The 92,248-nt window shown below is 69.0% G+C and carries 91 protein-coding genes, 1 tRNA gene and 1 pseudogene; 43 read left to right on the top strand and 50 right to left on the bottom strand.

Going from position 1 to position 92,248, the window contains the following annotated elements; translation table 11 throughout:
• The 14 genes from AC3WTD_RS09450 to deoD form a co-directional block, all read left to right on the top strand.
• On the top strand, positions 1-678 hold a 678-nt coding region (locus AC3WTD_RS09450), incomplete at its 5' end, for a c-type cytochrome (RefSeq protein WP_492613630.1).
• Between the two features lie 220 nt (positions 679-898).
• Complete coding sequence (locus tag AC3WTD_RS09445) at positions 899-2,158, top strand: alginate export family protein (RefSeq protein ID WP_492613629.1); 1,260 nt, start codon at positions 899-901, stop codon at positions 2,156-2,158.
• A 74-nt stretch (positions 2,159-2,232) separates the two neighbouring features.
• Positions 2,233-2,514: a DUF2249 domain-containing protein gene (locus AC3WTD_RS09440; RefSeq protein WP_492613628.1), complete on the top strand. Its 282-nt coding sequence runs from the start codon at positions 2,233-2,235 to the stop codon at positions 2,512-2,514.
• Positions 2,495-3,748, top strand: a complete 1,254-nt coding sequence (locus tag AC3WTD_RS09435) for a hypothetical protein (protein WP_492613627.1) — start codon at positions 2,495-2,497, stop codon at positions 3,746-3,748. Before AC3WTD_RS09440 ends, AC3WTD_RS09435 begins: the two co-directional genes overlap by 20 nt.
• Entirely contained in the window at positions 3,745-4,128 is a 384-nt protein-coding gene (locus AC3WTD_RS09430) for a putative zinc-binding protein (protein WP_027491894.1), read from the top strand. Before AC3WTD_RS09435 ends, AC3WTD_RS09430 begins: the two co-directional genes overlap by 4 nt.
• Before the next feature lie 191 nt (positions 4,129-4,319).
• On the top strand, positions 4,320-5,345 hold the full coding sequence (gene nadA / locus AC3WTD_RS09425; RefSeq protein ID WP_492613626.1) for a quinolinate synthase NadA: 1,026 nt from the start codon (positions 4,320-4,322) through the stop codon (positions 5,343-5,345).
• Positions 5,342-6,790 (top strand): L-aspartate oxidase, encoded by a 1,449-nt coding sequence (locus AC3WTD_RS09420; protein ID WP_235642354.1) that lies wholly within the window; start codon positions 5,342-5,344, stop codon positions 6,788-6,790. The genes nadA and AC3WTD_RS09420 overlap by 4 nt, the downstream gene beginning before the upstream one ends.
• 105 nt (positions 6,791-6,895) lie before the next feature.
• Positions 6,896-7,411 carry a 3-hydroxyacyl-[acyl-carrier-protein] dehydratase FabA gene (gene fabA, locus AC3WTD_RS09415; RefSeq protein WP_008439404.1) on the top strand — a complete coding sequence of 172 codons (516 nt, stop codon included), beginning with the start codon at positions 6,896-6,898 and terminating at the stop codon, positions 7,409-7,411.
• Between the two features lies 1 nt (position 7,412).
• Positions 7,413-8,621 (top strand): beta-ketoacyl-ACP synthase I, encoded by a 1,209-nt coding sequence (fabB, locus tag AC3WTD_RS09410; protein ID WP_027491896.1) that lies wholly within the window; start codon positions 7,413-7,415, stop codon positions 8,619-8,621.
• Between the two features lie 23 nt (positions 8,622-8,644).
• Positions 8,645-9,304 (top strand): PAQR family membrane homeostasis protein TrhA, encoded by a 660-nt coding sequence (trhA, locus tag AC3WTD_RS09405; RefSeq protein WP_492613625.1) that lies wholly within the window; start codon positions 8,645-8,647, stop codon positions 9,302-9,304.
• A 79-nt stretch (positions 9,305-9,383) separates the two neighbouring features.
• Positions 9,384-10,127 carry a deoxyribose-phosphate aldolase gene (deoC, locus tag AC3WTD_RS09400; protein ID WP_027491898.1) on the top strand — a complete coding sequence of 248 codons (744 nt, stop codon included), beginning with the start codon at positions 9,384-9,386 and terminating at the stop codon, positions 10,125-10,127.
• Complete coding sequence (locus AC3WTD_RS09395; protein WP_492613624.1) at positions 10,124-11,458, top strand: thymidine phosphorylase; 1,335 nt, start codon at positions 10,124-10,126, stop codon at positions 11,456-11,458. The genes deoC and AC3WTD_RS09395 overlap by 4 nt, the downstream gene beginning before the upstream one ends.
• Positions 11,455-12,660 carry a phosphopentomutase gene (locus tag AC3WTD_RS09390; protein WP_492613623.1) on the top strand — a complete coding sequence of 402 codons (1,206 nt, stop codon included), beginning with the start codon at positions 11,455-11,457 and terminating at the stop codon, positions 12,658-12,660. The genes AC3WTD_RS09395 and AC3WTD_RS09390 overlap by 4 nt, the downstream gene beginning before the upstream one ends.
• A 10-nt stretch (positions 12,661-12,670) precedes the next feature.
• Positions 12,671-13,384, top strand: a complete 714-nt coding sequence (gene deoD / locus AC3WTD_RS09385; RefSeq protein WP_492613622.1) for a purine-nucleoside phosphorylase — start codon at positions 12,671-12,673, stop codon at positions 13,382-13,384.
• A gap of 24 nt (positions 13,385-13,408) precedes the next feature.
• Here deoD and moeB read toward each other — a convergent pair whose 3' ends face one another.
• Positions 13,409-14,587, bottom strand: coding sequence for a molybdopterin-synthase adenylyltransferase MoeB (gene moeB, locus AC3WTD_RS09380; protein WP_492613621.1), 1,179 nt, complete (start codon positions 14,585-14,587; stop codon positions 13,409-13,411).
• A 71-nt stretch (positions 14,588-14,658) separates the two neighbouring features.
• A complete protein-coding gene (locus AC3WTD_RS09375) occupies positions 14,659-15,063 on the bottom strand; it encodes a YbhB/YbcL family Raf kinase inhibitor-like protein (RefSeq protein WP_027491903.1) in 405 nt (134 codons plus the stop codon).
• Between the two features lie 251 nt (positions 15,064-15,314).
• Here AC3WTD_RS09375 and moaA point away from each other — a divergent pair, with 251 nt between their 5' ends.
• From moaA to AC3WTD_RS09310, 13 genes are all read left to right on the top strand, one after another.
• Positions 15,315-16,295, top strand: coding sequence for a GTP 3',8-cyclase MoaA (moaA, locus tag AC3WTD_RS09370; protein WP_027491904.1), 981 nt, complete (start codon positions 15,315-15,317; stop codon positions 16,293-16,295).
• Entirely contained in the window at positions 16,292-17,299 is a 1,008-nt protein-coding gene (gene moaCB, locus AC3WTD_RS09365) for a bifunctional molybdenum cofactor biosynthesis protein MoaC/MoaB (protein ID WP_027491905.1), read from the top strand. Before moaA ends, moaCB begins: the two co-directional genes overlap by 4 nt.
• Positions 17,296-18,549, top strand: a complete 1,254-nt coding sequence (locus AC3WTD_RS09360) for a molybdopterin molybdotransferase MoeA (protein ID WP_492613620.1) — start codon at positions 17,296-17,298, stop codon at positions 18,547-18,549. Before moaCB ends, AC3WTD_RS09360 begins: the two co-directional genes overlap by 4 nt.
• Complete coding sequence (locus AC3WTD_RS09355; RefSeq protein WP_492613619.1) at positions 18,546-18,806, top strand: MoaD/ThiS family protein; 261 nt, start codon at positions 18,546-18,548, stop codon at positions 18,804-18,806. Before AC3WTD_RS09360 ends, AC3WTD_RS09355 begins: the two co-directional genes overlap by 4 nt.
• A gap of 1 nt (position 18,807) precedes the next feature.
• Positions 18,808-19,308 (top strand): molybdenum cofactor biosynthesis protein MoaE, encoded by a 501-nt coding sequence (locus AC3WTD_RS09350; RefSeq protein WP_027491908.1) that lies wholly within the window; start codon positions 18,808-18,810, stop codon positions 19,306-19,308.
• Positions 19,286-19,870 (top strand): molybdenum cofactor guanylyltransferase, encoded by a 585-nt coding sequence (mobA, locus tag AC3WTD_RS09345; protein ID WP_492613618.1) that lies wholly within the window; start codon positions 19,286-19,288, stop codon positions 19,868-19,870. Before AC3WTD_RS09350 ends, mobA begins: the two co-directional genes overlap by 23 nt.
• Complete coding sequence (locus AC3WTD_RS09340; protein ID WP_492613617.1) at positions 19,867-20,220, top strand: hypothetical protein; 354 nt, start codon at positions 19,867-19,869, stop codon at positions 20,218-20,220. Before mobA ends, AC3WTD_RS09340 begins: the two co-directional genes overlap by 4 nt.
• Positions 20,221-20,510: 290 nt before the next feature.
• Complete coding sequence (locus tag AC3WTD_RS09335) at positions 20,511-24,269, top strand: nitrate reductase subunit alpha (protein ID WP_492613616.1); 3,759 nt, start codon at positions 20,511-20,513, stop codon at positions 24,267-24,269.
• Entirely contained in the window at positions 24,269-25,813 is a 1,545-nt protein-coding gene (narH, locus tag AC3WTD_RS09330) for a nitrate reductase subunit beta (protein WP_492613615.1), read from the top strand. The genes AC3WTD_RS09335 and narH overlap by 1 nt, the downstream gene beginning before the upstream one ends.
• Positions 25,810-26,493 (top strand): nitrate reductase molybdenum cofactor assembly chaperone, encoded by a 684-nt coding sequence (narJ, locus tag AC3WTD_RS09325; RefSeq protein ID WP_027491913.1) that lies wholly within the window; start codon positions 25,810-25,812, stop codon positions 26,491-26,493. Before narH ends, narJ begins: the two co-directional genes overlap by 4 nt.
• Positions 26,490-27,194, top strand: a complete 705-nt coding sequence (gene narI, locus AC3WTD_RS09320) for a respiratory nitrate reductase subunit gamma (protein ID WP_492613614.1) — start codon at positions 26,490-26,492, stop codon at positions 27,192-27,194. Before narJ ends, narI begins: the two co-directional genes overlap by 4 nt.
• Positions 27,195-27,196: 2 nt before the next feature.
• Entirely contained in the window at positions 27,197-28,108 is a 912-nt protein-coding gene (locus AC3WTD_RS09315; protein WP_492613613.1) for a peptidylprolyl isomerase, read from the top strand.
• An 87-nt stretch (positions 28,109-28,195) separates the two neighbouring features.
• The gene (locus tag AC3WTD_RS09310; RefSeq protein WP_027491916.1) at positions 28,196-29,518 is read left to right on the top strand and encodes an MFS transporter; all 1,323 of its coding nucleotides are present in this window, start codon (positions 28,196-28,198) and stop codon (positions 29,516-29,518) included.
• A gap of 94 nt (positions 29,519-29,612) precedes the next feature.
• Here AC3WTD_RS09310 and AC3WTD_RS09305 read toward each other — a convergent pair whose 3' ends face one another.
• From AC3WTD_RS09305 to modA, 5 genes are all read right to left on the bottom strand, one after another.
• Entirely contained in the window at positions 29,613-31,268 is a 1,656-nt protein-coding gene (locus tag AC3WTD_RS09305) for an MFS transporter (RefSeq protein WP_027491917.1), read from the bottom strand.
• A gap of 123 nt (positions 31,269-31,391) precedes the next feature.
• Positions 31,392-32,453: a tellurite resistance/C4-dicarboxylate transporter family protein gene (locus AC3WTD_RS09300; RefSeq protein WP_027491918.1), complete on the bottom strand. Its 1,062-nt coding sequence runs from the start codon at positions 32,451-32,453 to the stop codon at positions 31,392-31,394.
• 250 nt (positions 32,454-32,703) lie between these two features.
• The gene (gene modC / locus AC3WTD_RS09295) at positions 32,704-33,777 is read right to left on the bottom strand and encodes a molybdenum ABC transporter ATP-binding protein (protein WP_492613612.1); all 1,074 of its coding nucleotides are present in this window, start codon (positions 33,775-33,777) and stop codon (positions 32,704-32,706) included.
• Positions 33,774-34,445, bottom strand: a complete 672-nt coding sequence (modB, locus tag AC3WTD_RS09290; protein ID WP_492613611.1) for a molybdate ABC transporter permease subunit — start codon at positions 34,443-34,445, stop codon at positions 33,774-33,776. The genes modC and modB overlap by 4 nt, the downstream gene beginning before the upstream one ends.
• Before the next feature lie 27 nt (positions 34,446-34,472).
• Positions 34,473-35,339 carry a molybdate ABC transporter substrate-binding protein gene (gene modA / locus AC3WTD_RS09285; RefSeq protein WP_492613610.1) on the bottom strand — a complete coding sequence of 289 codons (867 nt, stop codon included), beginning with the start codon at positions 35,337-35,339 and terminating at the stop codon, positions 34,473-34,475.
• 236 nt (positions 35,340-35,575) lie between these two features.
• Here modA and AC3WTD_RS09280 point away from each other — a divergent pair, with 236 nt between their 5' ends.
• Both AC3WTD_RS09280 and AC3WTD_RS09275 read left to right on the top strand, forming a co-directional pair.
• Positions 35,576-36,079, top strand: coding sequence for a hypothetical protein (locus AC3WTD_RS09280; RefSeq protein ID WP_027491921.1), 504 nt, complete (start codon positions 35,576-35,578; stop codon positions 36,077-36,079).
• A 14-nt stretch (positions 36,080-36,093) separates the two neighbouring features.
• Complete coding sequence (locus AC3WTD_RS09275; protein ID WP_037089136.1) at positions 36,094-36,399, top strand: hypothetical protein; 306 nt, start codon at positions 36,094-36,096, stop codon at positions 36,397-36,399.
• A 34-nt stretch (positions 36,400-36,433) separates the two neighbouring features.
• Here the strand turns inward: AC3WTD_RS09275 and AC3WTD_RS09270 are convergent, their stop codons facing one another.
• From AC3WTD_RS09270 to AC3WTD_RS09250, 5 genes are all read right to left on the bottom strand, one after another.
• On the bottom strand, positions 36,434-37,240 hold the full coding sequence (locus tag AC3WTD_RS09270; protein WP_037089164.1) for a prephenate dehydrogenase/arogenate dehydrogenase family protein: 807 nt from the start codon (positions 37,238-37,240) through the stop codon (positions 36,434-36,436).
• Entirely contained in the window at positions 37,237-38,343 is a 1,107-nt protein-coding gene (locus AC3WTD_RS09265; protein WP_235642351.1) for a PLP-dependent cysteine synthase family protein, read from the bottom strand. Before AC3WTD_RS09265 ends, AC3WTD_RS09270 begins: the two co-directional genes overlap by 4 nt.
• Before the next feature lie 14 nt (positions 38,344-38,357).
• Complete coding sequence (locus AC3WTD_RS09260; protein ID WP_492613609.1) at positions 38,358-40,313, bottom strand: pyridoxal phosphate-dependent decarboxylase family protein; 1,956 nt, start codon at positions 40,311-40,313, stop codon at positions 38,358-38,360.
• A complete protein-coding gene (locus AC3WTD_RS09255) occupies positions 40,310-40,714 on the bottom strand; it encodes a SirB2 family protein (RefSeq protein WP_027491924.1) in 405 nt (134 codons plus the stop codon). Before AC3WTD_RS09255 ends, AC3WTD_RS09260 begins: the two co-directional genes overlap by 4 nt.
• 82 nt (positions 40,715-40,796) lie before the next feature.
• Positions 40,797-43,079, bottom strand: coding sequence for a nitric-oxide reductase large subunit (locus AC3WTD_RS09250; RefSeq protein WP_235642350.1), 2,283 nt, complete (start codon positions 43,077-43,079; stop codon positions 40,797-40,799).
• A 57-nt stretch (positions 43,080-43,136) separates the two neighbouring features.
• On the opposite strand from AC3WTD_RS09250, the pseudogene AC3WTD_RS09245 reads away from it, so the two are divergent.
• Positions 43,137-43,808, top strand: a pseudogene (locus AC3WTD_RS09245) (DUF2238 domain-containing protein); the annotation flags it as partial.
• A 282-nt stretch (positions 43,809-44,090) separates the two neighbouring features.
• Here the strand turns inward: AC3WTD_RS09245 and AC3WTD_RS09240 are convergent.
• The 3 genes from AC3WTD_RS09240 to AC3WTD_RS09230 all read right to left on the bottom strand — a co-directional run bounded on the left by AC3WTD_RS09240 (position 44,091) and on the right by AC3WTD_RS09230 (position 46,534).
• Positions 44,091-44,936 (bottom strand): universal stress protein, encoded by an 846-nt coding sequence (locus tag AC3WTD_RS09240; RefSeq protein WP_037089146.1) that lies wholly within the window; start codon positions 44,934-44,936, stop codon positions 44,091-44,093.
• Between the two features lie 26 nt (positions 44,937-44,962).
• The gene (locus AC3WTD_RS09235) at positions 44,963-45,535 is read right to left on the bottom strand and encodes a GNAT family N-acetyltransferase (protein ID WP_027491926.1); all 573 of its coding nucleotides are present in this window, start codon (positions 45,533-45,535) and stop codon (positions 44,963-44,965) included.
• A gap of 237 nt (positions 45,536-45,772) precedes the next feature.
• Positions 45,773-46,534, bottom strand: coding sequence for a cyclic nucleotide-binding domain-containing protein (locus tag AC3WTD_RS09230; protein WP_235642349.1), 762 nt, complete (start codon positions 46,532-46,534; stop codon positions 45,773-45,775).
• 204 nt (positions 46,535-46,738) lie between these two features.
• Here AC3WTD_RS09230 and AC3WTD_RS09225 point away from each other — a divergent pair, with 204 nt between their 5' ends.
• Positions 46,739-47,302: a cytochrome b gene (locus tag AC3WTD_RS09225; protein ID WP_492613608.1), complete on the top strand. Its 564-nt coding sequence runs from the start codon at positions 46,739-46,741 to the stop codon at positions 47,300-47,302.
• A 252-nt stretch (positions 47,303-47,554) separates the two neighbouring features.
• Positions 47,555-48,910, top strand: a complete 1,356-nt coding sequence (locus tag AC3WTD_RS09220; protein WP_492613607.1) for a ferredoxin reductase family protein — start codon at positions 47,555-47,557, stop codon at positions 48,908-48,910.
• A gap of 158 nt (positions 48,911-49,068) precedes the next feature.
• Here AC3WTD_RS09220 and AC3WTD_RS09215 read toward each other — a convergent pair whose 3' ends face one another.
• From AC3WTD_RS09215 to AC3WTD_RS09180, 8 genes are all read right to left on the bottom strand, one after another.
• Positions 49,069-50,766, bottom strand: coding sequence for a cbb3-type cytochrome c oxidase subunit I (locus tag AC3WTD_RS09215; RefSeq protein WP_492613606.1), 1,698 nt, complete (start codon positions 50,764-50,766; stop codon positions 49,069-49,071).
• On the bottom strand, positions 50,766-51,668 hold the full coding sequence (locus AC3WTD_RS09210) for a c-type cytochrome (protein WP_492613605.1): 903 nt from the start codon (positions 51,666-51,668) through the stop codon (positions 50,766-50,768). Before AC3WTD_RS09210 ends, AC3WTD_RS09215 begins: the two co-directional genes overlap by 1 nt.
• Positions 51,669-51,724: 56 nt before the next feature.
• Positions 51,725-51,973 carry a hypothetical protein gene (locus AC3WTD_RS09205; protein ID WP_027491930.1) on the bottom strand — a complete coding sequence of 83 codons (249 nt, stop codon included), beginning with the start codon at positions 51,971-51,973 and terminating at the stop codon, positions 51,725-51,727.
• A gap of 173 nt (positions 51,974-52,146) precedes the next feature.
• Positions 52,147-52,275, bottom strand: a complete 129-nt coding sequence (locus AC3WTD_RS09200) for a hypothetical protein (protein ID WP_492613604.1) — start codon at positions 52,273-52,275, stop codon at positions 52,147-52,149.
• A gap of 104 nt (positions 52,276-52,379) precedes the next feature.
• A complete protein-coding gene (locus AC3WTD_RS09195; RefSeq protein WP_255324831.1) occupies positions 52,380-52,511 on the bottom strand; it encodes a hypothetical protein in 132 nt (43 codons plus the stop codon).
• 23 nt (positions 52,512-52,534) lie between these two features.
• Positions 52,535-53,245, bottom strand: coding sequence for a hypothetical protein (locus AC3WTD_RS09190; protein WP_492613603.1), 711 nt, complete (start codon positions 53,243-53,245; stop codon positions 52,535-52,537).
• Entirely contained in the window at positions 53,158-53,736 is a 579-nt protein-coding gene (locus AC3WTD_RS09185; RefSeq protein WP_492613602.1) for a hypothetical protein, read from the bottom strand. The genes AC3WTD_RS09190 and AC3WTD_RS09185 overlap by 88 nt, the downstream gene beginning before the upstream one ends.
• Positions 53,737-53,983: 247 nt before the next feature.
• Complete coding sequence (locus tag AC3WTD_RS09180; protein WP_492613601.1) at positions 53,984-55,465, bottom strand: MBL fold metallo-hydrolase; 1,482 nt, start codon at positions 55,463-55,465, stop codon at positions 53,984-53,986.
• Between the two features lie 144 nt (positions 55,466-55,609).
• On the opposite strand from AC3WTD_RS09180, the gene AC3WTD_RS09175 reads away from it, so the two are divergent.
• From AC3WTD_RS09175 to AC3WTD_RS09155, 5 genes are all read left to right on the top strand, one after another.
• Positions 55,610-55,822: a hypothetical protein gene (locus AC3WTD_RS09175; RefSeq protein ID WP_027491933.1), complete on the top strand. Its 213-nt coding sequence runs from the start codon at positions 55,610-55,612 to the stop codon at positions 55,820-55,822.
• A 260-nt stretch (positions 55,823-56,082) separates the two neighbouring features.
• Positions 56,083-56,355 (top strand): PepSY domain-containing protein, encoded by a 273-nt coding sequence (locus AC3WTD_RS09170; RefSeq protein WP_027491934.1) that lies wholly within the window; start codon positions 56,083-56,085, stop codon positions 56,353-56,355.
• A gap of 26 nt (positions 56,356-56,381) precedes the next feature.
• Positions 56,382-56,933 carry a cytochrome b/b6 domain-containing protein gene (locus AC3WTD_RS09165; protein ID WP_492613600.1) on the top strand — a complete coding sequence of 184 codons (552 nt, stop codon included), beginning with the start codon at positions 56,382-56,384 and terminating at the stop codon, positions 56,931-56,933.
• A gap of 48 nt (positions 56,934-56,981) precedes the next feature.
• Positions 56,982-57,656: a response regulator transcription factor gene (locus AC3WTD_RS09160; RefSeq protein WP_027491935.1), complete on the top strand. Its 675-nt coding sequence runs from the start codon at positions 56,982-56,984 to the stop codon at positions 57,654-57,656.
• A complete protein-coding gene (locus AC3WTD_RS09155) occupies positions 57,653-59,032 on the top strand; it encodes an ATP-binding protein (protein WP_027491936.1) in 1,380 nt (459 codons plus the stop codon). Before AC3WTD_RS09160 ends, AC3WTD_RS09155 begins: the two co-directional genes overlap by 4 nt.
• A 43-nt stretch (positions 59,033-59,075) precedes the next feature.
• Here the strand turns inward: AC3WTD_RS09155 and AC3WTD_RS09150 are convergent, their stop codons facing one another.
• From AC3WTD_RS09150 to AC3WTD_RS09080, 15 genes are all read right to left on the bottom strand, one after another.
• The gene (locus tag AC3WTD_RS09150) at positions 59,076-59,546 is read right to left on the bottom strand and encodes a cytochrome c (RefSeq protein WP_492613599.1); all 471 of its coding nucleotides are present in this window, start codon (positions 59,544-59,546) and stop codon (positions 59,076-59,078) included.
• A gap of 149 nt (positions 59,547-59,695) precedes the next feature.
• Positions 59,696-60,550, bottom strand: coding sequence for an LOG family protein (locus tag AC3WTD_RS09145; RefSeq protein ID WP_492613598.1), 855 nt, complete (start codon positions 60,548-60,550; stop codon positions 59,696-59,698).
• Positions 60,547-61,968: an MBL fold metallo-hydrolase RNA specificity domain-containing protein gene (locus AC3WTD_RS09140; protein ID WP_492613597.1), complete on the bottom strand. Its 1,422-nt coding sequence runs from the start codon at positions 61,966-61,968 to the stop codon at positions 60,547-60,549. The genes AC3WTD_RS09145 and AC3WTD_RS09140 overlap by 4 nt, the downstream gene beginning before the upstream one ends.
• Before the next feature lie 112 nt (positions 61,969-62,080).
• Positions 62,081-62,689, bottom strand: a complete 609-nt coding sequence (locus AC3WTD_RS09135) for a hypothetical protein (protein WP_492613596.1) — start codon at positions 62,687-62,689, stop codon at positions 62,081-62,083.
• Entirely contained in the window at positions 62,682-64,196 is a 1,515-nt protein-coding gene (locus tag AC3WTD_RS09130) for an efflux transporter outer membrane subunit (protein WP_492613595.1), read from the bottom strand. Before AC3WTD_RS09130 ends, AC3WTD_RS09135 begins: the two co-directional genes overlap by 8 nt.
• Positions 64,197-64,226: 30 nt before the next feature.
• The gene (locus AC3WTD_RS09125; protein WP_027491942.1) at positions 64,227-65,345 is read right to left on the bottom strand and encodes an ABC transporter permease; all 1,119 of its coding nucleotides are present in this window, start codon (positions 65,343-65,345) and stop codon (positions 64,227-64,229) included.
• Between the two features lie 5 nt (positions 65,346-65,350).
• Positions 65,351-66,520 carry an ABC transporter permease gene (locus AC3WTD_RS09120; RefSeq protein WP_235642344.1) on the bottom strand — a complete coding sequence of 390 codons (1,170 nt, stop codon included), beginning with the start codon at positions 66,518-66,520 and terminating at the stop codon, positions 65,351-65,353.
• Positions 66,517-68,286, bottom strand: coding sequence for an ATP-binding cassette domain-containing protein (locus AC3WTD_RS09115; RefSeq protein ID WP_492613594.1), 1,770 nt, complete (start codon positions 68,284-68,286; stop codon positions 66,517-66,519). Before AC3WTD_RS09115 ends, AC3WTD_RS09120 begins: the two co-directional genes overlap by 4 nt.
• A gap of 1 nt (position 68,287) precedes the next feature.
• Entirely contained in the window at positions 68,288-69,316 is a 1,029-nt protein-coding gene (gene hlyD, locus AC3WTD_RS09110) for a secretion protein HlyD (RefSeq protein WP_492613631.1), read from the bottom strand.
• 37 nt (positions 69,317-69,353) lie between these two features.
• Entirely contained in the window at positions 69,354-69,836 is a 483-nt protein-coding gene (locus tag AC3WTD_RS09105; protein ID WP_492613593.1) for a hypothetical protein, read from the bottom strand.
• On the bottom strand, positions 69,826-70,434 hold the full coding sequence (locus tag AC3WTD_RS09100; RefSeq protein ID WP_492613592.1) for a TetR/AcrR family transcriptional regulator: 609 nt from the start codon (positions 70,432-70,434) through the stop codon (positions 69,826-69,828). The genes AC3WTD_RS09105 and AC3WTD_RS09100 overlap by 11 nt, the downstream gene beginning before the upstream one ends.
• 207 nt (positions 70,435-70,641) lie before the next feature.
• Complete coding sequence (locus tag AC3WTD_RS09095) at positions 70,642-73,173, bottom strand: cation-translocating P-type ATPase (RefSeq protein WP_492613591.1); 2,532 nt, start codon at positions 73,171-73,173, stop codon at positions 70,642-70,644.
• A gap of 49 nt (positions 73,174-73,222) precedes the next feature.
• A complete protein-coding gene (locus AC3WTD_RS09090; RefSeq protein ID WP_027491948.1) occupies positions 73,223-73,660 on the bottom strand; it encodes a universal stress protein in 438 nt (145 codons plus the stop codon).
• 25 nt (positions 73,661-73,685) lie between these two features.
• Complete coding sequence (locus AC3WTD_RS09085) at positions 73,686-74,447, bottom strand: glucose 1-dehydrogenase (protein WP_492613590.1); 762 nt, start codon at positions 74,445-74,447, stop codon at positions 73,686-73,688.
• 109 nt (positions 74,448-74,556) lie between these two features.
• Positions 74,557-75,117: a GspH/FimT family pseudopilin gene (locus AC3WTD_RS09080; protein ID WP_492613589.1), complete on the bottom strand. Its 561-nt coding sequence runs from the start codon at positions 75,115-75,117 to the stop codon at positions 74,557-74,559.
• A 153-nt stretch (positions 75,118-75,270) separates the two neighbouring features.
• On the opposite strand from AC3WTD_RS09080, the gene uvrB reads away from it, so the two are divergent.
• Positions 75,271-77,295, top strand: a complete 2,025-nt coding sequence (gene uvrB / locus AC3WTD_RS09075; RefSeq protein WP_492613588.1) for an excinuclease ABC subunit UvrB — start codon at positions 75,271-75,273, stop codon at positions 77,293-77,295.
• A 91-nt stretch (positions 77,296-77,386) separates the two neighbouring features.
• A tRNA-Val gene (locus tag AC3WTD_RS09070) sits at positions 77,387-77,461 on the top strand.
• Positions 77,462-77,572: 111 nt separating this feature from the next.
• Here AC3WTD_RS09070 and AC3WTD_RS09065 read toward each other — a convergent pair.
• Both AC3WTD_RS09065 and AC3WTD_RS09060 read right to left on the bottom strand, forming a co-directional pair.
• Complete coding sequence (locus AC3WTD_RS09065) at positions 77,573-77,890, bottom strand: hypothetical protein (RefSeq protein WP_027491952.1); 318 nt, start codon at positions 77,888-77,890, stop codon at positions 77,573-77,575.
• Between the two features lie 85 nt (positions 77,891-77,975).
• On the bottom strand, positions 77,976-78,254 hold the full coding sequence (locus AC3WTD_RS09060) for a hypothetical protein (RefSeq protein WP_027491953.1): 279 nt from the start codon (positions 78,252-78,254) through the stop codon (positions 77,976-77,978).
• Between the two features lie 156 nt (positions 78,255-78,410).
• Here AC3WTD_RS09060 and dapD point away from each other — a divergent pair, with 156 nt between their 5' ends.
• From dapD to dapE, 4 genes are all read left to right on the top strand, one after another.
• On the top strand, positions 78,411-79,349 hold the full coding sequence (dapD, locus tag AC3WTD_RS09055; protein WP_492613587.1) for a 2,3,4,5-tetrahydropyridine-2,6-dicarboxylate N-succinyltransferase: 939 nt from the start codon (positions 78,411-78,413) through the stop codon (positions 79,347-79,349).
• Between the two features lie 96 nt (positions 79,350-79,445).
• On the top strand, positions 79,446-79,799 hold the full coding sequence (locus AC3WTD_RS09050; protein WP_492613586.1) for a Spx/MgsR family RNA polymerase-binding regulatory protein: 354 nt from the start codon (positions 79,446-79,448) through the stop codon (positions 79,797-79,799).
• Between the two features lies 1 nt (position 79,800).
• Positions 79,801-80,301 (top strand): DUF2165 family protein, encoded by a 501-nt coding sequence (locus AC3WTD_RS09045; protein WP_492613585.1) that lies wholly within the window; start codon positions 79,801-79,803, stop codon positions 80,299-80,301.
• Positions 80,302-80,365: 64 nt separating this feature from the next.
• Complete coding sequence (dapE, locus tag AC3WTD_RS09040; RefSeq protein WP_492613584.1) at positions 80,366-81,505, top strand: succinyl-diaminopimelate desuccinylase; 1,140 nt, start codon at positions 80,366-80,368, stop codon at positions 81,503-81,505.
• Positions 81,506-81,575: 70 nt separating this feature from the next.
• On the opposite strand, the gene tatA is transcribed toward dapE, so the two are convergent.
• The 10 genes from tatA to AC3WTD_RS08990 form a co-directional block, all read right to left on the bottom strand.
• Positions 81,576-81,779 (bottom strand): twin-arginine translocase TatA/TatE family subunit, encoded by a 204-nt coding sequence (gene tatA / locus AC3WTD_RS09035; RefSeq protein ID WP_492613583.1) that lies wholly within the window; start codon positions 81,777-81,779, stop codon positions 81,576-81,578.
• 14 nt (positions 81,780-81,793) lie between these two features.
• Entirely contained in the window at positions 81,794-82,456 is a 663-nt protein-coding gene (locus AC3WTD_RS09030) for a nitrous oxide reductase accessory protein NosL (RefSeq protein ID WP_492613582.1), read from the bottom strand.
• A 10-nt stretch (positions 82,457-82,466) separates the two neighbouring features.
• Positions 82,467-83,300 (bottom strand): ABC transporter permease, encoded by an 834-nt coding sequence (locus tag AC3WTD_RS09025; RefSeq protein ID WP_492613581.1) that lies wholly within the window; start codon positions 83,298-83,300, stop codon positions 82,467-82,469.
• Positions 83,297-84,226, bottom strand: a complete 930-nt coding sequence (locus tag AC3WTD_RS09020) for an ABC transporter ATP-binding protein (RefSeq protein WP_027491960.1) — start codon at positions 84,224-84,226, stop codon at positions 83,297-83,299. Before AC3WTD_RS09020 ends, AC3WTD_RS09025 begins: the two co-directional genes overlap by 4 nt.
• Positions 84,210-85,496, bottom strand: a complete 1,287-nt coding sequence (locus AC3WTD_RS09015) for a nitrous oxide reductase family maturation protein NosD (protein ID WP_492613580.1) — start codon at positions 85,494-85,496, stop codon at positions 84,210-84,212. The genes AC3WTD_RS09020 and AC3WTD_RS09015 overlap by 17 nt, the downstream gene beginning before the upstream one ends.
• Positions 85,497-85,550: 54 nt before the next feature.
• Positions 85,551-87,500, bottom strand: coding sequence for a TAT-dependent nitrous-oxide reductase (gene nosZ, locus AC3WTD_RS09010; RefSeq protein WP_492613579.1), 1,950 nt, complete (start codon positions 87,498-87,500; stop codon positions 85,551-85,553).
• 28 nt (positions 87,501-87,528) lie between these two features.
• On the bottom strand, positions 87,529-89,724 hold the full coding sequence (locus AC3WTD_RS09005) for a 4Fe-4S binding protein (RefSeq protein WP_492613578.1): 2,196 nt from the start codon (positions 89,722-89,724) through the stop codon (positions 87,529-87,531).
• Complete coding sequence (locus tag AC3WTD_RS09000) at positions 89,724-90,791, bottom strand: FAD:protein FMN transferase (RefSeq protein WP_492613577.1); 1,068 nt, start codon at positions 90,789-90,791, stop codon at positions 89,724-89,726. Before AC3WTD_RS09000 ends, AC3WTD_RS09005 begins: the two co-directional genes overlap by 1 nt.
• A gap of 52 nt (positions 90,792-90,843) precedes the next feature.
• Complete coding sequence (locus tag AC3WTD_RS08995) at positions 90,844-91,923, bottom strand: NAD(P)/FAD-dependent oxidoreductase (protein ID WP_492613576.1); 1,080 nt, start codon at positions 91,921-91,923, stop codon at positions 90,844-90,846.
• A 136-nt stretch (positions 91,924-92,059) separates the two neighbouring features.
• Positions 92,060-92,248 (bottom strand): hypothetical protein (locus tag AC3WTD_RS08990; protein WP_492613575.1); only part of this gene is annotated, 189 nt, incomplete at its 5' end.

Below are 92,248 nucleotides of genomic sequence, written 5' to 3'. Positions count from 1 at the left end.
GGCGAGATCTTCGACAAGGTGCAGCCCGAAGGCGGCACGGTGGCGCAGCACAACGTGCAGACCACGCTGATCCCGGCTGGCGGTGCGGCGATGGTGGAGTTCCACACCGATGTGCCGGGCAGCTACGTGCTGGTCGACCACTCGATCTTCCGCGCATTCAACAAGGGCGCGTTGGGCATCCTCAAGGTGGACGGCCCGGAAGACAAGACGATCTACTCGGGCAAGGAAGTCGACTCGGTGTACCTGGGCGACCGTTCGGAGCCGAACCTGAAGGCGGTGACCACCGCGGCGCAGGCGCATGCGGCCGGCACGCTGACCAAGGCGGAGCAGATCGCGGCGGGCAAGCAGCTGTTCACCGGCACCTGCTCGGTATGCCACCAGGCGAACGGCGGAGGCCTGGCGAACGTGTTCCCGCCGCTGGCCAAGTCGGACTACCTGGCGGCCGACCCGAAGCGGGCGATGACCATCGTGACGCACGGCCTGACCGGCAAGGTCACGGTGAACGGTCACGAGTACGACTCGGTGATGCCGCCGATGAGCCAGCTCAATGACGACGAGGTGGCGAACATCCTGACCTACGTGCTGAACAGCTGGGGCAACCCGGGCGGGCAGATCAGCAAGGAAGAAGTCGCCAAGGCACGCGCCGAAGCGCCGGCAGCCGCGGCGCCCGCGCACTGATCGGGCTCGTCGCAATAGGCATCGTATGGAGGTAAAGACGTCCAAACGAGAAACTGCAAGAAGCAACGCCGGTCCTTGTGGCCGGCGTTGTCGTTTGCTTGCGGCGCACAGCCGCGGCGCGTTGTCACAGCGGCAGCCGGCATCGGTGGCGATTGACCGGAGTCAACTTGGGCGCGAGTGCACGCCCCGAGACTGCCGCCGACCACAAGGGAGCGATACCATGCACCATGCACGCAATCATCTTTCGGCCGCCTGCCTGCTCACGATCCTGGCCGCGCCGGCCTGGGCGGCCGGCGGGACCGGCAACGCCAGTGGGCCGGCCGCATCGGCCGAACCATCATGGCAACTGGAGTGGGATGCCCGCCTGCGCCACGAGCAGATCGACGACGACGCGTTCGCGCGCGATGCCCGGGCCGACACCTTGCGCCTGCGCCTCGGCCTGCATGGCGAGTTCGGGCACGGCTGGAGCGGACTGGTCGAGGGCGCCGGTGTGGCCAGTGCCGGCGACCACTACAACAGCGGTGCCAATGGCCGTACTTCGTATCCGGCGGTGACCGATCCGCGCGGCGGCGAGTTCAACCAGTACTGGTTGCGCTGGCAGGGCGACCGGTTCGGTGCCACCGCCGGTCGTCAACGGCTGCTGCTGGACAACGAGCGCTGGGTCGGCAACGTGGGCTGGCGCCAGCACGAACAGACCTTCGATGCGGTCGAGTTGCGCTGGCAGCCGCTGGCGGCGTTGACGGTGCGTTACGACTGGCTTGACCGCGTGCACCGGGTAGCCGGCCGCGATGCGCTGAACCCGCTCGCGCGCGAGCGCAAGTTGAACACCCATCTGCTCAATCTGGCGTGGGCTCGGGACGCACAGCAGTGGACGGGTTATGCCTACCTGCACGAGGACCGCGACGTGGCCAGCGCCTCCAGCGCCACCTACGGCGTCCGCTGGAGAGGCAAGGCGTTGCGCCAAGGCAACGGCCTCGGCTGGACGCTGGAGGGGGCGCGTCAATATGACTACGCCAACAACCCGCAGCGCTTCGCGCACAGCTATTGGCTGCTGGAACCGAGCTGGACCCAGTCCGGGATCACCGCGAAGCTGGGCTGGGAACATCTGGGCGGCAACGGCCGGCATGCGCTGCAGACGCCGCTGGCCACGCTGCACGCGTTCAACGGCTGGGACGACCAGTTCGGCGTGACTCCGGCCGGCGGTCTGGAGGATCGCTACGTCGGCGTCAACGGCAACTTCGGTCGTCATGGCACGGCCAGCAAGCTGGGCTGGGCGGTGGCATACCACGACTACCGCGCCGACCGCGGCGGTCGCTACGGCAGCGAGTGGAATGCCTCGCTGGCGTTTCCGCTGGCGCGGGGCCTCAGCGGCCTGCTGAAGGTAGCGGACTATCGCGCCGACGGGTTCGGCCGCGACAGCGCCAAGCTTTGGCTGCAACTGGAGTGGCGCGGCCAGCAGACACTGGCCGGCGCACGTTGAACGAAGTCGCACTGCGCATGGGCGTGTTGATCCAGGTCAGCGCGCCCGCAACGTCACTGGATTGAGATGATGCCATGCAAGCGAAGCCTTCCCTACCACGCCGCCCCGACGACGCGGTGCTGCCCGAACTCGACCTGCGCTGGCTGCCCTCGCCGGAGCCGATGCTGCGTGCGCTGGCCGCCGCCGATGCCTTGCTGCCGGGCCAGGCAGTGCAGGTGCTTACCCCGCTGCTGCCGACGCCGTTGCTCGACGCACTGGAATCGCGCGGCCTGCGGGCGACGGCGTTTGCCTTGCCGACCGGCGGAGCGCGCGTGCTGATCCGTTGCCCGGACGGTGATGACGCAGCTTCGGCTTGAACAGGCGCCGGCGCCTTCACTGCCGCGGCGCTTCCTGCTCGGCGCGCCATGCTGGGGCATGCTGGCCGGCGTGCTGCTGATCGTCGATGGCGACGCGGCGTTGCGCATGCGCTGGAGTCCGGCCACGCTGGCGCTGGTGCATGTGTTCACGCTCGGCGTGCTCGGCAACGCGATGCTCGGCAGCGTGCTGCAGTTCCTGCCCGCCGCCGCCGGCGTACGGGTGCGCGGCAGCGCGACGCTGGGGCCGTGGCTGCATGGGCTGTTCAATTTCGGTGTGCTGCTGCTGGTGGCGGGCCTGCACCAGGGCTGGCATGTCGCCTTGATCGTCGCGGCGGTGCTGCTGCCGCTGGCCTTCGTGCTGCTGGCGGCGATGACCGTGCCCGGCCTGCTGGCGGCAGCCGGGCAGCGCCTGCTGCGCGCGGGCTTCGGCGTGGCGATCGGTTTTGCCGTGCTCACCGCACTGCTCGGCGGCCTGCTGGCGCTGGGGCTGGCCGGCGACCTGGACTTGCCGCTGGCGGCGCTCGCCGATGTGCATGCGGGCTGGGGCGTGCTGGGCTGGGTGGTCGTGCTGATGGCCACCGTGGCGCGGGTGGTAATGCCGATGTTCCAGGGTACCGGCACGCTGCGCGAACCGGTGCAGGCGGCGTGGCTGGGCAGCGCGGTGCTTGCGCTGTTCGGCGCTGCCGGCTGGCGTCTGGCCGGTGGCGCTGGTGCCTGGCTGCTCGGCACGGTGGTGCTGCTGGGGCTGCTGTTCGCCGTTGCCGGCCTGTGGCTGCAATGGCGGGCGCCGCGGCCGCGCCGCGGGCCGCTGCTGTGGAGCTGGCGCGCGGGACTGGCGATGCTGGCGCTGGCCGCGTTGGCGCTGCCCGCGGACGTGCGCGGTGGTATGCTGGCCGGCGCGCTGGGGCTGGGCGTCGCGCTGCCGCTGCTGGTCAGCGGCATGATGCTGGAGATCGTGCCCTTCATCGGCTGGATCGAGCTGCATCGGCGCATCGGCCGCGGCGTGCAGCTGCCTGGCGTGCAGCGGCTGCTGCCGGTGCACGAGAAGAACCGCGTGCTGCTGGCGCAGCTGCCGCTGCTGTTGTTGCCGATGGCTGCGTGCTGGCCGTCGGCGTGGCTGGCGCGTGTCGCCGGGTTGGCGCTGGTGCTGGCGTGGGGCTGCGCGTGGTGGACGCTGCGTGGCGTGCGCCGGCGCGCGAATCATTTCCTGTCGACCGTGGAGCCTCGCCCATGAGTGCCAAGTTGCCACTCGTCTATTCCTGTTCCGGTTGCTCCAGCGCGGCGCAGATGGCCAATCACCTGGCGCTGCGACTCGATCGCGCCGGCATTGCCGAGATGTCCTGCATCGCTGGCGTCGGCGGCGGCGTCACCGGGCTGGTGCGCACGGCGCGGAGCGGGCGGTGCATCCTGGCGCTGGACGGCTGCGTGCTGAAGTGCGTTTCGGCCTGCCTCGCCAACGCGGGCGTGGTGGCCGACACCCACGTGGTGCTCTCCGAGCATGGCGTGAAGAAACGCCAGCACGCCGATTTCGATCCGCACGAGGCGCAGCGGCTGTACGCCGCCGAGGTGCTGCCGGCGGCGCAGGCGCTCGCCGTCGTCGGGCAGAGTGGTTGACATGGGTCAAGGCGTGCGCCTGCCCACGCCGGCCATGATGCCGCCCAGCATGCGTGGCCCAACTTCCAACATGATGCTTCCGCCGCACCGCATGCGGTCGGCGGTGTAACCTCTGCGGCAGCGCGTCGTACCCGCCTGCCACGTCGCCACCGCCTGAGCCGTTCGTTTTCATCCTTCGAAAAGCAATCAGCATGAGTGCCTCCGCAACCCTGCCCGTGCCAGTCTGGCGCGACGAGCTCGAACACGAATACGCCGCGCTGGCCGAGCGCCTAGAACCGCTGGTGCCGTGCCTGGAGATTCCGCTGCACCTGCCGTGGATCGACGCGATCAACAAGCTGAAGAAGCAACGCGGCGCGGTGATCATGGCGCACAGCTACCAGTCGCCGGAGATCTTCCACGGCGTGGCCGACGTGACCGGCGACTCGCTGGGCCTGGCGCAGGCGGCAGCCGAGTGCGAGGCCGATCTGATCGTGCTGTGCGGCGTGCACTTCATGGCCGAGACGGCGAAGATCCTGGCGCCGCACAAGACCGTGCTGATTCCCGATCTCGAAGCCGGCTGCTCGCTGGCTTCTTCGATCACCGCCGCCGACGTGCGTGCGCTGCGCGCGCAGCACCCCGGCACGCCGGTGGTCAGTTACGCCAACACCTCGGCCGCGGTGAAGGCGGAATCCGATGCGATCTGCACCTCGGCCAACGCGGTGCAGGTGGTGGAGGCGATGGGCACGCCGAAGGTGATCTTTCTGCCCGACGAGTTCCTCGGCAAACACGTGGCGAAACAGACCCAGGTGGAGATCATCCTGTGGCACGGCCGCTGCGAGGTGCACGAGCGCTTCACCGCGCAGGAAGTGCGGCATGTGCGCGAGCAGTTCGGCACCAGGGTGGTGGCGCATCCCGAATGCTCGCCCGAAGTGCTGGCCGAGGCCGATTTCGTCGGCTCCACCACCGCCATGGGCAAGTGGCTGGCGCGCGAGAAGCCGGCCCGGGTGGCGATGATCACCGAGTGCTCGATGGCCGACAACCTCAAGTCGCAGTTCCCGCAGACCGAATTCATCAAGCCGTGCAACCTGTGTCCGCATATGCAGCGGATCACCCTGCAGAACATCTACGCCTGCCTGCGCGACCTGCGGCATGCGATCGAGATCCCCGCCGACGTCAGCGTGCGAGCGCGCGCAGCGCTGGAACGCATGCTGGCGATCGGACGGCGCGAAAGCGTATGAGGCACGCACAGCTGCCGATCGTGGTGGTGGGTGGCGGTGCGGCCGGGTTGGCCACGGCGCTGGCCATGGCGCCGGCGCCGGTGCGGCTGCTGTGCCGCGCCCACGATGGCCGCGGCAGCGCCAGCGCGCTGGCCCAGGGTGGCATCGCTGCGGCGCTCGATCCGCGCGACAGCGCGGCAGCGCATGCCGCCGACACGCTGGTCGCCGGTGCGCAGCACAACGATGTGGCGATGGTGCAGTGGCTGGCGGCCGGGGCGCCGGCGGCGATCGCGTGGCTGCAGGCGCAGGGCGTGGTGTTCGATCGCGATGCACAGGGCTGCCTGCAGTTGGGTCGCGAAGGGGGCCATAGCACGGCGCGCATCGTGCACGCCGGCGGCGATGCCAGCGGCGCCGCGTTGGTCTACGCCTTGCGCGCCAGGGTGCAGGAGGCCGCGCACGTGCAGTGGCGCGGCGGCGTCGATGTCGATGGCCTGCTGCTGCGTGAGGGGCGCGTGGCGGGCGTGCGCACCCGCGACGAGCGCGGTCGCCGTGAGCGGATCGAGGCGTCGGTCGTGGTGCTGGCTACCGGCGGCATCGGCGCCTTGTATGCGCGCACCAGCAATCCACCGGGTGCCGATGGCGCCGGCCTCGCGCTGGGCCTGGCGGCAGGGGCCGCGGCCCGCGACCTGGAGTTCGTGCAATTCCATCCCACCGCGCTCGACGTGCCGGGCCATTGCCTGCCGCTGATCACCGAGGCGCTGCGCGGTGCCGGTGCCCGCCTGCATGATGGCGGCGGTCACGCGCTGATGGCGGGGGTGCATCCGCTCGGCGACCTGGCGCCGCGCGACGTGGTGTCGCGGCGCGTGGCCGCGGAGCAGGCCGCGGGTGGGCGGGTCTGGCTCGACGCCACCGGTGTGGACGGCGACTGGGCGCGGCGTTTTCCCACCGTATTGGCGGCATGCCTTGCGCACGGCTTCGACCCCCGCCGCGATGCGCTGCCGGTGACGCCGGCGGCGCATTTCCACATGGGCGGGCTGGCCACCGATGCGGACGGCCGCACCAGCGTGCCGGGGCTCTACGCGGTGGGCGAGGTGGCCTGCAACGGCGTGCACGGCGCCAACCGCCTGGCCAGCAATTCGCTGCTCGAAGGCGTGCTGGGCGGCCGCCGGCTGGGTGAGCTGCTGGCGAATGCCCCGGTGCCGGAGCCAGGCCGCGGCCGGCTGCGCGTGGTCGAGCGCGGCGAAAGCCTGCCGCCCGCCCAGCTCACGGCGTTGCACGCGCTGCTGTGGCAGGCGGCCGGTCCGGTGCGCGAGGCCCGCGCCCTGCGCGATGCATGGCGGGCCTGCGCGGCGCTGGCCGAGGCCGGCTGGCAGGCCCGGCTGGCCAAGGCGCTGCTGCGTGCGATGCGCCTGCGTCGGCATTCGCTGGGCGCGCATTGGCGGGAGGATCGCGGCTGTCCGCGCTGAGCTCGTTTCAATGCGTGCGCGTACGGCACAGGCAGGGTTGACCCGCGTCAAGACAGGAGCGCGCCCAGCTGTCACACTGGGCGTTCCTCACCCCGCGAGTTATTCATGACACGTCCTTCCTCCTTCGACTACGAACAGCTGCGTGCCTGTGGTCGCGGCGAGCTGTTCGGCGACGACAATGCCCGTCTGCCTTCGCCGCCGATGCTGATGTTCGATCGCATCACGCAGATTTCCGAGGAAGGTGGTGCCTACGGCAAGGGTTTGATCCATGCCGAGATGGACATCCATCCGAAGCTATGGTTTTTCGACTGCCACTTCATCGGCGATCCGGTGATGCCCGGTTGCCTGGGCCTGGATGCGATGTGGCAGCTCAGCGGTTTCTTCCTGCCGTGGCTGGGCGAACCCGGTCGCGGCCGCGCGCTCGGCGTGGGCAACGTGAAGTTCTCCGGCCAGGTGATGCCGACGGCGAAGCTGGTGCGCTACGAGATCGATATTCGCCGCGTGATGCGCGGCAAGCTGCGGCTGGTGATTGCCGACGGCAAGACCTTCGTCGACGATCGCCTGATCTATGAAGCCAGCGACATGCGCGTCGGCCTGTTCCAGACCACCGAGGGTTTTTGAGATGCGTCGTGTCGTAGTGACGGGCATGGGCATCGTGTCGTGCCTGGGCAATCTTCCGGCCACCGTGGTGCGCGCGCTGCGCGACGGCCGCAGCGGCATCCAGGCGATTCCGGAGTACATCGAGCGCGGCCTGCGCAGCCATGTGGCCGGTGTGCCGCAGATCGACCTGGACGCCGCGATCGATCGCAAGCTGAAGCGTTTCATGGGTGATGCCGCCGCCTACGCCTACGTGGCGATGCGTTCGGCGATCGCCGATGCGGGACTGGCTATCGAGCACATCCGCCATCCGCGCAGCGGCGTGATCGCCGGCTCCGGCGGTGGTTCGGCGCGGTGGCAGATCGAGACCGGCGACATCCTGCGCGAGAAGGGCGTGCGCAAGATCGGCCCGTACATGGTGCCGCGCACGATGTGCTCCACCGTGTCCGCTACGCTGGCCACCGCGTTCGGCATCCTCGGCCTGAGCTATTCGATCTCCGCCGCCTGCGCCACCTCGGCGCACTGCATTGGTGCGGCCGCGGACCTGATCCGCCACGGCGCGCAGGACGTGATGTTCGCCGGCGGCGGCGAGGAAGTGCATTGGGGCATGACCGCGCAGTTCGACGCCATGGGCGCGCTGTCCAGCCACTACAACGCCGCCCCGGCGACCGCGTCGCGCCCGTACGACACCGGCCGCGACGGCTTCGTCATCGCCGGTGGCGGCGGCATGCTGGTGCTGGAGGAATACGAGCACGCGAAGGCGCGCGGCGCGCACATCCATGCCGAGCTGGTCGGCTACGGCGTCACCTCCGACGGCGCCGACATGGTGGCGCCCTCGGGCGAAGGCGCGGTGCGCTGCATGCGCATGGCGATGGCCAGCGTCAACGCCCCGGTCGACTATCTCAACACCCACGGTACCTCCACGCCGCTGGGCGACATCGTCGAACTGCAGGCGTTGCGCGAGACGTTCGGCGAGGCGGTGCCGCCGCTGTCGTCGACCAAGGCGCTGACTGGCCATTCGCTCGGCGCGGCCAGCGTGCACGAGGCGATCTACAGCCTGCTGATGCTCAACGAGGGCTTCATGGCTGGCTCGGCCAACATCGACGAACTCGACCCGCGCGCCGAAGGCTTCCCGATCCTGCGTGAAAGCCGCCCGGCGCAACTGACCACGGTGATGTCCAACAGCTTCGGCTTCGGCGGCACCAACGCCAGCCTAGTGTTCGCCAAGGTGTGACGGCACGCATCCCGGCCATCCGCATGTCACCGGCCCGCAGTGGTGCCATCGCCCGGACGCAGAGCTGGCGCGAGGAACTGGCCAACAGCCTCAGCCACGGGCTGGGCCTGCTGCTGGCCATCGCCGGCCTGCCGGTGCTGGTGCTGCGCGCCGACCACCTCGACAGCGGCTACGCGATGGCCGGTGCGCTCAGTTTCGGCGGCAGCGCGGTGCTGCTGTACCTGGCCTCGACGCTGTACCACGCGATGGCGCATCCGAAGGCCAAGGCGATCCTGCGCGCGCTCGACCACGCGGCGATCTACCTGCTGATCGCCGGAACCTATACGCCGATCACGCTGGGCGTGCTGCGCGGGGGCTGGGGCTGGGGGCTGTTTGGCCTGGTCTGGGGCCTGGCCCTGGCCGGCATGCTGTTCAAGGCGCTGGGCGGGATGCGCTTCCCGCGCGTGTCCACCGCGTTGTACCTGGCCATGGGCTGGGTGGGCGTGATCGCGATCCACCCGCTGTGGGTGCGCATGGAAGCCGGCGGGCTGGCCTGGCTGGCCGCCGGCGGGCTGGCCTACAGCCTGGGCGTGGTGTTCTTCGTGCTGGACGAGAAGCTGCGCTACAGCCATTTCATCTGGCACCTGTTCGTGCTGGCCGGCACCACCTGCCACTTCTTCGCCGTACTGCTCTACGCGTTCTGATCGACTTGCCGCAGGTCAAGGAAGCTTCCGCCTGCGTGGCCTAGGCTGCATGGCCGAAGATCCGTGGAGTAGTAGCCCCGTGCCCGACGACGCCCGCAGCCCGCGCGCCCTGGCGACGCGCCTGTTGTCCCTGCTTGACCTGACCAGCCTGGGCGAGAACGACACGCCGGCGCGGATCGAGGCACTGTGCGCGGCCGCGCTGGCCGCGCCGGTGTTGCCGGCGGCGCTGTGCGTCTACCCGGAGCACGTGGCCGGCGCACGGCGCCAGCTGCAGGGCAGCGCGATCAAGCTGGCGACGGTGGTGAATTTTCCCGACGGCGGCGGCGACCCGGCCCGGGTCGAGCGCGAAACGCAGCGGGCGCTGGCGGCCGGTGCCGATGAGATCGACCTGGTCCTGCCCTACCGCGCGCTGCTGGCTGGCGATGCGGCTACCGCTGGCGCCGTGGTGCGTGCCGGTCGTGCGGTCTGCAGCGACGGCGTCGTGCTCAAACTGATCATCGAGAGCGGCGAGCTGGGCAGCGCCGAACGCATTCGCCAGGCGTGTGCGATCGGGCTCGATGCCGGCGTGGATTTCCTCAAGACCTCCACCGGCAAGGTGCCGCTCAACGCGACTCCGGCAGCCGCGGCGGTGATGCTCGACGCGATCGCCGAAGCGGGCGGGCGCTGCGGCTTCAAGGCGGCCGGCGGCATCCGCACGCTGGCCGATGCGGCCGCCTATCTGGCGCTGGCCGAGGCGCGGCTCGGGCCGGGCTGGGCCGACCCGGCGCATTTCCGCATCGGCGCCAGCGCGCTGTTCGGCGAGCTGGTGGCGGCAACGTCGTGAACGCACAGCGTGCCGCCGGCCTGATCCGCTGCAAGCGCGACGGCGGCGAACTCGACGCCGGCCAACTGCGCGCGGTGGCGCAGGGCATCGGCAGCGGCGCCTGGAGCGAGGCTCAGGTTGCGGCGTTCGCGATGGCGGTGGCGTGGCGCGGCATGAGCATTCCGGAGTGTCGTCAGTTCACCCTGGCGCTGCGCGATTCCGGCCAGTGTCTGCACTGGGACGATCTGCCCGGGCCGACGCTGGACAAGCACTCCACCGGCGGTGTCGGCGACGGCGTGAGCCTGCTGCTGGCGCCGCTGCTGGCGGCCTGCGGCGGCTACGTGCCGATGATCTCCGGCCGCGGTCTGGGCCATACCGGAGGCACCCTCGACAAGCTGGAGAGCCTGGCCGGCTACGAGGTGCATCCGTCCAGCGCGCGCCTGCGCCAGGTGGTGGAGGAGGTCGGCTGCGCCATCGTCGGCCAGGGCGAGGGGCTGGTGCCGGCCGATGGCCGGCTGTACGCCGTGCGCGACGTCACCGCCACGGTGGACGTGGCCGACCTGATGGTTGCCTCCATCCTCTCCAAGAAGCTCGCCGGCGGCGCGCAGGCGCTGGTGCTGGACATCAAGACCGGCAATGGCGCCCAGCTGCCTGCGCTGGCCGATGCGCGCGCGCTGGCCGGGCGCATGTTGGCCGTCGCCGAAGGCAGCGGCCTCGAGCTGCGGGTGGTCTACAGCGACATGGGCCAGATGCTGGGCCGCGAGGCCGGCAACGCGCTGGAACTGCGTGCCGTGCTGGACCTGCTGTGCGGCCGCGGCGACAACCCGCGCCTGCTTGCGCTCACGCTCGAACTGGCGGCGGCGCTGCTTTGCATGGGTGGTCTTGCCGCTGACCACGGCGACGCGACGCGACAGCTGCGCCGCGCGCTCGATACCGGCGAGGCGGCCGAACGCTTCGCCCGCATGGTGGCGGCGCTGGGCGGCCCGGCGGATCTACTGCAGCGGCCGGATGTCCATCTGGCCCGGGCGCCGATACAGCACGAGGTTCGCTCGCCCGGCACCGGCTACGTGGCAGCGGTGGACGTGCGTGCGCTGGGTCAGGCGGTGGTCGAGCTGGGCGGCGGCCGCAGCCGACCGGGCCAGGCGCTGGACCATGCGGTGGGCCTGGTCGAGGTACTCGGTTGCGGCAGCGCCGTCGAGGTCGGCCAGCCGCTGGCGATCATCCACGCCCGCCGCGCCGACGCCGCCGAGGCGGCGCAGCGCAAGGTGGCCCGCGCTTTCCGCATTACCACCGAGCCGCCGCCGAGCCGGCCGCTGTGGCAGTGGCACCTGCCGGCAGAACAATGCGCATGACCCGCGTGATCTGGCTGGTGTGCGATTCGCTGGGGCTCGGCGCCGCGCCGGATGCCGCCGCCTATGGCGACCTCGGCGCCGACACCTTCGGCCACATTGCCGCCGCGTGTGCCGCGGCGGCCCGCGGCCCGCTGCGCCTGCCGCAGTTCAGCCGGCTCGGCCTGCCGCAGGCGCATGCCGCGATCCACGGCCAGGCGGCGCCCGGCTTCGCCGGGCTGGCGGCGCCCGAAGGCCTGTGGGGGCATGCGGTGGAACGCGCCTGCGGCAAGGACACGCCGTCGGGCCACTGGGAAAGCGCCGGCGTGGTGCTGACGCAGCCGTTCGGGCTGTTCGAGCAGGCCGAGCAGTCGTTTCCGCCGGCCCTGCTGCAGGCCCTGGTGGAGCAGGGTGGGCTGCCCGGCGTGCTCGGCAACTGCCATGCCTCCGGCACTGAGATCGTCCAGCGCCTTGGCGCCGAGCACGTGCGCAGCGGCCGTCCGATCGTCTACACCTCGGCCGATTCGGTATTCCAGATCGCCGCCCACGAGCAGGTGTTCGGCCTGGACCGGCTGTACCGCCTGTGCGAGCTGGCGCGCACGCTGCTCGATGACTACCGTATCGGGCGGGTGATCGCGCGGCCGTTCACCGGCGACGCCGCCACCGGCTTCAGCCGCACCGTGCATCGGCGCGACTATGCCCTGCCGCCGCCCGCGCCGACGCTGTTCGACGCGCTGCAGGCGGCCGGCGGCGAGGTGATCGCGATCGGCAAGATCGACGACATCTTCGCCCACCGCGGCGTGTCGCGGGTAGTGCATGCGTACGGTCACGATGCCTTGTTCGACGCCACGCTGGCGGCGCTGGCGCAGGCCGGCCCGCACAGCCTGATCGCGACCAACTTCGTGGACTTCGACATGCTGTACGGCCATCGGCGCGACGTGTTCGGCTATGCCGCGGCACTGGAAGCACTGGACGCGCGGCTGGCGGAGTTGCTGCCGGCGCTGCAGCCGGGCGACCTGCTGGTAATCAGCGCCGACCACGGCTGCGATCCGGTCTGGCCGGGCAGCGATCATACCCGCGAATGCATCCCGGTGCTGGCGTTCGGGCCGGGGCTGGCGCCGCGCGCGTTGGGCCGGCGCGACAGCTTTGCCGACATCGGCCAGAGCATGGCCAGCCACCTCGGCCTGCCGCCGCTGGCGACCGGGCGCAGCTTTTCTCCCGCATGACGAGCCTCGCATGAGCACGCCCCACCTCGACGCCAGGCCTGGCGATATCGCCGACACCGTATTGCTGCCGGGCGACCCATTGCGCGCAAGACACATCGCGCACGAGTTCCTCGATGGCGTGGTCGAAGTCAACACGCGCCGCAACATGCTCGGCTACACCGGCCACTACCGCGGCCTGCGTGTGTCGGTGCTGGGCAGCGGCATGGGCATCCCGTCCTGCGCGATCTACGCCACCGAACTGGCGCGGGTGTTCGGCGTACGCCGGATCGTGCGTGTGGGCACCTGCGGCGGGGTGGGTGACGTCGCGCTCGGCGACCTGCTGCTGGCGCAGGCGGCATCGACCGACTCGAACTTCAACCGGCTGCAATTCGGCGGCCACGACCTGGCCGCGTGCGCCGATTTCGGCCTGATGCGCGCGGCCGTCGACACCGCCGCCGCGCAGCGCGTCGCCCTGCGCGTCGCCGACGTGTTCAGCACCGACTGCTTCTACGGCGGCGACCCGCAGCTGCTCGCGCGGCTGCTGGCGCACCGCATCCGTGGGGTCGAGATGGAATCGGCCGGGCTCTACGGCGTGGCCATGCGCGAAGGCTTCCAGGCACTGTCCATGCTGACCGTCAGCGACCACCTGGAACATGACGCGCACATGCCGCCGACGCAGCGCGAACAGGGTCTGGCGCGGATGACCGCGCTGGTGCTGGACAGCCTGCTGCCGGCGGCGGGTTGAGTTTCAGCCGGCGCGCCGGCCCGCTCAGTCCGGGCGAGCGCCGGACGAACACAGCGCCTCGATCTGCGGGTAGCCGGTGAACGTCGCGTGGGCCGAGCATGCCGGGCAACCCGGGTTGCGCGGCAGCCGCGCCTTGTGGAACTGCATGCCCAGCGCGTCGAAGCTGAGCAACTGGCCGACCAGTGGATCGCCCAGGCCCAGGATCAGCTTGAGCGCCTCGGTCGCCTGCAGCAGGCCGACGATGCCGGGCAGCACGCCAAGCACCCCCGCTTCGCTGCAATTGGGCGCATCGGCCGCGGACGGCGGCAGCGGGAACAGGCAGCGGTAGCACGGTGAATCGTCGCGGCGCGGATCGAACACGCCGAGCTGCCCGCTGAAACGCTCCACCGCGCCGTAGATCATCGGCATCTTCAGGCGCAGCGAGGCGGCGGCCAGCAGGTAGCGGGTGGGAAAGTTGTCGGTACCGTCGAGCATCAGGTCGTGGCCGGCCAGCAGCCGCTCCACGTTGCCGGCATCCAGCCGCTCGGCCCGCGTCTCGACCTGGATGCGCGGGTTCAGCGCCTGCAGCGTCATCCGCGCCGACGCGGTCTTGGCCATGCCCACGCGCGCGTCGGCGTGGACGACTTGCCGGTGCAGGTTCGAGCGTTCCACCGTGTCGTGGTCGATCAGGGTGAGCTGGCCGACGCCGGCGGCGGCGAGGTACAGCGCCGCCGGCGAGCCCAGCCCTCCGGCGCCCACGATTGCCACCCTCGCCGCGCCCAGCCGGGCCTGCCCTTGCTCGCCGACCTGCGCCAGCTGCAACTGGCGCGCATAGCGCTCGGCAGCGTCCGGGTCGAGCGTGCCGGCCGCGATGGGCAGGCCTTCGGCCTTCCAGCGCGCGAACCCGCCGGCGACCGAGCTCACCTGGCGGTAGCCGAGCCGCTGCAGCGATTCGGCGGCGAGCAGTGAGCGTTGCCCGGAGGCGCACAGCAGCAGCAGGGGACGTTCGCGATCCTGCTGCAGGTCCTCGATGCGCAGCTCGAGGTGACCGCGCGACAGGCCCAGCGCATGGGCGGGCAGGCCGCCGGCACGCTCGGCGTCTTCGCGCACGTCGATCAGCAGGGCGCCGAGCGCCTGTTGCGCCAGCGCCTGGGCCGGGGAAATTTCCGGTATGCGCCGGCGCAGCTGCTCCAGCCAGGAGTCGCGGTTGGTCGGGACGCTCATGGCGGAAGTCTGTGCGCGGGAAAAAGGGTATGCAAGCCGGCGCTCGTAGCGTGGTGGAGCCGTGGCCCGGCTCAGCAGAACTGCAGCACGTTGCCTTCGCGGTCGAAGGCGGCAAACTCGGCCACGCGTCCGTTGTTGATTGCGTTGACCATGAAGCGCAGCGGCTGCGCGGCTTCGTCGGTGCCCGGGGCCACGCCGGCGCGGCCGGACAGGCTGGCGACGCACACGATGTCCCACGGCAGGCCGGTGGTCGCTGACTCCTCCACCAGCGCGGCGAAGCTGGCGACTTCCTCCGGCGCCTTGTCCACGCACAGGCTGGGCGACAGGTTGCCGCCTTCCCCCCGCGCCGCGCGTTCGCGCTGCGTATCGGTAGCCGCCTCCGGCAATTCGACGCGCGCGAAGACGAACAGCAACCGTTGCGGCTCAGGCTGCCGGCGGCTCGCGTCAAGCAGATCCTGGAAGCTGGTCAGCGCCATGATGGTCGTGCATCCCCGGGAGGAACCCCGAAATTAGCATGCGGGGCGCGTGCCGGCGCGGTGATCGTGACAACGTGCCGCACGCCGGTTTGACTCCAGTCAATCGCGCCCGCGTGCCGACACGCTAACGTGACTTGTGCGTAAACTGATGTCGATGCGACACCCGCCTGTGGCAGCGGACACGTCGGCCGTCCGCGATGCGGCCGAAGGGTCGGCGGATCGGCAAGTTCGCTAATCGAAGTGGAGCGGCAGTGCAGACCCTGGTTGACCATCATGGACGCTCATTTCCCTATCTGCGCCTGTCGTTGACCGAGGCGTGCAATTACCGCTGCACGTATTGCCTGCCCGACGGCTACCAGGCGAACGGCCGGCCCGTCTTCCTCATCCTTGAGGAAATCCGGCGGCTGGTGCGCGGGTTTGCCGCGCTGGGCATGAGCAAGATCCGCCTGACCGGCGGCGAACCCAGCCTGCGCAAGGACCTGCCGGCGATCATCGCCGCCGTGGCCGCGGTGCCCGGCATCCGCCGGATTGCGCTGACCACCAACGGCTGCCGCCTGCCGCGGCTGGTGCGCGGCTGGCGCGAGGCGGGGCTGACCGCGCTCAACGTCAGCCTCGACAGCCTCGACGCCGCACGTTATCTGGACATCACCGGGCATGACCGTTTTGCCGAGGTCACCGCGGGCATCGAGCAGGCGCTGGCGCTGGGCTTCGAGGCAGTGAAGATCAACGCAGTACTGCTGCGCGGGCGCAACGACGACGAGCTTCCCGCCTGGCTGGACTACCTGCGCGGGCGCGATGTCGCGCTGCGCTTCATCGAGCTGATGCGCACCGGCGAGAACCGCGAGTTCTTCGAGCGCCACCACCTGCGCGCCGAGGGCCTGCAGCGACAGTTGCTGGCCGACGGCTGGGTGTTGCGGCCGCGCACGGCGGACGCCGGGCCGGCGCTCGAATACGCGCATCCGGACTATCGCGGCCGCATCGGCGTGATCGCGCCGTATGCCCGCGACTTCTGCGCCGGCTGCAATCGCCTGCGGGTCACCGCGCGCGGCGACCTGCGGCTGTGCCTGTTCGGCAATTTCGGCATCTCGCTGCGGCCGCTGCTGCAGTCGGACGACGACCACCACGCGCTGGTGGCGCACATCGCCACCCAGCTCGGCCTGAAGGCCGCCGGCCACGGCCTGCACCAGGGGCTGACCGGCATCACGCCGCACCTGGCCTCGATCGGAGGATGACCTTGCCCGCTACCGAACACGTCGCCGCCTTCCACATGGCGGACATCCGCGACAAGCGCCCGACCCGCCGCCGTGCCGTGGCCGTGGGCGAGTTGCAGGCCGGCCCGGTGGCGTGGCCGCTGATCGTCGAGCGCCGCCTGCCCAAGGGCGATGCGCTGGTGATGGCGGAGGTGGCCGGGCTGCAGGGCGCCAAGCAGGCTTCGGCGCTGATGCCGCTGTGCCATCCGCTGCCGCTGGAGCTGGTGCGCGTGCACTGCGAGCCGGTGGCCGAGCGGCTGGCGATCCGGGTTTATTGCGAGGTAGCGACCGAGGCCCGCACCGGGGTGGAGATGGAGGCGCTGGCCGGCGTCAACGCCGCGCTGCTGACGCTGTACGACCTGAGCAAGCCGGTCGAACCGGCGCTGGCGATCGGCGGCATCCGGCTGCTGTTCAAGGAAGGCGGCAAGAGCGGCCTGTGGCGGCACCCGGAAGGCATGAGCGAGGCGGAGCAGGCGCACTACCGCCCGCGCGACATCGCACGTCTGCAGGGCGTGTCGTGTGCCGTGGTCACGCTCAGCGACCGGGCGCACGAGGGCCGCTACGAGGACCGCTCCGGCCCGTTGCTGGTGGAGGGCCTGCGTCAGCTGGGCGCGCAGGTGGATCACGTCGACGTGCTGCCCGATGGCGTGCAGCCGCTGGCCGCGCACCTGCGCGCGCTGGCGGCGGCGCAGGTACGCCTGTGCCTGTGCACCGGCGGCACCGGGCTGGGTCCGCGTGACCTCACGCCCGAGGCACTGGCGCAGGTGGCCGATCGCCGGGTCAGCGGGCTGGCCGAGATGCTGCGCAGCGAAAGCGCGCGGCATACGCCACAGGCATGGCTGAGCCGGGCCGAAGCGGTGCAGCTGGGGCGCATGCTGGTGCTGGCGATGCCGGGCAGCCCGCGGGCGGCAGGCCAGGGCCTGGCGATCGTGGGGCCGCTGCTGGCCCATGCGCTGGCCATGATGGATGGCGAGGCACACCCGTGATCGGTTACCACGATGCGCTGGCGCTCATCCTCGAGCGGACACGCCGGCTGTCGGAGCGCCGGTGTCCGCTGGAGCAGGCGCTGGGTCGGCTGCTGGCCCGGTCGGTGAGCAGCCCCGCCGAGTTGCCGCCGTTCGACAATGCCGCGATGGACGGCTTCGCCCTGCATGCCGGCGATGCCCGGCTGCCGGCCGGCAGCGAGCATGTCGTGATGGGCGCGCAGGCGGCGGGCGACGCCCTGGCGCAGGCCGCCGGCGGCGCCTGGGAAATCATGACCGGCGCGCGCATGCCCGCGGGGATGGACACGGTGGTGCCGGTGGAGCAGGTCGAGATCGTCGAGCACGATGGCGACGGCCGGCCGCGGCGCATCCGGCTGGGTATCGACGTCGAGGCTGGCCGGCACGTGCGTCGCTGCGGCGAGGACGTGCCGCTGGGCGCCGAGCTGATGCCGGCGGGCGAACTGTTGCAGGCGCAACACCTGGCGCTGCTGGCCGCGCTGGGCGTCGCCGAGGTGCCGGTCGTGCGGCGCCCGCGCGTGGCCATCATCTGCACCGGCCGGGAACTGGTGGACGACCCCGGCCAGCCGCTGCAGAGCGGACAGATCCGCAACAGCAACGGCCCGTTCCTGGCTGCGCGCCTCGCCGCCGCCGGCGCGCAGGTGGTGTATCGGCAGACGGTGCAGGATGACCCGGCGGCCTTCGTGCGCGCGCTGGGCGAGGCGCTGCATGCCGGGGCAACGGTGGTGCTCAGTACCGGCGCGGTGTCGATGGGACGCCATGATTTCGTGCCTGAGGCGCTGCGCGAGCTTGGTGCGCAGATCCATTTCCACAAGCTGCGGATCCGCCCGGGCAAGCCTTTGCTGTTCGCCAGCCTGCCGGATGGCGCGTTGTTCTTCGGGCTGCCGGGCAACCCGGTGTCCAGCGCGGTGGGCCTGCGTTTCTTCGTCGAGCCGGCCTTGCGCGGCATGCTCGGCCTGCCGCCGGAGCGCCCGCTGCGGCTGCCGCTGCAGCAGCGCTTCGAGCAGCGCGTGCCGTTGCGCTGCTTCCTCAAGGGCAAGCTGGCGCTGGCGGCCGACGGGCGCCTGCAGGCCGTGCTGCTGGACGGGCAGGAGTCGTTCCGGATCCGCCCGTTGCTCGACACCGGCGCCTGGGTGGTGCTGGCCGAGGATGCGCAGGTTCGCGAGCCGGGCAGCATGGCCGAGGTTTATGCGCTGGGGCACTTGCAGCCGCTGGCGATCGGGGGCGAAGCATGAAGGTCGAAGTCAGCCTGTTTGGTGCGTTCCGCGATTACGAGCCAGGCGCGGCGGTGACGCTGGAAGTGCCCGCGGGTGCGTGCGTGGCCGACCTGCGCAGTGCGCTGGCGGCGCATGGCCGCGCGCATTGGCCTGGGTTCCGGGAAGGCCTGCTGCTGCGCTCGGCCTTCGCCAGCCAGACCTGTGTGCTGGGCGAGCAGGAAGCGCTGCCCGAGAGCGGACCGGTGGTGGTGCTGCCGCCGGTCGGAGGAGGTTGAGATGAGCGACTTCCGTTGCATGATCGTGGACGTCGAACACCGGCGCATCGATCCGGCCGCCGCGCTGGAGTTCGTTGCCGACCCGGCCTTCGGCGGGTTCGCCATGTTCGTCGGTCGGGTGCGCGAGCAGAACCAGGGGCGGGCGGTCACCGGCGTCAGCTACGACGTGTTCGAGCAACTGGCGCTGGTGGGCTTCGACGACATCATGCGACGTGCGCAAGAGCAGTTCGGGCCACGCCTGAAGATCTATCTGGCCCATGCCCGCGGGCGGCTCGGCATCGGCGACGTCGCGGTGGTGGTGGCGGTGGGCACACCGCATCGCGACGAGGCGTTCCGCGCCTGCCGCCAGGTCATCGAGGCGGTCAAGCACGGCAGCCCGATCTGGAAACAGGAGCACTACGTGGACGGCAGCAGCGAGTGGAGCGAAGGCTGTTCGCTGTGCGAGTCACACGAACAAGATAGCCGGCCGGAGTCGCGACATGACGGTCACGCGCACAGTTGAGCCGGCGCCCGCGTTCGGCGGCGTGGTGCTTGCCGGCGGCCAGTCCTCGCGCATGGGTACCGACAAGGCCGCCCTGCCGTGGCGCGGTCGCCCGCTGCTGCAGCACATGCGCGGCTTGCTGGAGCAGGCCGGCGCGCAACGCGTGCTGACCTGCGGCCCCGATCCCGAGGTGCAGGGCCTGCCCGACCGGCAGCCCGGCCTGGGCCCCGTCGGCGGCCTGCTGACCCTGGCGCAGACCCAGTCGGACGGCATCTATCTGATACTGCCGGTGGACATGCCGCGACTGACGAGCGGGTTGCTGCGGCGACTGCTCGGCGCACTGGCGGAGGCCGAAGAAATATCCTGCGCGATGTTCGCCGGGCATGTGCTGCCGCTGTGCCTGCGCTTGGACGAAACGACGCGCGCGGCGATCGCGGCTGTCGCCGGCCAGGTGCCGCGCATGCGTTCGCTGCGCGCCCTGCATGCCCGGCTGCAGGGTGCGGAACTGGCCGTCGACGACGACGAGCGCCGCTGCCTGGTCAATTGCAACACGCCCGAACAGTGGCAGGAGGTGCAGCCGTGAAGTTGCAGATCGATGGCCAGCAATGGCGCCTGCGGATCGACGAAGACGAACTCGCACGCCTGCGCGACGGCCGGGCGCTGGACAGTGTGAGCCACCTTCCCGACGGCGCCGTATTCGGCTTTTCGCTGGCGCTGCTGCCCGTGGCGCAGGCCGGGCTGCAGCGGCGCGGCGACAGCTGGTCGTTCAGCCTGCCGGTCGAGCGCGTGGAGGCGTACGTGCAGCAATTGCCGTGCAAAAAGGGGCTGGAATTCGCGCTGCCGGCCAGCGCCGCGGCCGAGTGGCGGCTGCTGTTCGAGGTGGATGTGCGCGACAGCGTGAGTCGCCGCGGCGCGCCGCCGCGCCCGCGCTGAGGAAGCCGCTGCGGCAGGGCGTCGCAGCGTGACCGCGCCGGCGGCATGCGGCGGGGGGGGATGCCGTGCTCACGACACCAGCGCAGGTGTGGCAACCGTTGCGGCGGAACTTGCGGACAGGTTGCGCCGACCGAGTCGAATCCGTACCAATCTGGTCATGATTCCGTGCTCTTGATCGGTGTCAATTTTATGGTGGCATCACTCGCCTAGGCTCCGTCCATCGGGCTGACGGAAGTGATGCGCAAGCGCTGCTGACACGACGACGCCACAGACTGCCAAGAGGGCTTTGCATGAGTTACTTCCTTGACCGGCTGCAGTTCTTCAAGCGCAGCTCAGAGACGTTTTCGGCGGGCCACGGCACCACCCGCACGGACAATCGGGATTGGGAAAACGGCTATCGCGCCCGCTGGCAGCACGACAAGATCGTGCGCTCCACCCACGGCGTGAACTGCACCGGCTCGTGCAGCTGGAAGATCTACGTCAAGAACGGCCTGGTGACCTGGGAAACCCAGCAGACCGACTACCCGCGCACGCGGCCGGACCTGCCCAACCACGAGCCGCGCGGCTGCCCGCGCGGGGCCAGCTATTCCTGGTACCTGTACAGCGCCAACCGGCTGAAGTACCCGCTGGTGCGCGGCGCGCTGCTGCGCCTGTGGCGCGAGGCGCGCAAGACGATGGCGCCGGTCGAGGCATGGGCCAGCATCGTCGGCGACCCGGCCAAGGCGAAGTCGTACAAGAGCAAGCGCGGCATGGGCGGCTTCGTGCGCGTGCGCTGGGACGAAGCCAACGAGATCATCGCCGCGTCCAACCTGCACACGGTGAAGCAGCACGGCCCCGATCGCGTGATCGGCTTCTCGCCGATCCCGGCGATGTCGATGATCTCCTACGCCTCGGGCGCGCGCTACCTGTCGCTGCTGGGCGGCACCTGCCTGTCGTTCTATGACTGGTACTGCGACCTGCCGCCGTCCTCGCCGCAGGTGTGGGGCGAGCAGACCGACGTGCCCGAATCGGCCGACTGGTACAACAGCCGCTACATCATCGCGTGGGGTTCCAACGTGCCGCAGACGCGCACGCCCGATGCGCACTTCTTCACCGAGGCCCGCTACAACGGCACCAAGACGGTGGCGATCACGCCCGACTACGCCGAAGTCGCCAAGCTCACCGACCACTGGCTGCACCCCAAGCAGGGCACCGATGCGGCGCTGGCGTTCGCCTTCGGCCACGTGATCCTGAAGGAGTTCCACGTCGACCACCCGACGGAGTACTTCATCGACTACTGCCGCCAGTACACCGACATGCCGCTGCTGGTGCGGCTGGAGCGGCGTGCCGACGGCCGCCTGGTAGCGGAGCGTTTCCTGCGCGCCAGCGACCTCGGCGGGCTGGGCGAATCGAACAACCCCGAGTGGAAGACGCTGGCGCTGGACGAGCACAGCGGCGAGATCACCGTGCCCAACGGTTCGGTCGGCTTCCGCTGGGGCGAGCAGGGCAAGTGGAATATCGAGGAAAAGGATAGCCAGGGCCGGGCGACCCGCCTGCGGCTGTCGCTAAAGGACGCCAACGACGGCATCGAGGCGGTCAGCTTCCCGTACTTCGGCGGCATCGAGCACGACCGCTGGACCGCCTCGAAGTTCGAGGACATCCTCGAGCGCAACGTGCCGGTGCGCCGCCTGCAGCTGGCCGACGGCAAGCAGTGGGAGGTTGCCACCGTCTACGACCTGCTGCTGGCGCACTACGGCGTCGACCGCGGCTTCGGCGGCGCCAACGTGGCGTCCGGCTACGACGACAACGTGCCGGGCACGCCGGCGTGGCAGGAGAAGATCACCGGCGTGCCGCGCGCCGAGGTGGTGGAGATCGCCCGCGAATTCGCCGGCACCGCGGCCAAGACCCGCGGCCGCAGCATGATCATCGTCGGCGCCGGCATGAACCACTGGTTCCACAACGACATGAACTACCGCGGCCTGATCAACATGCTGATGATGTGCGGCTGCATCGGCCAGACCGGCGGCGGCTGGGCGCACTACGTGGGGCAGGAAAAACTGCGCCCGCAGACCGGCTGGCAACCGCTGGCGTTCGGCCTGGACTGGAGCCGCCCGCCGCGACAGATGAACGGCACCTCGTTCTTCTACTTCATGTCCGACCAGTGGCGCTACGAAAAGCTGGAGATGAAGGAAATCCTGTCGCCGCTGGCCGACCCGGCCCGCTTCACCGGCAGCCAGGCCGATCTCAACCTGCAGGCGATCCGCATGGGCTGGCTGCCCAGCGCGCCGCAGCTGGACCGCAACCCGCTGGAGATCGTCAAGGCCGCCGAACAGGCCGGCCGTTCGCCAGCCGAATACGTGGTCGAGCAGTTGCAGCAGGGCAAGCTGGACTTCGCCTACGCCGATCCCGATGCGCCGCAGAATTTTCCGCGCGTGCTGTTCATCTGGCGCTCGAACCTGCTCGGTTCCTCCGGCAAGGGCCATGAGTACATGCTGCGGCACCTGCTGGGCACGCGGCATGGCCTGCAGGGCAAGGACCTGGGCGAGCGCGGCGCGGTCAAGCCCGAGGAAGTGGCGTGGCGCGACGAGGCGCCGGAAGGCAAGCTCGACCTGCTGGTGACGCTGGATTTCCGCATGTGCACCACTGCGCTGTACTCGGACATCGTGCTGCCGACGGCGACCTGGTACGAGAAGAACGATCTCAACACCTCCGACATGCACCCATTCATCCACCCGCTGTCCAAGGCGGTGGACCCGGCGTGGGAATCGCGCAGCGACTGGGACATCTTCAAGGGCGTCGCCCGCTCGGTCAGCGACATGGCGCCCGGCGTGCTGGGGGTGGAAAAGGACCTGGTGCTGGTACCGACCCTGCACGACACGCCCGGCGAGCTGGCCATGCCGTTCGGCGTCACCGACTGGAAGAAAGGCCAGTGCGAGCCGATTCCCGGCAAGACCATGCCGTCGATCGCCGTGGTCGAGCGCGACTACCCCAACCTGTACAAGAAGTTCACCTCGCTCGGGCCGCTGCTGGACAAGCTCGGCAACGGCGGCAAGGGCATGCAGTGGGATACGCGCGACGAGGTCGATTTCCTCGGCAAGCTCAACCACGCGGTGACCGAGCCGGGCGTCAGCCACGGACGGCCGCGCATCGACACCGCGATCGACGCCTGCGAGGTGGTGCTGCATCTGGCGCCGGAGACCAACGGCCACGTCGCGGTCAAGGCCTGGGAGTCGCTGGGCAGGTTCACCGGTCGCGAGCACACCCATCTGGCGCGCGGCAAGGAACACGAGGCGATCCGCTTCCGCGACATCCAGGCGCAGCCGCGCAAGATCATCTCCTCGCCGATCTGGTCGGGCCTGGAGGACGATCACGTCAGCTACAACGCCTGCTACACCAACGTGCACGAGCTGATCCCGTGGCGCACCATCAGCGGCCGCCAGCAGTTCTACCAGGACCACGAGTGGATGATCGCCTTCGGCGAGGGCTTCATGAGCTACCGCCCGCCGGTCGACACCAAGACCATCGAGCCGCTGCACAACAAACGCGGCAACGGTCACCGCGAGATCGTGCTGAACTGGATCACCCCGCACCAGAAGTGGGGCATCCACAGCACCTACAGCGACAACCTGCTGATGCAGACCCTGTCGCGCGGCGGTCCGATCGTGTGGATCAGCGAGGACGATGCGCGCGAGGCCGGCATCGAGGACAACGACTGGATCGAGCTGTTCAACATCAACGGCGCGATCGCCGCACGCGCGGTGGTCAGCCAGCGCGTGATGCCGGGCATGGCGATGATGTACCACGCACAGGAACGCATCATCAACATGCCCGGTTCGGAAATCACCGGCACCCGCGGCGGCATCCACAACTCGGTCACCCGCGTGGTGCTCAAGCCGACCCACATGATCGGCGGCTACGCGCAACTGGCCTGGGGCTTCAACTACTACGGCACCTGCGGCACCAACCGCGACGAGTTCGTGATCGTGCGCAAGATGGACAAGGTCGACTGGCTGGACGGCGAACCGGGTTCCGTCCCCCCCAGGCCGGCGGATGCCAAGGAGGTGGCGTGATGAAAGTCCGTGCCCAGATCGCGATGGTGCTCAACCTCGACAAGTGCATCGGCTGCCACACCTGCTCGATCACCTGCAAGAACGTGTGGACCAGCCGCGAAGGCGTCGAGTACGCCTGGTTCAACAACGTCGAGACCAAGCCCGGCATCGGCTACCCGAAGGAGTGGGAGAACCAGGACAAGTGGAACGGCGGCTGGGTGCGCACCGGTGCCGGCAAGCTGGTGCCGCGCGCCGGCGGCCGCTGGCGCATGCTGTCGAAGATCTTCGCCAACCCCGACCTGCCGCAGATCGACGACTACTACGAGCCGTTCACCTTCGACTACCAGCACCTGCACCAGGCGCCGGAAGGCCAGCACCAACCCACCGCGCGCCCGCGCTCGCTGATCAGCGGCGAGCGCATGCAGAAAATCGAATGGGGGCCGAACTGGGAGGAAATCCTCGGCACCGAATTCGCCAAGCGCGCCAAGGACCGAAACTTCGACAACGTGCAGAAGGAGATCTACGGCGCGTTCGAGAAGACCTTCATGATGTACCTGCCGCGCCTGTGCGAGCACTGCCTCAACCCGGCGTGCGTGTCGGCGTGTCCCTCCGGCGCGATCTACAAGCGCGAGGAAGACGGCATCGTGCTGATCGACCAGGACAAGTGCCGCGGCTGGCGCATGTGCGTGTCGGCCTGCCCGTACAAGAAGATCTACTACAACTGGAAGAGCGGCAAGTCGGAAAAGTGCACCTTCTGCTACCCGCGCATCGAGATGGGCGAGCCGACCGTGTGCTCGGAGACCTGCGTCGGGCGCATCCGCTACCTCGGCGTGATGCTGTACGACGCCGACCGCATCCAGGAAGCCGCCTCGGTGCCGGCCGAGAAGGACCTGTACCAGGCGCATCTGAGCATCTTCCTCGACCCGTTCGATCCGGCAGTGATCGAGGCCGCACGCAAGGAAGGCATCCCCGACAACTGGCTGGAGGCGGCCAAGGGCTCGCCGGTCTACAAGCTGGCGATCGACTGGAAGCTGGCGTTGCCGCTGCACCCGGAATACCGCACCTTGCCGATGGTGTGGTACGTGCCGCCGCTGTCGCCGATCCAGTCCGCCGCCGAGCGCGGTCGCGTGGGCATGAACGGCGAGCTGCCGGATGTCGCCTCGCTGCGTATTCCGCTGCGTTATCTCGCCAACCTGCTGTCGGCCGGCGACGAGGCGCCGGTGGTGCGCGCGCTGGAGCGGATGATGGCGATGCGCGCGTGGCGCCGCGCGCGCAACGTCGACGGCATCGAGGATCTGGCCGTACTGAAGCAGGCCGGTCTGAGCGTGGCGCAGGCCGAGGACATGTACCGCTACCTCGCCATCGCCAACTACGAGGACCGCTTCGTCATTCCAACCGGGCATCGCGAATACGCCAACGACGCGTTCGGCGAACGCGGCGGCTGCGGCTTCACCTTCGGCAACGGCTGCAGCGGCAACAGCCCGGCCGATCTGTTCGGCGAGCGCAAGATCACCACCTTCACGGTGCAGCCGGTGCGCAAGGAAAAAGACGGAGTCGCCCCATGAGCCTGCTGAAACTGATCGGCGTGCTGCTGGACTACCCCGACGACGCGTTGTGGCAGCACGGCGACGAACTGCTCGCCGCCGCCGCCGACCCGGCGCTGCCGGCGGCGCGGCGGAAGGCATTGACGGGTTTCGTGCAGGGTTTGCTCGACACCGACCCGCTGACCGCGCAGGACGCCTGGCTGCAGACCTTCGACCGTGGCCGCTCGATGAGCCTGCTGCTGTTCGAGCACATCCACGGCGAATCGCGCGACCGCGGCCAGGCGATGGTTGACCTGATCGAGGCCTACCGCAAGCAGGGCTTCGAGCTGGCGGCGAAGGAACTGCCCGATTACCTGCCGCTGCTGCTGGAATTCCTGGCACAGCGCCCGCCGGCCGAGGTGCACGACTGGCTCGGCCACATCAGCCACATCGTCGGCATGCTCGCGGCGCGCGCCGGCGAGCGCGGCAGCCCCAGCCAGGTGCTGTTCGAGCTGCTGCTGGAACTGGCCGACGGCAAGCCCGACCTGGCGCTGCTGCGCCAACGCGCCAGCGAGGAGCCGCGCGACGACACCGCCGAGGCGATGGATCGGTTGTGGGAGGAGGAAGCGGTCCGTTTCGGCGCCGATGCGCCTGACGACAGCTGCCGGCCGAGCACGCGCCGGCCTTCGCCATCCACTGCCGCCCCGCAGGTGCAGCCATGAACTATCTCGACCAATTCGCCTTCCAGCTGTACCCGTACATCGCCATGGCGGTGTTCTTCATCGGCAGCTGGGCGCGCTTCGATCGCGCCATGTACACCTGGCGCACCGGCTCCAGCCAGCTGCTGTCCGGTCGCGGCATGCGCCTGGGCAGCAACCTGTTCCACGTCGGCATCCTGATCGTGCTCGGCGGTCATCTGGTCGGCCTGCTGACGCCGCATGCGGTCTACGAGCTGGTGATCACCGCGCCGCAGAAGCAGCTGCTGGCGATAGTGGTCGGCGGCGTGTTCGGCGTGATCTGCCTGGCGGGCCTGCTGATCCTGCTGGTGCGCCGGCTGTTCAACCCGCGGGTGCGTGCCACCGGCACCACCGGCGACACCGTGATCCTGGTGTTGCTGTTGCTGCAGCTGCTGCTCGGCCTGTACACCATCGTGCTTTCCAGCCACCACATGGACGGCAGCGTGATGATTGCCCTGGCCGAGTGGGCGCAGCACATCGTCACCTTCCGCTGGGGCGCGGCAAGTTACGTGATCGGCGTGCACTGGATCTACAAGGCGCACATCTTCCTCGGCATGACGCTGTTCCTGGTGGCGCCGTTCACGCGGCTGGTGCACGTGTGGAGCATCCCCATCAGCTACCTGTGGCGGCCCTACCAGGTGGTGCGCCGGCGCCAGGCGACGTTGCGCTACGGATCGAGGGACTGAGCATGACGCTGGGCAAAGCCGATGCGCGAGGCATCCCGCTGACCATCATCGATTCGGCCAAGCCGGTGACGCAGGAGGCGCACGAGCATCGGCACGACAGCAAGGGCGAGGGCCCGCGCACGCTGGGCCAGCCGGCGCCGTGCTACCTGTTCGTGGACGAGCAGGCGATCAGTGAAGCCGAGATCGCGCAGGAGATGCAGCACCATCGTGCGCCGACCCCGGCGCAGTCCCGCGCCGCTGCAGCCCGCGCGCTGGTGGTACGCGAGCTGCTGCGTCGCGAAGTACAGCGGCTCGGCCTGGCTGGCCAGGTGCCGGCCGAGAGCCAGGAAACCATAGAGGAGGCCGGCATCCGCGTGCTGCTGGAACGCGAAATCGAGGATCGCGTGCCTGCGGAAGAGGCTTGCCGGCGCTACTACGAGCAGAACCGCCAGCTGTTCCGCGCGCCCGACCTGGTCCGTGTGCGGCACGTCCTGCTGGGTGCGGCGGCCGACGATGTCACTGGCCGCATCCGCGCCCGTACCGAGGCCGAGCGCCTGATCGCCGAGCTGAAGATCAACCCTGTGCTGTTTGCCGATTTCGCGATGCGCCATTCCGACTGTCCGTCGAAGACGCAGGGCGGTGAACTCGGCTGGTTGCAGCGGGGCCAGGCCACGCCCGAATTCGATCGTCAGGTGTTCCGTCTGCGCGAAGGCCTGGCGGCATTTCCGGTCGAATCGCGCTGGGGCTACCACGTGGTCAGCGTCGATGGCATCCAGCCCGGCGCCGAGCAGGCGTTCGACGCGGTTCGGGAGCGGATTTCCGACTATCTGGAATTGCAGGTGCGTCAACGCGAGCTGCAGCTCTACCTGCTCGGCTTGCAGGAGCGTTACCCGGTGCGCGGTCTGGATGCGATCGAGGCACTGGCCAGCGCCTGATGTGCCGGCCGCACGTTTCCGCGACAACGACAGCCGGTCTTCCCGTGGACCGGCCTTCAACACCTCACATCTACCGGATTCACCAGCATGCATGAGTCGAGCATCGTGTCTCGTGGCGAGCAGCAGCGTGCCCTGTGGCTAAGCACCTTCGCCTTCACCGTGTGTTTTGCGGTGTGGACGATATTCTCCATCATCGGCATCCAGATCAAGCAGCAACTCGGCCTCAATGAAACCCAGTTCGGCCTGCTGATCGCCACGCCCATCCTTACCGGATCGCTGATCCGCCTGCTGCTCGGCATCTGGGCCGACCAGTACGGCGGCCATCGCGTGTTCGCCGCGGTGATGCTGTGTGCGGCCGTGGCCACCTGGATGCTTGGCTACGCGCACACCTACCCGCAGTTTCTGGTCGCCGCGTTGTTCGTCGGCATTGCCGGCGGCGCATTCTCGGTCGGGGTGGCCTACGTGTCGAAGTGGTTCCCGGCGAGCCGGCAGGGCACGGCGCTGGGTATCTTCGGCGCGGGCAACGTCGGCGCCGCGGTCACCAAGCTGCTGGCACCGATGGTGATGGTTGCTGCGGGCTGGATCATGGTCAGCAAGATCTGGGCGATCGCTCTGGCACTGACCGCCGTGCTGTTCTACCTGTTCAGTCGGGAGGACCCTTCATTGGCGCAGCGGCGCAAGTCAGGTACCAAGCCGATGTCGTTCCGCGAACAGATGATGCCGCTGCGCAACCTGCAGGTGTGGCGTTTTTCGCTCTACTACTTCTTCGTTTTCGGCGGTTTCGTGGCGCTGGCCTTGTGGCTGCCGCACTTCCTCACCGGTGTCTACAAGCTGGACGTGAGGACCGCCGGCATTCTTGCTGCCTTCTATTCGATTCCGGCCAGCCTGTTCCGCATCGTTGGCGGGGTGCTGTCCGACCGCATCGGCGCGCGCAGGGTGATGTACTGGACCTTCGGCGTCTCCGCCATCTGCACCTTCCTGCTCGCCTATCCGGACACCCAATATGTCGTGAAGGGCATCAGGAGCGACATCACCCTGCACCTGGCGACCGGCGTGGTGCCGTTCACGGTGCTGGTGTTCGTGCTGGGTTTCTTCATGTCGCTGGGCAAGGCGGCGGTGTACAAGCACATCCCAGTCTATTACCCCCAGCATGTCGGTTCGGTGGGCGGCGTGGTCGGCATGATCGGCGGACTGGGCGGTTTTGTCCTGCCGATCGCGTTCGGCGTATTGAACGACGTCGTCGGCGTGTGGACCAGCTGCTTCATGCTGTTGTTCGTCCTGGCGGCCGCTTCGCTGGCGTGGATGCACTTCGCGATTCGGCGCATGGAACGTCGGCACTTCCCGCAGATCGGCCGCGAGACGGATCTGCCGGAGGTCATGGATGCTATGGCTGTGCCGCGGGACCGCTGAGCGCGTGGCGGCTACGGGCGGAGTGCGGCACGCGCAGGCTGCGCGCAACACCGGCAAACGCGGCGAGCCGCGCCTGCCGGCTCGCTGCCTGCGATCAGGGATTCTTCACGTACGCGTTCTTGCGCAGGTAGAACCACCAGTTGAGCAACAGGCACAGGGCATAGAACGCCGCGAAACCGTACATCGCCATCTCGGGTGTCCCGAGTTTGATCTGCTCCCCGATCACCACCGGCGCGGCAAACGCACCGTAGGCGGCGACGGCTGAAGTCCAGCCCAGCACCGGACCGGCCTGCTGGCGGTCGAAGATCGCGCCGATGGTGCGGAAGGTCGAGCCGTTGCCTACGCCGGTGGCGGCGAACAGCAGGACGAACAGCGCGAGGAAGGTGAAGAAGTAGTCCTCGGGCGTCGCCGAGTGGTAGGCCTTCATCATCACGTAGCCGGCCGCCACCGAGGCGACGACCATCACCACGGAGACCCACTGGGTGACGATCGAGCCGCCGATCTTGTCCGAGATCCAGCCGCCGATCGGGCGCGTCAATGCGCCGACGAAGGGGCCGATCCAAGCGTAGGCGAGCACCGGCAACCCATTCGGATTCGGCTGCGTGTGCGCCATCACGCCGTTCGCGTCTGGCACGTGGATGACGTCGAAGATCACCTTCATCGACAGCGGCAGCGCCATCGAGAAACCGATGAACGAGCCGAAGGTGACGATGTAGAGGATCGTCATCGCCCAGGTGTGCCGGTTGCGGAAAATCTCGAACTGCCTGGTCACGCCCTCCTTCATCGGGCCGAAGGCGGCGAGCTTCATCACCGCCAGCATCAGGATGATGTCAAGCGGGATCGCGGCCCAGACGTTGAGCACGCCCAGGCCGGTCGGCGCCGGCAGGTACAGCCAGAGCATGAAAATCGACGGCACGAAGGCGAGCGTGTACAGGTAGGTGATCTTCGCGAACGCGACGAGCGAGTTGCCGGTGGCGGGTGAGATCGTCTTCAGGTTGTTCATGCCGAACCAGCACAGGATCGACAGCGGCACCAGCGACAGCGCCCAGGCGAAGCCCGAGTTCTGTATCCAGGTCGGCGTGCCGGCCGGAATCTTGCCGAAGATCCAGCCGCTTTCCTTGAGCAGGGTCTCGGGGCCGCCGCCGAGGGCGCCGAAGATGCTCACCGTCATGACCAGCGGAATGACGATCTGCATCGTCGTCACGCCGAAGTTGCCGAGTCCCGCGTTGAGGCCGAGCGCCGTGCCCTGCAGCCGCTTGGGGAAAAAGCCGGTGATGTTGGACATCGATGATGCGAAATTGCCGCCACCGACGCCGCACCACAACGCCATCAGCTGGAAGGCCCACAGCGGCCAGTCCTTGTGCTGCAGCACGATGCCGGTGCCGATGGCCGGCGCCAGCAGCATCGCCGTGGTCAGGAAGATCGTGTTGCGCCCGCCCGCGAGGCGGATCAGGAACGATGCCGGGATGCGCATCGTGGCGCCGGCGATGCCGGCGATCGCGGTCAGCGTGAAGAGCTCGGCTTGCGTGAACGGAAAACCGAGGTTGAGCATCTGCACCGTGATGATGCCCCACATGCCCCAGATCGCGAAGCCGCATAGCAGGGCGGGGATCGAGATCCACAAGTTGCGGTAGGCGATCCGCTTGCCGGTCGTCTGCCAGAACGCGGGGTCCTCCGGGCGCCAGTCGTCGATGTCCGCGCCGCTTGAGTGCGTGGCTGGCGCAGCGCCAGGGCCTGATTTCGTGTTCATGGTGGTCCTCGGGTCGTCTCGTGGGAATCAGCCGGCGAGGCTGAGCGTGGTGGCTTGCTGCTTGTGTCTGACGTGGATCGTGGAGTCGGTGTGGCGCGTCATCGGGCAAACTGGACGAAGCGGTCACGTCGACGGCGCGCGCGAACCGAACGCGAGGCGCCACAGGTTGCGCACGACGCCGATGAACGCGCCGAGCCAGGCGACCAGCGCGATCGCGAAAAACAGCTTCGGCAGGAAGCCGAGGAAACCGAAGCCCATCGCCTTGGTCATTTCCAGCGTGCTGGTGGCGTACATGCCCAGCGGGAAGACCGCGCCCCAGTACAGCGGGTCGTAGCGCAGCGGAAAACGCTTGTAGACATGGCGCCACACGCCGAGCACCAGCAGCATCGGGATCCACCAGGTGCCGGTGGCCCAGTAGAACACCGTGAAACCCTTGATGAAGGGTTGCAGCGACAACAGGTAGGGCGCATCCACCACATTGATGCTGAGCAGCGAACCGGCCAGGGTGGAAATGGCCATCGCGCCCATGTTGATCCAGTACGGCGGCGACAGATCGGCCGGCGAGAACTCGAAGAACGTGTAGCGGTAGAAGATCAGCGACATCATCCAGATGTACAGCATGCCGCCCCACAGCCACATCGACAGCGCGAAGAAATTCAGCTCCAGCTTGTACGGCTGCGCCGTGTGCGCGGCGAGCAGGGCGCTCAGCACCGCGATCGACTGGGTTGCCACCACCGCCAGCAGCCAGCCGCCGCTGATGCCACGGTCCAGCGTGGGTTTGCCTTCCTTGACGGTGAAGGCGGTGAACACCGTGTAGGTCAGCGCCAGCCACAGCACGATCGCCACGCCCCACAGCAGCAGGCCGCCGCGGACACTGCCGGCCAGCAGCAGGAACTGGGAGCCCAGGATGCTCGATGCGGCCACCATGGTGAAAAAACCCGGCCCGCTCAGGTGGTCGGTCAGGTCGCCCAGGAATCGTTTCGGATAGCGCGCCAGGCGCAAGACGTAGAGCAGCCAGAGCAGTGCATAGACGCCGACGTTGATGGCGAACAGGCCCCAGGCCAGCTTCGGCAAGCCCAGGCGCCAGGCACCGATCGAGACGATGCCGGTGGCCATGACCATGCCGAAGTAGGCTGGCGAGAGTCCTGCCAGGGCGGAAGAGGGGACGCGCGATGCCTGCTGCATGTGGCGTTTCTCGATGGTCGCCGGCGAAGCCGGAATAGACGGCGGGGGATCACGGTCCGGTATCCGTGGTCGGTAACGGGTGGACGCGAATCGCGGCACGGGTCGGCTTCTCGACGGCATGCGTGCGTCCGTGTCTGCGGAAAGATTAGGACGGCTGGGCCGGGCGCAAATTGACTGCAGTCAACCCGCCCGGCGAAGGCCGCCGGCACGGTCGGGCCGGCTTCGGCGCCGGGCCATGCCGCGGCGCGTTTCAGACCAGCAGTGCCACCGACTTGATCTGCACCCACACGGCCAGGCCCTCGCGCAACTGCAGGCGCAGCGCCGACTGGTGCGAGACACGCGCCAGCAAGGGGAGGCCACCGGCCAGCAGCTGCAACTGGAGCTGCCCGTTGGACAGCGGCGACAGCGATTGCAGCACCGCCGGCACGATGTTCAGCACGCTGGTGTCGGTGTGCGCGCTCAACGCGACGCTGACGTCGCGCGCCTGCACGCGCAGGCGCACGCGGGTACCGGCGGGGTGGGCGGGGCCGTGGGCGTGCAGCGTGCCGGCGGGTGTACCCAGCCGCAGCAGGCCGTGCCCGTCGTGGCCGAGTACGCTGGCCTCGATCACGGTCGCGGCGTCGTCGCGCAGTGCCAGCGGCAGGTCGCCGCGGTTCAATACTTCCAGCGCCGGGCCGGCGATGCGCACCCTGCCGGCTTCGAGCAGCACCAGATGGTCGGCCAGGCGGGCGGCTTCTTCCACCGCATGGGTGACGTACAGCAGGGGGATGCGCGTCTCGCGCCGGATCGCTTCCAGGTACGGCAGGATCTCGCCGCGCCGCTCGGCGTCGAGTGCGCTCAGCGGTTCGTCCAGCAGCAGCCAGCGCGGTTGGCACACCAGCGCGCGGCCGAGCGCCACGCGCTGCTGCTCGCCACCGGACAGTGTGGCAGGCGGCCGCGCCAGCAGCGGCCCCAGCGCCAGCTTGTCGATCCACTCCTGCATGACGCCCGTTGGCGCGCCGGCGCGCCGCCAGCCGTAGCGCAAGTTGTCGTGCACCGACAGGTGCGGCAGCAGCGCCGCGTGTTGGAACACCACGCCCACCCGGCGCCGGTGCGGCGGCAGACGCACGTGTGCGTCCTGCCAGGTCTCCGTGCCGATGCGTAGCAGTCCGCAGGTGTGCGGCTCGAGGCCGGCGATGGCGCGCAGCAGGGTGCTCTTGCCGCTGCCGGAGGGGCCGAACACCACGGCGACGCCCTGCGCGGGCAGCGACAGCGCCACGTCCAGCGCGAAATTCGTGCGCCGCAGCTGCAGGCGCAGCTCGATGCCCGGAGCCGGCTCAGTCATGCACTGAGCGCCGTTCGCCGGCCCAGCCACTGCATCACCAACAGCATGCCGAAGGAGAACGCCAGCAACCCGGCGGCCAGTCGGTGGGCGTCGGTGTACGCCATGGCTTCGACCTGGTCGTACAGCAGTACCGACAGCACCCGCGTCTGGCCGTCGATGTTGCCGCCCACCATCAGCACCACGCCGAACTCGCCCACCGTATGGGCGAAGCCGAACAGCGTGGCGGTGACCAGCGCCGGTTTCGACAGCGGCAGCACCACGCTGACGAAGCGGTCGAACGGGGACGCGCGCAGCGTGGCGGCGGCCTCCAGCACGCTCGCGTCGATCGCGGCGAAGCCGGACTGCAGCGGGTGCACCACGAACGGCAGCGAATACAGCACCGAGGCAAGCAGCAGTCCGGGGAAAGTGAACGCCAGCGTGCCCAGTCCCAGTGCTGTGGTGAGCTGGCCGAGCGGTCCGTCCGGCCCCATGCCCAGCAACAGGTAGAAGCCCAGCACGGTAGGCGGCAGCACCATCGGCAGGGCAACCAGCGCCCCAACCGGCATGCGCCAGCGCGAACGGGTGCGCGCCAGCCACCAGGCCAGCGGCATGCCCAGCAACAGCAGGATCAGCGTGGTCATCCCGGCAAGCTTGAGGGTGACCAGGATGGCGGCCGGCAGCGTCGTCATGGCCGTCGCCACGATGCCGGTGCCGGCTCAGTCATACCCGTGGGCCGCGATGGTGCGTCGCGCGGTATCGTCGTGCAGATATGCCAGGAAGCCAATCGCCGCCGGGTTGTCGCGGCCGTGGTCGAGCAACACCGCGCTCTGGACGATCGGCCGGTGCCAGTCGGCGGGCACCAGCCAGGCCGAACCGCCGACCTGCCGTTGCGCCTCCAGCACCAGCGAGCGCGGCAACAGCCCCGCCTCGGCATTGCCGCTCAGCACGAACTGGGTGGCCTGGCCCACGTTTTCGCCGAGCACCAGCCGCGGCTGCAGCGCGTCCCAGCGGCCGACGTGCTGCAGCACCTGGCGCGCGGCGGCGCCGTAGGGTGCCAGCGCGGGGTTGGCGATCGCGAACTTGCGGAAGTCGTGCTGGCGCAGCACCTGTTCGCCGTCGGCGGCCAGCGTGGCGTCGCGGCTCCACAACACCAGCCGGCCGGTGGCGTAGTCGTACAGCGATGAACGCACCGCCAGCCCTTCGTCGACCAGGCGTTGCGGCGTGCTGTCGTCCGCCGCCAGCAGCACGTCGAACGGCGCGCCATGGCGGATCTGCGCATACAGCTTGCCGGTCGAGGCCACGCTGATATCGATGCGGTTGCCGCTGCGGCGCGTGTATTGTTCCGCCAGCAGGTGCGCCACCTCGGCGAAATTGGCCGCCACGGCGATCCGTGCCTGGGCCACCGGCGGCGCGCCCGCGACGGTATGGCCCGCGGGCCACGTTGCCAGGCCGGCGATGGCCAGCATGACCGGCGCCACGCGACGAACCAGCCTGCGGATGATGTCGAACTGCAAGGTCTGCTCCTCCAGGTGAGTCGCGCCGGCATGCCCCGTCGATTCCGGCGCGCAGGTGGCTATCGGCATGGATGGGGTCAATTTATACACAACGCCGCGTCGCATGGGTTGACGCCGGACAACTTGCCGCCGTCGACGGTGGTGCCGGACGGGGCGTTCTTGCGGCGCGCCCACGCGGCCCGGGTGATCGTTTGTCGCAGGCGCGTGCGGCATGGGGCCGGATTGACGTGAGTCAGTCGCAGCAATGCCGCGGTGAGCTAGCCTTTCCCTCCGCGGCAGCCGTGCCGCTTGCCGGAGTCTTCCGCATGAAATCGGTCAAAGCTGTTCTAGCGCTGGCGTGTGGCCTGGGCCTGGGCCTGGGCCTGGCGGCGCAGGCGTCCCCCCAGCACAACCATGAAAGCCATGCTGCGCCCGCCGCCACATCCGCCGCGGCGGCGCCGGCACAGCGCTGGGCGCCGGACGCGTCGTTGAGCCAGGGCATGCGCCGCGCGTATGCGGCGGTAGACGAACTGCGCCACTACGAGATGGGCCACATGAGCGCGCCGATGGCGGTGGATCGTGCCACCGAGGTCGAGCAGGCGGTGACCTACATGTTCGCCAACTGCAAGCTGGCCCCCGAGCCCGATGCCGCGCTGCACGGCATCCTGGTGCCGCTGGCGAGCGCGGCGCTGACGCTGAAGGCCGACCCGAAAAAGGTTTCGGCAGTAGCCGATATGCGCGCGGCGATCGCGCACTACCCGCAATACTTCAACGACCCCGGCTGGGACAAGCCGGCTCCGGCCACACATGAGATGCACGATGAACCCTGAGCGGACTCCGGGGCGTGACTGACTGGATCCAGGCCTGGCAATGCATCGGCTGCGGCAAGATCGAAGCGCCGCAGCCGTGCATCGGCGTGTGCCGTGACCGCAAGATCCTGATGGTCGGCAAGGACGCGCACGAACGCGCACTGACGGAAATCACGGCGCTGCACGCACAGCTTGCGCAGGCCCGCACGATGCTGCAGCGCTTTGTTCTGGCCACGCCGCACGAAGGTCAATGGGAGCGCTCGTGGCTGGCCCTGCAGGCCGAGCTGCGCGAAGCGCTGGCGGTGCTGGCGACGCTGCCGGAATCGTCCAGGCACGAGTGAGGCGGCGCGCAGAGACTGCGTGGGCCGCGGAAGCTCATGCGGGTGGCGCGGGGATGGCCAGGCTGTCGCCGTCCGCGTCGGCCAGCAGTTGCTGGTGCACCCGCTCGAGTTCCGCCAGCAGCAACGCGCGCGCCTCGGCGGCGAACGGGTTCTCGCGCTGGATCGCGGCGAACAGGTGGCCGGCGTCGCCGCGCACCGCGGCCAGCATGTGCTGCATGCCCTGGAACGAGGGCGGCGCCAGCGCCAGGCCGTCGTCCACGCCGATGTCGAGCAGCCCCTTGGCGACGAAGAACGCCAGCGCATGGGTCATCGCCATGGCGCGGTCGTGGGCTTCCGGATCCTGCTCGATGACTTCGCAGTCAAGTGTGCGGAACAGTGCGCCGGCGCGTGCGGCGGCATGTGGGTGGCCCGCGGCGGGGCTGATCACCACGCGCCGCGGGCGTTCGTCGCGGGCCAGGCTGAGCGGGCCGAACAGCGGATGCGTGCCGACGTGTGGAATGGCCGCGCCGAGCAGTTCGTCCATCGTCGTGCAGGGGTGCATCTTGACGCTGCCGACGTCGAGCACGGTCTGCCCGGCATGCAACAACGGACGCAGTGCGAGCAGGGCCGCGCGCATGTGCGGTACCGGCATCGCCAGCACGACCCACGCTGCGCCGTCGACCGCGGCCGGCATCGACGCGGCGGCCAGCGCGGCGGGGACATCCGCGTGCGGATCCCACACGCGCACGCGATGGCCTGCCTGCAACAGCAGGTCGACGAAGGCCTGGCCGAAGCGGCCGTGGCCGAGCACGGCAAACGTCGTGGCGGGTGGCGCGGGTTCGCGCGGCTTGACGGCACTCATGCCGTGATCGGCGAGCGGCCGCTGGCCAGGCTGGTGCGCAGCGCGGCCGTCCACGGCGCGAGGTCGATGTCGTGGGCGGCCAGCCAGTCGGGATCGAACAGCGTCTGCGCGTAACGTTCGCCGCGATCGCACAGCAGGCTGACGATGCTGCCACGCTCACCGCGGGCGCGCATCGAGGCAGCCAGTTGCAGGCAGGCGACCAGGTTGGTGCCGGACGAGCCGCCGTAGCGGTGGCCGATGAGTTCCTCCAGCAGCCAGGCAGCGGCGATCGAGGCGGCGTCGGGTATCTCGATCACCCGGTCGACCACGTCGAAGATGAAGCCCGGTTCGACCCGCGGCCGGCCGATGCCTTCGATCAGGGTGGGCTGGCTGGCGACCGCTTGCGTGTCGCGGCTGCGCCAGCCGTGCACGTAGCCGCTGCCGCTCGGCTCGGCCACGCACAGTTGCGTATGCAGCCGGCGGTAGCGCAGGTAACGGCCGATGGTGGCCGAGGTGCCGCCGGTGCCGGCGCCGCAGACGATCCAGGCCGGTTCGGGCTCGGCTTCCAGCACGAGCTGGCCGATGATCGACTCGGCGATGTTGTTGTTGCCGCGCCAGTCGGTGGCGCGCTCGGCCAGGCCGAACTGGTCGAGATGGCAGGCACCCTGGGCGGCGTGTTTGGCGGCACGCGCGTGCACCTGCGCGGGATCGTCGACCAGGTCGCACTCGCCGCCCAGCGCCTGCACGTCGCGGATCTTGCCCGGCGCGGTGCAGGCCGGCATCACCGCGATGAACGGCAGGCCGAGCAGGCGCGCGAACCACGCCTCGGCGATCGCCGTGCTGCCGGAGGACGCGTCCACCACGGTCTGTCCGCCGCGCAGCCAGCCGTTGCACAGCACGTACAGGAACAGCGAGCGGGCCAGGCGGTGCTTCAGGCTGCCGCTGGGGTGGGCGGCCTCGTCCTTGAAGTAGAAGTCGATGCCGTGGAAGCCGGGGAAGTTCAGCTTGAGCAGGTGGGTGTCGGCCGAGCGTGCCGCCTCCTGGGCCAGCTTGGCCAGCGCGGTGTGCACCCAGCGCAGGTCGGTCTCGCGTTGTGGGTTGACCAGTCGCAGGACGCTGTCCATCGGGGGCTCCGTAATCATGGGGAGGACTCTACGCCGTCACGCAGGGCGTGCACGCGCCGGGCGAGGAAATCGAAGTAGCGGTCGATGTAGCTGATGCCGTTCTCGTGGTCGATCAGGTACGGGTTCATCAACGTGTGGCGCAGGATCAGCAGGCGGTCCTCGTCCGGGTCGAGGCTGGCCGGGTCCAGGCCCAGCGCGGCGAAGATGCGCGAGGTCTGTGCCGGACCCAGCATGTCCGGGCGCAGGCTGGTCACCGAGCCGAAAAACTCCTTCGTTTGCAGCGGCTGGCGCGGGTCGCAGCGCAGCTCGTCATACAACACGCGCACGAAGGTGTTCGCCGCGGCCACCGAGGTGTTGCCGCAGGGGTTGAGTGCGAGGCAGACCAGGTTGCTGTCCGGCGCGAACGGCACCAGCGCATGGACGTCGTCGGCCAGCTCCAGCGCGAAGCGCTGCGCACGTGCGTGGAAGGTCTCCGCCGCGCGCACGGTGGCGCGCGGCAGGGCGCCGAAGTGGGCGTGGTCCAGCGGCAATACCTTGTGCGTCACGTACACCGCGGCTGCCGCCGCGCCGGATTTCGAGCCTTCCGGAATGAACTGGCCCAGGCTGCGGTAGCGCGCCAGGTAACCGGCGGGCGTGGTGGCGTGGAACACGTAGTCGGCGCGCTCGGCCAGCAGTGCCATCGCGCGGTGGTCGCGGCAGATGAAGGCGCCGCTGCCGTAGGGCAGGTAGCCAAGCTTGTGCGGGTCGACGGTGGCCGAGTCGGTGTCGCCCAGCGCGGCGAACGCCGCATGCACTGCCGGGGTGGGGAATTGCACGTAGTCGGCGGCCACCTCCTCGCGCGTGCGCAGCGAGCCGTCCTCGTGGCGGAACAGCGTGGCCAGGTAGCCGCCCCAGGCGGCGTCCACGTGTACGGCGAAATCCAGGCCGCGCGCGCGCGAGGCCTGCCGCGCGGCGAGCACGGCGTCAATCGGGTCGATGGTGCCGTACTCGGTGCCGCCGAGCACGGCCACGCACATCAGTACGGGCTGGCGCTCGCGCGCGCAGCGCTCCAGCGTGGCGCGCAGGGCGGCGGGGTCCAGCCGCATGCCGTCGGTGGGCAGCAGCTCCAGCTGGTCGCGGCCGAGGCCGAGCAGCTTCAGCCCCTTGCTCCACGAGTAGTGCGCGGTGACCGGCGCCAGCACCAGCGGCACGCGCAGTTGCGGGTGCGCGGCGAAGAAGCCGGCCAGGCCGCGCTGCTCGATGCGTTCGCGCTCCACCCGCTGCAGCCAGTGCGTGCGTTGCGCCGGCGCCTGCGCGGCCAGCCAGAGCTGCCAGGCTTGCAGCAGTGCGATGGCGTCGGCGGGGGCGAGGTTGAAGGCGGCCCAGTCGTCCGCCGGCAGCGCCAGCTCCGGCACGTCGGCAGCGCGCAGCGCCACCGGAAACGCCTTCAGCGCCAGCGCCAGGCGCAGCGCCTGGTAGTTGGCCAGGGTGCCGCCGGAGGTGAGGTGGCCGAACGCGCAGGCCTCCTGGGCCGGGTCGTGCGGATAGCCGAGCATGCGCGCCAGCTGCAGGCCGGCCTGCACTTCCATGTCGACGGTGACCGGCGCGGCATCCTCGCTGACGTTGTTCGGGTTGTAGGGCAGGGTCAGCATCTGCGCCGCCAGCCCCGGCAGCAGCAGGTCCGAGGCCATGTGGCCGATGTAGCGCGGGCTGTGGAATGGCACCGATTTCTTCAGCGCGGCAGAGAGCTGGTGCAGCTCGCGGCGCATGCGCGACTCGAAGGCGAGGTAGTCCGGGTGGTGCGCGGCGGCGGTGGCGATCGCCGGCGGATCCTCCGGGTGGAAGTTGCGCCGCCAGTAGACGTGGTCGCGCAGGAACTCCACCAGCAGTTTTTCCAGCAGCGTGTCGTTTTCGCCGTAGGGGCCGAGGAAGCAGGCGTCCAGCGTGTGGTCGCGCGGCTCGACGTGGTCGAACGGTTGCGCGGCGCTCATGCCAGCCATCCGTGCAGCCAGCCCAGCGGGTGATGCATACGGGCCACGCCCAGCATGTAGACGTAGGTGGCCAGTGCCGCCATGAAGAAGCCCAGCCGCGCGCGTGGCGTGGGTGCCCGCTTCAGCGCCAGCGTGGCGAGCACCACGTAGGCCACCAGCAGCACCAGCTTGGTGGTCAACCAGCCGTTGGCGAACAGCGCGCGGGGCAGGATGCTCAGCAGCATCAGCGCAGCGGTGAGCAAGGTGGTGTCGATGGCGTAGCTGAGCCAGCGCACCGGCTCCCATTGCGCGGCGCCGGCATGGCCGACCTGCACCAGCAAGCCGCGCAGGGCGAACAACGACCCGCTGGCCAGCACGCAGGCGATGTGCACCCATTTGATCTGCAGATAGAACTCGAGCATGCGGGTTCAGAAATTTGGGATTCGGGAAAGCATCAGGGCGCGCCGTGCGGCGCGCCCTGACGTACGTCATGTACGCGAGGAATTACGCTCTCTCGGGGACGCCTTGCGACAAGGGCGCGCCGGCCGTCCGCCGTTTGGGCCGCAGCCACAGCGCGGCGACGAACACCGCGATCAGCAGGGCGCCGACGGCGAACAGGGTGTCGCCCGGCACGCGCATCCACACCAGCATGTGGATCAGTGGGCGGTCCATGAACTCGGCCGAGCGGGCGAACCAGTAGCCGTGTTCCAGCACCGCCTTCAGCTGCAGGATGCCCAGCGGCAGCAGGGTCAGCACGGCCATCATCGACAGGCCGATATTGAGCAGCCAGAACGAACCGCGCAGCCAGCCTTCGCGCCATTCGGCCTGCGGCTTGATGCCGCGCAGGCAGAACAGCATCAGACCCAGGCCGAGCATGCCGTACACGCCGAACAGCGCGGTGTGGCCATGCGTGGCGGTGAGGTTCAGGCCCTGCATGTAGTACAGCGCGAGCGGGGTGTTGACCAGGAAGCCAAGCAGGCCCGCGCCGACCAGGTTCCAGAAGCTCACTGCCACGAAGAACATGATCGGCCAGCGGTAGCGCGCCATCCACGGTGCGGCGTGCTGCTTCTTCCAGGTGTCGTGGGCTTCCAGCCCGATCAGCGCCAGCGGCACCACTTCCAGCGCCGAGAAGCTGGCGCCCAGCGCGATCACCGCGGTGGTGGTGCCGCTGAAGTACAGGTGGTGCAGCGTGCCGAGCACGCCGCCGGCCATGAACACGATGGTGGCGAACAGCACGTTGGTGGTGGCCGTGGTCACCCGCAGCAGGCCCAGGCGAACGAACAGATAGCTGATCACCGCGGTGGCAAACACCTCGAAGAAGCCTTCCACCCACAGGTGCACCACCCACCAGCGCCAGTACTCGACCATCGCGATGTGGGTGTGCTCGCCCCACATCAGGCCGGCGCCGTAGAGCAGGCCGATCGCCACGGTGGAGAGGAACAGCAGGCCCACGATCGAGGCGCCTTCCTTGTTGCGGTCCATCGCCGGCCACAGCGCGCGGCCGACCAGGAACAGCCACAACATCAGGCCGATGAACAGGAAGATCTGCCAGAAGCGGCCGAGGTCGGTGTATTCCCAGCCCTGGTGGCCGAACCAGAAGTTGTACTGCAGGCCCATCTTGTCCATCACCGCGAACCACTGGCCGGCGAACGAGCCGACCACGATCACCAGCAGGCACACCCACAGGAAGTTCACCCCGAGCCGCTGGAACTTCGGCTCATGGCCGGAGATCAGCGGCGCGATGTACAGCCCGGTGGCCAGCCACGCGGTGGCGATCCACAGCACCGCCAGCTCGGTGTGCCAGGTGCGGGTGAGGCTGTACGGCAGGTAGTTGGCCAGTGCGAAGCCGTAGGCCTGCTGGCCCTCCACTTGGTAGTGCGCGGTGGTGGCGCCCAGCAGGATCTGCGCCAGGAACAAACCCAGCACGGTCCAGAAATACTTGCCGGTGGCCTTCATCGAAGGCGTGGCCTTGAACTCGGTCAGCGGATCGTGGGCCGGAACGGTCGGCAGCGGTTCGTGGCTGACCTGGCGGGCGTGATGCCAGCCGAGCAGGCCAATGCCGAAGATCATGAACAGGATGCTGAAGACCGACCACAGGAAGCTGGTCGAGGTCGGCGTGTTGCCGGCCAGCGGTTCGTACGGCCAGTTCTGCGTGTAGCTCATCGCCTCGTTCGGGCGTTGTGTGGCAGCAGCCCAGCTGGTCCACCAGAAGAATGCGGTGACTTCGCGCCGATGCTCCATCTCGGCCACGGTGTTCTCGCGCATGGCATAGCCTTCGCGCAGCTTGTGCGTGGCCGGGTCGTTGCCGAACAGGCTCATGTAGTGCGCCGCGACGGCTTCCATCGCGTGCGCGCGCAGCGCCGAGACGGTGATGGTGTTGCTGGCCGCGTCCCAGGTGTTGGTGCGCAGTTCTTCCTGCACCCGCGCCTTCAGCGGTGCCTGTTGCTGCGCCGTCAGCGAGTCGTACGGACCCAGACCGGCGTCACGGGAAAGCAGCTCAAGCATCGCCATGCTTTCGCGGTGCAGCCAGTCGGCGCTCCAGTCCGGCGCCAGCAGCGCGCCGTGACCCCAGATGGATCCCAATTGCTGGCCGCCGATGCTCTGCCACACCTGGCGGCCTTCCTCCACGTCGGCCTTGGTGTACAGCGTCTGGCCGTCGCCGGTGACGACCGCCGTGGGCAGCGGCGGCGCCTGCTGGTGGACCACGCTGCCGACCCACAGCAGCACGGCGAAGGAGGCTACCAGCAAGGCAGCGAGGCCAAGCCAGAGTTTTCGGGTGGTACTCATTGCGCATCTCCCTGAAAGGTGCGCGCATGCTCGGCGAGGCGGGCTCCGTTGCTCTTGATGCAGATCAGACGGCTCAGGCGGCGCGCTGCGCAAATTGTCGCAGCGGCGCGCCGGTGGCATGGCATGATCGGCGCAACGCGCAACGCTGACAGAACCGCAGGCATGAACGATCGAAGCCGGCCGCCGGGAAGCAGCCGATTCCCGTTGCTGCTGCTGGCGGTTTTCCTGGCCGTGGCGGTGGCACTGGGCATCGCGCCGCGCTACCGCCAGGACTGGTTGATGGAGAACGTGCTGGTGCTGCTGGCACTGCTGGCGCTGGTGCCGGGGTTTCGCCGGCTGCGCTTTTCCGATGCCAGCTATGCGGCGTTGTTCGTGTTCCTGCTGCTGCACGAGGTCGGCGCGCACTACACCTATTCGGAAGTGCCGTGGGACCAGTGGTTCTCCACGCTGTTTGGTTTCTCGCTGGATGCGGCGCTGGGCCTGTCGCGCAACCATTTCGATCGCGCCGTCCATTTCGCCTACGGCCTGCTGGTGACGCCGGCGGTGGTGGAGCTGGTGGCCGCGCGCACGAGGTCGCCCGGTATCTGGCGCTGGCTGGTGCCGGTCGGCCTGATGACCGCCAGCTCGGCCCTGTACGAGTTGTTCGAATGGGCCGCCGCGGTGCGCTTCGGCGGCGATCTCGGCGTGGCCTATCTCGGCACGCAGGGCGATCCGTGGGACGCGCAGCAGGACATGCTGCTCGCCCTGCTCGGCAGCCTTGCCGCGGTCGCGGTGCTGGCCGCCACGGCCCGGCGTCGCCGTCGCCATGCCGCGCGCCGCCATCGCGCCCGCGCTGGGTGGATCGTCCCTAGGAGCGTGGGCGGCAGAAACACAAGCGGCTGCGGCTGCGCCGTTTTGGCCACCTTCCGCTCCGATTTTTGGCCCATAGAACCACCATGGGCCGGCAAACCGTCACGCAAGCTGGCTCAAAACGGCTTTGCCTCGCCTGCTTGGTTTCTACCGCCCACGTTCCTAGTGCTGCATCAGCACCGGGATGGTGGCTTCTTCCAGCACGCGCCGGGTGGCGCCGCCGAACACGCGCTCACGCATGCGCGAGCGGCCGTAGGCGCCCATCACCAGCAGGTCGGCGTCGATGTTGCCGACTTCCTTCAGCAGGATCTCGCCGGCCATCGGGGAAGAGGCGCGCACGTAGCTGGGCCTGGCCATGATGCCGTGGCGCAGCAGGTAGACGAACGGGTCGAAGCGCGGGCGCCCCTGGTCGCCGTCGCGCACGTCGCCGTCGACCAGGGTGACTTGCCGCGCCACCTTGAGGAACGGCAGTGCGGAGTGGATCGCGCGGATCGCCTCGAGGCTGCCGTTGCAGCCGATCACGATGCGCTCGAAGCGCAGCTCGCCCGCCCAGTGCGGCGGCAGCACCAGACAGGGCGTGCGGCAATCGAGGATCGCTTCGCCGAGGATGTCGAACAGGCTGGATGCCTGCACCATGTCGCGCTCGATCACCGCCAGGTCGTGCCGCGCGCCGAGCCAGCGCAAGGTGGGCGTGATGCCGGCGCGGGCCACCACCCAGTCGGCGTTGCGCACGCCGGCATGGCGCGCGAACGAGCCGAACGCAGCGTGCTCGTCGGCCAGCTCGGCCCGCGGTTCGAGCAGCAGGCCGAGCACGGTGGGTTCGCCGCTGGTTTCGTTGCCGGCGAGTTTGCGCAGCGCGGGGTCGACGTAGCAGCCGGTCAGGTTGCCTTCCCAGCGCGCCGCGATGGCAACGCCGGCAACGGCGGCGGGACTCCACGGGGCGGTGTCGGTCACCAGCGCGAGGATGTCGCCCGGTCGCGTTACGCGCGGCATGGTTTCGGTGGTCATGGTGGGCGGTCCGGCTTCGGCGGCGTTCAGAGCTCGAGGGAGTGGATGACCTGGGTGGCGTCCTGCGGATCGAGCCGGCACTGGAAGCCCAGGAAAGCGGCCAGCTCGCGCATCGATTCGTTGGCGGCGTCGTCGATCGAGAACATGCGGCGGAATCCGTTCTTGCGCGCGATCTCGATCAGCCGCCGCATCAGCAGCACGCCCAGACCGCGGTGGCGCCAGTCGTCGGCCACGGTCACCGCGCATTCGCACTGCTTGTCGTCGCCGCTGGCGCTGTAGCGGCTGACGCCGACCAGGCGCAACTCGCCGTCATCGTGGGCGAGCGCGACGAAGGCCATGCGGTCGCGGTAATCCACGTCCATCAGTCGGTCGAGCAGGGCCGGGCTGGCTTCCTTCACCTGGCCGAGGAAGCGGAAACGGCAGGCCTGTTCCGACAGGCGGTCGATGAACTCCGCTTCGCGCTGGCGATCCTCAGCGCGCAGCGGGCGCACCAGCACCGGGCTGCCGTCGTTCAGGGTCTCGATCCAGTGGCTGCCCTCGATGGCACCGAACGACGCGGCGAAGGCGGGGGTGGGTTCGGTACGGCGGACATGCGACATGGTCTGCTCCCGCGGCGGATGAATCGTGGCTGGTGCCCATGCCGGAGCGGGCGGCGATCGCGGCATGGCGGTTTGCGTGATCGAGTTCTACGCCGGCCCGCGACGGCCCGAGTTGATTTCAGTCAATCGCCAGAACGCAGGTGCGCGCCGCGTGCCTGCGGGCGAACCGCCGCGCGCGGCATCGGTCGGCGCGGCGCCGGGTCGTGCAGGTCCGCGACGGTTCGACTTGCGGTTTTCTCAGCCGGCGCCGTGCCGTTTCGTCGACGTCGTGCCGCTGTGGCAGAGGCCGGTGAGCAGGTCGGAGCGAAGTATGCGCACCGCCTTGCGGTTGACTTCGAGCACGCCCATTTCCTCCAGCCGCGAGAACAGCCGGCTGACCGTCTCGACCGCCAGGCCGAGATAGTTGGCGATGTCGTAGCGCGACATCGGCAGGGAGAGTGCGATGCCGTCGCGCTGCAGCCGCTGGTAGCGGTCGGCCAGACTCTTCAGGAAGATCGCCAGCTGCTCCTGCGCCTGCTGCCGGCCCATCATCACCAGGTGGCGGTGTTCCTCGATCGCCTCGCGGCTGATCACCCGCATCAGCTGGCGCTGCAGCGCCGGCACCTCGCTGACGACCTGCTGCAGCCGGCCGTATGGCAGCTCGCAGATGCTGCTGCGTTCCAACGCCTCGGCCTGGCTGACGTGCCGGTTCAGCGCCAGCGCGTCGAAACCGACAATTTCGCCGGGCAGGTGGAAACCGAGGATCTGCACGTCGCCGCTCTCGTCCTGCACGAAAGTCTTGAGCGAGCCGGAGCGCACCACGTAGAGCGCCTCGAACGGGTCGCCGTCGTGGTACAGTGCGCCACCGCGGTCCAGCGTGCGCTTGTCGCGCACCGTGGTGTCCAGCCGGTCCAGATCGGTGCGGTCGATGCCGGCGGGCAGGCAAAGCTCGCCCAGTGCACAGGAGGAGCAACTGCGCCGCAGCTGGTTCAGGTCGAATATGCTGGCTTCGGAAACCATCAACGCCCTCGCAAAGCTGGGGGAAAGGCGCCTGTGAACCGGCTTGCGCCTGGGCAGGCTTGAACGTTAGCACGGTGACATGCGAATTCCGCGTATTTGACTGCGGTCAAATGGCGCACGTGCGCGCCGTCGTAGGCTGTCGGCGCGCCCCGGGGCTGCGTGCCGGCGGGGTGGCGTCGCCCGCCTCCACCCGCAGAGGTCGCCATGAACTGGAAGAACACTTCGGAGCGTTACGGCGCGCTGATGATCGGCATGCACTGGCTGACGCTGCTGCTGCTGGTTGCCGTGTATGCCTGCATCGAGCTGCGCGAGTCCTACCCGCGCGGAAGCGAGCTGCGCGAGGGGCTGAAGAGCTGGCACTTCATGCTGGGCCTCGGCGTGTTCGTGCTGGTCTTCGTGCGCCTGGCGATCCGCCTCGTGTCCGGGGCCAGGCCGGTGGTGCGGCCGGCGCTGCCGGTGTGGCAGGAGCGCCTGGCCGCGCTGATGCACCTGGCGCTGTACGCCTTCCTGATCGTGATGCCGCTGCTCGGCTGGCTGGTGCTCAGCGCAGAGGGCAAGCCGATTCCGTTCTTCGGCATGCAATGGCCGGCGCTGGTGGGGCCGGACGAGGCCTTCGCCGACTCGCTGGAGGAGCTACACGAGACCATCGGCACGGTGGGCTATTACCTGGTCGGCCTCCACGCGGCGGCTGCGCTGGCGCACCACTACGTGAGCCGGGACAACACCTTGCTGCGCATGCTGCCGCGACGTGGCCGGCCGGCGTCGTGAGAGGTGGTGAATTTCTCGACTTCTCGGGCCAGCCATGGAACAGTCACGCAGGCGACTGTTTCATGTGAGCGAGTCCGGGCGTGTAGCGGACTCGCGATCGAAGAAAACCACAGGAAGTGATTCTCCTCACAAGCTGTGAAACCGTGCGTCGATGCCGCCGGCATCAGCAGCATCCGCAGGGGGAGCGGTATACGGCGAACGCGGGGGTGTCGGCGGCCCGTGGAGCGACTCCGCATCGCGACAGCTTCGAGGGTGCCACATGCGCAATCTCAAGCGTGCATTCTGGGGGCTCTCGCTTTCCTGGTCCTGCTGTGGCTCGTTGCCGAGCCCACCGTTTTCCGGTCGAGCACTTTTTTCGGCCTGCGCGACGCCATGGTGCAACTGACGGGCTTCGTCGCGATCGGGTGCATGAGCCTGGCGATGGTCCTGGCGCTCCGGCCGCGATGGCCCGAGGCGTGGCTGGGCGGCCTCGACAAGATGAACTGCATGCACAAATGGCTCGGCATCTCCGTGCTGGTCGTCGCCATCATCCACTGGCTGTGGGCGCAAGGGCCGAAATGGGCGGTGGGTTGGGGCTGGCTGGAGCCCCCGGACCATGGCGCGCAGGGTGCGCCGGAGAACCCGATGGCATCCTTGCTGGCGAGCCAGCGCGGCGCCGCGGAGAGCGTGGGCGAATGGGTTTTCTACGCCGTCGTCGTGCTGATCGCGCTGGCCCTGATCCGGCGTTTTCCGTACCACTTGTTCTACAGGACGCACCGCCTGCTTGCCGTGGGCTATCTCGCTCTGGTTTTCCATGCGGTCGTGCTGCTGGAGTTCCACCACTGGGCGACGCCGATCGGCTGGCTGGCCGCGGTGTTGTTCGCCGGCGGCAGCTGGGCGGCCATCGTGGTGCTGCTGCACCGGGTGGGCGCGCGCTCGCAGGTGGCGGGAAGAATCACCGCCCTGCATCTTTTCGCCGGGGTGGATTCGCTCGAGATCGAAACCGAGGTGCAGGGGTGGCCTGGCCACAAGTCAGGGCAGTTCGCCTTCCTCACCGCGGGCGCCGCGGATGGCGCGCATCCCTACACCATCGCGTCCGGTTGGCGGCAAGAGACCTCCAGGATCACCTTCGTGGTCAAGGATCTGGGCGACCACACGCACCGCCTGCACGAGAAGCTTCGCGTCGAGCAGGCGGTGAGGGTCGAGGGTCCCTATGGGTGCTTCACGTTCGACGATGGCCGCAGCCGCCAGATCCGGATCGGCGGCGGCATCGGCGTCACGCCCTTCATCGGGCGCATGAAGCACATGGCCTGGCAGATGGAAGATCAGGATTGGCCCGAAGGCCAGAAGATCGATCTCTTCCACAGCACCGCGGATGTCGATGACGAAGCGCTCGACCGGCTGGCGGGCGACGCCCGCTCCGCCGACGTGCGGCTGCACGTGCTGATCGACGCACGCGACGACCGCCTGACGGGCGAACGCATACGGGCTGTCGTGCCCGAATGGCGCGAGGCGAGTATCTGGTTCTGCGGGCCGGCGGGCTTTGGCGAGGCATTGAAGCATGACCTGGCCAGGCACGGGTTTCCGGTGGAGCGGCGTTTCCACCAGGAGCTCTTCGCGATGCGCTAGGTCGCGCCTGTCGGCGTGCCGGGGCCGGTATCGATGCGGTGGCGCGGGCGGCGTGAGACTGAATTCGATGAACGAGTACCAGCAAAAAGGCCGCCGGGGTTTCCCCCGACGGCCTTTCCTGTTGCTTCACCTCACGGTATTCAGGGACCCGCCTGCGCTCAGGCTCGTGCGGGCAGCACTCTCAACAGTGACGGTGTGCTCGCCGCGCTCGCGCGTGCCTCCATCGAGGCGAGGAAGCGCCATACGAACAGCAGGGTCACCAGCATCAGCCCCGGGTAGCCAATACCCGCCAGCAGATAAGGCAGGGTCGGGTCGCCAGCCACGCGTACGCGCGGCAGGTTGAAGCTGAGCAGGCCGAGCGTGATGATCGTGCCGAACACCCACATCATCAGCAACCAGATGCCGGCTTCGAAGCCGCTCAGCGGGCGACTCCAGCGGGTGGCCGGATGGACGTCCGCCGGACCGCCGTGCGCATCCATGCCCGCCGGTACGGCCAGGCGACGACCCAGGGTGATCAGGTCGTAGGCCACCACCAGCGCACCTATGGCGAAGACGACGCCGAACAGCGGCAGCAGCAGCTTGAACACGCCCATGGCACGCGCGACGTCGCCGCCGAACCAGTCCAGCCCGAGGATGCGGTAGACGTAGATCTGCACGGTGCCGCCCACGTTGAAGGCGAACGCCATGCCAAGCATGCCCGTCAGCACCAGCCAGAAGCCGAGCTTGCCCAGGCGCTGGTCGTAGTTGGTGACCTTGCGCATGATCGGCACCGCGAAGTAGGCGGCGGCGATACCCAGCATGCCGAAGGTGCCGAACAGGGCCAGGTGCCCATGCCCCGGCGTAACCCAGGTGCCGTGTGACCACACGTTGGTCAGCGCGAAGGTCATGCTGAAGCCCAGGATGCCCGCACCGATCTGCTCCAGCACCACCGAGCCCAGGATGAAGTAGAACGCGGGCGCATTCTCCAGCGGGCGCTTGTTGGTGTGTGCGTCGAGGTAGATGTGCCAGAAGCAGAACACCAGCGGCAGCGGCTCCAGCGCGCTGAACACCGAACCCCAGAACTGCCAGAACGCCGGCGTGCCGATCCAGAAATAGTGGTGCGCGTTGCCGATCAGCCCGGACAGCCACACCAGCGCCACGCCCCAGAACACGGCGAAGCCCACCGATTTGACGTCGACCTTGAACATCAGCACCAGCAGGAAGCCGACCAGGGTGATGTGGATGACTTCCCACACGCCCTCGACCCAGTAGTGCACCACGAACCAGCGGAAGTACTCCTGCAGGTCCAGCCGTGCCACGTAGAACAGGCCGAACACCCACACCGCCATCAGCGCGCTGACACCGAGGCCGAGGCCCCAGTGGATCTCGTTCCACTGGCGCACCGGCGGGAAGGTGCGCAGCACCACGTAGGCGAGAATGGCGAAGCCGACCAGCACCAGTATGCCGGCGATGCGACCCGCCTCCAGGTACTCAAGCCCCTGCTGCAGCCACGGCTGCCCATGCCACCAGCCGGCAATGCCGACCTGGGCCAGGCGCAGGGTGAAGAAGTTCCATACGACGATCACGATCAAGGCATAGAACAGCAGCTTGATCAGCCACGGCGCGACCATCTCGCGTTTGGCCAGCAGCGGTCCGACGAACAGGATCGCGCCGATGAAGCCGCACAGGATCCACAGGATGCCGAGGTTGAGGTGCTCGGCGCGGGCGACGTTGAAGTTCATCACCCCCGCCAGCACGGTCGGGTCGGTCTGTTGCACCGACAACAGCAGGCCGTAGCCGACCTGGATGACGAACAGCACCAGCATCAGCATGAAGAAACGCATGCTCAGCCGTTGGGTCTGGAATTCGATCTGCATCACTGCTTCTCCAGGGAGTGGAGGTAGGTCACGATGGCGTTGACTTCATCGTCCTTGAGCAAGGTGCCATAGGCGGGCATCACACTGGCCGGGTAACCTGCCACGATCTTTGCGTTGGGTTGGAGGATCGACTCCCGCAGGTAGGCGTCGTCGGCGGTGACCGTGCTGCCGTCGGCAAGGCTGACCTTTGAGTTGTACAGGCCACCCCAGCCCGGGCCGACCAGCTTCTTGTCGTCGGTGGCATGGCAGGCCACGCAGCCGTTGTCCTTGACCAGTTGCGCGCCGTGCGCCACGGGATCAGCGGCAGAGGCCGGCGCCGCCGTCGTCGGGGCCGGAGCCGCCTGGGCGGTGGCGACGATGCCGTGCGCAAGCTGCACGCGGTGGTCGAACCCGTCCACTTCCACTTTCGGCGGCCAGCCTTCGGTATTCATCGCCGAGGTGTACTTCAGGTAGGCGATCAGCTGGCCGATCTCGTCCTTGGTCAGCGGCAGGTTCGGCATCATCGTGGTGCCGCCGCCGCGCCGTTCGATGCGCTCGGCGGCGCCCGGGAACTTCTTCAGATAGGCATCGATCGAGTCGGTGCCGGTGTCGGCCGACTGGTTCGGGTCCTGCAACTGCGCGCGTACCGCCGCCGTCGTCGGCCAGCCGCCGGCCGACGGCAGGAATGCCGCCAGCCAGGCGGGCCCGGCGTGCTTGTATTCCTCGGTGAGATCCGGCCCCAGGTAGGCGCCGTTGCCGACCATGGTGTGGCAGCCCATGCAGTTGTAGGCCTGGAACACGCGCTTGCCATCGGCCGCCTGGTAGGGGCCGAAGGAAACCGTGTCCGGGGTTACCTGATTGCGCGACTTCATGAAGGAGAAGATCGACAACACGATGAAGATCAGGGCCAGGATGGCCAACACCAGAAATGCACCCCGGCGCCGGGGCGTCTCGCAACTGCTACCGCCGATTCCGCAGCTCATGAGAGTTTGTCCTTGACGGTGGTGGCGGCCTGCTCCTGGGTGTCGTGCAGGAACAGGATGCGCAGGCTGCCGATGAAGACGTAGAACACGTACACCGCCAGCACGAAGCCGGTGATGAAGTAAATCCACCATGCAAGATGCGATTCGGGCCAATACTCGAAGTTGCGCCAGAATGGCCAGGACAGCAGGGTTGCTGCCACGCAGGCCAGCACCGAAAGCGTCAGATCCGTGATCCGTTGCGTCATGCGATTTCCCCCCAGTGGGTTCGAGCCTCGTCGGATAGCACAGGAACCACCGAAACCCTCCCCGAGGGATTCGCGTGCAAGGCGAGTGAATACTAGGTGTGGCATTTGCGCACAGGCCTGACCCAGGTCAAGCGGACGCGCGATTTCGACGCACCGTCGTCGTGCGGGTGTGGCTAATCCTTTGCGTCGTCGCCGAGCTGGAAAATCCGTCGGCGCACGCGCTGTTCCTCGGCCGGGCTGATGAGCCCCTCGTCCAGCAGTTCCTGCAGCACCTGCAGCTGGCGCAGCCGGCGCTGCGGCATGGTTGGCGCCGGGGTCGGCGGCAAGCGGTCCGTCGATACTGCCGCTGGCGCCGGGCGCGCCGGCGTGGGCCCAAGGGCGCATCGGGAACAGGCGGGCAGGCATGTCAGAACGCGGTGTCGAAGCCGAACAGGATGTAGTTCTCGCGGCTCAAGTGGCCGGTGAAGTAGGGACCGGTCGGTTTGGTCTTGTTCTTGAAGTCGAGGTTGACCTCGACGATGCCCTTGACGTTGCGCATGAAGTAGTGGGACGCGGTCAGGCTCAGGCTGTTGATGGCGATGCCTTCGTAGATGGTGTTGGTGCGCGCGAAGTCGCCGGCGCCGGCGTAGTTGTACGGCGTCGAGAAGGCCAGCGCTCGTTGGGAATCAAGTCGAGGCCGGCGAAGCCGCCGTTCCAGCGATAGTTGCGCGTCGGGTCGGCGTGCAGGAAACCGCGCCAGTCGTTCCACAGGTATTGCGCGTACCAGTGCGCGTCGGCGCCAACGTCGCCGGACGCGTCGAGGCCGGCGACGCGCTTGTCGGTATTGCGCCGGCTCTTGTCCATGCCAGCCGGGCCGGCGGCGCCGCGTTGCTTGCCGCGGGCGCGGGAAAGCCCCACGGCCACCGGGCCGATGTCGGTGGCGACATGGGCAAAGGTGGTCTTGGAGTTGTCGTTGTCGAACATCCGGTCCGGGCGCGAGTAGCCGGTGCCGTTGATCTTGAAGTTGTCGGTGATGCCGTTGCCGTTGGTGAAGCCCAGGGTGAGGCCGAACGGTCCGACGTCGCGGTCGAACTGCACGCCGCGGTCGTGGGTGATGCCGGCCATGCGATACACCATGTAGTCCTGGAACGGCAGGCGGATCTCGCGCGGGAACATCGCGTCGGACAGCGAGAACTGGCCGAGCATCATGCCGCTGCCGCTGCCGAAGAGGTTGGCATGGCGAAACCAGGCATCCTCCACCACGATCCCGCCGTTGCCGCCCTTCTCGGCCATGATCGCGTAGAAAAGTAATAGCTGATGTCCTTGCTCAGCGGCGCGCTGGACAGCAGTTTGAGCAGGTACGGCGACTGGAAATCCGTCGTCGCGGACTGACGGGCGCCGCTGACCGGATCGATCGCCTTGCCCTGGCGGGCCTGCACGTAAGCCTGGGCGCGGATGGCAAGCGGCACGTGGTCGGGCAGCGCGAGCCGGTCGTCGCCGAGCTGGTCGGCGGTTTCCATCCAGTTCGGCAGGCGCATGTTGTTCTTGATGAACAGCTCGCCGAACTTGTTGAGGCGCGGGAAGGCGGAGTGGCAGGCGGCGCAGCTGAGGTTGTAGCGGCGCGCGAACTCGGGCATCGCCGACGCGCTTTGCGTCGGCAGCAGCGCCAGCCAGGCGCCCAGCAGCAGCAACGGCGCGCTGCGCAGTATCGCGCGGAGCAGGTGCCGGCGGCCGGTGTGGTGATGGGACGGTGACGCCGACCTCCTGGCATGGGCGTTACGCACGGGAAGGGGCGGGGAGATGGTCCGCTGTATGGTGAGTCGCTCCCAAAGCTCTGTTGGGGCTGCCGCCTTCGCCTCTGGCCGAATCCACTGTCGCGGCGGATCCAGTCTATGGGCGCCCGGGCTCGCACGTTTGACTTCGGTGAATTGCGAGGCATGGCGCCGGCCGGCGGATCGCACCGCGACCGCCGTGCCGGCGGCGCGGTCTGCCCGCCGCATCCGGCGGCGTACATCGGCGCGCCAACGGGCATCAGTCGATCTTGATCGGCTCGTGCAACCCGGGCAGTTGGACGGCGACGCTGCGCGCTTCCAGCGCCTCCTGCATCACCCGCATGCCGCGCTCGTACTCGCCGTGCACCAGGAACACCTGGCGCCGCGGCGCGTCGCCCAGCCAGGCCAGCAGCGAGGGCTGGTCGGCGTGGGCGGAGAAGCCGTTGATGGTCCATACCTGCGCGCGCACCGGGATTTCCTCGTTGAACACGCGCACGCTGGCGGCGCCATCGATGATCCGCCGCGCCAGCGTGCCTTCCGCGGCGTAGCCGACGAACACCACGCTGCTGCGTTCGCGCCACAGGTTGTGCTTGAGGTGGTGGCGCACGCGGCCGCCGTTGCACATGCCCGAGCCGGCCAGGATGACCGCGCCGCCGTCGATGTTGTTGATCGCCATCGACTCGGCCGTCTCGCGGGTGAAGTGCAGGCCGGGCATGGCGAACGGGTCGCCGTGCCGCAGTTCGTCCAGAAATCGCTCGTCGAAGCTTTCCGGATGGCGGCGGAAGATCTCGGTGGCGGAAATCGCCATCGGCGAATCGAGGAACACCCGCACGTGCTGCGGGATCGCGCCATCGAGGATGCCGCGATGCAGGTAGTAGAGGATTTCCTGGGTACGCTCCAGCGCGAAGGTGGGGATCACCACGTTGCCGCGGCGATTTACCGTTTCGCGGATCGCCTGGTACATCTCGTCGACCGAATCGGGCACCGAGCGGTGCGGACGGTCGCCGTAGGTGCTTTCCATCACCACGTAGTCGGCCGGCGGCGCGGGCGTCGGGTCGCGCAGCAGCGGGCGGCCCGGGTTGCCCAGGTCGCCGGAGAACAGCATGCGGCGACGCTGCTTGCCGTCATCCAGCTCGAGCAGGACGGAAGCCGAGCCGAGGATGTGGCCGGCGTCGAGGAAGCGTGCGCTGATGCCCTCGACGACTTGCACGGTCTCGTCGTAGCCGATGTCGGCGCCGAAGAAGTCCAGCGCGTGCAGCGCGTCGTCCAGCGTGTACAGCGATAGCGCCACCGCCTCGCTGCGGCGGTTGTTGCGTTGCGCGCGGCGCGCATCCTCTTCCTGCAGGCCGGCGGCGTCCAGCATCACCACCCGCGCCAGCTCGCGGGTGGCGGCGGTGGTCAGGATGCGGCCACGAAAACCCTGACGCACCAGCAGCGGGATCCTGCCGCAGTGATCGAGGTGGGCATGGGTGAGCAGCAGCACGTCGATGCCGGCCGGATCGAAGCCGAACGGCTCGGCGTTGGCGCGCTCGACCTCGTCGCTGCCTTGGAACATGCCGCAGTCGACCAGCACGCGGCGGTCGTTGCAGGTGATCAGGTGGCAGGAGCCGGTGACCTGTTTCGCGGCGCCGTGGCAGCTGTAGATGATCATGCGTTCCTCGATGGTGCGGGTGGTGGCCGTGCGCCCGGCCGGCGGCAGACCCTGGCAGGGTACCCCGGCCGCCGGGTTGATCGTCGTCAATTCTGGGCTCCCGCCGACTGTGCCGTGGTGTGTCTCGTGCCGACGTACTGCCATGCAAAGGTAGCGACAGGCTTCCCCGGCACGCGTGGCGTCGCCGTGAGCACAGTGGTTTTCCATCACGATTCGGGCGTTGTGCAGGGGTTCTTGCGCTTCTCGCGAGTCGCCGCGCTGCTCATCTTCGCGGTGGCGCTGATCGCGCTGGCCAGGTGGTGGAACTGGCCGCTGCTGACCACGGCGTGGCCGGACCAGGCTGCGATGACGGCGAGCGCGGCGATCGGCTTCGTATTGTCCGACATCTCGCCGCTGGCCGGCGGAGGCGCCGATGCGCGGTGGTTGCGCCTCGGCCGTGGGCTGTAGCTGGCGGCACGCCTGCTCGATGCGTTTCGCGGCTTCGCGTGGCCCGCCGCCGCCGGCGAAGGCGCCGAGGATCCGATCCGGCGCTCGGACGCCGCGCTGCACGAAGCCAGGCACGCAGGGCGCGACCGGGCGGCGCTTGTGCTGCCGGGGGCAGCCCGCCCGGCAGCCTGATGCGTACCGCCGCGGGTTCTTAAGACCCGCGTAAGCCGCCCCGGTTGCAATGCCGTCCAAGGCAATCCTGCCGATACCGGAGACGCAACATGAAACGCACCGTCATTGCACCGCTGTTCCTCGCCGCCGCCGCGCTGTCGGCGTCTGCCTTCGCCGCCCCGCAATGCACCAATGCGCCGCGTGCGCAATGGCTGACCGAAGCGGCGATGAAGCAGAAAGTGCTCGACCAGGGCTACACCATCAAGGAGTTCCAGGTCTCGGGCAACTGCTACGAGATCTACGGCAAGAACAAGGCCGGCAAGAACGTGGAGATCTACTTCGACCCCACCGACGGCCGCATCGTCAAGCAGAAGGGCGGCTGATCGAGCACCCGAGCGAGGACAGGCCCATGAACGCCACGGTCAAGGTATGGGATCCGCTGGTACGCGTGTTTCACTGGTCGCTGGCGGGCTTGTTCCTCGCCAATTTTTTTACCGAGGGCGGCGAGCTGGTCCATCGCGGGATCGGCTACGCCGTGCTGGCCCTGCTCGGCGTGCGCTTCGCTTGGGGCTGGGTCGGCACGCGGCATGCACGCTTCAGCGACTGGGTGCCCGGCCCGCGCCGCGTGCGCGATTACCTGCGCGAACGCCTGGCCGGACGCTCGCGGCGGCAGCTGGGGCACAACCCGGCGGCGGCGGTGATGATCCTGGCCCTGCTCGCCGGCGTGCTGCTGGTCGGTGTCAGCGGCTGGCTGCAGACCACCGACACGTTCTTCGGTGCCGGCTGGCTGGAGGAACTGCACGAGCTGCTGGCCTACGGCGTGCTGGGGCTGGTGGTGCTGCACGCGCTGGCGGCGGTGGGCGAGAGCGTCCATTACGGCGAGAACCTGGTCGCCGCGATGATCCACGGTCGCAAGAGCGCGCTGGAGCACGACGATGGCGGCGATGCAGGCGTGCGATGAATTGCCTCAGGACCGGCGGGCGCGCGGGTTGCTGACTAGAATCGGGCCATGCGCATCCTGCTAGCCGAGGACGACCGAGCACTGGGGCAGGCGCTGGCCGACGGCCTGCGCCAGCTCGGCTATGCGGTGGACTGGATCACCGACGGCCAGCAGGCCGCCGCCGCGCTGACCGACACCTCGTACGCTGCCGCGGTGCTGGACTGGAACCTGCCGCGCAGCAGCGGGCCGGCCATCATCGCCGGCATGCGCCGGTGCCGCGACGCCACCCCGGTGCTGCTGTTGACCGCCCGCGACGAACTCGCCGACCGCGTCGCCGGGCTGGATGCCGGCGCCGACGACTACGTGGTCAAGCCGGTGCACCTGGACGAACTGGCCGCCCGCCTGCGCGCCCTGCTGCGCCGTGCCGACGGCCAGATCGAGCCGGCGATACGCCTGGGGTCGCTGGAAGTCACCCCGGCCGCCCGCAGCGCCACGCTGGCCGGGGCGGCGCTGGAGCTGACCGCGCGCGAGTACGCGCTGCTGGAGATGCTGGTGCGGCGCCCCGGGCGCGCCTATTCGCGCGAGCAGCTGGAGGACGCGCTGTACGGCTGGGATCGCGAGGTGGCCAGCAACGCGGTGGAGGTGCACATCCATCATCTGCGTCACAAGCTGGGGCCGGGCTGGATCCGCACCCTGCGCGGCATCGGCTATGCGATCAACCCGCCCGCCGGCCAGCCCGCATGATGCGCCCCTCGCTCAACCGGCGGCTGGTGCTGCGGCTGGTGGCCGGCATCGTGCTGGTGTGGTGCGCCGCCGCCGGCTGGCTGGCCTGGCGCAGCCTGCACGAGGTCGACGAGATCTTCGACCAGATGCTGGTGCGCAGTGCGGCCAGCGTGCTGGCGGTGATGCCGGCCGCACCGCTGTCGGGTGTCGCGGCGCAGCTGCCGGATCGGCCGGTGCTGGACTCCGACGCCACCGCGCATCGGCCCGCCATCACCGTGCGCGATGCGCGTGGCCGGCTGCTGGCAGGCAGCACCGAGCTGCCCGCGCTGGAGTTCGATCCGGGCGGCGCGCACCTGCACACGGTCACCCATGCGCAGCGGCGCTGGCGGGTGTTCCAGCGCTGGGATGCGCAGCAGAAGTACTGGATCCAGGTCGGCGCGCCGCTGGACGAGCGCGACGAGCTGATGCGCAAGCTGCTGGCGCCGGCGCTGCTGTCCCTGCTGGCGTTGCTGGTGCTGGTGCCGCCGATGGTGTTCGCCGGCTTGCGCAGTGGGCTGAAACCGCTGCGCCAGCTGACCCGGCGGCTGTCCGCCGACACCCACGCGGCAGGCGTCTCGCTCACCGATGCGCGGGTGCCGGTCGAGCTGGCGCCGCTCACCGAGGCGATCGACCGGCTGGTGGCGCGACTCGAACGCAGCCTCGAGCACGAGCGCCGCTTCACCGCCGACGCGGCGCATGAACTGCGCCACCCGCTGGCGGCGCTGCGGCTGGAGCTGGACCTGGCCGGGCACGATGAGGATGCGGCGGCCCGCGCGCGGCACCTGCAGCGCGCGCAGGATGCGCTGGACCGCATGCAGCGGCTGGTGGCCCAGCTGCTGATGCTGGCGCGGGTCGAGAAGCTGACCGAGCTGGACGACGCCGGTCCGCTGCGTCTGGCGAGCGTGGCCGAAGCCGCCTTGCGCGACGCCAGCGAGCGCGCGGCGGCGCGCTCCATCGAGTTGTCGCTGGATCACGACGGCAACGACTTCGTGCTGGGCAGCCGCAGCCTGCTTGGCATCCTGGTGCAGAATCTGCTGGACAACGCGTTGCGCCATGCGTCCGCGCACGGCCAGGTGAATGTGCGCGTCGGTGGCCGCGACGAGCGGGTGAGCCTGGAGATCAACGACAGCGGCGCCGGTTTTGCGGCGGACGACATGGCGCGGCTGGGCGAGCGCTTCCACCGCCCCGAGGGCAGCGTGGGCGAGGGCAGCGGGCTGGGCCTGTCGATCGCCCAGGCGATCGCCCACCTGCACCACGGCGAGCTGGCGTTCGGTCGTTCCGCGCTCGGCGGCGCGCGGGTCAGCCTCAGCCTGCCGCGCGTCGCGACCGACGCGCCGCATGCGCCTGTTTACGCGTGAGCCTGCGCAGGCCACGCCGCCATCGCTACGGCTCGCCGGCAACTCATGGCTGGCCCTGAAAATGCTCCCGGAACGGCTGGCGGAACCGCTGGTGGCAGCCCAGGCAGGCGCCCTGCAGGTTGGCGAACGCCGCGATCGCCGAAGCGCCGTCCTGCCGTTGCGCGGCCTGCGCCAACTGCTGCGCGGCGTCGTGGGACTGGCGGTCGTAGTCGCGGAAGTGGCCGGCGTCCTTGCCCATGAAGGCGAGGATGCGCAGCTTCTCCGCCAGCGGCGGCTGCGGGTGGTCGGCGATGCGCGTTGCGCGTTGCGCCACCGCGGGCCAGTCTTCGCGCGCGATACCGTCGGTGGCACCCTGCATGTCCTTGCCCAGGTCCCGCATGATCGCGGTCAGCGCCAGCGGCGTGGCCTGATCCGGCGGATTCGCTGCGCTGGCCGGCAGCAGCACGCTGCCGGCCAGAATCGCGGCCAGGGCCATGGCGGCGCGTTGCGTCGTGGTGCGTGGCGTGAAAGACATGGGCGATCTCCTCTGGGGCTGGGTGTTGACGGGTGTCTGCATGGCAAGCTGGCCGTGCGATCCGCACTGCACGCCGGTTCTCGCGGCAGGGTGCGGCAAGCGAGCGACCCGCGCCGCTGCCGGCGAAAAGGCGGCAGCGTTCGTGGCGCTCAGGCCGGCGGCTCGCCGCCGTAGAACGCATGCATGGTGGCCACGGCTTGTTCGGCGTTTTCGACCACGCTGAACAGTTCGGCGTCGCGGGCGTCGAGCATCCCCTGTTCGAGCAGGAACTCCAGGTCGCAGGCGCGACGCCAGAAGGCGCTGCCGACCAGCACGATCGGCAGGCGTGGCATCTTGCCGGTTTGCACCAGGGTCAGTACTTCGAACAACTCGTCCAGCGTACCGAACCCGCCGGGAAAAGCGACGAGCGCCTTCGCGCGCATCATGAAGTGCATTTTGCGCACGGCGAAATAATGGAAGCGGAAGGCCAGCTCCGGGGTGATCCAGCTGTTGGGCCGCTGTTCGTGCGACAGCGTGATGTTGAGCCCGATCGAGCGCGCGCCCGCCTCATGGGCGCCGCGATTGGCGGCTTCCATGATGCCTGGCCCGCCGCCGGTCACCACCACGAAATCGCGGCGACCCTCGCGCTGGAAGCGACTCGAGACGATTTCCGCGAAGCGGCGTGCTTCCTCGTAGTAGCGGGCGCTGGCCAGCCGGCGCCGTGCGGCGGCGAGTTCGCGCGCCAGCCCCGGCTCGTCGGGATCGGCCTGCGCGCGAACCGCGAGCCGCACCACGTCGGCCTGGGCCTGCTCCGGCGAACAGGTTCGTGCGCTGCCGAGTACCACGACGGTCGAGCGGATGGCGTGTTCGTGCAGGGCGATTTCGGGTTTGAGCAGTTCCAGTTGCAGGCGCACGCCGCGCAGTTCGTCGCTGGCGAGGAACTCGATGTCCTCCTGCGCCAGCCGGTAGGCCTCGCCGTGCACGATCGCCTGCTCCCGCCGCTTGCTCTCGTCGGTGCCGTTCATGCCGGAACTCCGAGCTTGCCGCCATGCCAGTGCACCTGTTGGCCCGCCGTGGGAACGGTCACGTTCCAGCCGGGACGCGCACGCAGCCCGTCGGCCAGCGCTTGTGCCGCCGTCTCTTCGCCATGCACCACGAAGGTCTGCGCCGGCGCTCGCGCGAAGCCGGCGGTCCAGGCCAGCAGCGCCTTCCGGTCGGCGTGCGCGGACAGCCCGCCGACGGTGTGGATCGAGGCGCGCACCGGGATGTCCTCGCCGAAGATCCGCACCTGGCTGGCGCCATCCACCAGCCGCCGAGCCAGCGTGCCCTGGGCCTGGAAGCCGGTGATCAGCACGCTGCATTCGGCGCGCCCGAGGTTGTGCCGCAGGTGATGCTTGATGCGGCCGGCGGTGCACATGCCGCTGGCGGAGATGATGATGGCGCCGGAACGGATCTGGTTGAGCGCGATCGATTCCTCCACGCTGGCGGTGAATTTGAGGTAGGGCAGATCCTTGCCGAGCGCGTGCCAGTCGGCGAGGCGGGTGGCGTTCTCGTCGAACAGGTCCAGGTGTCGCTGCGTGATCCGGGTGGCCTCGGTGGCCATCGGCGAATCGACGAAGATCCGCAGGTCGCGCAGCCTTCCTTCCCGGCTCAACTGGTGCAGGTGGTACAGCACCTCCTGGGTACGGCCCACCGCGAAGGCCGGCACGATCACGTTGCCGCGGGAAAGGGTGCGTTCGACCACCTCGATCAGCTCATCCCGTGTCGCGGCAAGGTCCTGGTGCAGGCGGTTGCCGTAGGTCGATTCGACGAACAGGATGTCCGCCTCGGTGATCGGCGTCGGGTCGCGCAGGATCGCCCGGCCGGGTTGCCCGAGATCACCGCTGAACACCAGCTTGGTGGTGCGCTCGCCTTCGCTGACCCAGACCTCGATGATCGCCGAACCCAGGATGTGGCCGGCGCCGCGGAAGCGGCAGCTGACGTCCGCGTGTGGCTGCAACTCGCGCCCGTAGCCGTGGGGCTGTACCTGGCGCAGACACGCGTCGGCGTCGTGCAAGGTGTACAGCGGCGTGGTCGCTACCTGCGCGTCGCGTGACCTGGCGGCGCTGCGTTGCGCACGCAGCGCGTCCATTTCCTGGATGTGGGCGCTGTCCGGCAGCATCACCTGCAGCAGGTCGGCGGTGGCCGCGGTGGCGTGGATCGCGCCGCGGAAGCCGGCGCGGGTCAGTTTCGGCAGCAGGCCGCTGTGGTCGATATGCGCATGCGTCAGCAGCACGAAGTCGATCTCCCGCGGATCGAATCCGAACGGTTGCTGGTTGCGCTGTGCGGCTTCGCGTCCGCCCTGGAACATGCCGCAGTCGACCAGGAAGCTTGTCGTTGAGGTCTCCACCAGGAAGCATGAGCCGGTGACTTCGCGGGCGGCACCGAGAAAAGTGATCTGCATGGGGGTCTCCGGGTTGGTTCAGTCGCGCAGGCGGAAAGGGCGGCTGCCGGGCAGGAAGGGCAGGGTGGACAGCGCCGCTTCGATGTGGATGCACGGCCCGTGGTCGAGTGGGTCAGGGTTGCGTGGTATGCGTGGATTCCCGGGTGGCGTCGGGCAGTCCGTGGCCGGCCGGCGCGCTGGCCGTCAGCGGCTGCCAGTCCGGATCGGCGAAGTAGCGGGGGTACAACTCGAGGGCGTCGAGCAGTTGCGGCAGTCCGTCGGCGGCGAGCACGCGGCCGAGCAGCAGGTTCAGGTTGGCGTCCATGCCGTTGCCGCGAGGGGGATGGTCGACGATGACGGCCACGCTGTCTTCGATCGACGCGGTGGCGGCGCGCGATTGCCGTACCGACAGCGGGCCGTCGGCCTGCGCCTGCTGCATCCAGAGCGCGACCGCGCGGATGCGCCGCATGCCTTCGCGCAGCGCGGCATCGGCAGGCCATCGCTGGCCGCGGTCGAGCTGGAGCTGACGCTGGGCGGCGGCGCGGGGGCGGTGCGTGTCCCCGGCCGCGGCGTGCGCGCGGGACGGCGGCGCTCCGGCCAACGCCGCAACCAGCAGGAACACGAGCAGGGCCCATCGCGGGCATCCGGAATGGATGCGCCGCGGCGCCGTGCCGGCCCGGCGCGCGCCGGCGGCGCGCGGGCCATGTCCGCGCAGGGGTTGCCGCGGCAGCCCTTCACCCACGGCGTGGCTCCTCGTGTCGTGCCGGCGGCTGCGGCCCGGCTACGCCATTGCCGCGCGCATCGGCGGTGGCGGCGGAATCCCAGCCGCCGCCCAGCGCCTTGAACAGCGCCACCAGGTCGATCGCGGCAGCGGTATGCGTGCGCACGTAGCCGTCTTCGGCGTCGCGCAGCACGCGCTCTTCGGCCAGCAGCTCGGTCAGCGCGATGTCGCCGGCGGCGTAGCGCGTCTGCGCGTGGACGTAGCTGCGCCGCGCGGCGTCGAGTGCGGCCTGCTGGCGCCGCACCGCGTCCAGGTCCAACTGGTAGTCGCTCAGTGCGCGCTCCGCATCGCCCAGCGCCGCCAGCACGGCCTTCTCGTAGGCGAACGCGGCCTGCTGCTCGCGTGCCTCGCTGGCGCGGATCTCCGCGCGTACGCGGCCGCCATCGAACACGCGCCAGGAGATCAGCGGCACGATCGAGAACCGCTGGCTGGCCGAGTCGAACAGCTGGCTCGCATCCAGTGCCTGGAAGCCGCCGCTGGCGCCGATCGACAGCTTCGGGAACAGCTCCGCCGTCGCCACGCCGATGTCGGCGTTGCGTGCCGCCAGGCGTCGCTCGGCCGCACGCACGTCCGGCCGGCGACGCAGGATGTCGGCACGTTGGCCGACCGGGATCGGCGCCAGCGTGATCTCCGCGGCGGTCGTGTCGAGCAGGGCCAGCTCGCGCTCGGGCGGCGCGCCCAGCAACACGCCCAGGCCCAGTGCCGCGGCACGCAGGCGCGCCTGGATGGCAGGCAGGCCGGCAGCGGCGGCGTCCAGCCGCGCCTGCGCGGCATCGACATCCGCTTGCGCCGCGTCACCTGCGTCGAAGCGTTTGCCGACGAGGTCGGCCGTTTGCGCGAGCGCCTGCACCGAGGCTTCGCGTGCGGCCAGTTCGCGTTGCGCGCCGCGCAGGCTGAGATAACTGCGCGCCACTTCGGCGGCGACGCTGATGCGCACGCCCGCGGCATCTTCCTGCGTGGCCTGCATGCTGGCCTCGGCACCTTGTACGGCGCGCCGGGTGCCGCCGAACAGGTCGATTTCCCAGCCGGCGTCGAAGCCGGCGTCATGGATGGTCTGGTCCCGTGCCAGTCCGGGAATGGAGCCGATCGGCAGCGGACCGTTCTTGCTCTGCCGGCGTCGGGTCACGCTGCCGCTGACGCCGACGGAGGGCGCGTAGCCGCCGGCGGCGCGATCGCGCAGGGCACGCTCCTCGGCGATACGCGCCTGCGCCTGGCGCACGTCGAGGTTGTCCGACAACGCGGCGGCGACCAGCCGCTCCAGCGTCGGATCGCCCAGCGAGGTCCACCAGGTCGACAGGGCGGCTGGCGCCTGCGCGGCGGTGTCCGGCTGCGTCCAGCCGCTGCCGGTGTCGACCTTCGGCGGCTCGCGGTAGTCGGGGCCTGCCGCGCACGCGCCGAGCAGCAGCGTGCCCAGCGCGACGGCCGCCACGCGTGGCACACGGCAGCGGCGATTCGATGAGCGGGTCATGGCAACTCCTTCATGCATGGCTTGGGGCGGTCACTGCAGGCGACTGCGTACCAGCAGCGTGGCCAGGGTCAGCGTCACCAGCGCGATCACGGCCAGTGGCCAGAGGTTGGCGAGGACGTCCATCGCCGGCATCGTCTTGAGGAAGGTGCCTTCGACGATGACCAGGAAGTGGGTGAGCGGAATCGCCTGCGCCATCCATTGCAGCGCCACCGGCATGTTTTCCACCGGCGTGGCGAAGCCGGACATCAGCACCGCCGGCACGCCGATGGCGAAGGCGCCGAGGATGGCCTGCTGCTGCGTCGCGCTGACCGCGGAAATCATCAGCCCGATGCCGACCACCGACAGGATGAACAGCAGCAGGCTCGCCAGCAGCAGGCCAAACGAGCCGGTAAAGGGGATGCCGAACAGGAACACGCCCGCGCTGATCATGAACAGGCCCAGCAGGGTGCCGATCGCCAGCGCCGGCAGCGATTTGGAAATGATGATTTCCGGCGTCGAGGTGGGCGACACCAGCAATTGGTCGAAGGTGCCCAGCTCGCGTTCGCGTGCGATCGACAGCGAGGTGATCAGCAGCGCGCTGAACAGCGCCAGGATGCCGGTCAGGCCGGGCACGATGAACCAGCGATAGACCAGGTTCGGGTTGAACCAGTGGCGCACGACCACCGGGTTCGGCGCCTGCGCGCCCGGCACGACCAAGGCGCCGACCTCGGCGGCAATGGTCGAGAGATAGGCGACGGTGATCTGGCCGGAGTTGCTGCGCCGGCCATCGACCAGCACCTGCGCGCGGCCGCTGCCTCCGGCGGCGATCACCCGCGAGAAATCCGCCGGAATGGCCAGCGCCGCGATGACCTCGCCGCGGTCGATCAGTTGGCGCAGCTGCCGCTCGCTGTCCACGTGCCGGACGCGGGTGATGAAATGGGCGCTGTCCAGCCGCTGCACCAGCTCGTACGACCAGCGACCCGCGTCCTGGTTGTACACGGCGATATCGACGTTGCGCACCTCGAGCGTGGCGGCGAACGCAAAGACCAGCAGCTGCAGGATCGGCGGCACGAACACCACCATGCGACTGCGCGGGTCGCGCAGGATGCTCAGGACTTCCTTGACGAACTGCGCGCGCAGGCGGGTGAAGCTGAGCAGGGAGCCGGACATGGGCGCTACTCCAGGTTCTTGCGCGTGGCGCGCTTGGCCAGCACGAAGAACACCGCGCCGATGGCCGTCATCGCCAGCAGGTTGGGCACGAATACCGCCCAGATGTCGCCGGCCAGGAACACCGTCTTCAGCGATTCGACGAAATAGCGCGCCGGGATCAGCCTCGTTATGGCGCGGATCGGCGCCGGCATGGCGTCGATCTCGTATAAAAAACCCGACAGCATGAAGGCCGGCAGGAAGCCGGTGAACAGTGCTATCTGTGCTGCCAGGAACTGGTTGCGTGCCAACGACGAGATCAGCAGGCCCTGACCCAGCGCTGGCACCATGAACACCGCCGACAACAGCAGCAATGCCGCCAGTGAGCCGTGCAGCGGCACGCCGAACACGAACACGGCCAGCGCCGCGGCGCCCAGCGTGGACAGCATGCCGAGCACGAAATAGGGCAGCAGCTTGCCGATCAGGATCTCGGCCACCGAGGCGGGCGTGGAGAGCACCGCCTCCATCGTGCCGCGCTCCCATTCGCGTGCCACCACCAGCGCGGTGAGCATGGTGCCGATGATGGTCATGACGATGGCGATGGCGCCAGGGATCAGCGCGCGGCGGCTCTCCAGTTCGGGGTTGAACCAGTAGCGCGGCTCCAGCACCACGGCCTGCACGGGCGATGCGGCGCCGAGCCCGGCGCGCCAGGTCTGCACCACGCCGCGGGCGTAGTTCTCGACGTAGTTGGCGGTATTGGGGTAGGAGCCGTCGGTGATGATCTGCACCAGCGGCTCGCTGCCGCGCCGGGCCAGGCGCTGCTCGAAATCCTGCGGGATCACCACGTAGCCGCGCAGGTCGCCGGAGACCAGCTGGTCGGCTACTTCGCGCCGGTCCTGCACGACGCGCGCATCGAGGAAACGGGTGCCGGTGAAAGCGGCGGCCAGGGACTGGGCGGACGCGCCGGGCGATTCCAGCACCACACCGATGCGGACCTCCTTGGCATCCAGCGACACCGCATAGGCAAACAGGAACAGCAGCACCACCGGCAACACGAACGCGATCAGCAGCGTCGACGGGTCGCGCAGGGCCTGGTGGCTTTCCTTGGCCACCAGCGCCATCAGGCGGTGCAGGTCGAAACGACGCAACCCGGCCGGCATCGCGCCATTCCGGTCGTTGCGCTTTGCGGCGGCGTTCATGCGGCAGCCTCCGCTTCGCGCTCGGTGGATTCCACCAGGTGGATGAAGGCGTCCTCCATGGTCGGATCGGGCCGTTGTGGGCTGGCGGCCATGCGCTTGAGCGCATCGGGCGTGTCCAGCGCGATCAGTCGCGCCTGCGAGAGCATGGCGACCCGATCGCAGTATTCGGCCTCGTCCATGAAGTGGGTGGTGACCATGATGGTCACGCCCTTGCGCGCCAGCCCGTTGATGTGGGTCCAGAACTCGCGCCGGGTGATCGGGTCCACGCCCGAGGTGGGTTCGTCCAGGAACAGCACGGGCGGCCTGTGCATGAGGGAGCAGGCCAGTGCCAGGCGCTGCTTGTGCCCGAGCGGAAGGGAATCGGGCGTGGCGGGCAACCAGTCGCCCAGGTCGAAGGTCGCGATCATCTCCTCGATGCGCTCGCGTCGCGTGTTGCCTTCCAGTTGATAAACCCCGGCCGAGAACTCCAGGTTCTGCCGCACCGAGAGCAGGCCGTAGAGTGAGAATTTCTGCGCCATGTAGCCCAGCTGGCTCTTGGCCGCGCCGGTGGCGCGGCGCAGGTCGAGGCCCACCACATGCGCCTCGCCCGCGGTCGGCTTGAGCAGGCCGCAGAGCATCTTGAAGGTGGTCGACTTGCCGGCGCCGTTGGGGCCGAGCAGGCCGAAGATTTCGCCCTTGTGCACTTCGAAGCTGACGCTGTCGGTCGCGGTGAAGGCACCGAAGCGCTTGGTGAGATTGCGGCAGGACACGGCAATGTCGGAGCCCAGTTCGACCGGCGGCAGGCGTTCGGCCAGGGTCGAGGTGCCACCGGGGCCGCCGCCGAGCAGGTCGATGAAGGCGTCCTCGAAGCGTGCCGGCACCGGCGCCAGCTCTACCCGCGCCCGATCGGCCAGCGACTGGATCTGCTCCGTGCCGGCGCCCGCGCGCAGCACCACGCGCACGCCGGCGCCCTGGATCACGCCATCGCTCACGCTGGGCAGGTCGAGCGCTTCGGTCAGCACCGCCCGGCGCTCGGCGCCGACGTTTTCGAGGCGGAAGCTGCGGCCTTCGAGCTGCGTAGTGAGTTGCTGCGGCGGGCCATCGAACAGCAGCTGCCCCTGATTCAGCAGCAGCACGCTCTCGCAGCGCTCGGCCTCGTCCAGATAGGCGGTCGACCAGACCACGGCCATGCCCTCGTCGGTCAGCGCCTGCACCATGCGCCACAGGTCCTGGCGGCTAACCGGGTCGACGCCCACCCCGGGCTCGTCCAGCAGCAGCACCTTGGGCCGCGCCATCAGCGCACAGGCCAGACCGAGCTTCTGCTTCATGCCGCCGGAGAGCTTGCCGGCCAGGCGTTTGGTGAAGGGCCCGAGCCGGGTGAAGTCGAGCAGCTCGGCGAACAGCTCGGCGTTGCGCTCCGCGTCCATGCCGCGCAACTGCGCGTACAGGTGCATGTTCTCCATCACCGACAGGTCTTCGTACAGGCCGAAGCGCTGCGGCATGTAGCCGCTGGCGACGTGGATGGCGTCGTTGTCCTTGACCACGTCGAAGCCGGCCAGGGTGACGCTGCCGGCATGGGGTACGAGCAGCCCGGTCATGATCCGCATCAGCGTGGTCTTGCCGGCGCCGTCGGGGCCGACCAGGCCAGTGAGGCGGCCATAGCGGATCGTTGCACTGAGCTCGCGCAGCGCGCGGACCTCGCCGAAGCGCTTGCCGACATGGTCGAGCACCACGGCGGCGGCGTCGCCATGCTGGCGCGAAGTATCGCTGGCTGGCTGCGGGCTCATCTCAGCTTCCACGCGCGGGTTTGCCGGCCGCGCCAGTGGTGTCGACGTCGACCGTCACCGGCATGCCCTGGCGCAGGCCCTGGTCGGCGTCGGACACCACCACGCGCAGGCGGTAGACCAGGTCGGTTCGCAGGTCGGTAGTCTCCACCGTCTTCGGCGTGAATTCCGCGCGCGGCGAGATGAAGCCGATCTGGCCGTGATAGACGGTGGTGGAGGAATCGGTATGGATGCGTACCTTGGTGCCCGGTGCGATGCGGCCCAGCTCCGCCTCGCCGACATACGCCCGCAGGTACACCGGATCGCGCAGGCTCAGGCTGTACACCGGCGTGCTGTTCGCCACCATGCTGCCCGGTTCGCGCACGCGGGCGATCACGATGCCGTCGCTGGGAGCGATCAGCGTCGTGTCGGCCACCGCGGTGCGCGCCTGGGTCAGCGCGGCCTCGGCCGCGGCAACGCGCGCCTGGCCGGCGGCGATGTCCTCGCGGCGGAAGCCGGCGGTGGCCAGCGACAGCGATGCCTGCGCCGCGGCCAGGTTGGCGGCGGACTGGTCGCGGGCGGCGCGCGCGGCGTCGACCAGGCGCTGACTGCTGGCGCCCGATGCGAGCAGGGTGTTCTGGCGCTCGAAGTTGCGCGCGGCCTCGTTGGCGCTTGCCTGCGCCTGGCGCACCTGCTCGCGGGCCTGGGCGATTTCCTGCGGGCGGTTGCCGCTGTGCAGCTTGTTCAGCTGCGCCTGCGCCGCCTGGAGCTCGGCTTCGGCCGCCGCCAGCTTCTCGCGGTACGGCGTGGCGTCGAGCTGCGCCATGACTGCGCCGGTGGTGACGGCGTCGCCTTCGTCGAACGCCATGTGGGTCAGGCGGCCGGGCTGGCGAAAGGCCAGCTCCACCTCGCGGATGTCGACGTTGCCGTACAGGCGCAACGCATTTTGGTCGCCATGGTCGTGCAACCGCCAGAACGCCAGTGCGCCACCGATGGCGATCACGACGACGGCGATCACGATCCAGCGGGTCTTTCCAGTGGGGGGGGGCGGCATTTTCATCGCGACGGGGTTCCGCTTGAGAGGGGAGTGTTCAGTGCGCGGGCGTCGCCGGCGCAGCGGTTGCTGCCAGGCGCCGGGCCAGGATCGCGATGCCCATCCACACCATCGTGCGCAGGGTCATGGCGATCGGCGTGCGGTGCTCCCAGGCGCCACCCAGAGCCACATGCATGGCGAAGGCGAGGAACACGAGCGCCGTGGCGACGGCGATGGCCAGCGCCAGCCGTGCCGCCCAGCGCCGACGCAGCCACAGCCCGATGCCAGCGATGACGTAGGCGAACCCAGCCAGGAAATTGAACCAGACCACGAACGGCACGTAGTGGCCGGCGGCGTGGCGCGCGGCGCCGTCGACAAACAGCACCGCGCCGCCTTCCCGGAGGGTCAGCAGGCCGAAGCCGATGGCGAACAGGGACATCAGCCAGGTCCAAACGCTGCGTTGCGGGTGAGCGGTCATCTTCATGGTCCTCGGTTCGTCGGGGTGTCCCGGCGGCAGGATGGAAAGCGCTTCATGCGGCACGCGCGATGCCGCGCCGGTAGATCGCAAACGCGCCCGCCGCTTCCTGGCGCATGTGGCGGGTATCGCCGGCCAGCAGCGCCTGCATAACCAGGCCCTGGATACTGCCGATGAACAGCGTGGCCGCCGCGGTCGGGTCCAGCTGCGGGTCCAGTTCGCCGGCAGCCTTGCCCTCCTCGATCAACGTGCGCAGGCGCTCGCCGTAGCGACGGATCATGGCCTGCACCATCCGCTTGGCGGCGGTGTTCTCGGCCCGCTGCAGCTCGCCGAACAGCATGCGCGGCACGCCGGCGTGCTCGGCGACGAACGCGATATGCGCCATGAACATCGCCTCCAGCGCGGCCAGCGGGCCGGGAGCGTCGCGTGCCGCGCGCTCGACCCGCGCCAGCAGATGGTCGGCCACCCATTCCATCACCGCCTGCCAGATCGCGTCCTTGCTCGGGAAATGGCGGAACAGGGCGCCCTGGGTCAGCTTCATCGAGGTGGCGATCGCCGCGGTGGTGATGTCGCTGGGGTTCTGCTCGGCCGCCAGCTTGATGACCGCCTCGATGGTGACCGCGCGGCGTTCGTCCGCAGGCAGGTGTTTGCGCTGGATGTCCATGGTCATGACTCGGGTAAGTAAGTAATTAATTACTAGCTTACGCAGATCGCAGCCGTTGTCAACAGAAGTGACGCGGCTTTTCAGTGGTCGGTTTCTAGCGGGTCACGCTGCCGCTGCGGTCCGCATGCTCGTGCGGCGCGGCGAGCCGGGCGGCCTGGATGGGCGCGATGGCGAGCGGAATCGCTCCGGCGGCGCGCCGCGGCCGCTTCAGCGCGCCGCGGCTTTCCGTGCCGTTCCGCGCGCCGTGCGGCGCAGCAGTTCCAGCCAGACGACGGCGACGGCCAGCATGCCGATGGTGGCGAGCAGCGCGAGTGCGCCCGGTACCGCCAACCCCATAACGCCGCGCAGGAACGGCAGCCCGACCACGGCCGCCAGCATCAGCGCCACGGCGCCGAACATCCGCGGCAGCCAGGGATTGCGCGCCGGCAGGCGGGCCAGCGCCGGACGGGACAGGTCGCGGTTGGCCAGGGTCAGCAGGAACAGGCCGAGCACGAGCGCGATGAACACCGCGCTGCGGCTTTGCGCGGCATCCAGGCCTTGACCGAGCAGCAGGCCGTAGCCGAGTAGCAGGATGGCGGCAAAGCCCAGTCCCTGGATTACTGCATGGCGCAGGTTGGCGGCGGCGAACGGCGAGTCCGACGGCGCGCGCGGCGGCCGCCGCATGATGTCGTCGGCGGCGGGGTCGGCCTCGTACACCACCGAGCAGGCCGGGTCGATCAGTAGCTCCAGCAGCACGATGTGCACTGGCATCAGCAGCACCGGCCAGTGCAGCAGGGTGGGCACCAGCGCCAGCGCGATGATCGGCATGTGCACGGCGAACACGAAGCGGGTGGCCTTGGTGATGTTGTCGTAGATGCGCCGGCCCTGGCGGATCGCGCTGACGATGCTGGCGAAGCTGTCGTCCAGCAGCACCAGCGCGGCCGCCTCGCGCGCCACGTCGGTGCCGCGCTCGCCCATCGCCACGCCGACGTCGGCGGCCTTCAGCGCAGGCGCGTCGTTGACGCCGTCGCCGGTCATCGCCACCACCTCGCCGTCCTCGCGCAGCAGTTGCACCAAGCGCAGCTTCTGCTCGGGCTTGAGCCGCGCGCACAGGTCGACATGGCGCAGCCGTTCGCGCAGCGCGGCGTCATCCAGTGCGGTCATCTCCGCGCCGGTGATCACCTCGGCACGTTCGCTCAAGCCCACCTGGCGGGCGATCGCCCGCGCCGTGGCAGGGTGGTCGCCGGTCATCATGATGACGCGCACGCCGGCGCCGCGGCACTCGGCGATCGCCGCCGGCACCTCCGGTCGCGGCGGGTCGACGAAACCGACCAGGCCGAGGAAGCGGAAGTCGAAGTCGTGCTGGCTGCGCGGCCACGCCGCGCCCTGCCACTCGCCACGAGCCACGCCGAGCACGCGCAGACCGCGTTCGGCCATCGCCTCCACCTGGCGTAGGATCGCCGCTGCCTCGGCATCGGGCAGGTGGCACAGGTCGATCACCGCCTCCGGCGCACCCTTGGTGGCCAGCAGGTGCGCATGGCGCGCGTCGCCACGGAACACATGGGTCATCGCCAGGATGTCCGGCGACAGCGCGTACTCGAACTCGGGCGCCCACTCGGCGTGCACGTGCTCGGTGTCGGTGAGCCAGTGCAGGCCGAACTGCTGGATCGCCTTCTCCATCGGGTCGAACGGGTCGGCCGGCGTGGCCAGCATGGCGAACTCGACCAGTTCGTGGAACGGCTCGGGCAATTCGGTAGCGCCTTCGCCGTGCGCGCTGTCGTCGGTCAGGCGCAGCTCGGCCACCTGCATGCGATTCTGCGTCAGCGTGCCGGTCTTGTCGGCCGCCAGCACCGAGATGGCGCCCAGCGCCTCCACCGCCGGCACGCGGCGGGTCAGCACCTTGTGCTTCGAGATCCGCCACGCGCCCAGCGCGAGGAACACGGTGAGGATCACCGGAATCTCCTCCGGCAGGATCGCCATGGTCAGCGCGATGCCGGCCAGTACGCTCTCGAGCAGGCCATGGCCGTCCCATAACCAGCCGAGCAGTGCGTAGGCTGTGGCCAGCAGCAGGCCGCCGACGGTAAGGTTGCGGATCAGACGGAGCGAGGCCAGTTGCAGGCCGGACACCGGCTCGACCGTATCGGCCAGCGCCTGGCCGATGCGGCCGACCGCGGTGGCGCCGGCGATGGCATGAACCTCGGCGACGCCGACGCCCTTGGTCACCACGGTGCTGGCGAACAGCTGTCCGGCCTCCTCGCCTGCCAGCTTGGTGACCGGCACCGCCTCGCCGGTGAGCAGCGACTCGTTGACGTCCAGGTGGCCGTCCAGCAGCACGGCATCGGCGGCGATGCGATCGCCTTCGTGCAGCACCAGCAGGTCGCCGACCACCACCTCGCGGCCGGGCACGCGGATCTCCTCGCCGCCGCGGACCACCAGCGCGCGTGGTGCGGACAACTCGCGCAGCGACTCCAGCGCGCGCTGGGTCTTGTACTCCTGCGCCAGCGTGATGCCGATGACCACGAATACGAACGACAGCAGGAACGCCGCCTCGGCGCGGTCGCCCAGCGCCAGGTACAGGCCGCCGGCCACCAGCAGCATCAGGAACATCGGCTCCAGCAGCACGCCGGCGACCATCGACCACAGCGTGCGCGGCGCGCTGCCCGGCAGCAGGTTTGGTCCGTGTTCGGCCAGCCGGCGCGCGGCCTCGACCGGCTCCAGCCCGGCCAGGCTGGCGGGCTGGGGCGAGCGGATGGTGCTCACGCGTGTGCCTGCAGCCCGCGTCGGGCGAGGTGCGATGGGCGGGGGTGCGTCAGCGCCAAACCAGCACCGGCACGTCGCCGTTGAGGATCACCTTGTGCGTCTCGCTGCCCAGCAGCAGGCGGTCGAAACCGCGCCAGCCGTGCGAGGCCATCACGATCAGGTCGCACTGCTGCTTGCGGGCAGCGCCGACGATGGCCGAGTAGGGGCGTGCATCGATCTCGTGGCTGCCATCGCTGGGAACGCCGGCGGCCTGCGCACGTTGGTGCACGTCGGCCAGATAATGTTCGGCGTTGGTGATGGCCTCGCGGGTGTAGTTCGGCTCGTTGGCCACGACGAACTCGGCAAAGTAGACCGAGGCGGGGAACGGCGCGATGACGTGGAACGCGTACACGCTGGCGCCCAGCTTGGCGGCCAGTTCGATGCCGGCGTCGACCGCACGCAGGGATAGTTCGGAACCGTCGGTGGGCAGCAGGATATGCTTGAACATGGTGAACTCCTCTTGCGCGGGGTGATCAGCGGCAGGTGTAGCCGCCGTCGATGACCAGCTCGCTGCCGGTCACGAATTTCGATTCGTCGGAAGCCAGATACACCACGCCCCAGGCGATGTCGTCCGGCTCGCCCAGGTGGCCCAGCGGATGCAGCGCGCCGGTATCGCGGCGGTGCTGCTCGGAGTCGCCGCCCATCGCAGCCAGGTGCTGTTCCACCATCGGCGTGCGGATGAAGCCGGGGTGCACCGAGTTGACCCGGATGCGGTCGACCGCATAAAGCATGGCGTCGGTCTTGCTCATCAGCCGCACCGCTCCCTTGGACGCATGGTAGGGCGGCGAATCGGCCGCGCCGACCAGCCCGTAGATCGACGACAGGTTGATGATGCTGCCGCCGCCGGCAGCGCGCAACGGCGCGATGGCGTGCTTGGTGCAGAAGAACACGCCCTTCACGTTGATCGACTGCACCCGGTCCCATTCGGCCTCGGTGAGTTCGTGGGTCGGCTTGTTCGCGCCGGCGATGCCGGCATTGTTGACGAGGACGTCCAGCCGTCCAAACGCGGTCACGGTGCCAGCCACCGCCGCGGCCACCTCGGCTTCCACCGAGACGTCGGCATGGAAGTAGCGCGCATCGGCGCCGAACTCCGCCGCCAGCCGTTGCCCCGGTTCGTCGTGCAGGTCGACCAGGGCCACCCGCGCACCCGCCTCCAGCAGCCGCCGCGCGCAGGCAGCCCCGATACCCACGGCGGCACCGGTCACCAGTGCCACTTTGCCGCTCAATCTGCCCATGGCCGTGTCTCCTCGGGAATCGAACCCTAGCATGGGTGCAGCGGTACATGCCGGTGTTGACTGGAGTCAAGGGAACGCCGTGCCGCCGCGCGGGCGGCGCCGCCGCGATTCAGTTCAGCTGGGCGCAGCTGGCGATCTGGCCAGCGTTGGCTGGAGCGCCGCGGATGCGGCCGGCCATGGAGACGGCCACGGCGAGCGCGTCCTTCGCGTTGGAGGGCTGACAGAACAGCAGGGTGATGTTGCTGCCCCTGGCGCTGCCGTCAGGGCGGAAGCGCACCAGCTGTCGGCCGCTGCTGCTGCGGATGATCAGCTTGCCGTCGTAGCCGCTGCCGACGTGCAGGGGGCGGTCGTCGGGTTGGTCGTCGCCGTCGCCGTCGCGGCCGAGCAGCCAGCCGCGCTCCCACTGGGTGCCCCCGCTACAGCGGTTGCCGTCCCGGCTGGGGCAGAACAACGTGCGCTTGCCGCTCATGACGGCGGCTTCGCGGGCGTGGTGCAGGGCGGCGATGAAGTCGTTCTGCGCCACCCGCAGCGCGTTGCGGCCCAGCAATTGCCGCAAGGGCGGCGTGGCGATGCCAAGCAGCACCGCGATGATGGCGAGCACCATGATCTGCTCGATCAGGGTCACGCCGCGCTGCCTGCGCAACAGGCCGGGATTCCTCGAAGTCGACACGGCATCGCTTCCTGCGGGGTCATGGACCTTCATGCTAGGACGCCGCTTTCGCCCGGACAGCCGTCCGCTCGCCATCCGCATGTCGGTCCCTGCTGACGCGTGCTGTCAGCAGGGGCGATTTAAAATGGCCCGTCGCACCCACATCTGTAGCCGATGACCGACCGCTTCCAACTCGTCGCCCCCTACCAGCCTGCCGGCGACCAGCCGCAGGCGATCGCCCGGCTCGCCGACGGTTTCGAGGCCGGTCTGGCCGCGCAGACCCTGCTCGGCGTGACCGGCTCGGGCAAGACCTACACCATCGCCAACATGATCGAGCGGGTGCAGCGCCCGACCATCGTGATGGCGCCGAACAAGACGCTGGCGGCGCAGCTGTACGGCGAGTTCAGGGAATTCTTCCCGCACAACGCGGTGGAGTACTTCGTCAGCTATTACGACTACTACCAGCCGGAAGCCTACGTGGTGGCGTCGGACACCTTCATCGAGAAGGATGCCTCGATCAACGAACACATCGAGCAGATGCGGCTGTCGGCGACCAAGGCGCTGCTGTCGCGGCGCGATTCCATCATCGTGGCCACGGTGTCGGCGATCTACGGTCTGGGCAATCCGGAGGATTACCTCAGCCTGCGGCTGATCCTGGCCACTGGCGAGCGCATCGACCAGCGCAAGCTGATCCACCAGTTGACCGAGCTGCAATACACCCGCAACGAGACGGAATTGCGCCGCGGAACCTACCGCGTGCGTGGCGAGATCGTCGACGTGTTCCCCGCCGAGTCCGAAACCGAGGCGTTGCGCATCGAGCTGTTCGACGGTGAAGTGGAGAAGATGGCGCTGTTCGATCCGTTGACCGGCGAGACGATCCGCAAGGTGCAGCGCTACACCGTCTATCCGCGCACCCATTACGCCTCGACGCGCGAGAGCGTGCTCAACGCGATCGAGACGATCAAGCTCGAGCTGAAGGACCGCCTGGAATATCTCTACAAGGAGAACAAGCTGGTCGAGGCGCAGCGGCTGGAGCAGCGCACCCGCTTCGACCTGGAGATGATGGCCGAGGTCGGCTACTGCCAGGGCATCGAGAACTACTCGCGCCACCTGACGAGGCGCGCGCCGGGCGAGCCGCCGCCCACGCTGTTCGACTACCTGCCGGCCGACGGCCTGCTGGTGGTGGACGAATCGCACGTGACCGTGCCGCAGCTCGGCGCGATGTACAAGGGCGACCGCTCGCGCAAGGAAACCCTGGTGGAGTTCGGCTTCCGCCTGCCGTCGGCGATGGACAACCGGCCGCTGCGCTTCGAGGAATGGGAAGAGCGCGTGCCGCGCGCGATCTATGTCTCCGCCACCCCACGCGGCTACGAACTGCACAAGTCCGGCGATGCGGTGACCGAGCTGGTGGTGCGGCCGACCGGCCTGGTCGATCCCGAGGTGGAAGTGCGCCCGGTGCGCACCCAGGTCGACGACCTGCTCAGCGAAGTGCACAAGCGCGTGGCGATGGGCGACCGCGTGCTGGTCACCACGCTGACCAAGCGGATGGCCGAGAACCTCACCGAATACCTGGCCGAGCACGACGTGAAGGTGCGCTACCTGCACTCGGACATCGAGACGGTCGAGCGCAGCGAGATTATCCGCGACCTGCGCCTGGGCGAGTTCGACGTGCTGGTCGGCATCAACCTGCTGCGCGAGGGCCTGGACATGCCCGAGGTGTCGCTGGTGGCGGTGCTTGACGCCGACAAGGAGGGCTTCCTGCGTTCCACCGGTTCGCTGATCCAGACCATCGGCCGCGCCGCCCGCAATGTGCGCGGCAAGGCGATCCTCTACGCCGACAACGTCACCCGCTCGATGCAGGCGGCGATGGACGAGACCGCCCGCCGCCGCGAGAAGCAGGTTGTCTTCAACGAAGCGCATGGCATCACCCCGAAAACCGTAGTGCGCCGCATCGCCGACATCATGGAAGGCGCGCGCAGCGAGGCGGGCAACCGCCGCGGCGGCAAATCCTCGACGCGCGGTCGCGCCGCGGTGGCCGAGCCTGCCGCCGAGTACGCCGGACTCAGTCCCCAGCAGGCGGCCGGTGCGATCAGGAAGCTCGAGGCGCAGATGTACAAGCACGCGCAGAACCTCGAGTTCGAGGATGCCGCCCGGCTGCGCGACCAGATCCACCAGCTGCGCGAACAGGCCCTGCGCTGAGCCGGTGGCGTCGCCCCTCGCGGGATATTGTCGGGCGCCGACGGCTCCCGTATACTGCGCGGCTCGCGTAGCCGGTACATCGGCGCGAAGCGGGCGGTTAGCTCAGCGGTAGAGCACTACCTTGACATGGTAGGGGTCACAAGTTCGATCCTTGTACCGCCCACCACCTTGAATCCAGCAACGGCGCGGCTTTCGGGCTTGGCGCCGTTTCTGCTTCTGGTGGCGACTGACCCCGCCCCGAGTATGGCCATATTCATTGGGCAGCATGCCCCGGTGACTACCCGCTTGCACGTTGATGCCGGCGTTTCCATCGCGCCCAGCGGCGTTCCATCCACAGCACAGCCCGCCGCATCGGGCGGCGCAGGAATGACAGGTCCTGCGCCAGCAGCAGCAGCCCGAGCGGCAGCATCCAGAAGCCCAGCACCGGCAGGATGCTGAAGATGCCGCCCGCGATGAACAGCAACCCTGCGGGAATGCGTACCCAGCGTGCCGACGGTCCGCGCAACCAGCGCAGGCTTTGCCTGACACTCCGCGGCAGCTCTCGCTCGAAGCGATCGAGTCGCCGGTTGAGCCCGTCTACGTCTTTGTCGGTCATGTTGCGCGGGCAAGCCTTCCACGAAAACGCCTATCGTATCGGCAAACCCGCACCTGCCGCCGGCGGCGGGTGGCGGATACACTCCCTATTCATCCTCCGACGAGGGCGGGGTGTAGGTGGGATCCTCCGAGTCGCGCGCATGGCGGATGGCGTTGCGCAGGCGCAGGTCGAGGTGGTCGAAGTCGAGGACGACCTTGCCGGAGTGGACCGCCTTGACGGCCGACATCGGCACCACGAAGTCGCCGGCGTTCTCGATGTAGACGAGCAGTTCGGGCAGGCCGTGCCGGATCTCGCGGACGGAACCGATGCCATCGCTGCCGTCGGTGACGAAAACCATGGAACCCTCGTTGATCTGTTCGTGCATGTCACGATTCCCCAGGGCGGGTTGGCGGAGGGACCCCGCCCGGCGGATGCTTGGCGGGCCGCGGCGCATGATGGGCATAGCCGTCGTCTTGAAGTGGTGAAAAACATGTCTCGCGTCGGGCCGATTGCAACGTGATTCACAGCTTCCGGGCCGGCTGTGGAAGAATGGGGAACCTGCCGCCGCGGATGGCTGGATCCAGCCCGGGGCGCCATTGCCGCGACACATACTCCCGCCGCATCCGGCGGCTGCCACAGACGAACGAGTCCCATGCAAGCCATCGAAACCCTGATCGACGATGCCTTCGAGCGCCGCAACACACTCACCCAGGCCGAGATCGAGACCCATCTGCGGCCGACCATCGACCAGGTACTCGACCTGCTCGAATCCGGCGAGCGCCGCGTCGCCGAGCCGGACGGCCACGGCGGCTGGACGGTGAATCAGTGGCTCAAGAAGGCGGTGCTGCTGTACTTCCGCATCAACGACAACCGCGTGGTGAACGGCGGCGCTGCGCAGGCCTTCGACAAGGTGCCGCTGCGCTTCGCCCACGGCAATGACAGCGAACTGCAGCAGCTCGGCGCACGCGTGGTGCCCGGCGCGCTGGTGCGCCGGGGCGCGCACATCGCGAAGGACGCGGTGCTGATGCCCAGCTACGTCAACATCGGTGCCTTCGTCGGCGCCGGCAGCATGGTCGACACCTGGGCCACGGTCGGCTCCTGCGCGCAGATCGGCGCAGGCGTGCACCTTTCCGGCGGCGTCGGTATCGGCGGCGTGCTGGAGCCGCTGCAGGCCAATCCCACCATCATCGAGGATGGCTGCTTCATCGGCGCGCGCTCGGAAGTGGTCGAGGGCGTGGTGGTGGAGAAGGGCAGCGTGATCGGCATGGGCGTGTTCCTGGGCCAGTCCACCCGCATCTACAACCGCGTTACCGGCGAGGTCGGCTACGGCCGCGTGCCCGCCGGCAGCGTAGTGGTAGCCGGCAGCCTGCCGGCGAAGGACGGCAGCCACAGCCTGTACGCCGCGATCATCGTCAAACAGGTGGACGAGAAGACCCGCGGCAAGACCTCGATCAACGAACTGCTGCGTGCCGCCGTGTAGGAGCCCGCTTGCGGGCGATGCCTTTGGCGGGATTCGGGATTCGCAAGAACAAGAGCATCGCCCGCGAGCGGGCTCCTACAGGAAGGAGAAACCGGGATGACGACTCTGTACGGACTGCCCACCTGCGACACCTGCCGCAAGGCGCGCAACTGGCTGGCCCGCTTCGAGGTGGCGCACGATTTCGTCGACTACCGCACCAACCCGGTGCCGGCGGCAACGCTGAAGGACTGGGCGGCGCAGCTCGGCGGCTGGGAGAAGCTGGTCAACAAGTCCTCCACCACCTGGCGCAACCTGCTGCCACAGCGCAAGAACCCCGGCAGCGATCCGGAATGGACGCTGCTGCTGAAGGAGTATCCCGCGCTGATCCGCCGCCCGGTGGTAGTGCAGCCGGACGGTACGGTGAGCGTGGGCTTCACCGACAACGGCTTCAAGAAACTGTTCGCGCGCTGACATGCCGACGGCGCGCTGCTCGAAAGTCGCGCTGGTGGCGACGATCGCGCTGTGGCTGGCGCTGGTCGCGTTCGGCAACCTCACCGACTACGGCAGCAACCTCGCCTTCGTGCAGCACGTGCTGGCGATGGACTCGATCTTTCCCGACGCCGCCATCCACTACCGCGCGATCCGTGCGCCGCTGCTGCAGCATGCGGCCTACGTGCTGATCATCGCCGTCGAAACGCTGGCCGCCGTGCTGTGCGGCACCGGAGCCTGGCGCATGTGGCGCGCGCATCGTATGCCGGCGGCGACGTTCCAGCGTGCCATGCGGCCTGCGGTGGCCGGGCTCACGCTAGGCGTGCTGCTGTGGCTGGGCGGCTTCATGGCGATCGGCGGCGAATGGTTCGGCATGTGGATGTCCACGCAGTGGAACGGCATGGCCAGCGCCTTCCGCTTCGTGGTGATGCTGCTGGCGGCGCTGCTCTATCTGGGTCAGAGTGACGCGGAAGGCGACCACTGAAGGCGCTGCCGCGTGGTGCGCTTGCTATGCTGCACCGATGCCTGCTGCCTGTTCCATGAACCCCATGTCCGATGTCCTCGAACTCACCCGTGACCTGATCCGCCGCCGCTCGGTGACGCCTGACGATGCCGGTTGTCTGCCTTTGATCGGCGAACGACTGGCACATGCCAGCTTTGTCGTCGAGCATTTGCGCTACGGGGATGTGGACAACCTGTGGGCGACGCACGGCACGGGTGATCCCACGCTGATCTTCCTCGGTCATACGGATGTGGTGCCGAGCGGCCCGGAGGCGGCATGGCAAAGCCCGCCGTTCGAGCCGGTCGTTCGCGATGGCCGTCTATACGGCCGTGGTGCGGCTGACATGAAGGGTTCGGTAGCGGCGATGGTAGTGGCGCTGGAGCAGTTCGTGGCGACGCATCCGGATCATCGCGGCCGGGTCGGCTTGCTGCTGACCAGCGACGAGGAAGGTCCGACCAATCTCGACGGCGTGCGCAAGGTGGCGGAACGCTTCCGCGCCACCGGCGAGCGGATCGACTGGTGCGTGGTCGGCGAGCCGTCGGCGAGGGAACGGCTCGGCGACCTGATCCGCGTGGGCCGCCGTGGCTCGCTTTCCGGCACGCTCAGCGTGCGTGGCGTGCAGGGCCACGTGGCCTATCCGGAGAAGGCGTTGAACCCGATCCACGCGTTCGCCCCCGCGCTGGCCGAACTGGCCGCCACGCGCTGGGACAACGGCAACGCCGACTTTCCGCCCACCTCGTTCCAGGTTTCCAATCTCAACGCCGGCACCGGCGCGAACAACGTGATCCCCGGCGAGCTCGTCGCACTGGTCAACTTCCGCTACTGCACCGCCAGCCGCGCCGACGACCTGCGCGCGCGCGCCGAGGCGATCCTGCAGCGACACGGCCTGGACTTCACGCTGGACTGGAACCTCTCCGGCGAACCGTTCCTCACCCCGCCCGGCGGCATCCTGCGTGAAACCGTGGTGGCCGTCTGCCGCGACCTGTGCGGCATCGACCCCGAGCAAAGCACCGGCGGCGGCACCTCCGACGGCCGCTTCATCGCGCCGCTGGGTGCTGAGGTGGTAGAGCTCGGCCCGGTCAACGCGACCATCCACAAGGTGGACGAGTGCGTGGATGTGGCGGAGCTGGAGAAGCTGCCGGCGGTGTATCGGGCGGTGTGCGAGCGGCTGTTGGCCGGGACCTGACCGGGCGATGACGTTTCAACCGGCGATTGCCGACCGCCGTTGCGGTGCCCGCACCAGGCAAATCAGCGCATCAGTGTCGTTGTTCGCCATCGACATCCAGCCGCACCGCCTGCGGCACGGTCTCGTCCGGCTGGCCGTTCTTGAGTCCCTTGCGGAAATCGCCGATGGCACCGCCGAGGTCGCGGCCGACGTTGCGCAGCTTGCCGGTGCCGAACACCAGCAGTACCAGTACGAGCAGCACGATCCAATGCGAAAAACTGTTCAGTCCGAGCATGTTCCGGATTCCCGTTACGGATGTGGGTGTGGATGAGCCGGCTGCGGTTGCGGCGCCGGAGGAAACGCTGGTTGCGGATGGGCCGACAGGCCGAGGGACGGCGCCGGCGGAGCCAGGCATTGTTGCGGGCCGAGACTGCCGGCGGCCTGGCCGGGGCAGCGGTAATCCAGCGCGGCCACCATGGCGGGGGTGACCTCGTCGAAGCCGAGCACGGCCCCGCCGTGTTCGTGCACGAAGGCTTCCGCCGCCGCGCCGGTAGCGAACGGCGCCAGGGTCGGTCCCATCGAACCGGGCAGCGGCTGCCACGCCACGTAGAAGGCGCGGCGCGCGTCGATGAAGCTGACCGCGGCGTGGCTGGGCTGCTGCCAGTCGAGGTGGGCGCTGTCCTGCACGTACAGTTCCTGCAGCGCGGACTGGTTTTCCGGCTGCAGCACGTAGGCGAAGAAGTCGCGGGTGGAGTCGAACACCAGCGGCTTGGTGCGTCCGCTCACCCACGCTTCCGCGCGCGGGCCCGGCGAACCATCCAGGTACATGCCGCACACGGCGCAGGCGTCGTCCGGATGGGTGTCGACCGCGTGCTGTGGGGGTGCGTGGCCGCCGCCGCAGCCGGCGAGCAGGGCCAGCGCAAGGGCCAGCACGGCCGGGCGGACGGAGCGGAGCGTGGGGCGGATGCGCATGCGGTTATCCTCAGACTTCCTTGCGCCGGAACGCGAGCATCGCCCACGTGAACGGCAGCACCGCCCAGACCAGCATCACCAGGCCCAGCAGCAGCGGCGGGTAGCTGTGGTGGGCGGTCATGCCGGTGAGTAGGTCGTTGCCGGCGCCGTCGCCCAGCGCGGTGAGGTTGACCAGCCGGAACACGTCGACCGGGTTGAGCAGCAGCAGGTACGGATACACCGCCCGCTCCAGCGGATTGCCGCCGCTGACCACCAGCAGCGCCAGCAGTGCGAGGTCGAACAGCACCACGCTGAGCAGCCAGCCGATCAGCGCCAGGCCGGCGGCGCGCGACTTGTCGGCGGTCTGCACGCTGATCAGGCAGGCCAGCCCGACGAAGCAGGCACCCAGCAGCGAGGCGCTGAGGATGAAGCGGCCGATGTGCAGCCACGCCTGCAGCGTCTGCGCGGGCGGCTGCATCCACTGCATGATCGCCACCGCCAGCCCGAAGCCGGCCAGCGTGGCGGCAGCCAGCGCGCCGCAGTGGCCGAGGAACTTGCCGGCCACCAGCTGGCCGCGCGCCAGCGGGTAGCTGAGCATCAGCAGCAGGGTGCCGTCGTCGCGTTCGCCGACGATGGTGTCGTAGGCGATCAGCAGGCCGATCAGCGGGATCACGAACGCGCCCAGCGTGGTCAGGCTGGCCAGCGTGGCGTCGAACGAGGTGAAGCCCACGCGCCCGGCCGCGGCGCTGCCGAACCAGGCGATGCCCAATGCCAGCAGCGCGAACAGGATGGTCAATGCGACCGTCCAGCGGTTGCGGAAGTCGTCGCGGAACTCCTTGGCGGCGACGGTGAGGATCGGGTTCATGCGGCCACCTTTGCGCTGGATTGCGGACCGGCGCCGAGCCAGTCGTAGAGCTGCGCCAGGGTGGGTTCGCGTACGTCGAGGTCGACGATCGCGGGATCGGCCAGCAATTCGCGCAGCATGTGCAGTTTGCTGGCGCGAGGCACCTGCAGTTCCAGCTGGCCATCGGGACGCGGCTGCGCCGACAGGCCGCCCGTTTCGAGGCGCGCAATCAGTTCGGGCATCGCCTGCTCGCGCGGACGCACCAGCACCTGCGCCGGCAGCGCGGCCTGCTCGCCCAGCGCATGCAGGCTGCCGGCCGCAAGCAACCTGCCCTGGCGCAGGATCAGCGCACCGTCGATGTGCGGCTCCAGCTCGGCCAGCAGGTGCGAGGAGAGCAGCACGCTGCGCCCGTCCGCGCGCAGCTCGCCGACGATGCGGTACAGCTCGCGCGAGGCCTGCGGGTCGAGCCCGGTGGTCGGTTCGTCCAGCAGCACCAGTTCCGGCGAACCCAGCAGCGTCTGGGCCAGGCCGAGGCGCTGACGCATGCCCTTGGAGTAGGTGCCGATGCGCCGGTCGGCGGCGTGCGCCAGGCCGACGCGCTCCAGCAGCGCCGATACCTGGCTGCGCGGCGCCTGCTTCAGCCGGGCCAGGTAGTCGAGCAGCTCGCGCCCGCTCAGGCTGGCGTAGAAGGTGGCGCTCTCGGGCAGGTAGCCGATGCGCCGGCGCAGCGCGTACGCGCGCCACGGCGACTGGCCGAGCACTTCGAGGCGGCCACCGCTGGGCGCGATCAGGCCAAGAATGAGTTTGATCAGCGTGGACTTGCCGGCGCCGTTGTGACCGAGCAGGCCGATCACCTGGCCGCGCGGTACGCAGGCGCTGACGCCGTCGAGCGCGGCGAGCGCGCCGTAGCGTTTGGTCAGTGCCTCGAATTCAATCGCGTGGTTCATGGTCGGACCGGAGGGGAGTTGGGGCCTTCATCAGCGGGTGGCTGTCCTGTACCGACGGCGGCGTGAACACCGGGAACGCGCGCTGCACGTAGCGCAGCAGCAGCACCGCGGGGCTGGACATCAGGTTGCGTGCGGTGGGGTATTTCCACAACAGCACGTCGACGCCGTCGTTGGGGCGGAACGGCACGTCGCCGATGCCGTCGGCGTTCAGGTCCCAGCCGAGGTAATCGCTCCAGAAATTGCCGCGACCGTGCGCCGACCATTCCTGGGCGAGGTTCTGCACGTATTTCACCTGGATGCGGTTGTCCATGAAGCGGTTGCTCCACAGGCGGTTGTTCTCCGAGCCGGCGGTCACGTGGATGCCGATCTGCGAGTCGGTGACGAGGTTGTCGTGGAGGTCGTTGAACTGCGACAGGTAGACGAACAGGCCCTTGCCCTCGGTGCCTTCGACGGTGCCGCCGGCGTCGTCGCTCTGGCCGCTGATGCGGTGCACGCGGTTGCCGGCGATCTCGCTGTGCGCGATGTAGTTGAGCAGGAAGCCGTAGGACTTCTCGTCTTCGGAGCTGTTGCCGATCACCTTCAGGTGGTGCGAGGACATCAGCGCATAGCCGGCCAGGTTGCCGCGGCTGACGTTGTCCAGCAGCAGGTTGTCCTGGGAGTACATGTAGTGGATGCCGTAGCGCACATCGTGCACCACGTTGTGCGCAATGGTGTTGTGCGGGCTGACGTAGACGTAGATGCCGTCGCGCGAATCGGCCACGTCGTTACCCTCGATGGTGCAGCCGGTGTCGTTCCACAAGTGGATGCCATCGCCGCGGTCGGCCACGCGCAGCGAGCGCATGCCGCGGACCACGTTGTGCGCGACGCGCACGTTGGCCGCGCCGTCGAGGTAGATGCCGAACAGGCTTTCCTCGATGCGGTTGCCCTCGAGCGTGACCTCGCGCGCCTGGCGCTCGACGAAGATGCCCGCGTTCATTGCGGTGAGGTCGGTGCCGCTGCGGCGCACGGTCAGGCCGCGCACGGTGACGTTCGACGCGCCGATGCGCACGACGTCGCCGCTGCCGCCGCCGTCGAGAATCGCGCCGGGCTCGCCGATCAGCGTGATGGGTTTGTCCAGCCGCAGGTGCACCGCATGCACGCCGGCCGGCACATTGACCGCGGTGCCGGGCGGCGCCGCGGCCACGACCTGTTCCAGCGTCTCGCGCGCATGCGCCGACAGCGCCGGCAGCGCGAGCAGGAGCAGGATGGCGAGGCGGCGAAGCGTATGCATGGCACCGGACGATCCGGCCGTGCCGCCGCGGGATGCGCGACGGCACGGCACGGCTCAGGCCTCCACCAGCATCCGCCCGCTCATCTCCATGTGCATCGCATGGCAGAAGAACGTGCAGTAGTACCAGAACACCCCCGCCTTGTCGGCGGTGAAGGTGGCCGAGGCGGTGGCGCCGGGGCTGATCTCCATGTTGATGCCGTAGTTGGCGATGCAGAAGCCGTGGCTCACGTCCTCCACTGCGTCGATGTTGGTCACCACCACGGTCACCTCGTCGCCCTTCTTCACCTTGAAGCTGCCCAGGCCGAAGAGCGGCGCAGCCGAGGTCATGTACACGAACACCTTGCTGCCCTCGCGGATGACCTTGCTGTCGGTCAGCACGTTGATGCCGTGGCGCTTGGCCATCGCCACCGTCTCGGCGAAGAACGGGTCGTCGCGATCCCAGCTCTTCTTGACCTTGTCGGCCAGCACCCGGCGGTGCAGCAGGGTCGCGTCGTGCGGCTCGGCGTAGACCGGGCCGTCGGCGACCAGCTTCATGGTCTCGCCGGAGATGTCGATCAGCTGGTCGTTGTCCGGGTGCAGCGGGCCGGTGGGCAGGAAGCGGTCCTTGGAGAACTTGTTCAGCGAGATCAGCCACTTGCCATCGGCGTCGCGCGTCTCGCCCATCGAGGTATGGCAATGGCCGGGCTGGTAGGCCACGTCGAGCTTCTGGCGCAGGTAGTTCACCTTCTTGCCGCCGTGGGCAGCGATCGCGTCGGCGATGTTCCACTTGGCGATCTGGCTGTCGATGAACAGGGTGGTGTAGCCGTTGCCGCGGCCGTCGTAGGCGGTGTGCAACGGGCCCAGGCCCAACTCGGGTTCGGCTACCACCGTGTCACGCGGGTCCTTCAGCTTGCCGGCGAACCAGTCGTCGATGCGGCTCCATTCCATCACGGTGACGGTGGGCGAGAGCTTGCCGTTGGCCACCACGTACTTGCCGTCGGGGCTGGCGTTGATGCCATGCGGGCTCTTCGGAATCGGGATGTACAGCGTGAACGACGAGCCGTGGCGGCCGTCCAGCACCGGCACCTTGGAGCTGCCGATGGTCTTGAACTCGCCTTTCTTCACCGCCTCCTCGATGCGCGCGATGTTGAACACCACCACCCAGTCGCGCTCGGCCTGCATCGTGCCGGGCAGGTCCACGGCCTTTTCGCTGTTGTAGCAGGTGGAGATGGCGTACTTGCCGGCGTAGTCGGCTTCGGTGTTGTCCAGGTTGCCGTCCACCAGCACCTGCCAGGTGACTTCCATGGTGTCGCCGTCGATGGCGGTGAACATGGTCTGGTACTTGTTCGGATCGTCCAGGTCGCGGCCGTCGTTCGGTGCCGGGACCAGGAATTCGGCGTTGGCGAACACGTAGCCGGTGCGCGGCGCGCGCTGTACGCGCAGGCCGTGGATCGCCTGCACGTTCGGCACGTCGGTGATGCGGTCGGTGCGCATCACGTCGCAGCGGATGCGCGCGACGCGGGTGTGCGCCTTGTCGTTGATGAAGATGTAGCGACCGTCGTAGTGGCCGTCGGTCTGGCTCATGTGCGGGTGGTGGCAGTCACCGCCGGGCGGGAAGTTTGGCCCGAGCACGCGCTTGCTCTCGTTGGTGATGCCCCAACCGATGGTGAAGTCGGGGTTGAACACCGGGATGCGCATCAGCTCGCGCATCGAAGGCAAGCCGAGCAGGCGCACCTCGCCGGACTGGCCGCCGCTCCAGAAACCGTAGTACTCGTCGAGCTGGCCGGGCAGCACGTGGTCGGAGAGTTCGCCGGTGGCCGAGGTCGCCTTGGCCGGTTCGGCGGCGGCGCCGGCGACTGTCGCGCCGGCCGGGTCACCCTTCCTGCCGCAGCCTGCCAGCGCCAGTCCCGCCGCGCCGGCGAGGCCGGCCAGCGCGCTGGTCTTCATGAAGTTGCGGCGCGCGGGGTTGCCCGGTTCCGCGGACTGACCGGACTGGCCGGGTTGGTTGCTCGATTCGTCGTGCATGGCATTCGTCCATTCTGATTGTGGTGGGTCAGTCGGCGACCTTCGCCGGCTCGTTGGTTTCCGGCGTGGCGGCCGGGGTGATCGTCAACACCGGGGTGGGCAGCGGTCGCGCGGCGCGTTCACGCTTCTTGCGGCGTTCCACCAGCGGCGGGCATTTCTGGTCGTTGGCGTAGGTGACCTGGCAGTCCAGGCAGTAGTGGCATTCGTTGAAGTTGATCTGGCCGATCGCGTTGATCGCCTTCACTTCGCACTCGTTGGCGCAGATCTGGCAGGGGCGGCCGCATTCCTTGCGACGGCGCAGCCATTCGAACAGGTGGAAGCGGCCGGACACCGCCAGCCCGGCGCCCAGCGGGCACACGTAGCGGCAGTAGAACTTGTTGTTGAATGCCGCCACCACCACCAGCGCCAGCGCGTAGAGCACGTAGCTCCAGGAGCGGGCGAAGTGCAGGGTGATGGCGGTCTTGAACGGCTCGATCTCGGCGTAGCGCTCGGCCATGTTGAGCGACTGCAGCGACATCCCGAACAGCACCAGCAGCACGATGTACTTGATTGCCCACAGCCGTTCGTGCAGGTACTGCGGCACCTCGAATTGCGGCACGTGCAGCCGGCGCGCCAGCTTGTTCACCAGCACCTGCAGCGCGCCGAACGGGCACAGCCAGCCGCAGTAGATGCCACGTCCGAGCAGCAGCAGGGTGGCGGCCACGAACACCCACAGGATGAACACCAGCGGGTCCATCAGGAAGGTGGACCAGTGGAAGCCGTGCAGCATCGCCTGGATGAAGGTGAGGATGTTCACCACCGACAGCTGCGCCAGCCCATACCAGCCGATGAACACCAGCGTGTAGATCAGGAAACCCACGCGCAGGCGTTCGAGCAGGTGCGGGCGCGTCACGATCCAGTCCTGAAACATCAGGATCAGCGTGAGCACGGTGAGCCCCGCCACCAGCAACGCGATGTCCAGCCGGCGCCCTTGCCATACCTTCTGCCACAGCGGCGCGTCGGCCGGCAGTGCGTCGGCGTCCGCCTCGGCCGCCGCTTCAGGGCGTGTGGTGTAGGCCGCCGGCATGCGGTAGTCGCGGGTGAAGGTGTGGTAGATGCTTTGCAGCGGGCCGACCTGGCGGTTCACCAGCAGCTGCAGCGTCCACGGCCGGGTGGCGTCGAAGCCGCTGCCGCCGTTGCGCACGATGAAGATCGCCTGCTCGGCGAAGGCTGGCTTGCCGCGCAGCGGGGTGTCGTTCAACTGCACCAGGTCGCTGTCCTTGAACAGCACCAGCTTGCCGTCCTGCAGCAGGTGCACGCGGTCGAAGATGCCGCCGCGCACGTAGCCCACGCCCTTGAACGAGTAGATGCCGTTGGCCATCACCGCGATCGCCGAGTCGCCGGGCTTGAGCTGCTTCATCAGGTCGGCGTGGGCCACCTCACCGAGCAGATTGCGGCCCACCGTGGGCGGGGTGACGTCGGCGAAGTACAGGTCGATGAAGGTGTCCGCGCCGTGGCCGGGCGCCGGCGCGGTGGGGTCGTCGACCAGGCCGCTTTCCGGCTGGCCCTTGAAGGCGTCGGCGATCGCCTGCCGCGCCAGCCGCAGGTGGCCGATCGTGCCGTTGCCGGTCAGCGTCTGCCAGTCGGCTGGCACGAAGTAGTCGGCGCGCACCTGCGCGGCGGCCGCGCCGGTGTCGGCCGCACCGGCGATCAGCTTGCGCGAGGCGGCCACCTTCAGCGCCGAGTTCATGATCGTCTCGTTGGCCACCATCGAGGTCACCGTGGCGCTGCTGATCGCGTCGATGCGCACGCTGCCGCTGGCGCCGCCGCCGACCACGATCTTGTCGTCCACGCGGTGGCCGATGTAGCGCGCCACGAAGTCGTACAGCCTCTGCACCGGAATGCCGACCAGCAGGATCGGTTCGTGCTGTTCCAGCACGCGGGCGTCGCGGATGGTGCCGTCGGTGCCGATCGACACCAGGATGTTGATCGGCGCCCCGGAGTAGGCCGGCACCGGCGCCACCATCACCGTCTCGAACACGTAGCCGATCACCTTGTCGCCGTGGTACACGGCCGCCGCAGGCGGGGTGCCCTCGATGTCGCCGTAGCGTTCGGCCTCGGGGAACACCTGGTGCAGCTGCGGATACTTTGCGTCGATGCTGGCCAGCGCCACCGAGGCGGGCGCCAGCAACAGCAGCGCGAGCAGCAGTCTGGCGATGAGGGAGCGTGGACGTGCGCCGCGCATCAGGCCAGCTCCGCCGTGCCGGCGATCAGCGGCAGCTCGCGCGAGCGCCAGCGCTGCTCGCCGCTGCGCGAGAACGCCAGCCACTGGTGGTCCTGTGCCGCCATCAGCGCGGACAGCCGCGGCAGCTCCAGCGAGAACGCCGCCGTGCTCATGCCGTCGGCCAGCACCGAGCGCTGCGCCACCACGGTTACGCTGGAATAACTCTGCGGCGACCAGCCGGTGCGCGGATTGACGATGTGGAACAGGCGCCGGTCGCTGGAGAAGAACACGCGGTAGTTGCCGGAGGTGGACAGCGCCGCGTTGCGCAGCTGCACCACCGCCGCCACCCGGCCCGTGTCGCGCGGGTCGACGATGCCCACGTTCCAGTGCCGCCCGGGATCGTTGCCGCTGATCGCCTGGATGTCGCCGCCGGCGTCGATCAGGCCGTACTCGATGCCGGCGCCGCGCAGCGCCGCGATGCCCTGGTCGACCACGTGGCCCTTGGCGATGCCGTCCAGCGTGATCGCCATGCCCGGCCGCAGCAGCCGCACGCCGCGAGCGTCCAGCACGAGGTCGCGGTAGCCGACCAGCGCGTCGCGGTCCTCGGCCACGCGCTGCTCGCGCGCATCGGTGCCGTCGACGCCGCGCAGCGTCTCGAAGTAGCGCAGCACCGGCAGCACGGTGACGTCGAATGCGCCGCCGGTGAGCGCCGACAGCGCCAGTGCCTCGCGCAACACCGCGTGCAGGTTCGACGGCACTAGCGCCAGCCGGCCGTAGCGGTTCAGCCGCGCCAGCGGGCTGGCCGGATCGAAGCGGGTCAACTCGGTCGCCGTGGTGGCCATGCGCGTGAACGCCGCCTCGATCGCCTCGCCGGCCGCCTGCACGTCGTCGCTCAGGCAGGTCACCGCCACCGAGGTCTGCATCAGCGTGCGCTCGCGGCGCACCTGCCACAGGTTCTGCTTGCGCTTGAGCACCGCCCAGCCGCCGCCGGCCAACAGGCTGCCGGCGATGGCGAGCTGGCCGGCCTGCCGCAGCAGTTGCCGGCGCTCGGGCGAGCGCGGTTCGGTGGGTTCGATGGAGCGGTGCATGGGAGGACCTCCCGGTGTGCGTTTTGGTGCGAATGCGAAAAGATGTGGAGCGTCAGGCCGCGCTGGCTTCGACCCTTGACGGCGGTTGTGCCACGACATCGGCGCCTTTGGCATCGCGCACGCCCAGGCGCCGCTGCAGTGCCGGGCTGGTGGTCGTGTACTGCAGGTTCACCTTGTCGCCAGGATGCAGGTGCGCATGCGCGGCGAACGCGCACAGCGCGGTTTCGTGGAAACCCGACAGGATCAGCTTCTTCTTGCCGGGATAGGTATTGATGTCGCCTACGGCGAAGATGCCGGGCACGGAGGTCTGCAGCGTCGACGGATCCACGACCAGCTGCTGGCGCTCCAGCGCCAGTCCCCAGTCGGCGATCGGCCCCAGCGCCGGATGCAGGCCCCAGAACACCAGCAGATGCGACGCCTCGATGCGCTGGACCATGCCGCTGCGTGTGCGCACGCGCACCTGCGACAGCGCGCCAGCGGCCGTCTCCAGTCCGACGATGTCGCCTTCGCAGAACTGCATGCGGCCCTCGTCGCACAGCGCCTGCATGCGCGCCACGCTGGCCGGTGCCGCGCGGAAGCTGGACGAGCGGTGCACCAGCACCAGGCTGCGCGCCCGCTCGACCAGGGCCAGCGCCCAATCCAGCGCCGCGTCGCCGCCGCCGGCGATCACGATGTCCTGGTCGTCGCACAGCGCCGGCTGCGTCACCTTGTAGTGCAGCGTGCGGCCCACCAGCGGCGCGGCTTCCGGCAGGTCCAGCGTGCGCGGCGCGAACGCGCCCAGGCCGCCGGCAATGATCACCACGCCGGCGTCGAAGGCCAGGCCGCCACTGGTCTGCAGGTGAAAGCGGCCGTTGTCCATGCGCTGCAGCGAGGTGACGGTGTGACCCAGGTGGAACTGCGGCGCGAACGGGCGGATCTGCTGCTGCAGGCGCTCGATCAGCTCGCGCCCGCTGCACACCGGCAGCGCCGGGATGTCGTAGATCGGCTTGTCCGGATACAGCTCGACGCACTGGCCGCCGGCATGCGGTACGGCATCGATCACGTGCGCATCCAGCCCCAGCAGGCCCAGCTCGAAAACCTGGAACAGGCCGACCGGGCCAGCCCCAATGATGACGGTGTCGCAGTTGATCATTAATGAATCCGCCGTGTGGACGGGGATCATGCGCGCCCATCAGGGCGGTGCTTTTGATTTCGATCAGCTGCGCCGGCGGCGATTTGTGTGGCCGAATGCCGCATGGACGGCCGATCGGTCGACGCCGGTCGGCGCGTCAGCGTGCGGCCGGTTGCAGCACCAGCGTGTGCTGCGGCAGTCCCTGCAGCAGCGGCGTTGGCCGACCGGCGACCCAGTCCGCGTGGCCCGCGCCGAAATACGGTGACAGCGGGTGGTCGCTCTGGCCGCCGGGCATGTTGAGGATGCCGCGGGCCTCCTGGCCGGGAGCCACGACCAGGTGCTCGGA

This window comes from Rhodanobacter sp. FW106-PBR-R2A-1-15, from assembly GCF_058789735.1.
Note: the sequence above shows the minus strand (reverse complement) of the source record. Positions and strands in the feature narration are given on the sequence as shown.

Bases quoted from the DNA above. Each gene is read 5' to 3' on its own strand.
- AC3WTD_RS09445 (WP_492613629.1), top strand. From the start codon at position 899: ATGCACCATGCACGCAATCATCTTTCGGCCGCCTGCCTGCTCACGATC.
- AC3WTD_RS09440 (WP_492613628.1), top strand. From the start codon at position 2,233: ATGCAAGCGAAGCCTTCCCTACCACGCCGCCCCGACGACGCGGTGCTG.
- AC3WTD_RS09435 (WP_492613627.1), top strand. From the start codon at position 2,495: ATGACGCAGCTTCGGCTTGAACAGGCGCCGGCGCCTTCACTGCCGCGG.
- AC3WTD_RS09430 (WP_027491894.1), top strand. From the start codon at position 3,745: ATGAGTGCCAAGTTGCCACTCGTCTATTCCTGTTCCGGTTGCTCCAGC.
- nadA (WP_492613626.1), top strand. From the start codon at position 4,320: ATGAGTGCCTCCGCAACCCTGCCCGTGCCAGTCTGGCGCGACGAGCTC.
- AC3WTD_RS09420 (WP_235642354.1), top strand. From the start codon at position 5,342: ATGAGGCACGCACAGCTGCCGATCGTGGTGGTGGGTGGCGGTGCGGCC.
- fabA (WP_008439404.1), top strand. From the start codon at position 6,896: ATGACACGTCCTTCCTCCTTCGACTACGAACAGCTGCGTGCCTGTGGT.
- fabB (WP_027491896.1), top strand. From the start codon at position 7,413: ATGCGTCGTGTCGTAGTGACGGGCATGGGCATCGTGTCGTGCCTGGGC.
- trhA (WP_492613625.1), top strand. From the start codon at position 8,645: ATGTCACCGGCCCGCAGTGGTGCCATCGCCCGGACGCAGAGCTGGCGC.
- AC3WTD_RS09390 (WP_492613623.1), top strand. From the start codon at position 11,455: ATGACCCGCGTGATCTGGCTGGTGTGCGATTCGCTGGGGCTCGGCGCC.
- deoD (WP_492613622.1), top strand. From the start codon at position 12,671: ATGAGCACGCCCCACCTCGACGCCAGGCCTGGCGATATCGCCGACACC.
- moeB (WP_492613621.1), bottom strand. From the start codon at position 14,587: ATGAGCGTCCCGACCAACCGCGACTCCTGGCTGGAGCAGCTGCGCCGG.
- AC3WTD_RS09375 (WP_027491903.1), bottom strand. From the start codon at position 15,063: ATGGCGCTGACCAGCTTCCAGGATCTGCTTGACGCGAGCCGCCGGCAG.
- moaCB (WP_027491905.1), top strand. From the start codon at position 16,292: ATGACCTTGCCCGCTACCGAACACGTCGCCGCCTTCCACATGGCGGAC.
- AC3WTD_RS09355 (WP_492613619.1), top strand. From the start codon at position 18,546: ATGAAGGTCGAAGTCAGCCTGTTTGGTGCGTTCCGCGATTACGAGCCA.
- AC3WTD_RS09350 (WP_027491908.1), top strand. From the start codon at position 18,808: ATGAGCGACTTCCGTTGCATGATCGTGGACGTCGAACACCGGCGCATC.
- mobA (WP_492613618.1), top strand. From the start codon at position 19,286: ATGACGGTCACGCGCACAGTTGAGCCGGCGCCCGCGTTCGGCGGCGTG.
- AC3WTD_RS09335 (WP_492613616.1), top strand. From the start codon at position 20,511: ATGAGTTACTTCCTTGACCGGCTGCAGTTCTTCAAGCGCAGCTCAGAG.
- narH (WP_492613615.1), top strand. From the start codon at position 24,269: ATGAAAGTCCGTGCCCAGATCGCGATGGTGCTCAACCTCGACAAGTGC.
- narJ (WP_027491913.1), top strand. From the start codon at position 25,810: ATGAGCCTGCTGAAACTGATCGGCGTGCTGCTGGACTACCCCGACGAC.
- narI (WP_492613614.1), top strand. From the start codon at position 26,490: ATGAACTATCTCGACCAATTCGCCTTCCAGCTGTACCCGTACATCGCC.
- AC3WTD_RS09315 (WP_492613613.1), top strand. From the start codon at position 27,197: ATGACGCTGGGCAAAGCCGATGCGCGAGGCATCCCGCTGACCATCATC.
- AC3WTD_RS09310 (WP_027491916.1), top strand. From the start codon at position 28,196: ATGCATGAGTCGAGCATCGTGTCTCGTGGCGAGCAGCAGCGTGCCCTG.
- AC3WTD_RS09305 (WP_027491917.1), bottom strand. From the start codon at position 31,268: ATGAACACGAAATCAGGCCCTGGCGCTGCGCCAGCCACGCACTCAAGC.
- AC3WTD_RS09300 (WP_027491918.1), bottom strand. From the start codon at position 32,453: ATGCAGCAGGCATCGCGCGTCCCCTCTTCCGCCCTGGCAGGACTCTCG.
- modC (WP_492613612.1), bottom strand. From the start codon at position 33,777: ATGACTGAGCCGGCTCCGGGCATCGAGCTGCGCCTGCAGCTGCGGCGC.
- modB (WP_492613611.1), bottom strand. From the start codon at position 34,445: ATGACGACGCTGCCGGCCGCCATCCTGGTCACCCTCAAGCTTGCCGGG.
- modA (WP_492613610.1), bottom strand. From the start codon at position 35,339: ATGCCGATAGCCACCTGCGCGCCGGAATCGACGGGGCATGCCGGCGCG.
- AC3WTD_RS09280 (WP_027491921.1), top strand. From the start codon at position 35,576: ATGAAATCGGTCAAAGCTGTTCTAGCGCTGGCGTGTGGCCTGGGCCTG.
- AC3WTD_RS09270 (WP_037089164.1), bottom strand. From the start codon at position 37,240: ATGAGTGCCGTCAAGCCGCGCGAACCCGCGCCACCCGCCACGACGTTT.
- AC3WTD_RS09265 (WP_235642351.1), bottom strand. From the start codon at position 38,343: ATGGACAGCGTCCTGCGACTGGTCAACCCACAACGCGAGACCGACCTG.
- AC3WTD_RS09260 (WP_492613609.1), bottom strand. From the start codon at position 40,313: ATGAGCGCCGCGCAACCGTTCGACCACGTCGAGCCGCGCGACCACACG.
- AC3WTD_RS09255 (WP_027491924.1), bottom strand. From the start codon at position 40,714: ATGCTCGAGTTCTATCTGCAGATCAAATGGGTGCACATCGCCTGCGTG.
- AC3WTD_RS09250 (WP_235642350.1), bottom strand. From the start codon at position 43,079: ATGAGTACCACCCGAAAACTCTGGCTTGGCCTCGCTGCCTTGCTGGTA.
- AC3WTD_RS09240 (WP_037089146.1), bottom strand. From the start codon at position 44,936: ATGACCACCGAAACCATGCCGCGCGTAACGCGACCGGGCGACATCCTC.
- AC3WTD_RS09235 (WP_027491926.1), bottom strand. From the start codon at position 45,535: ATGTCGCATGTCCGCCGTACCGAACCCACCCCCGCCTTCGCCGCGTCG.
- AC3WTD_RS09230 (WP_235642349.1), bottom strand. From the start codon at position 46,534: ATGGTTTCCGAAGCCAGCATATTCGACCTGAACCAGCTGCGGCGCAGT.
- AC3WTD_RS09225 (WP_492613608.1), top strand. From the start codon at position 46,739: ATGAACTGGAAGAACACTTCGGAGCGTTACGGCGCGCTGATGATCGGC.
- AC3WTD_RS09215 (WP_492613606.1), bottom strand. From the start codon at position 50,766: ATGCAGATCGAATTCCAGACCCAACGGCTGAGCATGCGTTTCTTCATG.
- AC3WTD_RS09205 (WP_027491930.1), bottom strand. From the start codon at position 51,973: ATGACGCAACGGATCACGGATCTGACGCTTTCGGTGCTGGCCTGCGTG.
- AC3WTD_RS09200 (WP_492613604.1), bottom strand. From the start codon at position 52,275: ATGCCGCAGCGCCGGCTGCGCCAGCTGCAGGTGCTGCAGGAACTGCTG.
- AC3WTD_RS09195 (WP_255324831.1), bottom strand. From the start codon at position 52,511: ATGCGCAACGTCAAGGGCATCGTCGAGGTCAACCTCGACTTCAAGAAC.
- AC3WTD_RS09190 (WP_492613603.1), bottom strand. From the start codon at position 53,245: ATGGCCGAGAAGGGCGGCAACGGCGGGATCGTGGTGGAGGATGCCTGG.
- AC3WTD_RS09170 (WP_027491934.1), top strand. From the start codon at position 56,083: ATGAAACGCACCGTCATTGCACCGCTGTTCCTCGCCGCCGCCGCGCTG.
- AC3WTD_RS09165 (WP_492613600.1), top strand. From the start codon at position 56,382: ATGAACGCCACGGTCAAGGTATGGGATCCGCTGGTACGCGTGTTTCAC.
- AC3WTD_RS09160 (WP_027491935.1), top strand. From the start codon at position 56,982: ATGCGCATCCTGCTAGCCGAGGACGACCGAGCACTGGGGCAGGCGCTG.
- AC3WTD_RS09155 (WP_027491936.1), top strand. From the start codon at position 57,653: ATGATGCGCCCCTCGCTCAACCGGCGGCTGGTGCTGCGGCTGGTGGCC.
- AC3WTD_RS09150 (WP_492613599.1), bottom strand. From the start codon at position 59,546: ATGTCTTTCACGCCACGCACCACGACGCAACGCGCCGCCATGGCCCTG.
- AC3WTD_RS09145 (WP_492613598.1), bottom strand. From the start codon at position 60,550: ATGAACGGCACCGACGAGAGCAAGCGGCGGGAGCAGGCGATCGTGCAC.
- AC3WTD_RS09140 (WP_492613597.1), bottom strand. From the start codon at position 61,968: ATGCAGATCACTTTTCTCGGTGCCGCCCGCGAAGTCACCGGCTCATGC.
- AC3WTD_RS09130 (WP_492613595.1), bottom strand. From the start codon at position 64,196: ATGACCCGCTCATCGAATCGCCGCTGCCGTGTGCCACGCGTGGCGGCC.
- AC3WTD_RS09125 (WP_027491942.1), bottom strand. From the start codon at position 65,345: ATGTCCGGCTCCCTGCTCAGCTTCACCCGCCTGCGCGCGCAGTTCGTC.
- AC3WTD_RS09120 (WP_235642344.1), bottom strand. From the start codon at position 66,520: ATGAACGCCGCCGCAAAGCGCAACGACCGGAATGGCGCGATGCCGGCC.
- AC3WTD_RS09115 (WP_492613594.1), bottom strand. From the start codon at position 68,286: ATGAGCCCGCAGCCAGCCAGCGATACTTCGCGCCAGCATGGCGACGCC.
- hlyD (WP_492613631.1), bottom strand. From the start codon at position 69,316: ATGCCGCCCCCCCCCACTGGAAAGACCCGCTGGATCGTGATCGCCGTC.
- AC3WTD_RS09100 (WP_492613592.1), bottom strand. From the start codon at position 70,434: ATGGACATCCAGCGCAAACACCTGCCTGCGGACGAACGCCGCGCGGTC.
- AC3WTD_RS09090 (WP_027491948.1), bottom strand. From the start codon at position 73,660: ATGTTCAAGCATATCCTGCTGCCCACCGACGGTTCCGAACTATCCCTG.
- AC3WTD_RS09085 (WP_492613590.1), bottom strand. From the start codon at position 74,447: ATGGGCAGATTGAGCGGCAAAGTGGCACTGGTGACCGGTGCCGCCGTG.
- uvrB (WP_492613588.1), top strand. From the start codon at position 75,271: ATGACCGACCGCTTCCAACTCGTCGCCCCCTACCAGCCTGCCGGCGAC.
- AC3WTD_RS09065 (WP_027491952.1), bottom strand. From the start codon at position 77,890: ATGACCGACAAAGACGTAGACGGGCTCAACCGGCGACTCGATCGCTTC.
- AC3WTD_RS09060 (WP_027491953.1), bottom strand. From the start codon at position 78,254: ATGCACGAACAGATCAACGAGGGTTCCATGGTTTTCGTCACCGACGGC.
- AC3WTD_RS09050 (WP_492613586.1), top strand. From the start codon at position 79,446: ATGACGACTCTGTACGGACTGCCCACCTGCGACACCTGCCGCAAGGCG.
- AC3WTD_RS09045 (WP_492613585.1), top strand. From the start codon at position 79,801: ATGCCGACGGCGCGCTGCTCGAAAGTCGCGCTGGTGGCGACGATCGCG.
- dapE (WP_492613584.1), top strand. From the start codon at position 80,366: ATGTCCGATGTCCTCGAACTCACCCGTGACCTGATCCGCCGCCGCTCG.
- tatA (WP_492613583.1), bottom strand. From the start codon at position 81,779: ATGCTCGGACTGAACAGTTTTTCGCATTGGATCGTGCTGCTCGTACTG.
- AC3WTD_RS09030 (WP_492613582.1), bottom strand. From the start codon at position 82,456: ATGCGCATCCGCCCCACGCTCCGCTCCGTCCGCCCGGCCGTGCTGGCC.
- AC3WTD_RS09025 (WP_492613581.1), bottom strand. From the start codon at position 83,300: ATGAACCCGATCCTCACCGTCGCCGCCAAGGAGTTCCGCGACGACTTC.
- AC3WTD_RS09020 (WP_027491960.1), bottom strand. From the start codon at position 84,226: ATGAACCACGCGATTGAATTCGAGGCACTGACCAAACGCTACGGCGCG.
- AC3WTD_RS09015 (WP_492613580.1), bottom strand. From the start codon at position 85,496: ATGCATACGCTTCGCCGCCTCGCCATCCTGCTCCTGCTCGCGCTGCCG.
- nosZ (WP_492613579.1), bottom strand. From the start codon at position 87,500: ATGCACGACGAATCGAGCAACCAACCCGGCCAGTCCGGTCAGTCCGCG.
- AC3WTD_RS09005 (WP_492613578.1), bottom strand. From the start codon at position 89,724: ATGCGCGGCGCACGTCCACGCTCCCTCATCGCCAGACTGCTGCTCGCG.
- AC3WTD_RS09000 (WP_492613577.1), bottom strand. From the start codon at position 90,791: ATGCACCGCTCCATCGAACCCACCGAACCGCGCTCGCCCGAGCGCCGG.
- AC3WTD_RS08995 (WP_492613576.1), bottom strand. From the start codon at position 91,923: ATGATCAACTGCGACACCGTCATCATTGGGGCTGGCCCGGTCGGCCTG.